The sequence below is a fragment of the Ancylobacter sp. VNQ12 genome (assembly GCF_049445835.1).
Taxonomy (GTDB): Bacteria; Pseudomonadota; Alphaproteobacteria; order Rhizobiales; family Xanthobacteraceae; genus Ancylobacter.
This window is the reverse complement of sequence record NZ_JBMSDU010000010.1, coordinates 55,013-166,974: the sequence shown is the minus strand read 5'-3', so window position 1 is coordinate 166,974 and position 111,962 is coordinate 55,013. Positions and strand designations below refer to the sequence as shown.

Genomic DNA, 111,962 nt, shown 5'->3' with positions numbered 1-111,962 from the left:
CGCGGCCTGAGAACGGACGAGTACCCGACATGAACGCCATCGATCTCAAGGGCCGCGTGGCCATCATCACCGGCGGCGCCCGCGGCATCGGCTACGCCGCCGCCGAGCGCTTCCTCCAGTCCGGCGCCTCCGTCGCGCTGTGGGACATCGACGCCGCCCGCCTCGACGAGGCGGCCGCGACCCTCAAGGCGCTCGGCACGGTCTCGACCCATGTGGTCGAGCTGACCGACGAGGCCTCGGTGCAGGCGGCCACCGCCGCCGTCGCCGCCGTCCATGGCAAGATCGACATCCTCGTCAACAATGCCGGCATCACCGGCGGCAATGGCAAGCTGTGGGAGCTCGACACCGACACCTGGCGCCGCGTGGTCGACGTCAACCTGGTCGGCCCGTTCCTCACCTGCAAAGCCGTGGTGCCGGAGCTGCTGAAGAACGGCTGGGGCCGCATCGTCAACGTCGCCTCCATCGCCGGCAAGGAAGGCAACCCGAACGCCTCGCATTATTCGGCGTCGAAGGCGGGGCTGATCGGGCTGACCAAGTCGCTGGCCAAGGAACTGGCGACCTCGAACATCCTGGTCAACGCCATCACCCCGGCGGCGGCGAAGACCGAGATCTTCAACCAGATGAAGCAGGAACACATCGACTTCATGCTGTCGAAGATCCCGATGAACCGCTTCCTCGCCGTCGAGGAAGCCGCCGCCCTCATCGCCTGGCTCGCCTCCGAGGACTGCGCCTTCTCAACCGGTGCCGTCTTCGACATCTCCGGCGGAAGAGCCGTGTACTAGGGCCCTGCCCTATCAGGCCGCGCGAGCTCGACGGGGAAATATCTAACAAGTTGATATTTAATACATTATCCGATCAGACCGCCGCACGATCCGCTCGCCATCCCCGCCGGGGCACTGCCGCAAACAGGCGGCGCCTTGGCGAAAATGCGACCAAAAAGCGCCATCGCTAACTTCCCCCGTGACAGATAGGCTGGTTAGTTCAGGGCGGGGTTGCGGGGGCACATATCATGACGATTCGGTCGATTTCGCACGGCATGTCGCGAGCGGGCGCGCGCAGGCTTGCTGCCATAGGCGTCGGAGTGGGAGTCGGCGGCCTTGCCCCGGCCGCACAGGCCACGCCCCTGCCGACGCCGACGACCTATCAGACGCTGAATTTCGGCACGGCCGGCACGTTCCTCACCGGCATTCGCGGCAACAACATCGTCGGCAACTACACCATCCCCGGCGGGACCGGCGGGCTCATCTACAATATGGTGACGCAGACTTGGTCGGCCTTCCCCGAGGCGACCGCGAACGGCGCGAACTATCCCGGCGCCCTCGGCTCCTCGCCCTATGGGCCGAGCTTCGGCAATCCTGACGGCGTGCTGCGCGTGGTGGGCAGCTACAAGACCACCGAGACCTCGCCCTACGATACCAGCTATCTCTATGACGGCGCCGCCGCGCCGGGCCAGCAGCTCACCAACCTGACCTACCCCACCGACGGCGTGCTCTTCACCATTGCGCACAGCACATTCGGCAATCAGGTGGTCGGCGACTACGACACCCGGCTCGCGACCGGCAACGCCTTCATCTACAACATCGATACCGGCACCTACGTCACCAACAACATCCCCGGCGCCATCAGCACGACGGCCTATGGCATCTATGGCGACAAGATCGCCGGCGGCTATGGCGAGGTGATGGTCGATGGCGTTCTCCATGCCGAGCACGGCTACATCTACGACCAGCGCACTGGCACCTATGTCACCTATGACCACCCGGGCGCCGTCGCGACGCATTTCGAGGGCATCACCGGCGCCGGGCGGACGGACGAATACAACCTCGTCGTCAACTGGGTCTCCGCGGACGGCGTGGTGCATCCCGCGGTGATGCATGTCGACGCGCTCGGCATCGCGACCTGGTACGAGATCGACATTCCCGGCGCGGTCGTGTCGTCCAATTCCGCCTATGGCGACAATGTCGTCGGCATCTATGTCGATGCCAATGGCGTCAACGGCTATCTCGCGACCATTCCGGGCATCTACAACCCGATCCGCAACACCGGCACGCTGACCTTCGCCACCGCCAATGCCGCCGCGCTGGATGGCGGCCGGGGCGACGACATCGTCAACAGCGGCACCATCGCGGCCACCGGCAATGGCGGCATCGGCATGCGCGGCGAGACCTATGGCGTGCTGACCAATAGCGGCACCATCACCGCCTCCGGCATCGCCGGCGCGGCGGTCGAACTGCATGGGCTGTACGGCACCTTCCTGAATTACGGCACGCTGCAGACCACGATCGTCGCCGACGCCCTGCGCACCGGCCCCGATGCCACCGGCACGGTCATCGTCAATATGGGCGTCATCGATGGCCGGATCGCCGCGACGGCGGGGATCGGCAAGCGCTTCGAGAACAGCGGCTGGCTCGGCGTCAGCGGCGACTTGCCCTCGGTCACCCACCTGTTCGGCGGCACCTTCGTGCAGACCTCGGTCGGCACCTATGCCGCGCGCGTGACCGACACCGGCACCGATTATTTCGGCATCGCCGGCACGGCGAAGCTCGCCGGCACGCTGCAGGTCTCGTTCCAGACCACCAGCTTCGCCCCGACCACTACGCTGATCGCCGCGACGCAGGGGATCAGCGGCACCTTCGACGATTTCGTCACGGTCGGCCTGCCCGCGCTGTTCGATGCGAGCCTCACCTACGCCCCGACGACCGTCAGCATGAGCGTCGCCGCCGACCTCGCCGGCCTGCCGGGCATCACGCGGAACCAGCGTGCGGTCGGCGCCGCCATCGACGGCATCATCAACACCACCACGAACGGCCTGCTGACGACCCTGCCGGATGCACTGGCCCCGCTCTACGACCTCACCTCGAGCGAACTGCCCGGCGCCCTCGGCACGCTGTCCGGCGAAGCCTATGCCAGCGAGCAGTCGGTCCTGATCGGGGACAGCCTGTACAGCCGCCAGGCGCTGCTCGGCCGCCTGCGGCAGGATACCTATACCGGCCAGTCCGGCCCGATGGCGGCGCTCGCCTATGGCGGCCCGGCGCTGGCCTACGCGGCGCCCGCCAATGGCGGCGTGCCGTTTCCGACCAAGGCACCCGCGGCCACGGCCGAGCCGGCCTTCACCGGCACCATCTGGGCGCAGGCCTTCGGCGGCTGGAGCGACTACAGCGGCGGCACGGGTACGGCCAGCGTCGACGCCACGATCGGCGGCATCATCTCCGGCGTCGACGTCAACGTCGACAACTGGCTGGTCGGCGCCGCGCTGGGCTACACGCAGTCCAGCGCCGACATCGACACGCTGGCGAGTTCGAGCGATGTCGACAGCCTGCTGCTGGCGCTCTACGCCGGCACCAGTTCCGGGCCCTGGAACCTGCGCGTGGGCGCCAGCTACGCCTTCAACCAGATCGATACCTCGCGCACCCTCGTCTATCCCTTCGTCGAGCAGGCGAGCGCGGAATATGACGGCGGCACCGCGCAGGTCTTCGCCGAGGTCGGTTATGGCTTCGCGCTGCAGCAGCTGGCCTTCGAGCCCTTCGTCGGCCTCGCCTATGTCCATCTCGACACCGACAGCTTCACCGAGACCGGCGCTTCCGCCGGCCTGTATGGCGCGTCCAGTTCGATGGGCGTCGGCTATTCCTCGCTCGGCCTGCGGATGGCGACGACGATCGACTTGTCCGACGGCATGGCGCTGAAGCCTCACGCCTCGGTCGCCTGGCAATATGCCTTCGGCGACATCACGCCGGAGGCGCAGATGGCGTTCCTCAGCGTGCCGGCGGCGAATTTCACCGTCGCGGGCGTGCCGCTCGCCGAAAATACGGCGCTCGTTGAGGTCGGCGCGGACCTCATCCTCAGCGAGCAGGCCCGTATCGGCGTCTCCTATTTCGGCCAGTTCGCCGACAATGTGACCGTCAACGCCGTGCAGGCCAATCTGACGTGGCGGTTCTAGCCGTCCTCGGCGGCCACCTGGCTTGCGCGCGCGCCGCCACCGGCTAAGTTCACCGCAGCAGCGGTCGACGCCGATCGGGGGTGGGGATGGGTTTGCGCGGTAGCGGTCTTGTTGTGTCGCTCGCTCTGCTGGTCGGACTGGGCGTGCCCACCGAAGCTCCCGCGCAGCAGTTCACGAATTTCTACGTGTTCGGAGACAGCCTCAGCGACGCGGGCACCTATCGGTTCCCGGTCGACGGCGCACTGTTCCCCTTGAAGTTCACGGTGAACCCCTATCCGGTCTGGAACCAGGTGCTGGGCGCGCGTTTCGGCATCACCGTCTCGCCTTATCTCGCCACGGATGCGGTGACCCAGACCAGCACGGTGGTCGGCGGGAACAATTATGCGCAGGGCGGCGCCTGCGTGAACTCCGGCTTCAGCCCCACGCAGTGTCCCGTCTTCCCGTTGAATACCCTGGGCGAAGCGCAACAGATCGGCATCTATCTCGCGTCAACGGGCGGGCGGGCCGACCCGGATGCGCTTTATTCCGCCTGGGCGGGGGCCAACGACATCTTCGCGGAGGCGACCCTCATTGGGGGCGGCAAGTCGGTGGAGGCCGCGCTCACCAGCGTGGCGGGCGCCGCGCAGGAGCATGTGCAGAACATCCGCGCTCTTTCACAGGCCGGCGCGCGCTACATCGTCGTGCCCAACCTGCCCAACATTGCGCTCACCCCGGCCGGAGCCGTTCCCGAGGCCGGGGCGTTCTACGCGGCCTCCGTGGGTGTCTATAATGCGGTGTTGAGCGCGGGCCTCGCACAGCTGGGAGGCAGCAACCTCATCTATGCGGACATGTACCGCATCCTGACCGAGGTCTACACAGATCCGACGCGCTACGGCTTCACCAATGTGACCGGCACGGCGTGCACCACGCCTTCCTCCATCATGTGCAGCACGGCGACGCTCGCGGCGCCCAATGCGCAGTTCACCTATCTGTTCGCGGACGACGTCCATCCGACCCCGGCGGCCCACGCCGTGCTGGCGCAATACGTCGCCTCGATCATCGAAGCGCCAAGCCTCATCGGCCTTCTCGCCGATGTGCCGCTCACCTCCGGATGGGGTATTTTCCGCACGCTGGACAACCGGCTCGACGCGCCGGCGAAGGCCGGCTGGCAGCTTTATTCGAACGTGGATTACAGCAGCTACGACGTCGACCCGGCCGGCAACCGCTCGGGAGCGGACGGCAGCGCGGTGGGCGGATATCTCGGCCTCGAATACGGCTTCGGCAACGGCGCGAGCGCCGGCGCGCTGCTCAACCTCTCCCATGGCAGCTACGATTTCGACGGCAGTTCGGGCGGCTTCGATGCCGACATGTTCACGTTCACGACCTATGCGAACCTTCAGCTCGGCGGCTTCTACGGCCAGCTCTCCGGCACGCTCGGCACCGTTGGCTATGACAACGTCGAGCGTCAGTTCATGTTGGGCGCGGCGTGGCGTACCAATTCCGGCGAAACCGACGGCACCTATTACGCCGCGCGCCTTGCCACCGGCTATGACATGACGCTCGGCGCCTTCAGCCTCGGGCCGATCGGCCAGCTCTCCTACCAGCGGGCCAACGTGGACGCCTATGCCGAGACGCAGGACGATTCCTCCGCCATGCGGTTCGGCAGCCAGGCCAGCGAATTGTTCTTCGGCACGTTTGGCGGGCGGGCCGTCTACGCCTTCGAGGTCGGCGGGACACGCCTGAAGGCGCTGGTGCAGGCCACCTACAACTACAATTTCCTCGACAGTGACCGGCTGGTGAATGCGGGCCTCGTGGGTGCTCCCGTCACGTTCGACATGCCGGTCTACGCCCCCGGCGACGGTTGGACGGATCTGCGCCTTGGCCTCTCGGCGGAAGCGGGGCCGAACGCCCTGGCAAGCCTCATGGTGGGCACCCAGTTCTTCGACGAGGAGGGAACCGGCTGGTACGGCAACGTCGGACTGACCTACAGGTTCTGAGGCAGCACCAGTGCGGCAGAGCGAGCCGACGGAGCTGGATGGTTCTCGAACAGCGGCCCGATCCGCGTTTCGCGAAGCTGGTCGCCGTCCCGGTCGATGAACAGCGCGTCGAGCTGCTGCCGGCGCGCCAACTCCGCGCCGTCCCGGCTTCCCCGCACCATCAGCGCCGTCGCCCAGGCGTCGGCGGCCATGCAGGTCGCGGCGACGACCGTGACGGAGGCAGGGGACGCGGCGAGCGGCCCGCCCCGTACCGGGTCCATGGTGTGCGACAAATGTCGGCCGCCGACATCGACCCGATGGCGGTAGTCACCCGAGGTCGCGACAGCCGCGTCCTGTAAGGCGAGGATCGCGTGCGGTGCCCTCGCCTCAGGGTCCGGCCGCTCGACGGCGACGGCCCACGGCTCACCGTCAGGCTGAAGCCCGATGGCCCGCAACTCGCCATCGATGGCCACCAATGCCCCGGAGATCCCGAAGGCACGCACTACCTCGGCCAGCCGGTCCACGCCATAGCCCTTGGCGATGCCCGACAGGTCCAGCATCAAGGGAGCGTGCTTGCGCACCCGGCCTCTCGCCGGATCGACTTCCAGCATCTCGTGCGTCCGGTGTCGCGGGCTGCCGAGGATCTTGCGAATGCGTTCGGCATCGGCCTCCGCACGGCCGAAGCCCCATGCGTTGACGGCATCGCCGACACCGATGTCGAACGCACCGTTCGAGGCGCGCCCGACCGCCAGGGCGGCCTCCAGCACGGTCATGAGGCGCATGGGCACGTCGATCCAGACGTTCAGCGGCGCCGCATTGACGCGCATCAGGTCGCTGTCCGGCTTCCAGCTGGACATTTGCGCATCCACCTCGTCCGTCGCCGCCTGAAGCGCGGCCTTGAGCGGAGCCGCATCGACGCCCGGAGCGGCATGGAACAGGGCGGACCAGCGCGTGCCCATGGTGGGACCGTTCAATGCGTGGCGGGTGCGATCAGTAGACATCTTCGACATAGCGCCCCTCGGCTTTCAGCGCGGCCGGCGTCAACCCGGATGGCGCGAGGATCTCCGCCAGCGCATCCGCCACCCCGGCGGCCATGTCGCGCCCGCCGCAGACCATCACGCGCGCTCCGTCCCTGACCAGTTGGGCGACCTGCGCTCCCTCGGCGCGCAGCGCGTCCTGCACATAGTGCGGGCGTGCCCCGCGCGAGACCGCCGTGACGAGCCGCGAGAGGCGGCCCGCCTTCTTCCAGGCGGCAATGTCGTCGCCATAGAGGAAGTCGCTGCCGGGATGACGCATGCCGAAGAAGAGATGCACCGGGCGCCGCGCCGTATTGGCCCGGATGAAGCCGGCAAGCGGCCCGATGCCGGTGCCGGCGCCGATGAGGATGAGCGGCGTGCGGCCGCGACCGACCCGGAAGGCGGGGTTCGTCCGCACGAACCCGGTCACGCTATCTCCCGGCTCCAGCGACATGAGCTGTCCGGAGCACAGGCCGGCGGGGTGCTTCCGCACCACGATCTCAATGAAGCCGTCGCGGCGCGCCGAGGCGAGCGAATAGAAACGCGGCACGTCGGAGCCCGCAGGCAGGATGCCCAGCAGATCGCCCGCCTGGAATCCTCCAAAACCGCGGCCGGTCAAACGCTGCCAAAGCGCAGCCTTCGGCACGGCAAAGCGCAGGATCGCGGTCGGCGCCTGTACTTCCGCCCCGTAGTCGCGGCGCGAGATCAGCTTCAGCGCGTGCGACGGCGGAGGCACGGGCTGATGGAGAAGCTCCAGCGGGATCCCCATCGCCGCCCCGAGTTCGCGTCCCCAGCGGGCGAAATCCTGCGGCGACTGGCGATTCACCGTGTCGAAGGGAACAAGCTCCCGCCAGCCCTTGGCCTGCGCCGCCGCCGACACAGCTTGCGCGAAGGCGCAGAAGGCAGGGAAGCTACGGTCGCCGAAGCCGAGCACGGCGAGAGGAGCGGCGGGAGGCGCCGGAAGCTGCGCCAATCGGTCGAGGAACCCCTCGGCGGAGGCAGGTGCGGCGCCCTCGCCATAGGTCGCCGCGAGAACGATAATGCGCTGGGCATGGAGGTAGCGCGCCGGATCGAAGCTCGACATCGCCGCCACATGGACGCTCTGGCCCGCCTCCGTCAGCGCCCGGTGCAGCGTCGCGGCGAAGCCCCAGCTACTTCCACCCTCGCTGCCGACGAGAAGGATCGTCCCGGCGCGGCCGGAAGCGACGTTGTTGCGGATGCGCGGCCGTCCGCGCCGGCCCGCCCACCACAGGGCGAGCCCGGTCCCGCCCATCACCGGCACGCTCAGCGCCAGGAGCCCGAGCGCGAGGCCCAGCACGGCGGCGCCCCTGCCCGTGTGCAGCATGGTGATCGTTTCCGAGACCTGCTCCCAGATCGTCAGGTCGGCCCAGGCAAGAAGCGCCCCGGTTCCCTGGTCGAGATAGCCGGTGCCGCGATCCGTCTTCAGCGTGAAGACATCCGTCGCATCGCCGGGATAGGGAAAGGCCAGCTCGCGCAGCTCCGCGACCGGCATAGCCGCCAGCAGGTCCATCCGGGCAATCGCCACGCCGGTCTGCCCGCTGACCGCGGTCGGAACGGTCAGTGCCGCGCCGCCATGGGGGAGCAGATCGAAGGTGGCAGCCGTCATCCAAAGCGCGGTCACCGAGGAAAGGACAAGACCGACGACAGCGACACGTGCGATCTCGACATGCAGGCGTCCCGAAAGCGGACCTCGCAGGGGAGCCAGCCAGCGGCGCCAGCCGCCGGCACGACGCGCCACCAGAAACGCGCCGGAGAACGACAGCACCAGCATCGTGGCCGCGCCGGCCGCCATCGCGATCCGCCCCGCGTCGTCGAGGAAAAGCGACCGGTGCAGGATGGTCAGCCACCGCTCGGCCGGGTTGCGGTCCGCCGAGGCAACGCCCTGCCCGGTTGCGGGGTCGATGACCGCGGAACCGGGTGCGCCGCCATCGAACCAGTAGGCGGTGATCCGGCCCGACGGTGCGCGCCGGATCTGTTCGACACCCGGATAGACAGCCTGGATGCGCGAGGCGAGTTGCGCCACCGTGAGCCCGCTCTCGGCCTGCGGCACCGCGAGGCGCTCAGCGACCGGGAAGACAGACAGCGCCGCCCCGCTGAGCGCAAGCACGGTGACGAGAACCAGAGCCAGCAGAGCCGGCCAACGGTGAAGCGCGCGGATCATCGGCCCGGCCTCCTCACAGCCCGTAGCTGATGTTGGCGACATAGCGCCGGCCACGCACCGACTTGCCGGCGCCGGCCGTCGTCAGCGGCACCGACACATCGTTGGGGCTGTCGCGCATGTCCTCCACCGCCACGTCGACATGCAGCGTGTAGCCGGCGTCGAACAACGCGTCGGCCAGGTCGAGCGTGATCTTGAGCGAGCGGCCGGCACCGACACTGGCGCCGGTGATGCCGTTGATCTGCGCCGGTGCCCCTCCGGTCGCGCGATACCAGTCGGTGAGGTGCTCGTAATATTTCGACTTGCCGCCGGCCATCCACAGGCTGCCGGCATAGGCGCCCTTCGCGTCCGTGACGTAGAAAGCGAGATAGGCGCCGTTGCCGCCGTAGTTGTTGAGCGTCGTGGTCAGCGTGACGGGACGCGCCATGGCGAGACTGGGAACCGTGAGCGCGGTGGTCAGCGCGAGCGCTGCGAGAACGGATTTCATGGGGAATACCTTCTTCCGGGAGGGACGATCAGCCGCCGCGTTCAGTCCACCTTGACCTGCGGCGGCGCCCCATTGCCGAACAGTCCGTTCTGCGGCGGGGCGACGGTGCCGGCGGGCGCCGGATTGCCAGCGGTGCGCCCGCTGTCATCGTCATCGTCGTCGTCGTCGTCGTCGTCATCATCGCCACGGCCGTGGCCAGGCCGGCGGCGGTCCCCATCGTCATCGTCATCATCGCTGGCGAGAACGAGCGGGAGCGCCTCCTGTCCGTCATCGACAACCGCCGCAAGCGGGCGATCGGCGGCGACTGCGGGACTGCGCATGGCGCTCCATGCCGGCAGGCCGACGGCGGCGGTCAGGGCCGTTGAGGCAAAGAGAAGGGCGAGGGTCTTTTTCATGGCGGGGTCTCCTCATCTGAGGCCCCCAGACTGGAATGGCCGGCTGAGGCCTTCCTGACAGCGCGGCGATTTCCGCTTCAGCTTGCCGTCAGGAACGAAAAAGCCCCGCCGGACGGGCGGGGCTTTTTCGGAGCCGCAGACGGCCGACAATCTCAGTCCTTGTCGCCGTCCTCGTGTTCGATCTTGATCACCTCGAGCGTCGCGGGATGGACGGTCACCTCGATCCGGCGCCCCTCGGCATCCCGACCGTCGATCTCGTAGCAGCCGTCATCGATCTTGATCCGGCGGACCGTCCAGCCCTTCGCCTTGGCAAGCTGGGCCACGGCTTCGCGCGGCTGCCAATTTTCCATGGGCACGAAACACGCGTCATCCGCGAACGCCGATCCCATCGGCAGCACCGTGAGAAAGGTCAGAACCGTCAGTATTTTCCTCAAGAGCCAAACTCCACGCGACGACCATGTTGAGCGGACGATGCACGACGAAGCTGACGGCATCCTGAAGCACGGGTCCGACAACCGTAAGCTCCGTGTCAGCCCACGCGGACATACGGGGTGAGAAAAAAAGGAAAAGCGGTGAGCAATGCGCATTCTGCTGATTGAGGACGACACCGTTCTGGGCGCCGCCGTGCGGGACCAGATCGCCGGAGACGGACAGTCGGTCGACTGGGTCACACGCCTCGATGCCGCAGGCGATGCGATGACGAGCGCGGCCTTTGATCTGGTCCTGCTTGATCTCATGCTGCCGGATGGTCGGGGGATCGGATTTCTCAAGCGACTGCGCGCGCGCGGCGATGTGACTCCGGTGATCATCCTGACCGCGCTCGACCAGGTCTCGGACCGGATCGAAGGGCTGAACGCCGGCGCGGACGACTACCTCGTCAAACCGTTCGATCTCTCCGAATTGTCGGCGCGCATCGGTTCGGTTGCGCGGCGCTATACGGGCAACCCGAACCCGCTCATCGCTCACGGTGCGCTGGATATCGATCTCGCGTCACACAGCGTCCGCCGGGACGGCAGGCCGGTCCAGCTGACCGCGCGCGAATGGTCCCTGTTCGAAGCGTTTCTGGCACACCCCGGCCAGCTTCTTTCCAGGGCGCAGCTCGAAGAAAAACTCTATGCCTTCGATGCCGAGGTCGAGAGCAACACGATCGAGGTGCATGTCAGCCGGCTGCGCAAGAAGCTCGGGGCCGACGTCATCGAAACCGAGCGCGGCCTCGGCTACAGGCTGGGGGCGCCCTGATGTGGCCGCGCAGCCTGCAAGCCCGGCTGGGCCTGTCCATCGGCGTCATGCTGACGGTCCTGTGGATCGCCGCCGCCGCCGTGACGGCGGTGGTCCTTCGCCACGAGATGGACGAGGTGTTCGATTCCTCGCTCCAGGAGACAGCACAGCGCCTGCTGCCGCTTGCCGCGGTCGACATCGTCGGGCGCGAGGAGGACGGCACGACCCAGCGGCTTGGCGCGATCCGCGGCCATGACGAGTTCTTCACCTACATCGTTCGCGACGCGCAGGGGCGCGTCCTGCTTCAGTCGCACGCTGCGGACACCGCCATCTTCCCTGCCTATGACGGGCCCGGCTTCCGCCAGACCGCAACCCACAGGCTCTACAACGACGACGCCCTGCAGGGCAGCATCCGCATCACGGTGGCCGAGCCGCTGGATCATCGCGCGGCCATCGCACGGCAGATCCAGATGAGTCTCGGTCTCCCGCTTTTCGTGGTCATCCCCGTCGCGCTGCTGGCGATCATCCTTGCGGTTCGCGCGAGTCTGGCGCCGCTGCGCCGGTTTCGCGAAAGGCTCCAGGCACGCAATGGAAGGGACCTGTCGCCTGTCCCCGGAGGCGACCTCCCCTCGGAAATCGATCCGCTGGCCGACACGTTGAACGGCCTTCTGCATCGGCTGCAGGCGGCCTTCGACGCCGAACGCAGCTTCGCCGCAAATGCCGCCCACGAGTTGCGCACGCCGCTTGCCGGAGCCATTGCGCAGGCACAGCGCCTGCGCGCGGAAACCGGCGATCCCGCGGCGAGGACGCGGGCCGCCGACATAGAGGCGACGCTCAAACGGCTTACCCGCTTGTCGGAGCGCCTCATGCAGCTCGCCCGTGCGGAAGGCGGAAGGCTTCGGCTGGATCGCTCTGCGGATCTGCGACCCGTCGCGCGCATGGTGGCCGAGGATATCGGGCGCAGCGGAACGCCGGGGCGCATCGTGCTGACGCTTCCGGATAGTCCGGTGATGTCGGATCTCGATCCCGACGCCTTCGGCATTCTTTGCCGGAACCTCATTGAGAATGCGCTGCGTCACGGCCTGGAAAGCGCCCCCGTCGAGGTGACGCTGAGCGCGGATGGAACCTTCACCGTGGCGAACGAGGCGCCTGTTCTGCCGCCCGAAACGCTGAGCCGCCTGTCCCTCCGCTTCGAGCGCGCCGACGCGAGCGGCGATGGCAGCGGTCTCGGCCTTGCCATCGTCGCCGCCATTGCGGAGCGCATCGGCAGTCCGCTCATTCTGGCGTCGCCGCGCCGGGGCCGTGTGTCGGGATTCGAGGCGACAATCGGATTACCGACGGAAGATCGCGCCCGAACGCCGGCGACCCAGCGCCATGGCGTCGATGATCGCGCCGGCTCTTTCAGTCCCGATCCGGGAAGAGGCGCTTGCTGAGGATGGCATGGACGCCCCAGTTGCCGTCCACCACCTGGGTAATGCCGAAATCCACGGCGGCCGACATCAGTGCGATCGCCTCATCCTCGCTCAGTCCCTTCGTGGTCATGAGGAAGCGCCGCACCTTGCGGAAGGCATCGCGCATGGCGAGATCGAGCGAGGACTTGGCATAGACCTCGCTCTGGCCGTTGGCGCCGAATTCCGCGAGATAATTGGGGTGACTGAAGCCCGTCAGCACCCAGCTCTCCGGCGTCTCGATCAGCGGGTAGGTCAGGTCGGCGAGCACGGTGCCGGCAATGTCGGCCTTCTTGTGCAGCGCGACCCGGAAGGTCCCGGTCATGGAACACTCGATCGCCGTGCCGGAAAGCTCCCCATCGCCCTGCGTGGCGTGCGGATCTCCGACCGACAGGAGCGCCCCGGGAACGGACACCGGGAGGTAGACCGTCGCGCCCTTGCCGAGCCGCCAATTGTCAAGATTTCCGCCGAAATAGGCGGGTGGAACGGAATCCACCAATTCGGCCTCGCGCGGCGCCACCGCGATGACGCCGAAATGCGGCCGCAAGGGGATGCGCACGCCGTCGAGGACGTTCCGCTTCGGGGTGATCGTCTCCGGTTTAACGAGCACGCCCGGATAGTCGTACAGCACGTGCCGCGTGCCGAAAGGGTCCGTCTGGGGCTCCCAGCGATAGGAATGGAGGGCCCGCGCATGGGGCTCCTCCGCATCGGTGACGATCTCGTAGATCGTCACCGTCTCGCGCGGATGCGGCTCGCTGAGGAATTCCGAATAGTGGAACCCCCACCAGGCCGCGACGCTGCTGCCGAAGACGCGGCCCGCATGATCCGGGTGGCATGAGGGGCGCGGCTCGATATCGAGAATATGCACCTCCAGCACATCGCCCGGCTGGGCATCGCGCACCGCGATGGGGCCGGTACAGATGTGCACGCCGAACCCCTCCCCGGCGCCCCGGCCGAACACCGATGCGTCCAGCGGTCCGGCGCCGCGCCGGTCGACCGCCTTGGAGCCGGGCGTCCAGTGGAAGACGCTTTCCGCGCCGGCATCGCCTTCGATCATGCGCTCGGGATCGTCCGAGGCATGCTGCGTCAGCGTCTCGACCGTGACGATATCGCCTGAAGCTATCTCGATGAGAGGTTTCAGCGACCGGCTGAAATAGCCCCAGTGAACGTGCTGGGCGTTCACCGGCAAGTAATGGCGCATCGGCGCCCGGGCGGCGCGATCGGGCCGCGCCGCGCCGCCCGGCGGCGCTATGCGGCGCGTGTCGGGATCGGCCCTCGCCTGTCGCGCGCGCAGCTGGACCAGGGCGTCCTGCGGCCAGCCCCGCTGGCCATTCGGCATGGCGGTCTGACTGTTCCGCGTCGCCTCGCGCCGGCGCAGCTCGCGCGGCGGCAGACCGAAGCGTTCGCGGAACAGCCGGCTGAAATGGGCCGAGTCGGAGAAGCCGTAGCGATAGGCGATTTCCGAAATGGGCGCGGCCGTCTCCGTGGGATTGGTGAGATCATGCCAGGCCCGCTGCAGCCGGCGCTCCCGCACATAATGGCTGAAGCTCTCCCCGGTGCCCTCGAACAGCTTCTGCACGTAACGTTCGGAGATGCCTTCGGCCTGGGCCAACTCGGCGACCGAGATGTCCTCCTTGCCGATGCTGCGTTCGATGATGGCGTAGAGCCGCTGGAGCAAGGCGGCGCGACTCGAGGATGGGTCGGCGGTGGTGGCGACCAGTTCGGCCGACAGCTGGAGAAGAAGCTCCGACACGCTCTGGGCGACCGCCTCCCATTCGGGATCCGACAACCGATCGAGCGCTCCGACGGCCGCGCGGGCGGTGCCGGCGAGGATGTCGGCCAACCCCTCGGCGTCGAAGACGCGCGGCGGACAGGCCGAAAGCGACGGAGCCTTACGCCCTCGGAAGGCCTCCGGCACCACGGACAGCACGATGGCACGCAATCCGCGCTGGAATTGCAGCTGCCAGTCGGTCTCACGCGGCGCCAGAATGACCTGCCCGGCCCGCACGATCTGCTGCTCATCCCCGACCGTGAGAACCGCGCTGCTCTCGACCGGAAGCACGAAAAGCGGCAGCCCCCCGCGCGCCGGCAGGGAGCGCAGGATCGGGGCATCGGCAGAAACCCGGCCGAGCCGCACGCCCGCCGATGAGAGGCGCCAGAGCGCCGTGGCATGAACCGGTGGACCGCTGCGCGATCCGGGACATTCAAGGCCGAAACCGCGCAGCACGTCCTGCCACGCGCGCTCGCGCACGTCGCCGGAATAGGACTCGCTCGTGAACGGCTGGGCGCTCATGGTTCCGACCTTGGCATCGGAGCCATGGAAGCAAGGATCGTGCCTTGCCGCGGCCCAGGCGACCGGCCCGACGGCTCAGCGGCCTGCGAACAGGCTCTTGCGGATGGTGCCCGTGACGCCCCAATTGGCGTCGACAACCTGCGTCACCGCGAAGTCGGCCGCCACCGACATGAGCGAGATCGCCTCGTCCTCGGAGAGCTTCTGCGTGGTCATGAGGAAGCGGCGCAGCTTGCGGAAGGCGTCGCGCATCGCATTGTCGAGGCTGCCACGCTTCAGGATCTCCGTCTGGTGGTCGGGGCCGAGCTCGCTCAGATAATTGGTCACGCTGAAGCCGTAGACCGACCAGACCTCGTCGTTTTCGAGCAAGGGATGGGTCAGCCCCTCCAGAATCCCGCCCTCCAGCTCCGCTTTCTTGTGCAGGATGAACTCGAACTCGCCGGTGAGCGAAATCTCGATGGCGGTGCCGGAGAGTTCACTATCTCCCTGCGAGGCGTGGGCGTCGCCGCAGGAGAACAGCCCGCCGGGGACGGCGACCGGGTAATACATCCGCGCGCCCTTGGCGATGCGCCAGTCATCCATGTTGCCGCCGGTATAGTTCGGCGGAATGGTGGAGACGTAATCCGCCTCGGCCGGGGCCAGGCCCATCGTGCCGAAATGCAGCCGCGCCGGCACCTTGATGCCGGAAAGGATGCCCTCCTTCCTGGTGACGGTCGAATGGTCGACCCGCACGCCGGGATAGTCGATGGTCGGGTGCACGATTCCGTCCGGGTCGGTCTGTGGCGTCCAGAGATAGGAATAGAGCGCCGACACCGAGGCTTCGCCCATATCGAGTTCGTAGATCGTCACGACCTCGCGCGGCTTCGGCTCCTCGATCAGATCCTTGTACTGGAAGCCCCAATTGGCGGAGGGGTTGGAGCCGAAGAAGCGGCCCTCATAGGCCGGATTGGCGCTCGGGCGGGGATAGGTATCGATCACCCGCACTTCCAGCACGTCGCCCGGCTCAGCGCCGTCGATGGCGATCGGGCCGGTGAGCAGATGCACGCCGAGGCCCTCGCCCGAGCCATAGGTGAAGGGGCCGTCCGTCGCGCCCGCGCCGCGCCGACGCAGGGTCTTCTGGTCCTTGGTCCAGAGGAAGATCGCCTCCGCCGCCGGATCGCCCGCGATCATCCGCTCATAATCGTCATTGGCGTGGTGGGTGATGCTCTCCACCGTGACGCGGTCGCCCGACTTGATGGTCAGGACGGGCGCGAGCGTCCGGCTGAAATAGCCCCAGTGAACGGTCTCGGGCGTGGCGGGCAGATGATGCTTGGTCATGTCGGGCCTCTGATCTGAAACGGGTGCCGAGCGCGTCCGGAAGCGGCGCGCGGCGACGCGCTATTCGGCGGTCATGGTGCTGAGGAAACGGGCGGTCAGCGGATGGCGCGGGGCCCGCAGAACCTGCTCGGCCGGCCCCTGCTCGATCACCGTTCCCTCGGCGAGGAAGACGATGCGGTCGGCGACCTCGCCGGCGAAACGCAGCTGGTGGGTCGAGATGATCATGGCGAGCCCCTCCTCCACCGCGAGGCGGCGGATGACTTCCAGCACCTCACCCACGAGTTCCGGGTCGAGCGCGGAGGTGGGCTCGTCGAGCAGCAGCACGGCAGGGCCCGGCGCCACCGCGCGGGCGATGGCGACACGCTGCTGCTGGCCTCCGGAGAGATGACGCGGCAGCGCATCGGCACGGTGTGCGAGGCCGACACGTTCAAGCAGTTCCTGGGCACGCCTGTCGGCATCGTGACGCGAAGGGCCCTGCACCCAGCGCAGCGGCCCGGCGATGTTCTCCTTTGCCGTCAGATGGCCGAACAGGTTGAACTGCTGGAACACCATGCCGACGCCGACGCTGGCGCGCATCTGCGCGGTGGCGCGGGGCGAGAGCGGACGCCCGGCCTCGTCTCGTCCGAGGAAACGGCCCCCGACGCGGATCGTCCCGTCCTCCCAGCCCTCCAGCCGATTGATGCAGCGCAGCAACGTGCTCTTGCCCGATCCGCTGGGTCCCAGCAGCGCGATGATTTCGCCGGCCCGCACCGTCAGGTCGATGCCGTCCAGCACGGTCTGGCGGCCATAGCTCTTGCGCAGGCCCTGCACGTCCACGGCGACATTGTTGCCGGCCAGACGCCGGGCTCGCGCCGCGCGGTCGATGGACACGGGCGCAGCCTTCACCGAGGCCGGCGGCAGCGGATCGGCGGCGATCTCCCCGACAATCTCCGCCGCCACATCCGGCGGTGTCGCCGCCACGGAGACCGGCTCGCCGCGGCCGGGCAGCAGCGCGCGCAGGAAGCGGGCGAGCTGCTCCTTCGGTGGCGGCCGATCAAGATCGAGCAGCATCTCGACCACGATCTGGATCACCGCGATGGCGCCGGTCAGGATCAGGTACATCAGGCCGGAAGCGAAGAAGATGGAGAAGAAATCGAAGGTCGCCGACGCGAGCTGCGTCGAGCGCAGCGTCAGTTCCTGCACGGCCACGACGGAGGCGAGCGAGGAGTTCTTCAGCGCGCTCACCGCCTCGTTGCCGAGCGCCGGCACCATGGAGCGTATGGCCTGCGGGGCGATGACGCGGCGCATGATCGCCGCCGGCGTCATCCCCAGCGCCTGGCCCGCACTCACCTGCCCGCGATCGACGCCGATCACGTTCGAACGCAGGATTTCGGCGATGAAGGGCGCCTCGTTGAGCGCGAGGGCGAGACCGGCGGCCGCGATCGCCGAGAGCTTGATGCCGATCATCGGCAAGGCGTTGTAACAGAACACCATCTGCAGGATCAGCGGCGTGCCGCGAAAGATGATCGAATAGCCGCGGGCGACGATGGCGAGCGTAGGGAAGCGGCTGAGTTGCATCGCCGCGAGCACGACACCCATGACCAGCCCGCCGAGCAGACCCAGTACCGTGATCAGCAGCGTGTAGCCCACCCCGTCGAGCAGGTACGGCATGCGCAGATAATGCAGGAAGAGATCCATCGGCCTCATCGCGATCATTGGCAGACCCGGCCGCGGGCGCTTGGCCCGCCCGCGGCTCGGGAGGGAGGGGACCTCAGTCCGCCAGCACGAGCGTGGGGGACTCCAGCTGCTCGGCCGGCAGATTCCACTTCTTCATCAGTTCAGCCTGGAGACCGGACTTCTGGATTTCGGTCATCGCCCCCATGACCGCGTCGCGGAACTCGACATTGTTGCGCGGCACGGCGATGCCGACCGAATAGGGCAGCGTCACCGCCGTCGCCTTCGCCAGCTTGTCCGGATAGGCCTTCACCGCGCCGTCGACCGTGTTCACGTCGTTGATGTAGGTGTCGGCCCGTCCGGCGAGGATCGCCTGGATGCAGTTGGCGTTGTTGTCGAACAGCAGGATTTCCGGCGCCGGCTTGCCGGCCTTCTTGCACTCCGCCTCCAGCGCCTGGATCAGCGGCACCTCGACATAGCCGGTGTTCTCGGCCGCGACCGTGCCGCAGAGCGAGAGATTGATGCCGTCGATCTTCTTCGGATTGCCCTTGGCGACCAGCACGCCGTCGAACACCTTGAGATAGGTGATGAAGTCGGCCGCCTTGGCGCGGTCCTTGGTGGCGTAGATGTCGGAGATGACGATATCGGCCTGCCCCGCCTGCAGCGTGGTCAGCAGCGCCGCGAAGGTCACCGGCTTGTAGGTCAGCGTGAAGCCGAGGCACTCGCCGATCGCTTCGCCGAGGTCGATGTCGAAGCCGATATATTTCGTCGGGTCATTCGGATCGATGGTCTCGTAGCCCGGCGTATGCGGGTTGATGGCGTTGACCAGCGTCTTGCCCTTGAGCGAGGGGTACTTGGCCTGAAGCGCGGCGCAGGCAGCCGGAGAGGCCGCCTCGGCCTTCTGCGGCAGACCGGCGGCAATGCCGGTGGTAGCGACGGCGAGACCCAGAACGCCGAAGAGCGCCGACCGGAGCTGCGCGGCGACGGAGTCGCGGCGCCCGCCGAAATGCGTATCGTGATTGAGTGCCACTGAACCTTCTCCTCTGCTTCCGCATGCTCATGCCGCGGTGACGGGGACTGAGGAGCAGAGTGTGGTGCAGGCGGCCTCCAAGATACTTGTCTATGGGCGCACCCATTGTTGGACGTGCGGCTTCCAACATTCGGGCAGGCGCTGCCCATTCGATGGGCATATCCAGCGGCAAGCCCGCGGTCTCGCATGCGCCTCGCGCTTCGACGGCACAGCTCCGACAGCCGGGGGATGGTTCCGATGCCTTGCAGCCATGCGCGGGTCGTGAACGGCCTTCAATCCGCCGCCGGCTCGCGGGCCAACGCACGCGGCGAAAGGGCAACCAGGCCTTCCGCCAGCTTCACGGCGGCGAGAACGGCATCGATGACGGGGATGCCGACATGCCGGCGCAATATGTCCGCGCTGCCCGTCAACCCTCCTGATCCAAGAAGGATGGCCTCCGCGCCGTCGCTCCGCACCGCAGCGTCGATCGCCTGCACGAGCTTCTCGATTGCCGCGCCGCCACCATTGGCGGCTTCCGCCACGCCGATATCGGCCGCGCGCGCCGTCGCCATCTGCGCGACGCCATGGCGAGCGAACTGCCGGCGGATGCCCGGCAATGCGCCTGATACCGTGGTGACGACGGTGAAGCGGCGCGCCATGGCGCGGGCAGCGGCGATCCCGGCCTCGACCGCGCCAACCACCGGCGCCCGGAGCAAGGTACGCGCGCCGGCAAGACCGATATCGTCGAAGGCAGCGAGCACATAGCCGTCATGGCGCGCCGTCATGGCGTCCCGCAGCAAGGCAAGCACATGCGTCTCAGCCGCGTCACGATCCGCCTCGGTCTCGATCGAGAAGGGACCGGCGGCCGGATTGACCACGAGAGCCTGCGTCGAGGGCAGGATGACCCGCGCGACCTCAGCCCTGATATTGGCGGTGACGCGCGGATTGGTATTGGGGTTGACGACCATAAGGCTCGTCGCAAGAGCGTCCCGATCGGACAGGAAAGGTTCCATCATCGACCCGCCAGCATGTCGGGCAGCCACATCACCACCTGGGGAAACAGCATCAGCAGGACGGTGAAGATCATCATGACGACGACATAGGGCCAGGAGCCACGTGTCACGTCGCTATAGCTGCCGCCGTCGGTTCGCACCCCGTGCACGACGAACAAGTTCATGCCGACCGGCGGCGTGATCAGCGCGATCTCGCACATGATGACGATGAAGATTCCGAACCAGACCGGATCGATTCCCGCCGCGAGGATGACCGGAATGACGATCGGCACGGTCAGCACCAGCATCGACATCGCGTCCATGAAGGTGCCGAGCAGCACATAGAACACCAGCAGGGCGAACAGCAGCGCCAGCTGGCTGAGTTCGAAGCCGGCGATCCACTGCGTCATCGCCTGCGCCGCACCCGTCATCGAGATGGTGACGTTGAGCAGCAGCGAGCAGACCAGCACGATGATCACCATGCCGCTGGTCTTGGCGGCCTGGATCGAGCAGTTGACCAGCAGGTCCAGCGTGAGCCGGCGGTTCAGCGCCACGAAGCCGAGCGCCAGCACGACGCCGATGGCGGCGGATTCCGTGGGAGTGGCGAGGCCGCCATAGATCGATCCCATCACCACGCCGAAGATGATGAAGGGCGGGATGAGATATTTGCCCAGCGCCAGCTTCTGGCGGAACGGCATGTCGATCAGCTCGGTCGCCTGCGCCCCGGCCTTGCCGTGGAAGATGAAGATGTAGAGCGAAAAGCTCAACGCCAGCAATATGCCGGGCACGACGCCCCCGGCAAACAGCTGGCCGACCGAGGTGTTGGCAAGAGAGCCGTACACCAGCAGATTCACGCTCGGCGGAATGAGGATGCCGAGCGTGCCGCCAGCGGCGAGCGAGCCGAGCGCCGGCGCCATGGGGTATTTGTACTGCTGCAGCGCCGGCAGGGCGATGGTGCCGACCGTGGCGGCGGTCGCCACCGAGGAACCTGAGGTCGCCGAAAACAGCGTGCAGGTGGCGATGTTGCTGTGGAGCAGCCCGCCGGGCAGGCGCGCGAGCCACACGGCCATCGCGTCATACATGCGGTCGGCGATGCCGCCGCGCAGCAGCAGTTCGCCCAGCAGCATGAACAACGGTATGGCGAGGATGGACGGGCTGTTCATGCTCGACCAGATCACCCCGCCCATCATGTCGACCAGCGGCATGCCGTAGATGAGGTAGCCGCCAAAGGCGCCGACCCCGATGATGGCTACCGCGACCGGAAGGCTGAGGAACATCAGCCCCAGCATCAGAAGAAAGCCTATGCCGACGATGACGATGCTCATGGCGCGGCCCCCTCATGCGCCAGGGATTCGCGCTTCTTCAGATCGTCGAGTTCGGCTTTCAGTTCCTCCTCCGGAGAAGGAGGTCCGAAGCGCCGCATCAGACCTCGCCAGTCGCCGCGCACCAGCAAGCGCATCGCCTGCACGGCCAGAATGATGGCGGCGATGGGAAAGCTGGCGCTGGCGAGCAGCCAGAGCAGCTGCGGATAGATCAGCGGCGTCGCCCAGGGCGTCTGCGCGATCGACTGGTACTCCCGGGTGTCGAGCACTGTGTCGACGGTGAAGTAGAAGAAATAGCCGGCCAGCAGCGCCATCGAGAGCACCGACACTGCGTCGAGCATCGCCTGCGCCGGCTTGGGGAACAGGGCGGTCAGCTGGTTGATGCGGATGTGCGAATTCTCGACCAGCGCGACCGTGAAGGCGAGCGGGGCCGCGATGGCGATCGCGTAGCCGCCCAACTCGTCGATGCCGCCGAGCGTGACGGAGAAGAACTTGCGGAGCAGCGTTTCCGCCGTCACCGCGATCGACAACGAGATCATCAGAACCCCGAAGACGATGCCAAGCAGGCGTGAATAGGTGTGCATGGGTCTTCTCCGCCCCTCCGATAGCCGTCAGAGACCCAGCTGGGAGCCGACCGTGGCGCGCCAGCTCGCTTCGCAATTCGGCGCGACGGCGTTGCATTGCTTCGCCCAGATCGGCAGCGAGACGTCGCCGACCGCCGAGGCGACCACCTTGAGATCGGCCTCGGAAGGGGCGGCTTCGGTCAGCTTGTAGGAGACGCCGCGCTCGCACGGCGTCTTGCCGGTGTTGCAGCGCATGGCGTCCTCGTAGAGTTCCTCGGAAAAGGCCCATATCTCGGTCGTCAGCTCGCCGATGGCGGCGGTGAGCTTGGCCTGCTGTTCCGGCGTCAGCTTCTTCAGCGAGGCGGTGTTGATGGCGTAGCCGTTGACGGCGAGTTGCAGCGCGATGGGCAGCACGGTGGTGGTCGCCTCCGGCCAGCCGCCGGAATTGGCCGAGGCAGGGCCGGTGATGGCGCAGTCGACCACGCCGCGCGCCAGCGACTGCTGCACCTCGCCGAAAGGCATGGAGATGCCGGTGGCCCCGAGCTTGCCGACGAAGTTGGCGGCGCTCTGGTCGCCGACGCGCACCTTCAGCCCCTTGAGATCGGCGAGACCCTTCACCTCCGGCTTGCAGAAGATGACCTGCGGTCCGGCCGGCCAGACGCCAAGCAGCTTGGCATTGAACCGGCCCTGCAACCGCTCGTCGACGAAAGGTGCGAAGGCGTCGATGTGCTTCTTTCCTGCGGCGTAGCTGGTGTTGAGCCCGACGAGATCGAGGCCGAGCATCGCCGGCTCGTCGCGGCTGACCTGCGGTCCGCGGATGGAGACGATGTCGAACAGGCCGGACTTCAGCACGCGCAGCCCATCCGTGTCGGGAATGCCGGCGACGTCGACGGGCAGGTACTCGATCTTGATGTCGAGGCCGGTCGTTGCCGCCAGCTTCTCGAAGAAGGGCTGTTCCTTCTTCTGGGCGATGAGGCCGGAGCCGGACGGTTGCCCGAGCACGCGCAGCGTGACGGTTTCGGCATGGACGGGCGTGAACATCAGCGCGGTGATCGCGGCGAGAACGATGCGGCGTGACATGCGGATTTCCTTTCCCAAGCGAGGATGAACGAGTGCGAGACGAGTTGCGGCACTGCCTAGGCGATGGAAGAGCAGCCGAGCCTACCGTCCGGTGGTTCCGTCGATCTTCCCTGAAGGATGAGGAATACAGATTTCATGCCAGTTTATATGAAAACATAGTTTCATATTTATAATCAGATATTTATTTCGATCTCGTCGATGTCGCATGGCGTGAAACCACAGCTTCTCGTGAGACAATAATAGACGCCGATTTCGTGCATCTGCACAAATCAACGTCAGAGTTCGTCGAGGACGTCGTTTATGGCCTCGATGTCGCGCAGCCGCGTGCGACCCGAGGCGGCGGCGCGCTCGATGCAGCGGGTGACCAGCAGGTGGCAGACCGCCATGACCGAGACATGGCTGAACAGCGGTCCCGGCGCCAGCGTCTGGCAGCGCAGATGCCAGCTCGCGCTCGGCAGGAAGCTCTCGCCCTCGTCCGTGATGTAGAGAAGCCGTGCGCCGCTCTTCTGTATCTGGTCGAGGATGAGGCCGAGGCGCGATACACGTCGGCGCAGGCCGAAGACAATCACCAGATCCTCCGACGCCAGGCTCACCAGATGCTCGCCGAGCGTCTGGCCGGCGCCGGGAATGGCGACGATGTTCTCGACGACCTGCGTCAGCTGCCATTGCAGATAGGCGGCGAACGGAGCGCTGGCGCGGAACCCCACCACCCAGATCTTGCGCGCTGACAGGATGGCGCCGGCGACATCATTCGCCTGATGGTCGGTGATGGCGAGAAAGGTGGCCTCAAGGTTGGCGATTGCCTGCGCCGTGTGGGCGGCGACCGACTGCTCGCCGCTCGCATCCACCGACGTCGTCAGGAACAGCCGCGAGCCGGTCTGCTTCTCCGCGCGGGCATGCCGGCGCGCCTCCTCGTAATTCTCATAGCCGAGCCGCTGGACGAAGCGGGACACCGTCGCCTTGGAGACATGGGCGAGCGCCGCAAGCTCCTGCGCCGAATAGCTCGCCAGTTCGCCGGGAAAGTCGCAGACGAAGTCGCCCAGCCGGCGCTCGGCGGGATGCAGCGTCGGCAAGGCCTGGCGAACGCGGGTGAGGAAGGAGCGATCCTTCGGGGGCATGAACGATTCCGTGAAAACACAGTTTCATGGACTGTCCTATGTCGCCCCAGGCAAGGCAAGAGACGATAGGTGCCCGCACGCAACGCAGGCCCTGCCAACGTTTGCAGAGGTTTGACAGCAAGAGCGGCCACTGCGGCGATCGCCGCCTTTCCCTGCAAGCAATTTCATTGACATCGGTGACCGAGCCCATATTTTAGGGGGGTGATTATCTGGTAGGCATGACTGGATAAGCATCACATCGGCTGCAGAGGCCCAGGGCAATAGCGCCCCACGACACCCCCGCCCTACCGGCGGCAGCGGTATCGTGGGGTTTTTGCGTTTTGGTCCGCGGATCCATTGTCGGGAGTAGAGATGGGCGCGCCCATTCGCATTGGCATTCTCTATTCGACCACCGGCGCCTATGGCGCCTTCGGGCGTGACTGCCGGGACGGCGCCGAGCTCGCCGCCGACCGGCTGGTTCGCAAGGGCGTGCCCGTGGAACTCGTCATCGCCGACCCTGAGGGAGAGGCGAGCCGCTATGTCACCCTCGCCCGTGAATTGCTGCGCGACAAGGGCTGCCGCCACATTGTCGGCACGGTGCTTTCCGCCGCGCGCAAGGACGTGACACCGCTCATCGAAAAGCACGATGCCCTGCTGTGGTACATCTGCCCCTATGAGGGGTTCGAGGCCAACGAGAACATCATCTACACAGGCGCCTGCCCGAATCAGCATCTGCTGCCGGTGTTCGACCATCTCATCCCCCGCCATGGCGGACGGGTGTTCCTGCTGGGCGCGAACTATGTGTGGGGCTGGGAAATGAACCGCCTCGCCCGCGAGCTCCTGCGGTCCATGGGCGGCGAGGTGGTCGGCGAGCGCTTCCTGCCCATCGACGAGACCGAGATCGACCGGCTGATCGCCGAGATCCGGCTGCAACGACCCTCCTTCATCCTCAACAACCTCATCGGCCCGTCGAGCTACGCCTTTCTCGCCGCGATGAGCGAGCTTGCCCGTCAGGATCCCGCCTTCCGGCCGGAGCTATGTCCGGTCGTCAGCTGCGACCTCACGGAATGCGAACTCGCCGAGATACCCGCCGGCGCCGCGATTGGCCAACTCGCCGCAGCCAGCTACTTCGACAGCCTCGACACGCCCGAGAACCGCGCCTTCAAGGCGACGGCGGCGGCGCGCTACGGCGTGGGCCGGCGCTTCTCCTCCTTCTTTTCGGGCGCCTATGAAGCCGTGCGGCTCTGCACTGAGGCGATCATCGCCGCCGGCACGGAAGACCCCGCCGATGTGCGCCGCGCGGTCTGCGGCAAGGTGCACCAGACCGTACAGGGGCCGCTGCGCATCGACCCGCGCACCAACCATGCGGCCCTGCCCTTCCACCTCGGGCGGATCAATGGCGACGGCGGTTTCGATGTGATCGCCTCGCGCCCGCCGATCGCCGCCGACCCCTATCTCACCGGCACGCGCGCGACCCGCGCGACACATCTGAGGGTGGTGTCATGAGAACGCCGAACCTGGTCGGCCGCCGGGCCCTCGTCCTTCACCGTCCCGACGAGGCCATTGCCCGCCTCGATCGCCAGCTACGGCTGATCGGTCTCGACGTCGAGCACCGCTGGACGCCCCTGCGCGCCGGCGAGACTCCCGACATCGTACTGGTCGACGCGGATCAGGGCTGGAGCGGGCTGCTGCCCTGGGAACCCGGCGCGAGAGCCGCCATGCCGGTGGTCGCGCTGCTCGGCTCCGAAGCGCCGGGCCGCATCGCCTGGGCCATCGATCAAGGCGCGGGCGCGATCATCGCCAAGCCGGTGACGGCGGCGGCGGTCTATCCCGCGCTCGTGCTCGCCCTGCACGCCTTTGACGAGCGGCGCGCGGCGGACCGGAAGATCGAGGCGCTGGGCGAGCGGCTGCGGCTGCGCGCATTGGTCACCAAGGCGGTCGAGGCGATCGCGCTCGCGCAGCAGGTGGATGAGGAGGCCGCCTACCGCCTGCTGCGGGATTTCGCCATGCGCCGGCGCATGACGCTTGAACAGGCAGCGGCCACGGTCCTCACGCGTCGGCACGCCCTCCCGGAGGTCGGCTGATGTCGGCCGGCCCTCTCGTGCGCGGCCTGTTGCAGCGTCCCGTCCTTGCGCTTGCGCTGACGATCATAGCCGTCGTCGTCGCCTGTGCGCTGCTCGCGCCGCTGCTGGCGCCCTATGCGCCGGACGATCAGATCTTCGACGGCCTGTCGCTGGAGGGGGCGCCGCTGCCGCCTTCCCAGCAGTTCCTGCTCGGCACCGACACGCTCGGGCGCGACCTGCTCTCGCGACTGATCTACGGCGCGCGCACCTCGCTGCTGATCGGGCTGGTCGCCAACGGCACGGCGGTGATGATCGGCCTCGCCGTGGGCGTGCTCGCCGGCTATTTCTCCGGCCTGTTCGGCGGCGTGCTGATGCGCTTCACCGACCTGATGACGGCCTTTCCCGCCCTGCTTCTTGCGATCGTGCTGGCGGCGCTGCTGAAGCCGAGCCTCTGGATCGTCGCCATGGTCATCGCCATGGTGAACTGGGTGCAGGTCGCGCGTATCGGCTACACCGAGACACGCTCGCTCAGCGAGCGCGATTTCATTCTCGCCGAGCGCGCCATGGGGGCCGGCGATCTGCGCATTCTCGCGCGGCACATCCTGCCCCATCTGGTGCCCACCGCCATCGTCTGGGGCACGCTTGGCATCGCCACCACGGTGCTCCTGGAGGCGACGCTTTCCTTCCTCGGCATCGGCGTGCAGCCGCCCGAGCCCTCCTGGGGCAACATCGTCTTCGAGAGCCAGAGCTATTTCCAGTCGGCACCTTGGCTGGTGTTCTTCCCCGGCGCGGCCATCCTCGCCACCGCGCTCTCCTTCAACCTCGTGGGCGACGCGCTGCGTGACCGCCTCGACCCGACGCAGCGCGGGAGGGACTGATGGCCCTCCTCGTCGCGCGCCGCCTGATGCAGGCCGCGCTCATCCTGCTTGGTGTGGCAGTGATCACCTTCGTGCTGCTCTATGCGCTGCCGGCCGACCCGGCGGTGCTGCTCGCCGGTCGTAGCGCGACGCCGCAGACGGTTGCAAATATCCGCCACCAGCTTGGCCTCGACCTGCCGCTGCCGGTGCAGTTCTGGAACTACCTGACCAACCTCCTGCAAGGCGACCTCGGCCGCTCCTTCAACCAGAAAACGGCGGTGGCACCGCTCATCCTCGCGCGCCTGCCGGCGACGCTGACGCTGATGGCCGCCGGCATCGCCATCGAGGTGGCCGTCGGCCTCACGCTCGGCGTGATCGCGGCGGTGCGGCGGGACGGCCCGGTCGACCGGCTGGTGATGACGTTGTCCTTCATCGGCGTCTCGACCCCGCAATTCCTCGTCGGGCTGCTGCTGCTTTATGTCTTCGCCGTCACGCTCGGCTGGTTTCCGATGTCCGGCTACGGCACGCCGGCCCACCTGGTCCTGCCGGCATTGACGCTCGGCATCCTCGGCGCCGGCTGGTACGCGCGCATCGTGCGCTCGGCCATGATCGACGTGCTGGCGCAGGACTATGTGCGCACCGCCCACGCCAAGGGCGTGCCGGCATGGCGCGTTGTGCTGCGCCATGCGCTGCCGAATGCGCTTCTGCCGGTGATCGCCATGATCGGCATCGATATCGGCCAGTTCATGGGCGGCACCGTGGTGGTCGAGGCGGTGTTCGGCTGGCCCGGCATCGGCCAGCTCGCCTGGCTGGCGATCCAGCAGGTCGACATCCCCATCATCATGGGCGTCACGCTGGTCTCCGCCCTCGCCATCGTCCTCGGCAACCTGCTCGCCGATCTCATCGCCCCCTTCATCGATCCGCGCATCCGCGCGGCCTGATGCTCTGCCAAGACGCGTTCAACCAAACAACCAGAGGGTTCCACGCCATGCTGAAGACCTTGCTGCGATCGACGGCCCTCGCGGCCGCCATCGCCTTCGCTCCGGCCGCCGCGCTGACGATCGTCGCCGCCACGCCTGCCGCCGCGCAGGCGCAGGGCGGCGACATCATCGTCACCTACAAGGACGACATCGCCACGCTCGATCCCGCCATCGGCTATGACTGGCAGAACTGGTCGATCATCAAGAGCCTGTTCTCGCGGCTGATGGACTACACGCCCGGCACGCCGGACCTCGTGCCCTCGCTCGCCGAGAGCTTCACCGTCTCGCCGGACGGCCAGACCTACACCTTCAAGCTGCGCAAGGGCGTGAAGTTCTCGAACGGCCGCGAGGTCGTGCCCGCCGACGTGAAATATTCCATCGAGCGCGCGGTCGATCCGAAGACGCAGGGCCCCGGCGCCGGCTTCTTCGGCGCCATCGCCGGCTTCGACGACTTCTCCGCCGGCAAGGCGGACGGCCTCGCCGGCATCGAAACCCCGGACGCGAACACCGTTGTCTTCAAGCTCTCGCGGCCGGACGCGACCTTCCTGCACGTGCTCGCCATCAACTTCGCCTCCGTCGTGCCGAAGGAAGCGGTCGAGGCGGCCGCCGGCGATTTCGGCAAGAAGCCGGTGGGTTCGGGCACCTTCGTGCTCAAGGACTGGGTGATCGGCCAGAAGCTGGTCTTCGCCCGCAACCCCGACTATTTCGTCAAGGGCGTGCCGCATATCGACAGCTTCACCATCGAGATCGGCCAGGAGCCGCTCGTCGCCTTGCTGCGCCTGCAGAAGGGCGAGGTCGACATCGCCGGCGACGGCGTGCCTCCGGCAAAGTTCCTCGAAATGACCAAGGCGCCCGACGCCAAGGACCTGATCGTCGACGGCCAGCAGTTGCACACCGGCTATGTGACGCTGAACACCAGGATCAAGCCGTTCGACAATGTGAAGGTGCGCCAGGCGCTGAACATGGCGATCAACAAGGAGCGCCTCGTGCGCATCGTCAACGGGCGCGCCACGCCGGCCAACCAGCCGCTGCCGCCGCTGATGCCGGGCTACGACACCGCCTATAAGGGCTACGCCTACGACGTCGCCAAGGCCAAGGCGCTGCTGAAGGAAGCGGGCTATGCCGACGGCTTCTCCACCGTGCTCTACTCCACCAACACCGACCCGCAGCCGCGCATCGCCCAGGCGATCCAGCAGGATCTCGCCGCCATCGGCGTGAAGGCGGAGATCAAGGCGCTGGCGCAGTCCAACGTCATCGCCGCCGGCGGCACCGAAGGCGAGGCACCGATGATCTGGTCGGGCGGCATGGCCTGGATCGCCGACTTCCCGGATCCGTCCAACTTCTACGGCCCGATCCTCGGCTGCGCCGGCGCGGTGCAGGGCGGCTGGAACTGGTCCTGGTACTGCAACGAGGACCTGCAGAAGCGGGCCGTCGCGGCCGATTCCATGTCCGATCCGTCGAAGTCGGCCGAGCGCGTGGAAGCGTGGAAGAAGATCTTCGTCGACGTCATGGCCGACGCGCCGTGGATCCCGGTGTTCAACGAGCGCCGCGTCGTGGCGAAGTCGAAGCGGATGGGTGGCGAACCGAACATCTATGTCGATCCGACCCGCGTCATCAATTACGACGCGATCTTCGTGAAGCAGTGACCTCCTGATGTCTTCCGCCGCGGCTCGCCAGGCCGCGGCGGCGTCTCCCGATGCAACGAACGAGAACCATCATGTGCGTGGCCTGCAACCACACGATCCATCGCGCCAGTCACCATTTCGGCTGGAACCGCGACTTCGCGCCCGTGCTGACCGCGAAGCCGGGTGAGACGATCCATTTCGAGTGCACCGACTCCTCGGCCGGCCAGCTCGGCGAGGGCTCGACCGTCGACAGCGTGAAAACGCTAGACTTCAGCAAGGTCAACCCGGTGACCGGCCCGGTCTTCGTCGAGGGCGCCGAGCCGGGCGACGCGCTGAAGGTCACGATCCGCAAATTCATCCCCTCCGGCATCGGCTGGACGGCGAATATTCCCGGCTTCGGCCTGCTGGCCGACCAGTTCCCGGACCCCGCCATCCATGTGTGGAAATACGACGCCGCAACGCTGAGCCCGGCGCTCCATGGTCCCGGCGGGCGCGTGCCGCTCAAGCCCTTCGCCGGCACCATCGGCGTCGCGCCGGCCGAGGCGGGGCTGCACTCCGTGGTGCCGCCGCGCCGCGTGGGCGGCAATCTCGACATCCGCGACATCACCGAGGGCGTGACGCTTTATCTTCCCGTCGAAGTGACGGGCGCGCTGTTCTCGATCGGCGACACCCATGCCGCGCAGGGCGATGGCGAGGTGTGCGGCACCGCCATCGAAAGCCGGATGGATGTGGAGGCGACCATCGAGCTGGTGAAGGACGCTCGGCTCGCCTCCCCCCGCTTCACCACGCCGGGTCCGGTGACGCGCCATCTCGACGCCGCGGGCTACGAGGTGACGACCGGCATCGGCCCCGACCTGATGACCGGCGCCCGGGAAGCCCTGCAGCGGATGATCGACCTGCTCGCCGCAGAGCACGGCCTCAACCCGGTCGACGCCTATATGCTCTGCTCGGTCTGCGGCGACCTGCGGATCAGCGAGATCGTCGACATGCCGAACTGGGTCGTCTCCTTCTATTTCCCGAGGATCGTGTTTTCGTGACGATGCCGGTCCTTTCCGTCGAAGGCCTCTGCGTCGACGCCCGTACGCCGCTCGGCGCGCGGCGGGTGCTGCACGATGTGAGCTTCGACCTCAACGCCGGCGAGACGCTCTGCCTCGCCGGCGAATCCGGTTCGGGCAAGTCGGTCACATCGCTCGCCATCATGCGCCTGCTTGCCAAGGGCTCGCTGCGCGTCGCCGCGGGTTCGGTAAGGCTGGCCGGGCAGGACCTGCTGGGCCTGCCGGAACGCGCCATGCGCCGGGTGCGCGGCGGCGACGTCGCCATGATCTTCCAGGAGCCGATGACCTCGCTCAACCCGGTGATGAGCATCGGCGCGCAGCTTATCGAGGCGATCCGTATCCATCAGGCCAGCGCGAACGCCGAGGCGCGCGCCCGCGACATGCTGGACGCGGTGCGCATCTCCGATCCGGCGCGCCGGCTCGGCCAGTACCCGCACGAACTGTCCGGCGGCATGCGCCAGCGCGTGATGATCGCCATGGCGCTGTCCTGCCGGCCCAAAGTGCTGATCGCCGACGAGCCCACCACCGCGCTCGACGTCACGGTGCAGGCGCAGATCCTCACCTTGATGCGCGAACTGAAGGGCGAGTTCGGCACCTCGATCGTCCTCATCACCCATGACATGGGCGTGGTGGCCCAGATGGCCGACCGCGTCGCCATCATGCAGAACGGACGGATCGTCGAGGAAGCTGACGTCCTGTCGCTTTTCACCGCGCCGCGCGAAGACTATACGCGCACGCTGCTCGCCGCCGTGCCGCGGCTTGGCGCACGAGCGGGCGAGGACGGGCCGCCGCGAGTGACCAGCATCGCCCCGCCGGAGCCGCAGCCGGCGGAGAACCCGGTGCTCTTCGTGCGCGACCTCTGCGTCACCTATCACGCGCGCCGCAGCTGGTTCGGCGGCGCCGCCGCTCCCAAAGCGGTCGAGAACGTCTCGTTCGAGCTCAAGCGCGGGCGCACGCTCGGCCTCGTCGGCGAGAGCGGCTCGGGCAAGTCGACCACCGGCAAGGCGGTGCTGGGGCTGATCCCCTTCGCCGGCGAAGTGGTGCTGGACGGTGTGCCCATCGCCGGCCTGTCCGCGCGCGAGATGCGGCCGCTCCGCCGCAAGGCACAGATGATCTTCCAGGATCCCTACGCTTCGCTCGATCCGCGCATGTCGGTCGGCGCGGCGATCGCCGAGCCCCTCGCCATTCACGGCATAGGGACAGCCTCCGAGCGTCGCGAAAGGGCCGCCGAGCTGCTGCGGCGGGTCGGCCTCTCGCCGGACCATGCGATCCGCTACCCCCACGAGTTCTCCGGCGGCCAGCGCCAGCGCATCTGCATCGCCCGCGCGCTGGCATTGGAGCCGAAGCTCATCGTGGCGGATGAGAGTGTAGCGGCGCTCGATGTCTCGGTGCGCGCCCGCGTGCTCGATCTGATGCTGGAACTCCAGGAGACGATGGGGCTCGCCTACCTCTTCATCTCGCACGACATGGCGGTGATCGAGCGCATGTGTCACGACGTGGCGGTGATGCGCGGCGGACGCATCGTCGAAGCCGGCAGCCGGCGTTCGGTGTTCGAGGCGCCCACCGATCCCTATACGCGCGAACTGATGGCCGCCGTGCCGGCGCCGGACCCGACCGGGCGGCTCGCGACGGCGCGGGATGCCGGTGAGCCGGTGGCAAGCCGCGTATCCCTCTGAAGCGGCAGCCAGCCGCGACCCGAGCGGAGGACGCTAGAAACGCAGGGTGAAACTGGCCTTGACCGTGTTGTCATAATCGCTGCTGGCCAGCGCACTACTATAGTACACGCCGAGGGTCGAGTTCGCGGCCACCGCGACGTCGACGCCGGCCGCCACCAGTGCCGCGTCGCGGGCAATGGGCACGCCGGCAATGGCGAAGGGGGCGCCGCCGCCGAACGCCACCAGCGCCTGCGGATCGGTATCGCCGAACGCGTGTTGCCAGCCCAGCGTCCCGTTGAACGTGGCCGGCATGCCGAACAGGGGAACGCTGCCGGAGACATGCACGCCGAGCGTGGAATAGGTCACCGACTGGTCGAGCCCCTGCCCCGCGAGCGCCGCGACACCGCCGGTCTCCCGAAAGGCGTTGGTGTCGACATTCACGTAAGCCAGCCCGGCGAAGGGTTCCAGAACGCCGTTTCCGGTGGCCAGCCGATAGCCGATCTCGCCGAACACCTGTCCGGTCAGGGCGGAATAGTCGGCCTGCGCCGTCTGAAACAGACCGGGAAAGGCGACCGTGCGTTGATTGGCAATGTCGCTCCAGGCGAACGCGCCGCCCAGCTTCACATCCAGCGCGCCGAACGCGCCGGCCCCATAGAGCGCCATATGATAGTTGTCGCTGGAGCCTGACGACGACGTGGCTTCCGTGGAGAACGCGGTGGAACTGTAGCCACCGGCAAAACCGATCCGCCAGGCGTCGCCCATCGGGCCGTCATAGCCGACGAACAGCCCGTCCGTGTTGCGCTGGAGCGTCGCGGCATTGCCGTCGCCCGAGGTGGTGCCCCACGAACCGAAAGCCTGCGCCCAGAACGCATTGCCGGTGCCGGGCACGCCGGCCACCGAAACGTTCGAGGCGGGGGCCGGGTCGCCCTGCATGCGGTCGAGCAGTGCGGTGCGGATGAGCCGGCTGTCGTCCATCAGCACGGTGACCGTGCTGGCATGGATCTCGCCGGAGACCGCATTGAAAGCCTGCCGCGCATCGGCCGCGCTGGCCTGACCGACGACCGCGTCATAGAGCGCGGTGGATGATCCGAGCGCCTCCACGGCCGCGGCGGTGGCGATCTCGTTGCGGGTGACGCCGACCGAGGGGAATGTCACCTGGTTGCGGACGATGTCGAGATAGACGGCGGTGGCGTCATAGGCCAGCGCCAGATCCAGGAACGGCAGGTTCTGGGTGGGCCCTGCGAACGTGCCGGACACGCCACCCGCGGCGGTGAGGACGGTGTAGCGCGTGCCCGGCAGATAGCTGCCCGCCGCCTTCTCCACCTGCACCGTCGCCCCGCCGAGAGTGGCGGTGCCGGAGACGGCCAGACGGTCGGATTGGCCGTCGACGGCAATCTCCACCAGATAGGTCGAGCCCGCCGCGAACGCCGCATCGCCGGCCACATGCAGCGTGCCGATGGAATTGCCCGGCGCCACGGTGCCGCCGGCCGCGACGGCGAGCGTGCCCACCGTGCCGAAGCCGCCCAGCGTGCCGCCATTGCCCACCGTGACGGCGCCGCCCAGCACCGCATCGGGCTGGCTGTCGTCACCCACCACCAGCTTGCCGGACGTGATGCTGCTGGTGCCGGCGAAGGCCGAGGCATCGCCGGTGAGGTTGATGACGCCGGCGCCGGAAAAGACAAGGGCGCCCGAGCCGGTGATGGCGCCGCTTTCCGTGGCGCTGCCCGATTCGAGTGCAAAGGTGACGGCGCCCGCAACCACCAGCGGATTGGCGACGCTGATGCCGTCGACGAAGCCGAGCATGGTCCCGTCGGCGAGCGAGATCGGGCCCGTGCCGGCCGCCGTCGAGCTGCCGAGGACCAGCGCGCCGGCGGACACCGTGGTGCCGCCGCCATAGCTGCTGGCGCCGCTCAGCGTGGTGCTGCCGCTGCCCATCTGAACCACCGCGCCGGTGCCGGAGATGGCGCCGGCCAGCGTCAGTTCGCTCGACAGGTTGACGACCAGCGTGCCGTTGTCGGTCACATCGCCCTGGATCGCGCCGGACGCGCCGCCATCGCCGATCTGCAAGGTGCCGGAAGCGATGACGGTGCCGCCGGTATAGCTGTTGGTGCCGGTGAGGATTTGCGTGCCACCGGCGATGGTCAGCCCGCCGGTGCCGGTCACATTGCCGGAGAACGTGCCGGCGGCATCAGCCAGGGTCAGCACCTTGTCGCCAAGGACCACGGAGCCGGTGCCGGTGAGCGTCGGGAGGGTCGCGCCGGCGCCGGACACGCCGGAGATGTCGAAGGTGCCGTCGGCGACGAGGCCGCTCGACGCGGAGATATCGCCGGCGCCGACCAGAGCCAGCGTGCCCTGGGAGATGGTGGTCAGCCCGGTATAGTCGTTGATGCCGCCGAGCTTCAGGGTGCCGTAGTCGGTCTTGGTCAGGCCGTCGGTGCCGATGAGCGCGGCATCGATCTGCGCCACGGTGGATCCGCCCGCGAGGCTGCCGTCGCCGACCCGGATGATGGCGGTGCCGGAGGGATCGGCGAGCGCGATGGCGCCGCCCGTGACCACATAGCCCGTGGTCTGGAACTGCATGCCGGTGACCGTCACCTGCCCCGGCGTGTTGTCCACGCTCACCGTCCCGGCATTGCCCTGGAACAGGGCGAAGCCGGGCTGGGGCTGCATGGGACCGGGCAGCGTGCCGGTGGCGTCGGTCCAGTTCAGGCCGGTGGTGCTCCAGGTGCCGGTGCCGCCATTGATGGTGCCGTCCGGACTGGCCGTGCTGCCGTTCCAGAAGTGCAGGGTCGCGCCCACGGATGAGAGCAGGTTCACCTGCTGGGCCACCGACGTCTGGACCTGGAGATTGGCCAGCGGGACGCCGACGGGCGTCGTGCCGATGGCAAGGCCCAGATCGGTGAGGGTGCCGCCATAGTCGAACAGCCGATAGCTGCCGGCCCCGAACCCGCCGGCATCGGCCACATTCAGCGTTCCCGCGAGGGTCAGGTCGCCTGCCACATCGAACAGGGCGGTGGACGAGGCCGTCCCCAGGGTCACGTTCACGTTCGAGGCGGCATTGAGGGTCAGCGACGCCATGGTGAGCGTCCCGCCGGCCGTACCGGCGAGGGTGCCGCCGGCGGCCACCGTCACCGCGCCGGCGAGGGTGCCCTGACCGCCCAGTGTGGCTCCGGAACCCACGCTGGCCGCGCCGCCGAGGGAGCCGTTCACCAGGGCCGCGCCGGCGGCGACGTCGAGCGCGCCGGTGAAGCCGGTGCCCGTGCCGGCGAGGATGAGCGTGCCGGCGCCCGCCTTGGCGAGGGCGCCGGTGCCGGACAGGGTGCCGGCCGTGGTCAGGGTGTGGCTGGCATCGATGCTGAAGCCGCCGCCGCCGATGCCGACCGAGACCGCGCGCGCGGTGGAAAGGTTCGACGTCACCTGCAAGCCGCCGCCGCTGAACGCGAGGGCGCCGGCAGCGTCGCCGAGATTGGCGTCGGCAGAGACGGAAAGGGTGCCGGCGGCGAGGCTCGTCCCGCCGGAATAGGTGTTGCTGCCGGTCAGAACCGTAGTGCCGCCGCCAATCTGGCTGAGTGTGCCGCTGCCGGAAATCGTGCCGCCGAAGCTGTAGGTGTCGGAACGGTTGAAGCTGAGCGCGGCATCGTTCACGACGTCGCCGGCGAGGGTCCCGGTCGTGCCACCATCGCCGATCTGCAAGGTGCCGCCGGAGATCGTCGTCCCGCCGGAATGGCTGTTGCTGCCCGTCAGCACCAGCGTTCCGCTGCCGATCTGCGAAACCGAGCCTGCCCCGGTGACGGAGCCCGTGAAGGTGGCCGTGTCGCTGCGGTTGAACGCAAGGGTTCCGGCATTGGCCACGGGGCCGGTGAGGGCGCCGCCTGTCCCGCCATCACCGATCTGGAGGGCGCCCTGCGAGATGGTCGTTCCGCCGGCATAGGTGTTGTCGCCGGTCAGGATGAGCGTCCCCGTGCCGGTCTTCGTCAGGGCGCCAGCGCCGTCGATCGCCGCACCGATGGTCGAGGTGAAGGACTGGAGGTCGAGGGTGCCGCCGCCGGTGTCGAGGGTGACGGTGCGCGTGCCCGCCAGGTCGAAGCTTGCGCCGTATCGCAAGGTTCCGCCGTCGAAGGTCAGGCCGCCGGTGCCCGCGCCCAGGCTGGCGGCCGCGGAGACCAGCAGGATGCCCTGGCTGATGGTCCACGGCGTGACCGCGGCCGTCGTGCCGGTCAGCGTCCACGTGCCCGTGCCGAGCTTCTCGAAGGTGGAAAAGCCGGCATATTGCGCGCCGATGCCGGAGGTGTCGAAGCTGGCGGCGACGGCCCCGCCCAGTTGCAGCGTGTCCGATCCGGCGCCGGCCACCGCGCCGGTGAAGGCATAGCCGGCCCGCAATTGCAGCGTATTGCTGCCGCTGGTGAAGGTGATGGCGTTGGCCCGCGTGACCCCATCGCCGGACAGGCCGCCGGAGATGGTGCCGCTGGTGGTGATCGTCAGGTTGGAACCGGAAACCCCGACGCCGCCGGCGCCCGGGCTTCCATCGGCTAGATACACACCGACACCGCCCGCCCCGCCATTCCCGCCGGAAATGGTGCCGGAATTGGTGAGGAGGGTGGAGGAGGCTGAAACACCGGCCCCGCCCTCTCCGCCCGCTCCGCCATATCCAGAAGACAGGCCGTAGGTGGGGTCCGAACCGTTTCCGCCGGCTCCGCCATTGCCCCCGGCAAGGGTCCCAGCATTGGTGACCGTGCCACCCGAAAGCACGGCGCCGGCGCCGCCCGCGCCGCCATCTCCCCCCAGCAGGCCGATATAAGGGGTACCACCAGCCCCGCCGGCGCCGCCGCGGATGGAAGCACCGCTCGCATTGGACAGCGATTGGTTGTCGCCTCCCAGGAGCACGCCGACCCCGCCGGCTCCACCGATTCCCCCGATCCCGCTTGCGCCGGGGCCACCAGCGCCCATGCCGGGGGCATAGCCACCGCCGCCTCCGGTGCCGCCGGCCCCGCCCGTTACTGTGCCGCCGGCCGTATTCGAGAACGCGGCACCGGTGCCTGTGAAATAGGCGCCACCGCCGCCACCGCCACCCGTCCCGCCGGCGTTGCCGCTGCCCCCCGTTCCCCCGAGCCCGCCGCGGATGCTGCCGGAATTGCTGCTGGCGCCCGTCCCTGTGGCGACCGCTCCATAGCCGCCGGCGCCGCCACCGCCGCCGCCGCCGGTATTCACGCCGGTGGGGGTGAGGTCCTGGTTGCCGCCCTTGCCGCCCGTGCCGCCCGTCAGCGTGCCGCTATTGGAGAGGGTGGTCGAGACGCTCCCGTTCAGGCCGCCGCCGCCGCCGCCACCGCCGGACCTGCCGGTTCCATCGCTGCCATCGGCGCCGGCCGCGCCTCCCGCCCCGCCGGCGGTGCCTCCGCCCGCGCCGCCGGTTCCGCCGCCGGCACCGCCACCGCCGCCGCCAGCGCCCGTGTCGTAGACATCGGTCGCTCCGACCCCGCCCGACGCGCCGGTGTAGCCGGTGCCGCCCGCGCCGCCCGCCCCGCCGTAAGGGTTCTCTCCACCTGCGCCGCCGGCGGTCTGCGCCGCCGCCGAGGTGGAGGAGAGCAGCCCGGCGAGCAGCAGCAGGTGAGCAGGCCGGGGCCGCGGCAATCGGCCCTGACCATTCGACCGCGGTGATGCTCCGGCTTGCATGTGCACGCGCCCCCCCGCCCCGCGTCGCTTCCCACGGTCGCGAGCCGACGGAGCCGCGCGGCGCGCCGCTGGCCCGGTCCTGTCCGATCGGCGGAAAGCGACGCAAATCCCCATTGAGTGCGGTGCACCCTTACGAGGCATGTACCAAGCCGGGCGACGTGCCGCTTTGCCGGCCGTCGCACGCGGGCATGCCCATCGTCTCAAGCGCGACGACGCCCCTATGCGGGACTGCCGGAAAGCACGGTGCCGGTCAGCTGGGCGATCCAGCGGGAGGCCTCCGCATCCGGCGCCGGGAGCGCTTGCCCGCTGCCGGGCGGTGCGCCGGGCACCCTTTGCTCGGCCAGCTTGCGGGCCTCGCCCGGCGAAAGGCCGAACTGGCGGCGGAAGGCGCGAATGAAGGTGGCGTCCGAACTGAACTGGCACTCCAGCGCGATATCGATGATCCGCCACGCGCGGAAGGCGGGCGAGATCAGCATGGCGAAGGCGCGGTGCAACCGGCGCTGCTGGATATAGCCCGCCGGGCTTTGCGGCGCGAGCAGCCGATAGAGCCCGGCCCGCGACAGGCCGAACTCCCGGCACAGCGACTCGATCCCCAGCGAGCCCAGGCCGAGATTTGCATCGATGTGCAGCTTGATGCGGGCGCGCACCGCGTCCTGGGACAGGGTCGCGTTGGTATCCCCGGCGTCGGGCCGGCTGTCGAGTGCGCTGGCGACCAGCAGCGCCAGGGACTGGACGACGGCCTGGCTTTCGCTGTGGGTCAGTTCGGCGGCGCAGCGCCGCACCGCCAGCATGTAGTCCCCCAGCATCCGGCCATAGGGCGTCTCGCGCGGCAGGATACGCACAGTCGGGCCGGCGTCGGTCATGGCCAGGGGCGTCAGGAGAAGGCGCGGCAGAACGAAGCTCAGGACATGGGTGGCACCGTCCCGCGCCTGCATTTCGCGGGTCAGGCTCGGGCGCGCCATGTCGATGATGCAGATGTCGCCGGCCCGCTGAAGGAACGTCCGATCCCGCGCGACGAACTCGGCGCCGCCGGCGAGATACATCACCACCTGAAAATGATCGATGCCGCGCGCCACATGCTGCGCCGTGCGGTCATAGCGCAGCGCGCTGGTCTGCGATTCCAGCAGCAGGGCACCGCTGAGGTGAAGCGTCGCGGAGGAAACCCGAAAATCCTTCGCATCGCCATAGATGATCACGTCGCAAAGATCACCCGTCAGCTGGCGAAAACGTTCGATCGCCAGCTCCGGCGTGTCGAAATCGGCGCTTGAGAACCGCAACGTTTGTTGTGGCGCGGCAGGTGGCGGGGACGAATTCATGTCTTGCGGCGGATCATCAATCGATTTCTCTGTTCCAAGCGATAAACCTTATGATGAACTTTGCAACGCCGTTGATCTCAAACGGCTGGGCCACCGGCAAGCGTCGGCCGAGAGCGGCGGGCGGCACACCGGAGGGCGTGCCGATTGGCGCGAGCACCGCACGCGCAGCGCCGGCGGCCACCTCGCGGTCGGCCCCCTCATGGAGAAGCCGTCATCCGCCCGCCGAGCGCAGAATCCCGACCTCGCGCCGTCGCGTCACGCCAGGGTCGGAGACGTCTTCCAGTCGCGCAGCTTGTAGACCGTGCCGGGACGCGGGCGTGGCGCGTCGGCTCCCTCGCGCATGCGCCTCTTGAACGAGTGGATGGGCGTGGCGAGGTCGTCGATGCGGAACTCCACCACCGAGGGACCGTCATAGGCGAAGGCCGCGTCGAGTGCGGGACCGATCTCGTCCGGCTTCTCGACGTAGAAGCCCTTCAGCCCGAGCCCGGCGGCCGCCTGCGCGAAGCTCGGGTGACAGCTCTGGCTTTCCAGCACGGCCGACTGCACGTTCTTGAAGAAGATCTCCTGCCACAGCTGGATCCAGCCGAGCCGGCCGTTGTTGAGCACGATATTGACCACGCGCTGGTTCTGCTGGACCTGCGTCGCCAGCTCGCCGATCGTGTAGGAGAAGCCGCCATCGCCGGCGACGGTCACGATGCGTGCATCCGGCCGCGTCGCCGCGGCGCCGATGGCGGCGGGGGTCGAATAGCCGAGGCCGCCCTGCCCGCGCGCATAGAGGAACTGCCGGCCGGCCTTGCGTGCCGGCAGGAAGTTGGCGATCCAGCCGGCCGAGAAGCTGGCGTCGGAAACCACGATGTCGTCCTCCGACAGCCGCTCGGCGAGCGCCGCCATGACGCGGGGCGGGTTGAGCGGCAGCTGTTCGCTGGCGATCTCCTCGCGCTTCTGCGCCTCGCCGGCCTCCTTGACCTCGGCGATCCGCGCCATCCAGCCGGGGTGGCTCTGCGGTTCGAGGGAACGGTCGATCAGGTGCAGGGCCTCGCGCACGTCGCCGAACAGCGAGACGGTGGGGCGGAAGGTGCGGCCATGCTCGTTGGGATCGGAATCGATGGTGATGGTCGCCTGCGTGGGCAGCGGCAGCGTCCAGTTCATCGCCGTGTTCTGGCTGGCCTTCGAGCCGCACCAGATCACCAGATCGGCTTCCTTGATCAGTTCGATCGCCGCCCAGGAGCCGAGCGGGTTGAGCGTGCCCGCCACATAAGGCAGCGTCTCCGGGACCGAGCCGCGCCCGGTCAGGCTGGTCACGACGAGGCCCTGCAGCTTCTCCGCGACGCGGCCGACTTCGGCAGTGGCGTCGGCGCCATGGACACCGCCGCCGCAGACCAGCGCCGGGCGCTTGGAACGGCCGATCAGCGCGATCGCCTCCGCCACCGCGTCGCCGGTCGGGGCGGAACGGACGAAGGGGGCCTGGATCGCGCGGTCGTCAATGGCGATCTTGACGAGGCTCTCGTCCCATTCGGCATCGAAGATGTCGTGCGGAATGATCAGCGCGACCGGCCCCGGCCGCGGCGAGGTGGCGACGCGGAAGGCGGTGCGGATCATCTCCGGCAGCGCCGTCACCGAGGGCACCAGCCATGAATCCTTGGTGATGGTCTTGAAGAAGGACAGCTGGTCGAAGCCCTGGCTGGCAATGCCCTTCTCCTTCAGCGTCAGCCAGTCGAGCGGCAATTCGCCGACGATGCCGATCATCGGCACCGAGGCGTTCAATGCCTCGATGAAGCCCGCCGGCAGCAGGTTGGCACCCGGTCCCACGGTCACGTCGCACACGCCGGGTTTGCCGGTAAGCCGCGCATAGGCGTCGGCGGCATAGGCGGCGTTGCGCTCATCGCGCATCAGCACATGGCGGATGCGGTCCGTCCGCCGCGATATGCCGTCATGCAGCGCCGTGGTCTGTCCGCCGGGCATGCCGAAGACCAGCTCGACGCCATATTGCGCGAGCATCTCGGCAACCAGATCTCCAATGTGGGCCATAAGTCTCTACTCCAGATAGGTACGTTGCCCGTCCGGGATCGGACGAGAGGGGATGGGTGCCGGGTGTTTGGCGGTGGCGACAGGGCGACGCGCGGGGCGGCCGTCGGCCTGGAGGGCGTCAGGCCTGCATGGCGCTCTCCCGCACCTTGGCGTGCATGAGCGGGGCGAGCGCGACATGGGTCGCGCGATAGTCCTCGAAGATCGAGGCATAGCGGGCGCCGGCGTCGCGATCCGGCTCGATCACGAAATCCTCCCGCACCATCGCCGCGGCGCCTTCGGGCAGGTCGCGGAAGGCGCCCGCGCCTACGGCCGCCACGATGGCCGACCCGAAGGCCGAAGCCTCGCTCACCGCGGGGACATGGATCGGCACACCGCTGACATCGGCATGCATCTGCAGCAGGAAGCGGCTACGCACCGTGCCGCCGCAGGCCGTGAGCGAACTCACCGCAATGGCGTTGGCGGCCAGCGTGCGCAGGATGTTCTCGGTGCCGTAGGCGACGGATTCGATCAGCGCCCGCAGGATGTGGTCGGGTGAATGCTTGAGCGTGAGCCCCCAGATCGCGCCACGCAGATCGTAATCGGTATAGGGATTGCGGTTGCCCTGCCAGAAATCAAGCGCCACCAAGCCTTCGGCGCCGATCGGAATGCCGGCAGCGCGGCTCATCATGGCGACATAGGGATCGCCGTCGCGACACAGCGCCATGCCGAAATGATCATGCCACCATTTGATGATCGAGCCCGACGAGACCTGCCCGCCTTCCAGCACATAAAGGCCCGGCACCACGCAGTCGGGATGCGGACCGAACAGGCCCGGCACCTCGCCCGCCTGGTCGGTCATGCTGAGCACGAGGTGTGACGAGCCGGTGATGAAGGCGGTGCGCCCGGGACGGCACACATCGAGCCCCACCATCGCCACATAGGCATCCGTGCCGCCGCAGACCACGAGCGTCCCGCGCCCGAGCCCCATGGCCTCGGCGACGTCGGGCGCCACCGGCCCGATGGGCGTGCCGAGCGCCAGCACGTCGCCGGGAAAGCGCTCGGTGATCCCCGCGAGCCCGATGCGCGCGAAGAAGTCGGTCGGCCACCCGCCGGCGATGCCGCCATGGAACCAGCGATTGGTCGCCTGGTTGAGGCCGAGCGTCAGCCGTCCCGAGAGCCGGTAGGCGACGTAGTCCGCCATCTCGACGAACCAACGCGTGCGCTCGAAGACCTCCGGCCGGTGCTCCTTGATCCACAGGATGCGCGGGATCATCCACTCCGCGCTCACGCCCGCCCGGCAGCGGGCGAGTGCGGGGTCGCCGCATTCGGACATGCGCCGCGCCTGGGCGGAGGCGCGGGTATCCATCCACAGAATGGCCGGCCCGATGGGGGTGCCCGCCTCGTCCAGCGCCACCAGCGTGCTCGACGTACCATCCGCCGAAATGGCGAGGATGTCGTCCGGCGCGACGCCGGCCCGGGCAACAGCCTCCCTCACCGCTTCGCAGGCAGCGTGCCACCAGTCGGCCGGGTTCTGCTCGGTCCAACCCGGCCGCGGGTGGGCGGTCGGGTAGTTGCTGGTGGCGGTGCCCCGCACATTGCCGGCGAGGTCGGACACGATGGCGCGCGCACCGCCGGTGCCGCAGTCCAGGCCGACGACGAGCGGTGTCCCTTTGACGGAGTGCATGTTCACGGCCGTTCCCCCTTGACGAAGCCGTCCAGCGACCGCCCCATGCGCACCGCCATGGCGACGCCGGCGAGCAGCAGCGCGCCCTTGATGATCTCGCGCTGGTAGTCCGGCCACCCGAGCAGGGCGCCGCCGCTCACCAGCACCGCCAGCAGCAGCACCGCGGTCGCCGTGCCGATGACGTTTGGCCGGCCGATGCGGATCATCATGCCACCGAGGAAGACGGCGGTGAGCCCATCGATGAAATAGGAACTGCCGATCATCGGCTGTCCGGACGACAGGCTCGCCACCAGCAGCACACCGGCGACCGAGGCGCACAGCCCGCTGATCAGATAGACCAGCACCAGCAGGCGCTGGACCGAGACGCCGACATCGACCAGCGCGGCCTCGTTCTGCTCGGCGGCGTAGATGTAATGGCCGAAGGTCAGCCGCTCCTGCATCCACCACGCCGCCGCGTAGAGCACGACGACGACGAGCGCGAGGAGCGGAACCGGCCCGACATGGGCGGCGAGAAAGTCGCCGAGCACGCCGGCATCGTTGATGCGGATCGAGGTTCCCGCGCCGATGGCCGCCGCGGCGGAGGCGCACACACCGCCGGTCGCAATGGTGGTGATCAGCGGCGAGAGACGCATCCGCCCGACGAGAAGGCCGTTCACCAGACCCACAATGCCGCCGACGGCGACGCCGCTGAGGCCGGCCAGCGTCCAGCCGCTGCCCTGCGAGAGCAGGCCGGCGGTCGTCATGTTCGCCAGCGCGGCGATCTGCATGAAGCTGACGTCGATCTTGCCCGCGGCGATCACCCAGGTGAGGCCGAGCACCATGATCGCCATGATGCTGGCGCTGCGCAGGACGGTGACGATGTTGCCTCCGTCGAGCATCTGCGGCCGCGCCGCAGCAAAGGCGAAGAGACCGCCGATGAGGGCCAGCAGCAGCCACCAGCGGCCGATGCCCTTGACGCCGGCGAATGAAATCTGCGGGCGCATGGTCGAGGAAATCTCGCTCACGGGTGTGTCTCCCCGATCTTTCGGCCGAAGCCGAGGAAGGCCATCAGCAATGCCGCTTCCCGCCGCAGGCGCTCGTCGAACAGGATGACGCCCGCCAGAAGGATCACGCTCACCACCCCGTCGCTGTAGTAATAGGGCACGCCCAGCAGCGAGAAGCCGTCGAGCAGGATGGTGATGAGTGCGGTTCCGGCCAGCGTGGCGGGGATGGAGGCGCCGCCGAGCAACGCCGCGCCGAGGAAGACGGCGGCGTAGGCCGGCATCAGGAAGTTGGCGCCTTCATTGGTGTCGGCCGTTCCCGATTCCGCGAGGATCAGCACCACCGCCAGCACCGCGGTCGCCGCACAGACGGCAAAGGCGCCCATGGTGTAGAGCCGCACGGGAATGCCCGAGAGATAGGCCGAGACCGGGTTCTCGCCGGCGGCGCGGAAGGCGGTGCCGAACCGCGAATGGTGCAGCACCAGGTAGGCGACGCCATAGATGGCGATGAGGAAGTAGAACGAGGCGTTCAGGCCCAGGAAGCGGACATCGTTGAGGTCGATCAGCCCCGAGGTCATGAAGTTCTGGAAGATCGTCCGCCCGCCGGTGAAGAGGAAGGCCATGCCGCCGACGATCGAGCCGGTGGCGATGGTCGTCACGATATCCGGCAGTCGGCCATAGGCGACGGCGACGCCGTTGACGACACCGACGGCGATGCCGACCGTGAGCCCCGCTGCGATCGCCACGCCGAGCCCGTAGCCGCCGGCGATCAGGAAGCCGATGGTCATCGCCGCGAAGGACGCGATGCCGGGAAACGACAGGTCGTATTTGCGCACCACCACCACGAAGGTCAGGCCGAGGGCGGCGAGCCCGTTGGCCGCCATGTGGCGGGTCACGGCGGTGAGGTTGCGCATGGAGAGGTAGCGCGGCTCGATCAGCGCGAAGACGGTGATCACCGCCACGACGAGGACGAGGAACGCCAGAAGGCGAAGAAGGCCGGATGGAAGATGCAGCGTCCGCTTCATCAGTGCAGACTCCCCATGATCCCGGCGGCGAGGAGCCGGCTGCGGGAAATGTCGCCGGAGGGCTGCCCGACCTGGCGGCCCTTGTAGAGCGCGAAGCTGCGGTCGGAGAGGCCGTGAACCTCGTCGCAGTCGCTCGACATGACGATGACCGCCGCGGTCGAGGCGAGTTCGCGCATGAGGCCGTAGAGCCGCGAGCGCGCGCCGATGTCGACGCCCACCGTCGGCTCGACGAAGATGTAGAGGTCGGCGCCGGCGAAGAGGCCCTTGGCGACCACGATCTTCTGCTGGTTGCCGCCGCTGAAGTCGCTCACCGCGCGGTCGAGCAGCGGCGGATGCAGCGTCACCTTGTCCGCCAGCTCGGCGCTCGCCCGCCGGTTCCGCCCGCGCCGCAGCAGGCCGGCGAGGCCGGAAGCCTTGCCCAGATTGGCAAGCGTCATGTTGAACACCGAGGCCTGGCTGAGCGTCAGCCCCTCGGTGCGCCGGTCGCCCGGCACCAGGAAGATGCCGTTCGCCAGTGCCTCGCGCGGCGTGCGCGGGGCGATTTCCCGCCCGCCCAGGCGGATCCGGCCCTCCGCCGGCCCCATGGCGCCGAACAGCACCTTCGACAGTTCGTCGAGCCCCGACCCGATGAGGCCGAAAACGCCGAGGATCTCACCGCGCCGGATGTCGAAGCGGATGTTATCGAGCACACCCGGCAGCCGCAGGCCCTCCACCGAAAAGACCACGTCGCCGTCTGCCGCCTCGTCACGCCGGGGCGGATAGACGTGGTCGAGCGTCTCGCCGAGCATGAGTTCGGCCAGTGTGACGCCCTGGACGCGGGCGGCCTCGACGCTCAGCGTGGTGATGCGCCGGCCGCCGCGGAACACGGTGAGGCGATCGACGATTTCCATCACCTCCTCAAGGCGGTGGGTGATGTAGATGATGGAAATGCCGGTGGCGCGCAGATGCGCCATCAGCCGGAACAGCACGCCCTTTTCTACCTCGGTCAGCGTCGAGGTCGGCTCGTCGAGGATGAGGACGCGAATATTCTCGCGCGACAGCGCCTGCAGGATGGCGACGATCTCCCGCTCCACCACCGACAGGCTGGAAACCCGGCGCGAAAGATCGATCTCCACCGGAAAGCGCGCCAGCAGCGCGTCGGCGCGCCGGCGCATCGAGGCATGATCGATGCGGCTCCAGAAGCCGCGCCGCTCGCCTTCCATGCCGAGGAAGATGTTCTCATAGCCGGTGAGATCGCCCACCAGCTCGGGATGCTGCTGCACGGCGGCGACCCCATGGGCGATGGCGTCGCGGGGCGAGCGGAACTCGACGCTGCGACCGTCGATCTCGATCGTGCCCTCGTCCTTGGTGTAGACGCCCGACAATATCTTGATGAACGTCGACTTGCCCGCGCCGTTGACGCCGAGCAGCGCGTGGATCTCCCCGCGTTCCAGGATGAAATCCACCTCGCCGAGCGCCTGCACGGGGCCGAAGCGCTTCGCGAGCCGCGATATGGTCAGGACTGGTTGGGCCAAGGGCAGGCCTCCCTAGCGGATGTCGGCAGCGATGCCATCGAGGGCCGGAAGCGGCGGGCCGCTTCCGGCCGATGAGATGCTCAGACGGCGCGCACCCATCCCATCTGCTCGGCGCGGCCGGGTACGTCGTAATCGTCCGGCAGCCCTTCCTTGAGCATGTCCTGGGTGACGGCGTAGGTCGGAGTGATGACCGTGCGCGGCGTCTTGCGGCCGGCGAGGTGCTCATGGGCGTACAACACGTCGAGATAGGCCATCTCGTAGAAGGACTGGGCCATGCTGAGCTTCAGCTGGGAGCCCGCCGCGATGTAGTTGAAAGCCTGCGATCCGCCGTCGATGCCGGTGATGATGAGGTTCGGACGGTCGGCCGCGCGGGCGGCGAGCGTGCCCTCGACCGCCGCCCCGTCCCAGGCGCACCAGACCGCCGCCAGATCGTCATGCGCGGTGAGGATGTTGTCGACCGCCTGACGGGGCGTCACGTTGCCGGCGAGCGCGAAAGCCCAGCTGGTCACGATCTTTATGTCGGGATAGCGCCGGAGCGCCCATTCCATGCCGAGCGTGCGCTGGTCCCAGCTCTCGTTCTGCGGCAGCAGCACGCGCGCGATCGGGCCCTTGCCCTTGAGCCTGCGGGCGATGAAGTCGCCGGTGTAGAAGCCCATGCCGAAATTGTTCGACATCGCCGTGGTGTTGACGGCGACGCCCGGGATCATGCTGTCGGCCGCGAAGACGGGAATGCCGGCATTGATCGCGCGTTGCACCGCCGGGGCAATGGCGACGGCGTCGGCGGGAGTGACGAACAGCGCGGACGGCTTGGTGGCGACGAGCGAGTCGATCTGGTCGGACTGCTTCTTGGCGTCGAAGCCGGCATCGGTGGTCGTCAGCGTGCCGCCCAGTTCCTTGACCGCGGCGGTGAAGCCGTCCTGCAGATGCCGGCCGGAATCATAGGTCGTCCAGCCGAGCGCCGCGGCGAATTTGTAGTCGGCGGCCTGGCCGGGACGGATGTTGAGATACTGGGCCGCCGCCAGCGTCGCACCCGCGGTCAACAGCGTGCGGCGCGATAGTTCAAAGCCGCGGCCGGCACCTTTCGCCGCCTTCGCGGGCGTCGTCTCGTCGTTCTGCGCGATATCCTTCATGGTCGTCCTCCCTGGTCGAAGATGTCCTGGTCCGCCGGTTGCCGACGGAGCGGCTCTTTCGTTTTCGAGTGCCTCCCGACCACAGCGCCGGGAGGGTGGCGTCAGTGTCGGGTGGCACCGCGAAGCGCCGTCGAGGCGTTGCGGACCGGGGCGTAGAGCCCCTGCCAGTGCACGAAGGCCTCGCGATAGCTTTCCGCGAGCGCGCGGTCCGGCTCGACCGTGCGCGCGATCCTCGGCCGGCGCAGCACGTCGCGCGGCGCCGCGTTGGTCGCCGCGATCAGGCCGAGCCGGGCCGCGCCGAACGCCGCACCGAGTTCGCTGGCCTCCGGTATGTCGATGACGCGGTCGAGGGCGTTGGCCACCATCGACATCCACAACGTCGAGCGCGAGCCGCCGCCGATGCCGAGCAGGCGCTCGAAGCGCGCGCCATTGTCGTGAAAGCCGTTGGCCGCATCGGCGAGCGCGAAGGCGACCCCCTGCAGCACCGCATGGGTAAGTGCCTTCGCGTCGGTTCCATGATCGAGGCCGACGAAGGCGCCACGGATCTCCGCATCGTCCTGCGGGCTCCAGCAGCCGTCGAGGAAGGGCAGGAACAGGAGATTGCCGGCCGGGCGCGACGTCTCGCCAAGGTCACGCACGAGGTCGCCAGCCGGACGCCCCAGCAGCCCGGCGAGCCAGTTGAGGCAGGAGGTCGCCGAGAGGATGACCGACATCTGGTGCCAGACGCCCGGCACGGCATGGCAAAGGGTCTCGATCGCATGATCGTGGCTCGGCCGCGCTTCGTTGGTGGCGACGAACAGCACGCCCGACGTGCCCAGCGACACCGTGCCGGCACCCGGCTCGATGATGCCGCTGCCGCAGGCGCCGCAGGCATTGTCGCCGCCGCCGCCGGCGACCGTCGGCCGGCTTGCCATGCCCCAGCGCGCCGCAAGACCGGCGGTCACGAACCCGCCCGGCTCGGTGCCCTCGATAAGGCGCGGCATCTGCGAGCGGTCGAGGTCGGTGGCGGCCAGCAGGCGGTCGGACCAGTCCCGGCGGTTGACGTCCATCCACAGCGTGCCGGAGGAATCCGCCATGTCGGACACCTTCTCGCCGGTCAGCTTGAGCCGGACATAATCCTTCGGCAGCAGGACCGTGCGGATGCGGGCGAAGTTCTCCGGCTCGTGCCGCTGCACCCAGATCAGCTTGGGAGCGGTCACGCCGGGCGTCGCACGGCGGCCGGCAATGCTGCGCAACTCCGGTTCGCGCTCCTCGATCAGCCGGCACTCGGCGGTCGAGCGTGTGTCGTTCCAGAGAATGGCCGGCCGGATCGGCCGATCCTCCGCGTCGAGCAGCGTCGCCCCGTACATCTGCCCCGACAGGCCGATGCCGCGCACCGCCGCCATCTCCTTCGGGCGATGGTGCGCGAGATGGTCGAGCGCCTCGCAGACGGCGTCCCACCAGATGTCGGGATGCTGCTCGGACCAGCCGCGATGCGGCCGATCGACCGACAGCGGACGCGATGTGCCCTCCGCGACGATGCGCTGCTCGCCGTCCATCAATATGGCCTTCACCCCGGACGTGCCGAGGTCGATTCCCAGATACATGTCGTCACCCGTTCTTACGGTGCGAGGTGACCCGGGGGTTTCCCCAGGGGCGTCTTCTCCCGTGGCGTCGGTCTTTTGACCGTCCGCCGATGAGCGGCTTGTGCCGCCCTTTCTTGCTTCGGCACGGCTGGCTAGGCCGCGCTGGACGTCTCGTTCTCCGTTCTTCGTTCCGCGTTCAGGCGACCTGTGACAGGCCGTTCAGATAGTGGTCCATGTCCCCGACTTGCTCTTTGGTGAGATGCAGGCCGAGCTTGCTGCGCCGCCAGAGGATGTCCTCGCTGGTGTTCGCCCATTCGTTGCGGCGCATATGCTCGATCTCGGCCTCGGTGAGCCCGGCACCGAAGTGGCGGCCGAGATCCGACGCCTTCGACGCCTTTCCAAGGATCGAGGCCGCTTCGGTGCCGTAATAGCGGGCCAGGCGTACCGCATCGCACGGCGCGAGGAAGGGGTAGGCCTCGCTCAGCTCTCGCCGCAGCTCGTCGAAGGCGCGCATGGGAAAATCGCCGCCGGGCAGCGCCGCGCGTCCGGTCCAGCCTTCGCGCGCCACGATCTGCGCACGCAATTGCGGGGGATAGAGCGGCGCAATCTTGTCGAGCACGGCTTCGGCCAGGCGGCGGTAAGTGGTGATCTTGCCGCCAAAGATCGACAACATCGGTGCCCCGCCGGCCGGATCGAGCTCGAGCACATAATCGCGGGTCGCGGTCTGGGCTGCGCTTGCGCCATCGTCATAGAGCGGACGCACGCCGGAATAGTGCCACACCACGTCGCGCTCGGACACCGGCCGGGCGAAATAGGCGCTTGCCGCCCGGCAAAGATAGGAAACCTCCTCCTCGCTGGCCCGCACATGGGCGGGATCGCCGGTATAGTCCCGGTCCGTGGTGCCGATGAGGGTGAAATCGTCCTCATAGGGAATGGTGAAGAAGATGCGCCCGTCATCATTCTGGAAGATGAAGCATCGGTCGTGGCCATAGAGCTTGCGCACCACGATGTGCGAGCCCTGGACCATGCGCACGCGGCCCTTCGGCGAGCGGCCGGCGAGGTGACGCACGACGTCGCCTGCCCACGGGCCGGCCGCATTGATGAGAACCGGCGCCCTCACCTCGCGCCGCGCGCCGCCCTCCCCTTCGACGGTAAGCGTCCAGCCCTGCGCGTCCGACCGGGCCGCCGTGCAGGCGCTGCGGCTGAGAATCCGCGCGCCCTTGCGCTCGGCATCGCGCGCGTTCAGCACGACGAGACGGTTATCCTCCACCCAGCAATCGGAATATTCGAAGCCGACGGACAGGCCCGGCTTCAGCCCCTCGCCGAGGGGGCTGGAGGCGAAATCCACCGCGCTGGTGCCCGGCAACGCCTTGCGGCCGCCGAGATGGTCATAGAGGAACAGCCCGAGCCGCAGCATCCACCGTGGACGCATCTGCGGCACATGGGGGAGCACGAAGCGCAGCGGGCGCACGATGTGCGGCGCGATGCCCCACAGCACTTCACGTTCCTCCAGCGCTTCGCGCACCAGCCGGAACTCGTAGTGCTCGAGATAGCGCAACCCGCCATGCAGCAGCTTGGTGGAGGCCGACGAGGTGGCGCCGCCGAGATCGCTGCGCTCGCAGAGGAAGACCTTGAGCCCGCGTCCCGCCGCGTCGCGCGCGATACCGCAGCCATTGATGCCGCCGCCGATGATGGCGAGGTCGTAGCTGTCCGTCCCGCCGGGGATCACCGCTTCAGCCATGGCCGCGCACCCCGCCCTTGCCCGCGCGGGCGGCGAGAACCAGCTCGGCGACCTCGACGAAGCCCTCGCCTCCCCGTCCCTTCGCCACGAAGGTCGGCAGTTGCGCCACGGCGTCCCTGAAATCGAGCACGTTGGCGACGCCGAAGGACAGCGGGAAGAAGTCGAACATCGGTCCGTCGTTCGGGCTGTCGCCGACGAAGACGATGCGCCCGCGGTCATCGTCGAGGTCGAGACCGAGAATGTCGCGTGCGAAGATGCGGCTCATCGCCAGCTTGTCATAGTCGCCGAACCAGCCATTGACGTGGATGGAGGACAGCTTGGCGACGGCCCCGGCCGAGGCGAAGAGGTCCAGCACCCGATCGACCGCCTCCTTGGGAAGCGGGGGAACGTCCTCGCAGACATCGATGGCAAGATCCGCCTCGCGGTAGAGCTGGTCGGAGGCAATGCCGGCCCCCGGCACCTCGCGCAGGATCACCTCGCGCAGCTGCGTGAGGCGCGCGCGGTTGTGCCGGCGTTCCTCGTCGGTGGCGAAGAAGCGCTGGATCATGCGCTTCTCCTCGCGGCGATAGGAGAAGTAGAAGGCGCCGTTCTCGCCGACCACGCCGGCGACGGGCCAGAAGCGGGCGATCATATCGCACCAGCCGGCGGGGCGGCCGGTGATCGGGACCACCGCGAGACCGGCGGCGTCGAGCCGTTCCAGTGCCTCATAGGCGGCGGCCGGCAGGCGCCCGTCGCTGGTCAGCGTGTCGTCAATGTCGGTGAAGACCGCCGCGATGCCGGACAGGGCCGAGGTGTCGAGCGTGGAGAGCGGACGCAGGCTCATCGACCTTCCTCCGCGATGAAATCTTCGAGGATGCCCATGCCGGCGGCCAGATCGAGGAAGGAATAGCGGTCGCGCATCTCGGGGCTGTAGCGCAGCGCGTCGCGGTAGAGATCGAGGTCGATGCCCAGTTCACCCGCCGTCGCGGCCCCACCCGCCGCATGCATGTGCCCGGCGAGCACGGCCGAGGGGATGGCCATGTCGAGAAGCCGCGCCCGCAGGTCCGGCCACAGCAATTCCAGCCGGGCGTTGAACGCCTCGCAGGCCGCCTCGTCGAGCGCCTTGGCGCGGCTCGCCGCGAGGCACGCCTCGACCGCCGCCGCGGGATAGCGCCGCCGCAGCCCCTCCTCGTCGACGCGGACGGGGCGGACGACCGGGGCCTGCTTCTGCGACAGGATCCGCTCCTGCAACCGCGCCATGGTCACCGAGGTCACGCCCACCTGCTGGCCATGCACCGTGCCGGGATGGCGGTCGCCGGCGAAGCTGTCGATCCAGTGGGAAATCTGGTGCTCGCCCATGGAGCCGGGGTGGCTCATGCGGGCGACGGAGATGCCGAAGCCGGTCAGGGTGAGCAGGCGGTGCAGATAGCCGACCGCTTCCCGGTCGCCCCGGGCGAGATCGGCGGAGCGCGCCAGCAAGGCGCGTTCGTCGTCATCCTGCAGCGCGTAAGGCGCCTCGCGATAGATGGTGCCGAACATCCGGTTGGAGAAGTACCAGTCGACCTGCGCGGTCGAGCGGCACAGGCTGTCGCCGAGCCCGGCGGCGATCAGATAGGAGGGCGCGGCGGCGTTCACCGCCAGATCGATGAAGACGCCGCGCGCCGCGTGGGCGTTCTGTGTCGTCTTCAGGCCGGAGGCCAGGGTGATCGACGCCGTCGTCGAGGTGTAGCCGTTCATCGAAGGCGCGGTGCCGAACACGCAATAGGGCCGGCCATCCCCGGCAGTCGCGTATTTGCACAGGTCGTTGATGGTGCCGGAGCCCACCGCGACGAGCGCGTCGGCGCCGCGCGTCTTCTCCTGCAAGGCGGCCACCTGCGCCTCATCCGCATGTGGATGGTCGAGCACGACGGCACGGACCGAGGCGCCGAGCGACGCGGCGACGGCGGCGCCCTGCGCCTCCCAGGTGTCGCGGTCGGCGACCACCGCATAGGTCTCCGCCGGCATGTTGGTGCGGACGAGGTCGGCATGGGCGCCGTCCAGATCATCGGCGATCACTACGCAGGCGAAAGGCACCTCGGCGGGACGGCCGGTATCGGGGCTGATCCAGCGGCCGGCGATCACGTCGTCGATCAGCTCGGTCCAGGGCGCGCGCGCGGTCTCGCGCACCATCACGGGGCGATTCATGCCGGTGTTCCCTCCCAGGGAGCGTTCTTGTCTTGTTGTTGGCATATTTCAATTAACTATGACTTTTGTCAATAGCGTTTTTCACGATCTACTGGCAAATGCCGAGAGAGTGCCGAAAGCCCCGAAATCCGTTAGAACTGCGGGAGGAATCGTGACATCGCCGCCACCCGCCGGGGCAGGCGGCGCGCGGCGAATGAGGGGGCATGCATGGGCGAGCCACATGAGACACAGCCGCGCCGTCCGCGGCGCCAGCCCGCCGTGCCGGCGGAGTTCGGCCTCGATCCGGTCCTGTGGGCAGCGTGGCTCTATTATGAGGAGGGCCTCAAACAGGACGACATCGCCGAGAAGCTCGGCGTGTCGCGCGCCTCCGTCTTCAACCTGCTCCAGCGCGCACGCGACGAAGGGGTGGTCAACATCAAGATCGATCCCGCACGCATGGAGCGGATCAGCCTGGCCCGCGACATCGAGGCCGCTACCGGCATCGACGAGTGCTTCATCATTCCCGACGAGGGCGCGAACGAGCCGCTGCACGACCGGATCGGCCGTTTCGGCGCGCGGCTCCTCGAGCAGCGGCTGACCGGCGAGGACGTGCTGGGCGTCGCCTGGGGCCGTACCGTCATGTCGCTGTCGAAGGCGCTGGCGCCGCTGCACCTGCCCGGCGCGTCCATCGCGCAGGTCACGGGCAGCTCGATCGCCACCTACGATTTCTCGCCCGAGCTGTGCACCTCGAACATCGCCATCCGGGTCGGCGGACGCTGCATCAACCTGCACGCCCCCGGCATCGTCTCCAGCGCGAAGATGAAGCAGCTCCTGATGGAGGAGCCGATCATCGAGCAGCATTTCAAGCTTCTGCGCACCTGCACCAGGACGCTGTTCGGCGTCACCCATGTCGGCAGCGAGACCCTGCTCAAGGACAGCGGCTTCATGTCCGAACCGATCCTCGCCGAATATCAGCGCCGCGGGGCCATCGGTTTCGTTTCGGGCTATTTCTTCGACAAGCAGGGCAACCCGGTGCTGACGGAGATCGACGCCCGTCACATCGTCATGCCGCTCGAGGACTTCCTGAAGGTGCCGGAGCGCATCTGCATCGGCGGCGGAGTGGAGAAGGTCGAGGCGATCTCCGGCATGCTGAAGGGCGGCTACGCCAACATCCTCGTGACCGACGCCGCCACCGCGAGCAGGGTTCTGAAGCTGTATTGAACGACGCGGCTCGGCAAGGCCGCCGGGATACGCTGGCCCGAGAGCCATTTTCCTCCGACGCGTCGTGCTCTTGCCATCTCCGCAGGCGCGCGCCAAAAACCGGCGGGATAGGTCTCGCGCGCGGCCTCGGCCCCACGTTCCTACGTGGAGGCGTCGACCCGTACCTCGCACAGGATGGACGGCACAGTGGACAATCTCGCCAGTATCGATACGGGCTCAGGGCCGGCAAGCGCCTGGCGGGTCGGCGTGCTGTTTTCCCGCAAGGGCCACATGCGCGAGCCGGAGACCGAGCATTTCCGCGGGACCGCCCTTGCCATCGAGGAGATCAACCTCGCCGGCGGCGTTCTGGGCCGGCCGATCGAGCCGGTCTGCTACGACCCTGAATCGACGCCGGAGCTCTACCGCCGCTATGCCGAGCGGCTCCTCACCGAGGACAATATCAGCACCATCTTCGGCTGCTGCACCTCCTCCTGCCGCAAGGCCATCCTCGCCACGGTGGAGCGGCGCAACGCGCTTCTCTGGTATCCCTCGCTGTATGAGGGCTTCGAATACTCGCCGAACGTGATCTACACAGGCGCGGCGCCGAACCAGAACAGCCTGCAACTCGCCCGGCACCTGCTCGCCAATTACGGGCCGCGCTTCTATCTCGTCGGCTCGGACTACATCTATCCGCGCGAGTCGAACCGCATCATGCGCGATCTCGTCTCGCATGAGGGCGGCGAGGTGGTGGCGGAGACCTATGTTTCCGAGCAGCCCCACCAGGACCAGCTGCGCCGCGTGGTGGAAGACATCCGCCGCCGCGCGCCCTCCGTCGTGTTCTCCACCGTGGTGGGCCAGGGCGGCCAGGCGCTGTACCGCATCTTCCGGGAAGCCGGGCTCGATCCGCGCAGCATGCCGATCGCCAGCCTGACCATGGCCGAAGGCGAGATCCGCGCCATCGGGCCGGAGCTGTGCGTCGGCCATATCACCTCCGCGCCGTATTTCTCCACGGTCGACACGCCCGCCAATCGCCGCTTCGTCGGCGCCTATCGCAGCCGCTTCGGTGCCGACGCGGCGGTGACGATGTATGCCGAGGCGGCCTATTTCCAGATCCATCTCTTCGCGGACGCCCTCGCCCGTGCGAAATCGCTCGATACGCAGCGTCTCGTCGACGCCGTGCTCGGAACCGAGTTCGACGCACCGCAGGGCCGCATCCGGGTCGACCCGGACAATAATCACACCTATCTGCTGCCGCGCATCGGCATGGTGAACGAGCACGGCGATTTCGACATCGTCTGGCAGGCCCGCGCGCCGGTGAAGCCGGACCCCTATCTCGTCGACCACATTTACGACCATGCGTGAGCGGGCACAGCGGCGGGAAGCCGCGCCGGGACGGGCGGCATGAGCGCGCTCATCCAGAATCTGCGCAACATGCGCGTCGCCGTGGTCCATCCGCGCGACCAGGATGGCGACGATCTGGTCCGCCAGCTCCAGCGCATCGGCTGCCAGGTGCAGGTGGTGTGGCCACCGCCGGCGCAGCTGCCCCTTCCGCTCGACGCGGTGTTCTTCCTGCTCGACCGCGACACCCGAAGCTCGATGCCATGGCGCATGAGCGACCTGCAGGTCGCTCACATCGCCATTGTCGATTACGAAAACCCGACCGTGCTGAAGGCGCTGCTCGATTCCAGCGCGCATGGCGTGCTGGTGCGGCCGATCCGCGCCTCCGGCGTGCTCGCCAATCTGGTGCTGGCGCTGTCGCAGCGCGGCTATGAGGGGCGGTTGCTGGCCAAGATCGCCAAGCTGGAGGACACGCTGCGCACCCGGCGCGAGGTGGAGAAGGCCACACGCCTGCTGATGAGCCTGCGCAGCCTGACCGAGGACGAGGCGTACCAGTTCATTCGCAAGCAGGCGACCGCCAAGCGCGTGCCGATCGGCACCATGGCGGCCTCGATCATCAACGCCCATGCGATGCTGATCGAGCTGGGGCGCGAGAACCCGTCCGACGACTAGCTGAATGCCTATCCTATAGGCAGAAGATGGCGTGCCTTTATCCTCGGCATTTCTGCTTGACTCGCGTGACGGGCTGCGCTTCCATCACCTCCAGCGCTACGTGAGCGCGGCGGCAGCGTTGCCGCTCTACATCCAGGCTATGCAGCCCTCGATGGTGCCGGAAGGCACTGCCGGGGGCTTTTTGTTTTCACGCCGCGGGGCGCCGCGGCGATCGCAGAGGTGTGCCCTTATGCCGAGTTCGAGTCTTGTCCGCGTGGCCTGCATCCAGATGGAGCCGCGCTTTGGCGACACGAGCGCCAATGTCGAGCACTCGCTCGACCTCATCGGCAGGGCCGCCGACGCGGGAGCCACCTTGCTCGTCCTGCCGGAACTCGCCAACACCGGCTATGTCTTCGAGACCCGCGAGGAGGCTTTCGCCCTCGCCGAGACCGTTCCCGATGGGCCGAGTTGCGCGGCCTGGGCGAAGATCGCCGCCGCGCGCGGGCTGCACATCGTCGCCGGCATCACCGAGCGGGAGGGCACCTCGCTCTACAACAGCGCGGTGGTGATCGGCCCCGAGGGCCATGTCGGCACCTATCGGAAGATGCATCTGTGGGGCAACGAGAACCTGTTCTTCGAGCCCGGCAATAACGGCTTCCCGGTGTTCCACACCGCCATCGGCCGCATCGGCGTCGCCATCTGCTACGACGGGTGGTTCCCCGAGACCTTCCGGCTGCAAGCCCTTCAGGGCGCCGACATCGTCTGCGTGCCGACCAACTGGGTGCCGATTCCCGGCCAGGCCGAAGGCCGCGAGGCCATGGCCAACATTCTCGCCATGGCCGCCGCCCATTCCAATTCGCTCTACATCGCCTGTGCCGATCGCATCGGCACGGAGCGCGGCCAGCCTTTCGAGGGCCAGAGCGTCATCGTCAGCTACACCGGCTGGCCCGTGGCCGGCCCGGCGAGCCGCAGCGGCGAAGAGATCGTCAGCGCCGAGATCGACCTCGGCGCCGCCCGCCGCGCCCGCAACTGGAACGACTTCAACCAGGTGCTCCGCGACCGGCGCACCGACGTCTACGCCGAGATGCTCGGCTCCGACATCGCTCGGGGCTGGTACTGACGCCCACTCCCCACCGCAGAACACCAACATAACCTTCCGGAGAAAGCCATGTCCCGTACCTCCCTGCTGATGGCCGGCGTGTTCGCCGCCGGTCTTCTCGCCGGCCCGGCATTCGCCGCCGGCGACACCATCACGATCGGCATCCCCGTCGGCCTGTCGGGCGCCAATTCGGTCGTTGCTCCCTCGGTCGTCCAGTCGGCGGAACTCGCCGTCGAGGAGATCAACGCCAAGGGCGGCATCCTCGGCAAGAAGGTCGTGCTGGAAGTCGCCGATGACGCCTCCGGCGCGGCGGGCGCGCAGAAGGCCTTCGACTCACTGATCTTTCAGAAGAAGGTCGATGTCCTGATTTCCATGGAGACGTCCGCGGCACGCAATGCGGGTCTGCCGATCGTCAATCGCGGCAAGACGCCCTACATCTACACCTCGTTCTACGAGGGCCGGTCCTGCAGCCCGTATATGTATGTGAACGCCTGGGTGCCGGACCAGCAGGTCGCCCCCATCGTCGACTTCTTCAACAAGGAAGGCGCCAAGACCTATTTCCTGATCGGCTCCGACTACGCCTTCGGCCGCGGCATGCTGGCCTTCACCAAGGCGTATATCGAGAAGACCGGCGGCAAGATCGTCGGCGACGAATACGCGCCGATGGACGCCACCGACTGGACCGCCATCCTTTCCAAGGTGAAAGCCGCCAACCCGGACGCCATCATCACCTCCACGGCGGGCGGCGCGCCGAACGTGACGCTGACCAAGCAGCTGCGCGCGGCGGGCATCAAGTCGCTCTACGGCAATCTCGCCGTCGACGAGGGCACCGCCAAGAGCATGGGGCCGGATGCCGAGGGCATCTACATCGCCGGTTCCTACTTCACCAATATCGATACTCCGGCCAACAAGGCCTTCCTCGCCGCGATGGAAAAGAAGTTCGGCAAGGACCTGAAGACCCCGAATGACCTCTCCGTGCCGGAATATGAGGCCGTCTACGCCTACAAGGCGGCGGTGGAGAAGGCGGGCACGACCGACGCCGCCAAGGTGATCCCGGCGCTGGCCGAGGTGGCGGTGGCCGGCCCGCGCGGCACCATCGTGATGAACAAGCAGCGCCACGCGCCGCTGACCATGTATCTCGGCCAGGTGAAGGGCGACGGATCGGTCGCGATCATCTCGACGTTCAAGGACGTCGATCCCGGCGAGCAGTGCCCGAAGCTGAAGTGAGCCGAGGCTCCATTCCCCGCCATCCCCGGTCTCCGGGGATGGCAGGCCTTCGACGGCCTGCCTTCGAGACAAGGACTTCCGCATGATCGGCCAGACGCTGGACATCGTGACGACCGCCGCGATCCTCTACGTGGTGGCGACCGGACTGCTGCTCGTGTTCGGCGTCATGAAGATCATCAACTTCGCCCATGGTGGGCTGATGACGCTTGGCGGCTATGCCGCGCTCGTCACCACGCAGGCCGGGCTCAACCCCTGGCTCGCCATCCCCGTCGCCGCGCTGTTCGGCGGCGTCGCGGGCATGGCCATCGAACGCTTCGTGGTGCGCCCGCTCTATTCCCGTCCGCTCGACGCCATCCTCGCCACCTGGGGCCTGTCGATCATCATCGGCCAGCTCATTACGATCCTGTTCGGCCGCGGCGTGCAGTTCACCCAGTCGCCGCTGAGCGGCACGCTTGATCTGCTCGGCGAGAGCTATTCCGCCTACCGCCTCGCCCTTGTCGGCATCGCCGCCGCGCTCGGCATCGCTCTCACCGCCCTGCTGCAGGGCACGCGGCTGGGGCTGGAGACGCGCGCGGTGATCATGAACGAGGACCTCGCCCGCGGCCTCGGCATCAATAGCGGGCTGGTGCGCTTCCTCACCTTCACCCTCGGCTCGGCGCTGGCCGGCATCGCCGGCGCGCTGATCACCCCGCTCTCTAGCGTCGATCCGCAGATGGGCGTGCCGTGGCTCGTCAACGCCTTCATGCTGGTGCTGGTCTCCGGCGCCTCGCTGGTCAGCCTTCTCTTCGCCTGTCTGGTGCTCGGCGGGGCGCAGGTGCTGGTCGCCACCCATTTCAGCCCGGTGCTCGGTGGCCTCACCATCGCGGTGCTCGCCGCCGTCATCCTGCGCATCCGGCCGAAGGGGTTCGCCCGTGACTGAAGCGCGCCGCCTCTCCCTCATCCTCGCCGTCGCCCTTCTGGCGCTGGCGGCGATCTTCGTCGGCCCTTACGTTCTCGACACCTATTCCGTGAACGTCCTCACCCGCTCGCTGCTCTATGCGGCGGTGGCGCTCACCGTGGATCTCCTATGGGGCTTCCTCGGTATCCTCACCTTCGGTCAATCGGTGTTCTTCGCCTGCGGCGCCTATGCTGCCGGCCTCGTCTTCACCCATATGGACTTCACGCCGCCCAATGCGCTGCTGGCGCTGGGCCTCGGCGTCGGCGGCGCCCTGCTGGTCGCGGCGATCATCGGCTGGCTGGCCTTCTGGCACGGCGCCTCGGCGCTCTACGCCTCGGTGATCACGCTGGTGCTGCCCATCGTGGCGACACAGCTGCTCTATTCCGGCGGCACCTTCACCGGCTCGTCGAGCGGCCTGTCCGGCTTCATGAGCTTCGACCTGTCGATGGAAGCCTGGTTCTGGCTGGCGGGGTCGTTCCTCGTCGTGGTCACGACGTTCGCCTATATCTTCGTCAAGAGCGACGCCGGCCGGCTGCTGGTCGCGGTGCGCGAGAACGAGCAGCGCTGCAAATATCTCGGCCTCGACACCTCGCGGCTGAAAATCCTCGTCTACCTCGCCTGCGCCGCCATCGGCGCGGTGGCCGGCTATATCTATGCCGGCTACGCCATGGTCGTGGCGCCGGAACTCGCCGGCTTCGTCTTCGGCACCGAGCTCGTCATCTGGACCGCGCTGGGCGGGCGCGGCACGCTGCTCGGGCCGGTGTTCGGCGCACTGATCGTGGACTATGAGAGCGCCCAGCTCGCCGGCGACTATCCGTTCATCTGGCAGCTCATCATCGGCGTGCTGTTCGCGCTGGTGATCGTCGCCTTCCCGCGCGGCCTGCTGCCGGTGGTATTCGACCTGCCGCGCAACCTCCTCGGCCTGCTGCGTCCCCGCCGGGCCGCTCCGACGGCGGCCGTGACGCTCTCGACGCTCGACCCCGCCGAGTCCCAGGGGGTCGAGCCCGGCGATGGTCCGGCATTGGCAGTGGCCGGCGTCGCCAAGCGCTTCGGCAGCCTCACCGTGCTGGAGGCGATCGATTTCGAGGCCCGCGCCGGCGAACTCGTCAGCCTCGTCGGCCCCAACGGTGCCGGCAAGACCACGCTGATGCGCTGCATCGCCGACGGCGCCGAGCGCTCGGCCGGCAGCATCGTCGTCAATGGCTACGACATCGGCCGCAAGCCGCCGGAAGCGTGCGTCGCGCTCGGCGTGGGCCGCAAGTTCCAGATGGCCAATGTGTTCGAGACGCTCACCGTCGCACAGTGCCTGCAGATCGCCCGCGTGCGCCACGCCCGTCCCTCGCTGTGGCGCCGCGCGAGCCATCTGCCACTGCCGGAGGCGGCGATGCACGTCATTGCCACAACCGGCCTCGACAGGCAGCTTGCCACCCCTGCCCACCTGCTCTCGCACGGCATGAAGCAGGCGCTGGAACTGTCCATGGTGCTGGCGCTGGAGCCGCGGGTGCTGCTGCTCGACGAACCGACCGCCGGCCTCACCAAGACCGAGCGCATGCAGATCGGCGCGATCCTGATCGACCTCACCAGGAAACAGGGCCTGTGCGTGCTGCTGGTGGAGCACGATCTCGATTTCGTCCGCGAGATTTCCTCGCGCGTCATCGTGCTGCATCAGGGGCGCATCGTGCTCGACGGCTCGGTGGAGGAGGTGGTGGCCTCCGAATTGGTCAAGCAGGTCTATGCCGGTTCCGGCCACGCCGGCATCGATCACGAGACAGCGCCATCCACCGCGAAGGAGATGCCGGCATGAACATCCTCGCCGTCGACGCCCTCTCCAGCGGCTATGCCGGCGCGGTGGTGCTGCGCGAGGTAAGCCTTTCCATCGCGCCCGGCGAGATCCTCGCCGTGCTCGGCAAGAACGGCATGGGCAAGTCGACCCTGCTCAAGGCGGTAATGGGTTTCCTGCCGAAGATGACCGGGACGGTGGCCATTGCCGGCAGCGAGGCGACGCGGCTCTCCCCGCACCGGGTGGCCCGCCTCGGCGTCGGCTATGTCGCACAGGAAAAGGCGCTGTTCCAGGACATGACGGTGGAGGAAAATCTGCGCCTCGCCGTGCGGCACCCGGATTTCGAGGCGGCGCTCGCCGAGGTGGAAGCCTCCTTCCCCTTCCTGCTCCAGCGCCTGAAGCAGCGTGCCGGCACGCTGTCGGGCGGCGAGCAGAAGATGCTGCTGATGGCCCGCTCGCTGGCGACCGGGGCCAGGCTTCTCCTCATCGACGAGATCACGGAAGGGCTCCAACCCTCGGTCATCGACCGGCTCGCCGGGGTGATACGCAACGCGCGGGACCGCCACGGCACCACCATGCTGCTGGTCGAGCAGCATCTGCCCTTCGCGCTGGCGGTGGCCGATCGCTGGGCGGTGCTCGACCGCGGCGAGATTGCCGAGACGGGCGCTGCATCCGAGGCCGATGCCCGTGAGCGCGTGCTGAAGCATCTGAGCGTGTGAGACAGGAGACGCCTCGTGACCTTCTCCATCGTCGCCCGCTGCTCGTCCACCGGCCTTCTCGGCGTCGCGGTCGCCACCGCCGTGCCGGCGGTCGGCTCCATGTGCCCGTTCACGCGGGCCAATGTCGGGGCGGTGTCGACCCAGTCCTGGGTGAACCCCTATCTCGCCCTCGGCGCGCTCGACGCCATTGCCGGCGGGATGTCCGCCCGTGCCGCGCTCGACACCGTTCTTGCGGGCGACAGCGCACGGGAGCTGCGCCAGATCGGGCTGGTGAACGCGGCGGGCGAGGCTGCCGCCTTCACCGGTGCGGACTGCACACCCTGGTGCGGGCAGGAGACCGGCGAAGGCTTCGCCGTGCAGGGCAACATGCTGACCGGCCCGGAGGTGATCGCCGCCATGGCGGCGGCCTTCCGCACCAGCATCGGCGCGCCGCTCGACGAGCGGCTGATGCGCGCCATGGAGGGGGGTGACGGTGCGGGCGGCGACCGGCGCGGGCGGCAATCAGCCAGCCTGCGCCTTCAGGGCCCCGAGGATTATCCCGCGCTCGACCTCCGGGTCGACGAGCATCCGCACCCCGTCGAGGAGCTGCGCCGCGTATTGACCATCGCGCGGCTGCAACTCATGCCCTTCGTCAACGGCATGCCGAAGCGCGACGCACCTGCCGGCCCAGCGTCGGCGAGCGTCACCTCGATGCTGGCGCTCTCTCCTCCGCAGCGGCCCGGCGGGGGTGGAAGCGGACCAGTCTGAACGGCAGGCGGCGCCATATTGTAACAGTTCGTACGCGCAGCGGGCGGCGGCGACAGGTCACGACAAAGTTGGCGCCCCACTGCGCAAACTGCGCGACAAATGCCCGCTAACCTTCCCTCCGCATCAGTCGAGGCGGCGTGGTCCCACGCCCGCGACGCCCCAGGGGCGCTCCGCATCCTCGCAGGGCCTGACGGAAGGAACGTCATGAAAAAGCTTAGCGAAGACCAGCACCCCGACTACGTCCAGCGACGGCTTGAAGGAAGGGGACGGCTCATCGATGTCCTGCTGGTGGAAGGCACACTCTGTGCCGCCGCCATCGGCATGCTCGTGCTGATGCCGGCCGGGGCTTCCGTGCCGCCGCCCGCCGCGCCGCCTGCGGTCCTCACAACGCATCGCGTGTGCACGCCTGCCTTCACGTCGGAAGAACTCGACGACGAGCCCGCGGCGGCAGAGCTCGGCACCTCCCGCCACTTGACGTCGTCCTGTGCCGCGTCGGCGCGCCCCACGCTGCTCGTGCGACAGGACAAGCGGCAACCAGCCTCGTTGGAATGAGGCGGTTGAAACTCAAAATATCCATGCAACTCGGCAAAGCGCTCGTAGAAACTAGAATAAAGACTATCTATAAATATTGACGAATACTCAGATAATACGAGCCATTATCATCATTATAAACATGAACAATTCATATAATTCTCATTGCTGTAACGCCGACCTCTATTATGGCCGCACCAATAACGCCCAGCTGAACGCACCTTCGGACTCGCAACCCGACGCGCGCGAAATGACCGCTTTCCGCTAAACGGACCCGCACAGCCGGTGCATCTTCTCCAGGTCAATACCGTCCGCCGGGACATAGACCATCAGCCTGAGGTCCGGTCGACCATCGACGGCAAAGGACGAGAATTCGAAGGTGATCTCCCCCACCACCGGGTGGCGGATCGTCTTCGCGCCTTCCCCGGTCATCTGCACGGCGTTCTCTTTCCATAGGTGCCTGAAATCGACGCTCTTGGCGGAGAGTTCAGCGACGAGTTCTGCCGCCCGCCCGTCGTCCCCCGCGCGCGCCGTTCCCGCGCGAAAGGTGGCAACCAGAAATCGCGCCACCGGCTCCCAGTCGCGCTGAGCCGCGCGCGTCGCCGGATCGAGAAACATCCGCCGCAATATGTTCCGCTCGCCGGGAGGCAGGGCTTCGTAGTCCGTGAGAGCCAGCCGCGCCGCGCGGTTCCAGCCGACGATGTCCCACATTGCGGTGGCGACGGTCGCCGGGATCATCGGCATGGCATCGAGGAACCGCTGCAGGCGCCCCGAAATGCCTTCGCGCTCGGGAGTACGGGCTTTCGGCGGATGGCCGATGCCGACCAGGAACAGATGCTCCCGCTCCGCCTCGGTCATCATGAGAGCCCTGGCGAGACTGTCGAGCACACGCGGCGAGGGCGCACCCCCGCGCCCCTGTTCGAGCCATGTGTACCACGTGGTGCTGATATGAGCCCGCTGAGCCACTTCCTCGCGCCGGAGACCCGGTGTCCGGCGCCGACCGCCAAAGCCGAGCGCAGCGGCATCGAGCCGTTCCCGGCGATCCTTCAGGAAGGCTCCAAGACGGTTCGCATCGCAGGCGGCATCCAGCATGTTGATCATTATAATAGTATAAACTCACATCTTTAACTGGGTATATTCTGCTCGGCATTCTTCTTCCCGGCAAGAAGGAGAATGGCCATGCGAGTATTTGTGACCGGCGCGACAGGGTTTGTCGGCTCGGCCGTGACAGCGGAACTTCTGGCAAACGGGCATCGGGTTTTAGGATTGGCCCGCTCGGATCGCGGTGCCGACCAGCTCCGGCGGGTAGGCGCGGAAATCCTTCGCGGCGCTCTCGAAGCCCCCGCAACGCTTGAGCAGGGCGCGCGGACCTGCGACGCGATCATCCATACCGGCTTCATCCACGACTTTTCCCGGTTCGCGGAATCTTGCGCAATCGATCGGGCGGCCATCGAGACCCTTGGCGCCGCGATCGAGGGCACGAGCAAACCGCTGATCGTCACATCGGGCCTCGCATCGCTTGACGCCGCCGGGCGCGTCGCGTTGGAGGCCGATGCCGCCCGGCCGCCCTCGCACGCCTATCCCCGGGCGTCGGAGGCCGCGGCACGCGCGCTCGCCGAGCGCGGCATCCATGCAGGCATCATGCGCCTGCCGCCCTCCGTCCATGGCGAGGGCGACCATGGCTTCGTGCCGATGCTGATCGACATGGCGCGGCAGAAGGGTCTGTCGGCCTATATCGGCGAGGGCAGCAATGTCTGGCCGGCGGTGCATGTGAAGGATGCCGCCAGCGCCTTTCGCCTCGCCGTCGAGCACGGCCCCGGCTCCGGCACTTTCCACGCGGTGGCCGAACAGGGCATCGCGTTCCGCGAGATCGCGCAGGCTATCGCGGCCGGGCTCGGCATTCCCTGCGTGTCATTGACCCCGGCGGAGGCGGGCGATCATTTCGGCTGGTTCTCCGGATTTGCCGCCTTGGATCAGGCAGCCTCCAGCCAACAGACCCGAGCCCTTCTGGGGTGGGTCGCCACGGGGCCGGATCTTCTGACCGATATCCGGGAAGCGGGTTACTTCCGGGCGAGCACCGGCTGAAGGCTGGAAGGCAGAAGGGCTCACGCCCCCCCGCGCGCCACGGCACTCCCGGCAGGCGCGCGGGGTCTTCCGGAGTAGGGCTGACCCACTTTGTATCAATTCTTATCTGAATCCTCCCCAGCGACACATCGCGACAATCATGCGCGAGGGCGGCACGCTTCTGCGACACCGCGTGCCTAGCATTTCCCGGTCGACCAACGCCAAGCCGTCCTGTCGCCGGAGCGCTGCTGCCTTCCGGCTCGAGCGGCATGCACCGTTTCTCCAGCCGGGAGTCCATCATGGTCCAGCTCACCGTCAACGGGCAGACGCACGACGTCGAGGCCGAGCCCGATACGCCGCTTCTCTGGGTGCTGCGCGAGCAGATCGGCCTGACCGGCACCAAGTTCGGCTGCGGCATCGCCCAGTGCGGCGCCTGCACGGTCCATATCGACGGCGTGGCGACGCGCTCCTGCGTGATGCCACTTTCCGCTATCGAGGCCAACCAGAAGATCGTCACCATCGAGGGCCTGTCGCCGGATGGCGCGCACCCGGTGCAGAAGGCCTGGCTGGCACTCGACGTTCCCCAATGCGGCTATTGCCAGGCCGGCATGATCATGGCCGTCGCCAGCCTGCTGGAGACCAACCCGACGCCGACCGACGAGGACATCAACGCCGAGATCACCAATATCTGCCGCTGCGGCACCTATAACCGCGTCCGTGCCGCCATCCATATGGCGGCCGACGGCAAGACCGGCTGAGGGAGAGCGTGATGAGCATCAATCAGTCGGTGTCGCGCCGTAATTTCATCGTCGGCTCGGCCGCCACGGTCGGCGGCCTGTCGCTCGGCTTCCATGTACCGTTCGCCATCCCCGCGCTGGCGCAGGACGCGGCCTCCGCATTGCCCCCGGAGATCAATGCCTGGGTCGTGGTCAAGCCCGACGACACGGTCGTCATCCGCATCGCCCGCTCCGAAATGGGCCAGGGCACGCTGACCGGCCTTGCCCAGCTCGTCGCCGAGGAACTGGAATGCGACTGGTCGAAGGTCACCACCGAATATCCCCCGCCGGGCGAAAATCTCAAGCGCAACCGCGTCTGGGGCAGCTACTCGACCGGCGGCAGCCGCGGCATCCGCGATTCCCATGATTATGTCCGCAAGGGCGGCGCCGCCGCACGCCACATGCTCATCGCGGCGGCGGCGGCGGAATGGAACGTGCCAGCCGGCGAATGCGCGGCGGCGAACAGCGTCATCACCCATGGGCCCAGCGGGCGCTCCACCAGCTTCGGCAAGGTGGCGCAAGCCGCCGGCCGCCTGACGCCGCCGAGCGACGTGACGCTGAAGGACCCGAAGGACTGGAAGATCGCCGGCAAGCCGCTTGCACGTCTCGACACGGTCGAGAAGCTCACCGGCCGCCAGGTCTACGGTGCGGACCTCAAGCTGCCGGGCATGCTCAACGCCGCCATCAAGGCCTGCCCCATCTTCGGCGGCACGCTGGCGAGCTTCGATGCCGCGGCCGTCGAGACGATGCCCGGCGTGAAAAAGGCGCTGAAGGTGGACGACACCTCCGTCGCCGTCGTCGCCGACACCTGGTGGCGCGCCAAGACCGCACTGGATGCCCTGCCGATCACCTGGAACGAAGGCCCCAACAAGGACCTGACCAGCGCCGCCATCCGCCAGACGCTGGCGGAGGGACTGGAGGCCGATGAAGCCTTCGTCGGCAACAAACAGGGCGATGCGAAGACCGAGCTTGCCCGGGTCGCTGCCGCCGGCGGCAAGGTCATCACCGCCACCTATGCCTTCCCCTACCAGAACCACGCCACCATGGAGCCGATGAACGCCACGGCACTCTGGACGGCGGAGAAATGCGATGTCTGGGTGCCGACCCAGAACGGCGAAGCCAGCCTCGCCGCGGCCGCCGAGGCCTCCGGGCTGCCGGTCGCCCAGTGCGAGGTCCACAAGATTCATCTGGGCGGCGGCTTCGGTCGGCGCGGCAATTTCCAGGACTATGTCCGCCAGTCCGTCAGCATCGCCCGTCAGATGCCGGGCACCCCGGTCAAGCTGCTGTGGTCGCGCGAGGAGGACATGCTGCACGGCGCCTACCACCCGACCACCCAGGCCAAGCTCACCGGCGCGCTGGATGCGGATGGGAACGTCACGGCACTGCACATGCGCATTTCCGGCCAGTCGATCCTCGCCGCGGTGCGGCCGGAAGGCATGCAGGGAGGGATGGACCCGGTCGTCTTCCAGGGGCTGACGGCAAACCTGCCGGAAGGCCATCTCGCCTACACCGTACCGAACCTGCTGATCGACCACGCCATGCGCAACCCGCCGATTCCCCCCGGCTTCTGGCGCGGCGTGAACCTGAACCAGAACGCCATCTACATGGAGTGCTTCGTCGACGAGCTCGCCCACGCGGCCGGTGCCGAACCGCTCGCCTTCCGCCGCAAGCTGATGGCGAACCATCCCAAGCACCTCGCCGTGCTGGAGGCGGCGGCCAAGGGCATCGGCTGGGAGACACCACCCGCCGCAGGGCGCTTCCGTGGTCTCGCTCAGATCATGGGCTTCGGCTCCTATGTCGCTGCCGCCGCCGAGGTGTCTGTCGAGGATGGCCAGCTCAGGATCCACCGCATCGTCGCCGCCACCGACCCCGGCCATGTGGTCAACCCCGCACAGGTGGAGCGGCAGGTCGAGGGTTCCTTCGTCTACGGCCTCTCCGCCTGCCTCTATGGCGAATGCACGGTCGCGGGCGGCAGGATGGAGCAGGAGAACTTCGATACTTACGAGGTGCTTCGCATGGCGGAAATGCCTGCGGTGGAGACCATCATCCTGCCCTCCGGCGGCTTCTGGGGCGGGGTCGGCGAGCCGACCATCGCGGTCGCGGCGCCGGCGGTGCTCAATGCGCTGTTTGCGGCCACCGGCAAGCGTTATCGCACCCTGCCGCTGAAGAACCACGAGCTTGCCTGATGCGCCTGTTCCATCTCCTGCTGCCGGCGCTGTGGATCGTCGCATCCACAGCGTCGGCGAATGCCGCGCCGCCGCGCGGGGCGGCATCCTGTTCGGGTTGCCATCCGCGCACCGCCAGCACGGGGCCGGTCCCGAGCCTGAACGGCCAGCCCGCCGGGCAGATCGTGTCGCAGATGGCCGCGTTCCGCACGGGCGAGCGCCGCTCGACCGTGATGGCGCGCATCGCCAAGGGGTTCACCGATGAGGAAACGCGCGCCCTCGCCGACTATTTCGCCGCCGGCGGCAACGCTCCCGCTCAGCCGTAGGAGCATGCTGCAGGGGCTGGCTGCCGGCGCGTGCGCCGCGCTTGGCAGTCCGATCGTGCATGCTCAGGCCGCGCCGAAGGTCGTGGTGATCGGCGGCGGCTTTGCCGGCGCCAGCTTCGCCCGTGCCGTAAAGCGGGAAGACCCGCAGGTCGCGGTCGCCCTCGTCGAGCCCAACGCGCACTATACCGCCTGTCCGCTCAGCAACGCAGTCATTGCCGGACTGCGGGACATCAAGGACCAGCATTTCGGCTATGCCGGGATCGAGGCGGACGGCATCGTCCATGTGCCGCAGAAGGCGGTTCGGGTCGAGGCGGAGCAGCGTCGTGTCGTGCTCGCCGACGAAACGCGGCTCGGCTATGACCGCCTCGTCGTCGCGCCGGGCATCGACATGCGTTTCGACGCCATTTCCGGCTACGACGCCGCGGCGGCCGAGCTGATGCCCCACGCCTGGAAGGCGGGCGAGCAGACCCTGCTGCTGCGCCGCCAACTGGAAGCGATGGACGATGGCGGCCTTGTCGTCCTCTCGGTGCCCGCCAACCCATTCCGCTGCCCGCCCGGCCCCTATGAGCGGGCGAGCCTGATGGCGCACTACCTCAAGGCCCACAAGCCGCGTTCGAAAATCCTCATCCTCGACGCCAAGGACGCCTTCTCCAAGCAGCGCCTGTTCGAGGCGGGCTGGGCCGCGCTCTATCCCGGCATGATCGAATGGGTGTCGCTATCCTCCGGCGGGGCGGTGACCGAGGTGGACGCCGGGACCCGGACGCTGCGCACCGAATTCGGCGAGCACCGCGCGGCGGTGGCGAACGTCATCCCGCCGCAGCGCGCCGGCGCCATCGCCGCGATCGCCGGCGTCGCCGACCGTACCGGCTGGTGCCCGATCGACCCGGTCACCTTCGAGTCCCGCCTCGTGCCGAATGTCCACGTCATAGGCGACGCGGCGATTGGCGGCGCCATGCCGAAATCCGCCTTCACCGCCAACGCCCAGGCCAAGGCCTGCGCCAGCGCCGTCATCGAGTTGCTGCGTGGCCGCGCGCCGGGTGAGCCGAAGCTGATCAACACCTGCTACAGCCTGCTGGCGCCCGATTACGGCATTTCGATCACCGGTGTGTACAGCCCAAAGGACGGCCTGCTGGCAGAAGTGGAAGGCGCCGGCGGCACCTCGCCGCTCGACGCTCCGACGGCCGTGCGTACCGAGGAAGCCGCCTTTGGCGAGGCATGGTTCGGCACCCTCACCGCGGAAGCCTTCGGGTGAGGTGCGCGGCGGCGGGCGCATGGGCCGCCCTGGCTCTCGTTTCGATGCCGATGGCGGCCGCACAGGAACTCGCGCCCTATGTCGTCACGGAAGACGCGATCCTGAAACCCCTGGCCGGGCGGCGCGGCGACGCGGCGCGTGGGCAGGCGCTGATCGGGGAGCGGCAGCGCAGCCTGTGCATCCTGTGCCACGCCCTGCCCTCCGGAGCGGCACAGCTTCAGGGCACGCTGGCGCCGAGCCTCGCCGGCATCGGCTCCCGGCTCAGCGAGGGGCAGATCCGGCTGCGCCTCATCGACATGAAGCGGCTCAACCCGGAGAGCATCATGCCGACCTATTACGCGCTCCGGGACGGCTTTCGCGTCGCGTCCGCCTGGCAGGGCAAGCCGGTGCTCGGCGCCGCCGAGATCGAGCATCTCGTCGCCTATCTCGTGACGCTGAAGGAGTGAGCCCATGAAGGAGCCCGCCACGCCGGCACCCGCCGGACATACCCTGCTGGAACGGCGCGCCGTGCTCGCCGGCGGCGTCGGCATCATCGTGCTCGCTTTGCCGTTGCGGGCGCTGGCGCGCCCCTCGCTTCGGGAAGCCGTCGCCGGCTTCACCGGAGGCGCGTCGGTCAGTGCCGGCCGGGTGAAGCTCACCGTGCCTCCGCTGGTGGAGAACGGCAATGCGGTCGGCGTCACGGTCGAGGTCGAGAGCCCGATGACGGAAGCCTCCCATGTGCGCCGCATCGGCCTATTCAACGAAAAGAACCCGCAGGCGGACATCGCCGTGTTCCAGCTCGGCGCGCGCAACGGCCGGGCCCGCATTGCCACCCGCATCAGGCTGGCCACCTCCCAGACCATCCTCGCTGTCGCCGAACTCAGCGACGGCACCTATTGGTCGAGCGAGGCCAATGTCATCGTCACGCTCGCCGCCTGCATCGAGGACCTGACATGACGAAAGCCCTCGTCAGCGTGCCCAAGGCCGCGAAGCGCGGCGACATCGTCGACATCAGGGCGATGATCGCCCACCCGATGGAAACCGGCTACCGGATGGGACCGAACGGCGTCGCGATTCCTCGGCGCATCATTACGCGCTTTGTCTGCACCTATGCGGGCGAGGAGGTGTTTGCCGCGGAGTTCTTCCCTGCCGTCTCCGCCAATCCCTTCGTCTCGTTCAGCCTCGTCGCCGCGGAGAGCGGCACGGTCGGCTTTGCCTGGACCGACGACACGGGGCAGACGGAAACCGCAAGCGCCGAGATCGTGGTGAGCTGATGGTCCGGCCTGCCCTGGGCGTGATCATCCTCGCTTTGCTGGCAGGCGATGCCGCATCGAGGGACATCGCCCCTGACGAGAGGCACTCGGGGCGCGACTTCATGGCCCCGGAGACGCAGGCCATGCAGGCGGACGATGCGAGCAATCCCGGCATGCTCTGGGTCCTTCAGGGAGCAGGACTGTGGGAGCAGAGGGCGGGTAGATCGAACCTGTCCTGCGCGGGTTGCCACGGCGCCGCCGTGGAAAGCATGCGGGGCGTCGCGGCCCGCTATCCCGCCCTCGATCTCGCCGGCGGCAAGCCCATCGACCTCGCGGGCCGCATCAGTCAATGCCGCAGCGAACGCCAGGGTGGAGCGCCACTAGCGCGCGAGAGCGACGAGCTTCTGGCCCTCACCACCTTCGTGGCGCACCAGTCGCGCGGACTGCCGATCACGCCGCCGGAGGAGCCGCGTCTCGATCCATTCCGCCAGACCGGGCGACGCCTCTTCACCACTCGCATGGGCCAGCTCGACCTGGCCTGCGCCTCCTGCCATGACGACAATTGGAACCAGCGCCTCGCCGGCAGCGCCATCACCCAGGCGCATCCGACGGGCTATCCCCTGTATCGTCTGGAATGGCAGGAGATCGGTTCGCTACAGCGCCGCATGCGCAACTGCATGGTCGGCGTGCGAGCCGAGCCGTTTGCCGCCGGGTCCGACGCATTCATCGCGCTGGAACTCTACCTCATGCAACGCGCCGCCGGCATGACGATGGAGACACCCGGCATCCGCCCGTGAGCGACTTCGCTTTCCTGACGCTGCCTCCGGCTCGAAAGGCTCATTCCGCCGGCGAGCGCCGGGCCGCGCCGATGGGACGGTCGGCCCGGCGAAATGAACGCGCCGTTCCCTTCGGCTCCGGCGTCGGCGGGGCGGCATGGGGCAGGCTGATGGTGGCGCGCAAGCCCTGTCCGGTATTGGCGAGGGTGATGTCCCCGCCATGGTGGCGCACCATGTTGCGCGAGATCGACAGGCCAAGACCTATCCCGCCGGTTGCACGATTGCGCGAATGCTCCATGCGGAAGAACGGCTCGAAAACCCTCTCGACGGTGTCGGCGGGAATGCCCGGCCCGTCGTCCTCGATCACGATCTCGATCGCCTGGGGGGTGGTCCGCAGCGAGACGCGGGCGCGCTCGCCATAGCGCACCGCATTCTCCACGAGGTTGCGCACCGCCCGCTTCAGCGCGTCGGGCCGGCAGCGGTAACTGATCTTCGGGACCTCGGCGCAGGACACGTCGTGGCCCAGTTCCACGAGATCGTCGCACAGGCTTCCCACCAGCGCGGTGAGGTCCACATTGCGCGTGACCTCCTCGGTCGCCTGCTCGCGCGAGAAGGCCAGCGTCGCCTCGGTCATGGCGCGCAGTTCGTCGAGCGTGTCGAGCATCTTCTCGCGCGTCTCGTCATCGGAGACGAACTCCGCCCGCAGCCGGAGCGAGGTGAGCGGCGTGCGCAGATCATGCCCGATCGCCGCAAGCATACGGGTGCGGTCCTCCACGAAACGCTGGAGTCGCGACTGCATGAGATTGAACGCCACCGCCGTATGGCGGATATCGTCCGGCCCCTTCTCCGACAGCGGCGCCACACTTTCTCCACGGCCGAGCGCTTCCGCCGCCGCCGCAAGGCGTCGCATGGGCGTCGTCATCGTGCGGGCGATGAAGGCCGCGCAGAGCGACAATATGACCGCCGTCACCGCCAGCGAAATCAGCGAGCGCGTGGTCAGCATGCTGTTCACCATCTTTTTGGAGAACGCGCTGTTGAGCCACGAGCCATCCTTCAGCTGCACCGCCAATCCCATGCCGCCCGCATCGTTCCAGTAGAGGAACTTGGCCGCCCGCGAGAGCGGCCAGGCGTGGGCCGGCAGGTCGATCCAGGCGGAAGCGGACGCGCCGTTCGTGGCTGCCGGAGACGCGGAGGAAATGCTCGCGGCCTGCGGCGGGGGCGCCGGAACGTCCGATGCGCTCTCCCGCGGCGCCTGCTCGGTGCCGGCCAGATTGGCCAGCGTCGGCAGCGGCTCGGCGAGGCGCCGCTTGGCCTCCTGTCGCCAGCTCTCGACATCTCCGGGGAAGCTCGGCGACACCCAGAAGCGGGTATAGCTGGTGCCGCTGGATTGCAGGATATCCTGCTGCACGGCGGGCGGGGTGGTCTCGAGCACCTGCGCCACCGAAGCGCTGCGGCTGAGGAATTCGGTCTTGGCCGCCCGCACCAGCGCGCCGCCGATCTCGTCGGTGAACAGCAGGAAGCTGATGCCCTGCGAAAGCGCGAGCGCAAGCAGCATCACGGCGACGAAGCGGGCGGTGAGGCTGCGGTTCCAGATCGCGGTCACTGGCCTTCCACCTCGGCCGAGAAGCTGTAGCCGCCACCCCAATGGGTCTTGATAAGCGCCGGCGACTTCGGATCGATCTCGATCTTCTTGCGCAGCCGGCTGACCTGATTGTCGATCGCCCGGTCGAAGGGCTCGGCGCTGCGACCGACCGTCAGGTCGAGCAGCTGATCGCGGCTCAGCACCAGCCCGGCATGATCGAGGAACACGCTCAGCAGCCGGAACTCGGCCGTGCTCAACGGCACGGTCAGTCCATCCGGGTCGATCAGCTCACGCCGGCCGACATTGAGCGCCCAGCGGTCGAAGCGCACTTCCCGCGCTTTGAGCTGCCCGCGCTGCGGCGGCAGGCTCTGCACACGCCGCAGCACCGCTTTTATGCGCGCCAGCAATTCCCGTGGGTTGAAGGGCTTCGACAGATAATCATCGGCACCGAGCTCCAGCCCGACGATGCGGTCGGTCTCCTCCGCCATCGCCGTGAGCATGATAACCGGTAGGCTGGTGGATTCGCGCAGATGTCGGCAGAGCGAGAGCCCGTCTTCTCCCGGCATCATCACGTCGAGCACCACGAGATCGAACGCGTTGCGCTCCATCAGGCGGCGAAACGCGGCGGCGCTCTCCGCCAGCGAGGTCCGGTAACCGTGCCGGTGCAGATACTTGCCGACCAGGTCACGAATGTCGCGATGGTCGTCGACGATGGCGATGTGCGGTACGGCGTCCATGTGAGAGCTCCATGCTCTTTACATAACGCCCTCGCCTTTTCGCCGCTGGGAAAAATTGTAACAAACCGTATAGCGCGCAGAAACCGGGATCCGCGGAGGCAATTGGCACGCCCCTTCGAAGAATATCCGCGACGTTTCCCGGCCGCCTGCTCGACTACACGTGGCGAGGGGGCGTCGCCCCCCACCAGACGCCGCTCCCTCAGAACCTGACGGAAAGCGTTGCGTTGAAGCCGTTCTGGGTGACGCCACCACCGAACTGACCGGCATAGGCGATGCCGATCGTCGTCGCTTCGCCGACGCGGACGTCGAGACCGGCCTCGAGCACTGCCGCATCCTCGGCGATCGGCACGCCGGTGACGGTGAAAGCCTCAGAGGTCAGGAAGGCCTGGGTGATCGACGGGGTGATGTCGCCGAAGGCATGGCGCCAGCCCACCTCCCCGCGCAGCGTCGCCGCATAGGTCCCCAGCATCACCTCCCTGGAGACACGAAGGCCAAGGGTGGTGAAGGTGGTGTCCATGTCGGCGCCGTCGGAATACAGCGCCGCTGCCCCGCCCTGCTCGAAATAACCCGACGTGTCGAGGCTGACATAGGCGAGGTTGGCGAAGGGCTCGAAGGAGGCGAACACCGTCTCGATCCGCCAGCCGAGCTCGCCGAATGCCTGGAAGGTGCCGGTGTCGTAGTCCGCCGACAGGCCGTCCGCAAAACCTGGGAAGACGACCGAGCGCGACGTCGAGACATCCTGCCAAGTGTAGGAAAGACCCGTGCGCAGGGCGAGTGCCCCCCAGCTATTGCCGCCATAGAGGCCGACATGCCAGTTGTCGCTTGATCCCGAGGCATTGCGGCCGGCACTGGATAAGTCGGAGTAGCTGTACCCGCCGGCGACACCCAGCCGCCAGCCTTCACCCACCAGCGTGTCCGCGCCGATGAGAAAACCGCCGGTGGAATCGTTGATGCCGGCGGCGTTGCCGGTGCCGTCGAACGAGCCCCAATTGCCGAAGCCCGTGGTCCACAGGCTGAAGCGCTCCACCGGGGCGATGGCGGGCGTGGCCTTGAGCGGCATGCTCATGTCGGCTGCGACCTGCACCTTCGAGGGGGCGGCATAGGCGAGCGCACCGGATGACGTCTCGACGACATTGACCACCGTGCCGGCCGAAGCGCCGACACCGCCCTGCGCCGCGCGCAGGCGATCATTCAGCGCGCCGCGGATCAGCGAGGACTGTTCCATGAACACGGATTGAGCCGATGCGTGAATCTCGCCGGAGAGCTGGTTGAAGGCGTAAGGCGCCTCGCTCGCGCCGAGCTGCAACACCGAATTATACACGGCGTTGCCGAGCGGCAGCGACTGCACCGCCGTCGCCGTTGCGAACTGGTTCGGCGTCACCGCCGTCGAGGCGAAGGTGACGTCGTTGCGCGCCAGCGTCAGATAGACATTGTTCGGGTCGTAGCTCAGCACCGGCGTCAGGAAGGCGTAATTAGCCGAGACGCTCGCAAAGGTGCCGGTGACGCCGCCATCCGCCGTGAGGATGGCGAAGGTGGAGAGCGGCGAGGTGTAGCTGCCATCCGCGACCACCTGCACCACGCCACCTGACAGGGTGGCCGTACCGCTGGCGACGATGAGGTCGTGCGCGGTGGAGGTGACGTCGACCACATAGGTCGAGCCGGCGGCGAAGGAGACGTTGCCGTTCACGGCGAGGGTGCCGGGCGAATAACCGGGTGACGCGGTGCCGCCGTTCTGGACGATCAGGCCGCCGATCGTGCCGGTACCGCCGATCGTGCCGCCCTGTCCGATGGTGAAGGGCGAGGAGGAGACGGCGCCGGGCGACAGGATGAAGTCCGATCCCTCGACATCGATGGGACCGTTGAACGCATTGGCGCCAGTGAAGTTCACCGTGCCGCCGAGGATCGTCACCGAGCCGGAGCCGGAAATGGTGCCGGGGAAATCGTAGCTGCCCGAACGGTTGAAGATGAGGGCGGCGTTGTTGACGATGTCGCCGACGACCGAACCCGTCGTGCCGCCATTGCCGATCTGCAGTGTGCCCGCATTGATGAGCGTGCCGCCGGTATAGGTATTCTCGCCGGTGAGGATCAGCGTGCCGGCGCCGTTCTTGATCAGCGAGCCGGCGCCCGAGATGACGTTGGCATAGGTGATGTCGTCGGAGCGGTTGAAGGCGAGGGCCGCGCCCGCGGCGACCGCGACGTCATTGGCAATGGCGCCGCTCGTGCCGCCATTGCCGATCTGCAGCGTGCCGGCATCGACGGTGAAGGTGCCGGTCAGGCTGCCGCCGCTACCGATGAGGCTCCACGTGCCGGTGCCGGACTTCACGAGGGTGGAGAAGCCCTGGAAGGCGCCGTCGGCGCTGACGCTGGCGAGATCGAGCGTGCCCGAGGCACTGCCCTCCAGTTCCAGCGTGTTGTTGGAGCTGGCATTCACTACCTTGCCGATAATCGTCGAGGTGTCGAACATGATGAGGCGGTTATTGCCGGAGCCCATGCTGATCGCGGTTCCGGTGGCGGAGCCGGCCGAGATCGTGCCGAGGTTGCCAACAATGGAATCGCCGTTGCCCGTCTGCACGGCGACCGCGCCCGTGGTCGCCAGTGTACCGAGGTTGGCCAGCCAGTTCGTGGTCGCATCGATATCCACCGCGAGACCGGTGGTGTTGACCGTCCCGGCATTCCCTACAAGGGCGAGGCCGTCGATGGTGGGCACGGTCGCGGCCGTCTGATTTGTGCCGAAGCCGCTGTTGACGACAATGCCGTAGAGGCCGGTGACCGACCCGTAATTGATGATGGTGACGTCACCCTGGGGCGTCTCGGCACGGATGCCGGCGTCACGGTTCGAGATGACGACGCCAGTGGCCTCGTTGGTGATTTGAACATCGCCGGACGTGTACGCCCCGGCCCGCAGACCGTTCATGCCCTGGATCGTGGCGAGCGCGGTGTGAGCCGCATCGAGCGTCGGATCGCCCTGGGCCGTGACCGTTCCGCTGTTGACGATGGTGGCCTTGCCGATCTCGGTCATGGCGTAGACGGCATTGTCATTGCCGGAGGTCACGCTACCCGAATTGGTGATGAGCGAGTCGCCATCGGCGGACCACGCCACGAGGCCCTGGCGGAGCGTGGCGTTGACCGTGCCTTCATTGGTGAGCTGGGCGAGGCCGTAATAGTTGATCACACGGATGCCGGCGGACTCCGCGTTGACCACTCCGGTTGCCGTATTGGTGACCGAAACGATCTCGCGGACGCCGTCGGTAGCGCCGCGGTAATTGCCATCGGCATAGATGCCGCGCCCGTTGGTGGACGTCACCGAGCCGCTGTTGGTGATGTTCACCGGGCCGAGATTGCTCGTGCCATTGAGCGTGGCATCGATTGTCGACGCGGTCCAGGAACTGGAGAGCGTGCCGGCGTTGTTGATCGCGATCGACCCGCCATAATCGTTGCGCACCCAGACGGCGCCGAAGCCGTCAAACGAGGTGATGCTGACATTGGCACCAACCGTCACATCCGCATTGACGGTGACGGGGATCACCTGGCTCGACGGATTCGTGCCGAACTGCATGACCAGGCCGCTATAGGCCGGGTTGTCGATCACCGTGTTGCCGGTGATGTTCACGGTCTGGTTATAGGTCCCCGTCGTCTGGGGAGATTCGTAGACGACGGCCTGGGTCGTCAGGTCGGTGACCGTGAGCGAGCCTGCGCCGGGGGTGATGCTGACCTGCGCGGCGGTCGCGTTGCAGCTGACCAAAGTCGTGGTGCCCGTCACCGTGCATTCTGACGGGTCGGCCAGTGCGGGAACCGTCGTTGCCGCGATCAACGCCACGAGCGAGGCTGATACCAGAGCGGATGACCGCAACAGGCGGGCACGAAGCCGGCGAGACGAGGCGTGAAACCCCAGGGAAGGGTGGGTTTCCAGCCCGGCGCAGCGCGCCATGCCCCCCTTGCTGCTCGATTCCAAAGCCATGCACCCCCCGTTGACCGGCCATTTCTGACGCTATCCGGAACGTTGCTAGGTGTGGCCGGAAACCAATGCCGCCACGACTGCACCACCATTCCGCCCCATTTCAGTTATGGATGCGGGTACCTCGATGCAGAGTCAATCGCCTGCAATGCAATATTGCTGAAAGGTGTGATTTCCAGCCTCCTTGCGCGGTCGCGTTTCGCTCGGCGGATCCGCTGGGCTCCTGTCAGCCTTTTTCCGCCTCGCCTCGCACAACTACATAAACCCCAAGATTTATCAGTATGTGAGAATATCAGCATATGAAATTCTCATTGTGAAATAATATTGACGTCTTGGCCGGCGACGTGATCGGCTGCCGACATCCATGCGGATTTCGGAGCCTGCCTCGGCAGGGAAGACGATGAGCAAGTTCTCCCCCTTCGCCACCACACTCTGGTACGCCACGGCCGCGCCGGCACCGCAGACGGCGCCGCTCGAAGGCCGCGTCAGCGCCGATGTCTGCGTCGTCGGGGCCGGCTTCACCGGGCTGACGACCGCACTCGAACTCGCCCGGCAGGGGGTAAAAGTCGCGCTGCTGGAAGCGGAGGAGGCCGGCTTTGGCGGCTCCGGCCGCAATGCCGGCCATTGCACGCCGACCTTCAGCTATTACAGCCTGCCGGCCCTGCGGAAAATCCTCGGCGAGCCGTGGGCCGAGCGGCTGATCCACCGCCAGACACGGGCGAACGACCGCGTGGCGGCGATGATCCGCGACTACCAGATCGACTGCGAATGGCGGCAGAACGGCTATGTCATGGGCGCCCTGCGTCCCGGCGCGGTCGATATCCTCAAGGGAAAGGTCGAGCAGTACAACAGCGTCGGTGCCCGCACCCGGCTGCTGGGCCGTGACGAGGTGGAAGCGCTCACCGGCAGCCCGCGCTTCCATGGCGGCTGGTTCCATGGGGAAGCCGGCCACATGAACCCGCTCGGCTATGCCCGTGGCCTCGCGCGGGCAGTGATCCAGGAGGGCGGTACGCTCTACACCGGCTCGCCGGCCGAGGACATCGAGCCCGAGGGCCTGCGCTGGAAGGTGAAGACGCCGCGCGGCGATGTGGTCGCCGACAAGGTGATCTTCGCCACCGGCGCCTACACGGTGAAGGCGTGGCCCAGGCTCGACCGCAGCTTCAAGATCCTCAAGGTGTTCGTCTGCGCCACCCAGCCGCTCGACCCGGAGCTGCGCAAGTCCGTCCTGCCGCAGGACACCACCATGCATGACGGGCGCGGCGACATCTATGTCTACAAGTACAATGCCGAGGGCCGCATCGTCGCCTCCATGTTCCCGATGGGCGCACGCGGTGCCGACATGGCCTATACCCACCAGGTGATGGCCGACCGGCTGAAATGGCTGCACCCGCAGATCAAGCAACCGATCCGCTGGGAGTATTTCTGGTACGGCGAGCTCGACATGCAGGTTCGCACCGTGCCGCGGCTCTACGGCCTCGCGCCGGGCGTGGTCGCCCTGACCGGCCTGTCCGGCCGCGGCGTGCCGACCGGCTCCATGCTCGGCGGCATCCTCTCCGAATGGGCGATGGGCTTGCCGGAGCAGGACCTGTCGCTGCGCATCGAGCCGCTGAAGGCCGCCCCGTTCTACATGAACTACGCGCCCAAGCTGCGGCTGCGCTATTTCCGCTACGCCGACACGCGCGCGGCGCGGCGCGAGGGCGCCGAGCTGCCGCCACACGCCTGAGAGGATCAGCATGACTGCACGCACCGTTCTCATCTCCGGCGGCGGACGCGGCATCGGCGCAGCCACCGGCCGCGTGATGATGCAGGCAGGCTGGAACGTCTCGCTCGGCATGCGCACGCCCGTCCTGCCCAGCTGGGCGGCGGAGGGCCCCGGCCAGGTACAGGCCTGCGCCTATGAGGCGACCGATCCCGCCGCCGCCGAGCGCTGGGCAGGCGAAGCGCGAGACCGCTTCGGACGCATCGACGCGGTGGTGGCCAATGCGGGCATCATGATCCGCAAGGACGTGATCGCCGCCGAGGACGAGGAACTTTCCCGGCTGATGGAGGTGCATGTCGCCGCGCCACGGCGACTGGCCAAGGTGGCCTGGGACGACCTCGCGGCCAGCGGGCATGGACGGGTGATCATCGTCTCCTCGCTCTCCGGCAAGCGGGTGAAATCGGCGGTGTCCAGCCTCTACTCGGTGTCGAAATTCGCCGCCACCGGCCTCGCCCATGCGATCCGCCACACCGGCTTCGAACTCGGCATCCGTGCGACCGCCGTGTGCCCTGGCTTCGTCGCCACCGACATGGGGTTGCCGCTGACCACGCGCACGGCCGAGGAACTGACCGACCCGGCCGACATTGGCCGCGCGATCCGCTTCCTGATCGAACTGCCCAACACCTCGAGCGTCGCCGAATTCGCGGTCAACTGGACGCTGGAAGAGTCGTTCTGATCCCGGCGTTCAGCTGCGGTTCTCGATCAGGTCGATCTCGGCGCGCAGCAGGGCGGCGTAGTTGTCGACGAAGCCCGGCACGATCTTGGCGCACAGGAAGGTGAAGCCGAGCGACGCGACGGGCACGCCGGCCTCGTCGAGGATCGGCATGGCGACACCGGCAATGCCGGGTATCAATTCGCCGATGTCGACGGCATAACCGCGTGCGCGCGTCTCCTCGATCAGCCGCCACACCTTGTCGGTGGTGAGATCGCGGAAGCCGGCGAAACGCGGCTCGTTGGCGCGCAGGATGAATTCCTGCTCCTCGCGGTCGAGGAAGGCCAGCATGGCGATGCTGCCCGGTCCGGCACCGAGCGGCACCGAGCCGCCGATCGAACCGGTGAGCGTCTGCACCACGCATTCCCCGTCGCGGCGGTCGAGGCAGAGGGAATCGTGGTTGTGGCGCGCCATCAGATGGGTGGTTTCGCCGGTCTTCTTGCGCAGCCGCGACAGGCTCATCTCGCAGCGGCTGATGAGCCCGGGTCCACGCGCCGCGCGCGCGCCATAGATGAACATCTTGGCCCCGAGCCGGTAGCGCCTGCGCTTGTCGTCACGGGCCAGCAGCCGATGCCCGACCAGCGTGTTGAGGATGCGGTGGCAGGTCGCGGTGTTGAGGCCCGAGCGCTCCACCAGTTCCTTGAGCGTGGCTCCTTCCGAATTGCCGTCGGCGATGAGATCGAGAAGGAGCGCCGCGCGGTCCAGAAGCTGCGACCCGCCCGCGGTGGAAGTAGCCATCTATAAATTCCACATAATGATAAAATATCTATTATGACCTTGTAATATGAGAAGTTCTGGCAATCAATGTATAAAAAACAAGCAGACGAGGGCTCGGTCAGAATTTAGTCAGACCGCTAGGCGCGGCGGCATTGCGCCGGCCGCGATCCCCGCACCACGCGACGTAAGGCCCAACCAGAACCAGAGGGACGTAACGTGAGAACTTCCATCCTGACCATCGCCACCTCGATCATCGTGGCATTGGGTATCACTGCGGCGGGGGCCGACACCCTTGCCGACGTCAAGGCCAAAGGCACGCTCACCATCGGCGTGAAGAACGACTACCCGCCCTACGGCTTCCTGAACGACAAGGGAGAGATCGTCGGCTTCGAGGTCGAACTCGGCAAATACGTCGCCAAGGAACTGCTCGGCCCCGAGGGCAAAGTCGAGCTGGTCCCCGTGGTCGCCGCCAACCGCATCGAGTTCCTGAATTCCGGGCGCATCGACATCATCCTGGCGACCCTCGGCGTCACCGCCGAGCGTGGCAAGGTGATCGACTTTTCCGAGTACTATGTCTCCGCCCCCGGCCCGTCCGTCATCGCTCCCAAAGCAGCGACCTTCTCCAAATGGGAAGAACTGAAGGGGCTGACGCTCTGCGGTATTCAGGGCTCCTATTACAACAAGCACCTGACCGAGGACCTCGGCATTCAGCTCACCGCGTTCAAGACGCAGCCGGAAGCCTACCGCGCGCTCAAGGACAACCGCTGCGTCGGCTTCGTCTTTGACGACATGACGCTGCGCAAGAAGACCGAAGAAGCCGAATGGGCCGACTACAAGATCGCCGTCGATCCCTATGAATACATCCCGCAGGCCGCCGGCATCCGCAAGGACGATACCGCTTTCCGCGACGCGGTGAACAAGGCCATCACCAAGGCCGAGGCCGAGGGCAAGCTGATCGAGTGGGAGACCACCTACGGCATGCCGCACTCCCAGTACATCGCCGAGCGCGCCAAGGCTGCCGCTCAGAAGCTCAAGCCTTGATTCCCCGTTCCGCGGAGCCCACCACTTGTTCGGTCTCGATTATTCCTGGCTGAGTGATCCGGTCTATCAAGGCTGGCTGCTCCGCGGAACGCTCAATACCATTGGACTGGCGCTCGCCTCCTCGGCGGTCGCCGTCCTCATCGGCGCCTTCGGGGCGCTGGCCCTGAGCCTGCGCATCGCCTGGCTCGACGCGCTGATCGAACTGTTCGTCGAACTGTTCCGCAACACTCCGCCGCTGTTGCAGATGCTGTTCTTCTACTTCACGCTCAGCACCATCGGACTGCGCGTCACCGATCCGGCGACGGGCCTGAGCGTGCCGCTGCTCTCCGCCTTCGACTGCGCGCTGGTGTCGTTGAGCCTGTTCGGGGGCGCACTGTGCATCGAGGCGTTTCGCTCGGGACTGGAGAGCCTGCCGCGCTCGGTCAATGAGGCGGCACGCTCGCTCGGCTACAGTCGCTGGGGCCGGTTCCGGCGCATCGAGGTGCCGATCGCCAGCCGCATCTGCCTCCCGGCACTGACCAACATTCTCACCAACCTGTTCAAGACCACCTCGCAAGCCTCGGTCATTACCGTGCCGGAGCTGATGTATTACGCGGGTCAGATCTACAATGACACGTTCCGCACCGCCGAGGTCATGCTGCTGGTGCTGCTGATCTACGTGTCGCTGGTGAGCATCCTGTCCTGGGGCATGTCGCGCATCGAGCGCGCACTCGCCTTCCCCGGTTATGGCAAGGGGCACTGAGATGCAGTGGCCCCTCACCTATCACGAGAAGAAGCGCGCGGTTCAGCTTGCCATCGTGCTGGCGCTCGCCGGATGGATCGCCGCGGATGCCTTCCTGGGAGGCGCGGCATACTGGCAGCGCGTGTGGCTGCGCCTGCCGCTGCTGCTGACTGGCAACGGCAACGGCTGGCCGCTCACCGGCGGGTTCGCGCTCAACATCTTCCTCAGCCTCGGCTCCATGGCGCTGGCCGCGATCATGGGCACGCTGCTGGCCTTCGGCATGATGGCGAAGAGTAGGCTCGTCCGCCTGCCCTGCTTCTTCATCATGAACTTCCTGCGCAACTCGCCCTGGCTCGTGCTGCTGTTCGCGATGCTCTACATCATCCCGTTCAACGTGCGGCTGTTCGGCCTGAGCGTCGCAGTACCCGCCTTCGCGAAGGCGGTGATCGGCCTCGCCCTTCCCACCGCGGCGAATTTCGCCGAGATCATCCGCGGCGCGGTGCAGTCGATCCATTCCGGCCAGTGGGAGGCGGCGCGCGCGCTCGGCTACATGCCGATGGCGATCTACGGCCGCATCATCCTGCCGCAAGCGCTGCGCCGCATGATCCCCGGCTGGATGAACCTCTACGCGCTGCTGATGATCGCCACGTCGCTCGCGACGGTGACAGGTATTCAGGATGTTCTCACGACGCTGAACACGCTGCTCGCCATGGAGAACGAGCGGGTCATCGTCTACTTCTACATTACCACGCTATTCCTGTTCTTCGCCTATTGCTACCCGATTGCGCTGCTGGCGCGGCGGCTGGAGCAGTCGGTCAAGGGAGACACCCTATGAACCGCGCCAATGCGCTGATCGAACTCGACGCGGTGACGAAGAGCTTCGCGTCCTTCGAGGTGCTGAAAGGCATCTCGCTCTCCGTGAAGGACGGCGAAGCGGTGTGCATCATCGGGCCCTCGGGATCGGGCAAGTCGACCATCCTGCGCTGCATCAACGGGCTGATCCCGATCGACGGCGGCAGCATCCGCGTCGGCGAGATCGAGGTCCACAAGCTGCGAAGTGAGAAGGAGATGCGACCGCTGCGCCACCGCGTGGCGATGGTGTTCCAGCAATACAACCTGTTCCCGCACCGTACGGCATTGCAGAACATCATGATGGCGCCGGTGCAGGTGCTCGGCCACGACCGGAAAGAGGTCGAGGAGCGTGCCCATCGGCTGCTCGCCAAGGTTCGGCTGTCCAACAAGGCGGATGCCTATCCCGGGCAGCTTTCCGGCGGCCAGCAGCAACGCGTCGCCATCGCCCGCGCACTCGCCATGGAGCCGCAGGTCATTCTGTTCGACGAGGTGACGGCGGCGCTCGATCCGGAGACGGTGAAGGAGGTCCTCACCGCCATCCGCGAACTGGTCGATGAGGGGCTGACCTGCATCCTGGTCACGCATGAGATGAAGTTCGCGCGCGAGGTCGCCGAGCGGGTCTGCTTCACCGATCACGGTCGCATCGTCGAGAGCGGTCCCCCGGCACAGATCTTCGACGCGCCGCAGGACCCGCGCACGCGCGAATTCCTCGGGCAGGTGCTCTAGGCACCCCATCCCGTCCAGTCAGCAAAGGCAGTGCCATGTCGGCAGCAGACATTTTCGCGGAAGGCTTCAAGGCCGCACCCTATTGGTGGGAGGCCGCCGAGCCGGAGACCGACCTCGACCCGCTTCCCGCCCGCGCGGATGCCGTGGTCATCGGCTCGGGATATGCCGGGCTCAACGCGGCCACCGAACTCGCCCGCGCCGGGCTCGATGTCGTGGTCATCGACGGCGGGCGGATCGGCGAAGGCGGCTCGACCCGCTCGGGCGGCATGGTGTCGAGCGGGCAGAAACTGGTGGTGGGCGGCGCCATCAAGGGCATCGACCCGGAGCTGTTCGACCGCATGATCGGCGACAGCATCTCCTCCTTCGATTATCTGCAGACGCTCGTCAATGAAGAGGGGCTGGACGCCGACCTGAAGATCACCGGCCGGTTTTTCGGCGCCCATGCACCGTCCATGGTCGAGCCGACCCATCGCAACGGCCGCATCCTCGCCGAGAAGACCGGCGTGACCGTGCATCTCTACGATCGCGGCAACCAGCGGCAGGTGATCGGCTCGGACTATTATTTCGGTGGCATGGTGGTCGACGAATATGGCGGGCTGCATCCCGGAAAATACCATCAGGCGCTGCGCCGGCGTGCCAGGACAGCGGGCGTGAAGCTGCGCTCCCATGCCAAGGCTGGCCCGGTGCGCGACACTGGCGGCGGACTGAAGCTCGTCCCGACCGAGCGCGGCGACATCATCGCCGAGCATGTGGTCAGCGCCACCAATGGCTATACACGCAAGGACGGCCACCCCGAACTCGCACGGCGCGTCGTCCCGGTGAAGAGCTACCAGATCGCCACCGAACCGCTGCCGGCCGATCTCATCGAGACGCTGATCCCCAAGGGACGGATGATCTCCGACACGCGACGCGATGTGATCTATACCCGCCCTTCCCCGGACGGCAGCCGCATCCTGTTCGGCTCACGCCCGGGGTTTTTCGAGCGCGAGGACCGCGACGCAGCGCCGGCGATCTATGAACGGATGACGGAAATCTGGCCGGAACTGAAAGCCTACAAGATCACCCATGCGTGGAGCGGCTTCGTCGCCATGACGGCCGACAAGGTGGCCCATATGGGCCGCCGGGACAATTCCGAGTTCGCCGCGGGGTGCAACGGCAACGGCGTCGCGCTGATGTCCTATCTCGGCTACCAGACCGCCCAGAAGATCCTCGGTCGCCAGAACCGCCCCACCGCCTTCGACCGCGAGCGCTTCGCCGCCGTGCCACTCTATTCCGGCAATCCCTGGTTCGTGCCGATCGTCGCCGCCTGGTACCGGCTGCAGGACTGGTACGAGCGCCGCTGAAGCGACAGATCGAGGATCCCCCACATCGCGCAGTTCGAAGCCCGCATGCTCCGCCAGACACCGCCGATTCTACGCTATGACGCGATACCCTGCGCGGTAGCTACGCAGACGCCGCCGATTTCCGCACGGAGCATCAAGCAGCCGGTCCGCCCGCCACCATTTATGCATTTCCGGTAACCAGTCTCTCGAGCCTGTAGTCATCTGCCCTACACTGCAGTCCAAGCCGCACTGCGGAAGGAGCCGACTCTGGCCAGTTGGTCGGAATCAGACGCCCGAAGATCAGCGGATTAGCGGCTTCATATCACGTTTGCCGCGCCGTGCTTGTCGTCGAATTCAGGGGAATGGCGCTCAACTCGATCGACATCGAGACATTGAAGACGAAATACGTCACGGATTGAGTAGCTCAATTGGTAACAATTATCGATTCACGGCAAGACGCCGAATGCCGAGCTCCTGGAGACTTTCGTTGCGCCCGGCAAAAGGTTCTTCGGCGGGCATCCCCGCCAACCCTTGGAGTCATCCCGGCGCGTCATATCGGACCGCAAGTGCCTCTGCATCCCAGGCGCTGAGAAGATCATACGAGGACTCGGAGACCGGGCGGAATCCTCTGAGGAGCAAGCGCTCCCGGATTGTCGCAAGCTCCGACGCCTCTTCCACGGCCAGAAAAGCCGTGCGCAGCGCCTCTATTACCTGCTGCGGGCAGGAGCACGACGCGACAAGAAAAGGGATCGGGGCCGGCGCCGTGGTTGCGACGACGCGCAGTCCGTGGGCGGGATCGTCCGGTGCGGCGCGCATCAGGTCGAAGGCATAGGAATCGAGCGGACCGGCATCGATCGCGCCGGACAGGAGCGCTGCGACCACCCCGCGCGGCGTATGCAGCGGACCGATGCTTTCCGCATAGAGCGCGGGACGGCTCGCAGAGCGATAGCCGAGCAGATGATGGCGCAGGGCATTGAAGCCGGACTGCGATTCCTCCAGCGTGTAGCCGATGCGGTGGCCGAACGTATCCTCCAGCCTCCGAAAGAGACTGTCGGCTCGCACGACGATATCGGTCATGTAGCGCGGGGCGCCGTCGTAGCGAGCCGGTGCCGGTACGGGACAGGCGATCGGCACCGGCTTCGGCTCGGCCCGCGACCAGGGCCGGCCGCACATGAACGCGGCCCCCAGATCGGATCGCGTCCAGAGCGCCGTCATCGGCAGGCTCATTGGATGCGGGATCGTCTCCAGATCGACGCCGCTTTTCCCGGCGACCCAGGCGAAAAGCTCGGCCCAGGCGGCCGAGGCATCGGCAGTCACCGCATACATGCGGGCATTGGCCACCCAGCTCATGCCGCGGCGTCCGCTCCGTCGAGAATGGCATCGCGGGTGACATGGCCGAGGACGGTGCCGTCAGCGCCGCGCACGTTCATGCTGCGCGCACCGGAACCGATCAGGCGCGCCAGCGCTTCGCGCACCGAAGCGCCGCTGGCGATCGTCGGGGCATCCGCGACGGAACCGGGTCGCATCAGCGCATCGACGCTGCGCAGACTGAGGCGCTTGAGCGCGCGGTCCGGGCCGACGAACGCCTCGACGAAGGCATCCGCGGGAGCCGCGAGGATCTCGTCCGGCGTGGCGTATTGGATGAGCCGTCCGTCGCGCATGATGGCGACGCGGTCGCCCATCTTCATCGCCTCGTCGAGATCATGCGTGACCATGACGATGGTCTTGCGCACGCGCTTGAGGATTTCCTTGAATTCGTCCTGGAGCCGCTCGCGCGCGATCGGGTCGATCGCCCCGAAGGGCTCGTCCATCAACATGACCGGCGGGTCGGCCGCCAAAGCGCGCGCCACGCCGACACGCTGGCGCTGCCCGCCGGAGAGGCGATGCGGCATTATGCTGCGGAAGCGCTCGGGCTCGAGCCCGACCAGTTCCAGGAGCTCGTCGATACGGTCCTCGATCTTCGCCCGCGACCAGCCCAGCAGGTGCGGCACCGTGGCGATGTTCTCCGCCACCGTCATGTGCGGGAACAGGCCGATCTGCTGGATGACATAGCCGATGCGGCGCCGCAGCGTCACGGGGTCGAGCCCGGTGACGTCCTGCCCCTCGATGAAGATGCGGCCTGCGCTGGGCTCGATCATGCGGTTGATCATCCGCATCGTGGTGGTCTTGCCGCAGCCCGAAGGGCCGATGAGCGCGGTCGTCGTTCCCTCCGGCATCTCGATGGTCACATCGTCCACCGAGGGCTTGCCGACAGCGCCGAAACGCTTGGTAATGCCTTCCAGTCTGATCACCGCGTATCGCCTCCCTCGCGCACGCTCCTGAGCAGGCGCCGCTCCGCAAAACCGAGTAGAATCTCGACGCCCATCGCCAGCACGGCGATCGGCACCGCTCCCGCGAGCAGGCGCTGCTGGTCCATGACCGCGATCCCCGACGTGATGAAGTCTCCGAGGCCGCCGCCGCCGATGAAGGAGGCCAGCGTCGCCCCCGATATCACCTGGATGGCCGCCGTCCGCATGCCGGCGAAGATCGCCGGGGCGGCCAGCGGCATCTGGACCTTGCGCAGGATCTGACCGTGCGTCATGCCCATGCCCGCAGCCGCGTCGACCAGATCGGCATCCACTTCCCGCAGGCCGACATAGGTGTTGAGCAGGATTGGCGGCAGCGCCAGCACCACCAGCGCGACGACGGACGGCACGAGGCCGATGCCGAGCAGCGGCAGGGCCGCGGCGAGAATCGCGAGGCTCGGGATGGTGCGGAGCATGTTGATGATATTGATGACGAATGCGGCCAGCCGCTCACTCCCCAGCACGGAGATGGCGAGCGGAATGCCGATCGCCAACCCGAGACCGAGCGACCAGACGCTCATCTCCGCATGCTGGATCAGGGCTGTCCGCATCAAGTCCCAATGGGCGACGACCCAGGCGAAGGTTCCGGCGATCAGCGACATCTCAGCCCACCCGTCCAGTGCGCAGGCGCCGCTCGAGTCGCGTCAGGGCGAAATCGGCACTGACCGCCATGGCAGAGGCGAGCAGGCCGCCGGTGAGGATCTTCTCGGGATAGCGCTGGTCGATGCCGGCGAATATGATCGTGCCGAGCCCGCCAGCGTTGATATAGGCCGCGACCGTCGCGATGCCGATGACGGTGATGGTGGCGATGCGGACACCGGAGACGATGAGCGGCATCGCCAGCGGTAATTCGATCCTCAGCAGGCGCCGCCATGGATCGTAGCCCATGCCCGTCGCCGCATCGAGCACCTCGGGCGGCACCGACCTGATGCCGAGCGCCACGTTGCGCACGAGGGCCAGCAGACAATACGACACAAGCCCGACGATCGCCGGCTTGAAGCCGAGCCCGAGGAAGGGGATGAGCAGGGCGAACAGCGCCAGGCTCGGAATCACGAAGATGGCGCCGGTCAGAAACACCACGACGGCATAGACCGCAGGCCGGCGGGCGCTGTAGACGCCCAGAACCAGCGATATCGCCAGGGCGATCGCTACCGAGACGAGGACGAGCGTCACATGCTCCAGCAGCGCCTGGGCGATCTCGGGCAGATGTGTGGGGACCCAGCGCAGCATCACGTCGTCTCCTCGCCGATCCCGTCAAGGACATCGAACCCACCGGCCGCGATCATCGCGTCCAGCGCTTCGATATCGGGCGTCGCAGGCCTGTCCTCGGTCAGCATGGCGACAGCGCTCCGCACTGCGGCCTGGATGCCGGCCGTGCCCCGGCCGAGGGCGATGCCATCCCGCAGATCGACGGCCTGAGCGGCGACCATCAGCTCCACGGCGATCAGCAGCCGCAGCCGGGCGACGATGTCGGCGGTCTTCTCGACCACCGCCGTCGCCATGGTGGCGTAGTCCTCGACGCGGTCGGCGACGGGCAGGACGAACACGGGCATTGGGTTGGCCCGGTGCTGGATCTCCGCGACCAGCGCCGCGACCGTCTTTTGCACCGTGGCATAACCGTTGCTGCCATTCTGGATCGGGCTGAGAAAGCGCGGAAGATCGCTGGAGGCCGGCGACATCAGTTTCATGATCCTCTCGCCAACCATGGCCGCGACCCGGGCGAGGGCAAGGCCAAGCATCTCGAGGACAAGGGTCAGATGGGTGGTGTCGAAATTGGCGTTCGGCAGGGAGCGCCCTTCGGCGAAGATCGCCGGGTTGTCGTCGCTGCTGTTGATCTCGGCCTCGACGATATCGCGGGCGGAATCCAGCGCTGCAACCGCCGCCCCCATGACGGGCGCGATGCAGCGGAAACTCAATGGATCCTGCAGGCGGCGGGCCGTGCCCGGCTGGGTGAGGGCGCCGTCCTCGAACAGGGCGCGCATTGCGGCCGCTACTACCCCCTGGCCCGGCAGGGGCCGCAGAGCCAGCGCGGCTTCCGACAGCGGATTCAGCGAGCAGCGATAGGCTTCGAAGGAGAGGGCGCCGGCCGCGACAGCGGCCGAGAGCACCCGCCGTGCATCGGCCACACAGAGCACCGCAAGACCGACCGAAGCGGCATTGGAGGACACCAGCGCAAGGCCGTCCTTGCCGACGAGACGGAGGGGGGACAGACCGGCGCGTTCCAGAGCTACGGCCCCCGGTACGATTTCCCCATCCATAGCCGCGAAACCCCGACCGATCAGGACGGCTGCGATCGCCGCCAGCGGCGCGAGGTCCCCTTCCCCGATCGAGCCCGTCATCGGTACGATCGGTTGCACGTCGCGTTCGATCAGTCCGACAAGACCCTGCGCTGTCGCGAGACTCGCCCCGGAACAGCCCCGGGCGAGCCGGGCGGCCCGCGTCGTCATGATGGCGCGTACTTCCCGGCGCGAACCGGCCCGGCCGACGCCGACGCAACGCGCCGACGGCACGCGCATCTGCACGTTGTCATCCGCCCGCAACGCCGTATCGACGGCGGCGCCTAGTCCGGTCGTAACGCCGTAGATGCGTTCGCCCGCGGCGCTGAGCAGGGCAAGCGCGCCTGCCGAGGCCCCGATACGGGCCTCAGCCGCTTCGGAGAACGCGATCGTGCGCACACCATCGGCGACAGCGACGATATCGCCGATGGTCAGGCGGGCTACCCCGAGCGTGACGATGGGCTTCATGGCGACGGTCCGCATGACGCTCTGGTGGTTACTTGATCACGCCCTTTTCCCTGAGGAACGCCACGGCGACGTCCTTCGGCTCCTCGCGGTCCTTTTCGACGCGGGCGTTGAGCTGGCGCATCGTGTCGTTGTCCAGCAGCGGGGAGAGCGCGTCGAGCGTTGCGGCGATCTTCGGATTGGCCGCAAGCGTATCCTGCCTGATGACGGGCGCGACGTAGTAGGGCGGGAAAAGGTGCTTGTCGTCCTCGAGAGCGACCAGCTTGCCGTCGGCGATCTGCCAATCGGTCGCGAAGCCGTTCGCCACGTCGATCTGCTCGGCGGCCAGCGCGTCATAGCGCAGGCCGAGCTTGGCGAACTGCTTGAACTCCTTGAACTCCGCACCATAGGTGGCCTTGAGGCCGGGCAGCCCATCCGCCCGATCGCTGAACTCGGGCCCGGCGCCCAGGATCAGCGTGGGGGCGGCCTTGCCCAGATCGCTCAGCGTCTTGAGGTTATGAGCCGCCGCCGTTTCCGGCCGGACCAGCAGGGCGTAGCCGTTATTGATCGCATCCGGCTTCAGCCATGTGACCTTGAAGTTAGTCTCATAGAAGTCCTTGACCTGCTTATAGACGGCATCCGGATCGCTCTGGACCTTGCCCTTCACGACAGAGATAAGCGCGGTGCCGGTATATTCGGGGTAGAGGTCGATCTCGCCGGTGGTCAGCGCCTGATGGGCGATGAGCGTTCCACCGAGATTGATCTTTCGCACCACCTTGATGCCAGCATTCTCAAGCGCTGCCGCATAGATTTCGGCGAGCACATATTGCTCGGTGAAGTTCTTGCTGCCGACCGTGACCGTCTGCGCAACAGCCGGGCTGGCGAGACCAGCGAGAACAACGGCGCCGGCCAGCGCCTTGAAAACATTGAACATGATCGGACCCCTCTTGTTTTTGGATTCTTACGGTTGACGGTATTTGCTTAGGCGTATCTCAGGCGTTGTCCGATGTTCAGCGCCCTTGCCTTTTCCAGCATCGCGTGTCCCAAGGCGATGTCCGACAACGACAGGCCGCGATGCCAGAACAGGTTGGTTTCATTGTCATTGGTGCGCCCGGGCTTCAGCCCGGCGACGATCTGCCCGAGTTCGGCGTGGAGCGTCTCCAGTGTCACCTTGCCCTCGTCGACATGTCGGCGAAGTGCGCCGAAGGGGCGGCCCGGTTGGCACTGGCCCCAGTCGTCGACGACGACCTTATCCATGATGTCTGTGAGATCGAGTTCCAGCGCGCTCATCGTCCCGTAAGGAGCCACGAAGGCGCCCTTCTTCACCCAGCTTGTCTTGAACAGCGGCGTCGGTTCGGGGAGGCGGCTCGCTTCCACCATGATGTCGGCGCCCTTCAGGCAATCCTCCCAGTTGTCCGTCACGATGATCTTCTTGCCGAGGTCCTTTTCCAGGCGTGCGGCAAAGGCTTTGCGGCTCTCGGGGCGGCGCGAATGGACACGGATCTCGTCGAAATCGAACAGATGGTCCAGGAGCCGCACGTTCCAGTAAGACGTGCCGCGCGCGCCGACATGGCCCAGGATCTTGCTGTCCTTGCGCGCCAGATGCTTGGCGCCGAGCGCGGTGGTCGCGCCGGTGCGCATGTCCGTGATAGCCGTCGCGTCGATGATGGCCTGTGGCATGCCGGTCCGGGGGTTGAACAGGTTCAGCACCGCCATTTCGGAGGGCAGGCCGACTTTGTAGTTGTCGACGAAGTCACCGACCACCTTCACGCCGGCGCAGTCGAGCGGCTTCACATAGCCGCGCAGGACGTTGAAATGGCCCTTGTCGGAGCTCTCGGGAACCAAGTGAACCCTGGGTTCGATCACCGTTTCGCCTCGCCCTTGCGCTGCCAGCGTCTCGGACACGGCGTCTAGGATTTCGTCGTTGGTTAGTTCCAACGCCTTGGTATCCAAGGCATTGATGTAGTCAATCCAGATTTCCTGCATTTGTCGTCTTCCCGGATTTCAATGCGAATGAAGATTGCGCCCCTCCCTTTGTCGGGCGGGCCGCTCGGCAGGGAGAACGGCATACGCTGCGCGCAGCCGGGCACGGCCGACGAAGCCGGGGTCGGATGCCACGCTGATATTGGGTATCGAGACAGCTCCCCCTCTCCGGTCGGGAGGCGTCCTCGGGCAGCATCCCGTCGCGCAGCCGAGCGGCTGCCTCGCGGGCAGTTCTGACACGCACTGGTTTCCCTGAAGATCTTCTTACGGGGGCAGCCAAGCACAGCTTCTGACGGCCGAGAAGGCCCCTATGACCCTATTTCAAGGTGTACGTGTTTTGGGATATGCCGATATCTTCAGATCGGCATGTCCACGGTGCCGGTGAAGAGACAGGCCTCGAAATGGATACCTCGACCCTCCTGATTGTCGATCGGGTGATGAGCGAACGGAGCATCCGGGGCACTGCCCGGGTGATGAAGAAGCCAGTTTCAACTATTGCCGCCGCGATCGATCGACTGGAGAACCAGATCTCTGTGCCACTTGTGCAGAAAGCTGGGACGAGCGTTGTTCTGACCCTTGAGGCTGAGAGGCTGTCTCCTGCCATCAAGCGGCTCGCCGAGCATGTCCAGGATATCATGGCCATCGGCAACCGCAGCAGGCAGGAAGTCTCGCTGAGCCTCGGCGCTTTAGCTCGCTTTGCACATGTCGCCGAAACCGGCAGCATCCGCCGGGCAGCCAAGTCGCTCGGGTTGGGCCAACCTCAGCTCGCCCGCCAGATCGCACATGTTGAAGCGACACTTGGCTGTCGCCTGCTCAATCGCCGAGTGGACGGCTCGACGACGACAGAGGCGGGAAAGCGACTGGTAATGTCGACACGTGCCATCGAGGCGATCTGGAACGAACTGGCCCACGCGGCCGCCGGACGTTCCCGCCGAAGTGCAGCAACCATCCGGCTCGGCTCGATCAGTCCACTGGGCCATGACAGCTTCGTTGCTACGCTGCTCGCCTCGCTCGTCGCGACCTGGATGAACGATAAGCCCCGTCAACCTCTGTTGGTGGCCAATACTACCACCGAAGGCCTCATCGCCGGCCTGAAGAGCGGCACCTACGATGCGGTGCTCCTGAACAGCGTCAACGTCCCGACGGATTTCGACAGTTATCTGATCTCACGATCGCCGTTGTCGCTTGTCGGTCAGTCGCAAGTCATCAAACCGGGAGAAGGGCGGAATGACTTGACCAGGATCGTGCTTGGCTCTCCTATCGCCGTCCCAAGCCCGAGGAGTGGGCTGCGTCAGATCATCAATCGCCTGCTGGCGGATACGCTCACCGAGGCCGAGATGGACAGGCTGAAGGTGATCGAGCTGGATTCGATGCCCGTCGTCATCAATATGGTCTTGCATCACGGTGCCGTTTCGGTGCTGCCGTCGGAATCGGTAGCCCGGATGAGCGGTGACCTGCGCCAAATCTCACTGCCCTCAGAACTAGCCCTGCCATATTGGCTTGTCTGCCGGAAGAATGAGAGCGGGCGCCAGACCGCCAACGCCCTGCTGACCGCGCTTGCGGGTTTGGGCTATGGCGACAACGCGAAATAGCGTCTGGGAATACGGAGGTGCGATCGGGCTGTGAGTCTCGACAGCCCAGCGCGCCGCCCCGATCGTTCGGAAAAAATGACTAGAGCGATCTTCCATTGCTGCAGCAGGCCTCGCCTGCTGCAGGTTTTGTGGGTATCTGGATAAGGTATCCAACAGGACTGGGGAGAGAAATGCAACTGAGCGGAAATACAACGACGTAGGTTCGGCCGTCAGTTCAAGCTTGAGGCTGTAAGATTGGTGAAGAATCGAGGCGTTGCTGTTGCGCAGGCTGCCCGCGACCTGAACGTCCACGAGAGCGTGCTGCGCAAACCCTGTGTTACCGAATGTGCAGCGAATGTTCGCTTCAATGGTTCCGCTGATCAAAACCAGCCAGATGGAAGACGCCACTCAGCGGCCGCTTCAGCTACAGCAAGCTGTTTGACCGAAAGCGGACGCGCTCGATGTCCGCCTTGGCGTCAACACGCGTCATAGGGTTATAGCGAACACATAGTTCTCTTCTTGGTCGCTCGCGGCCCGGCAATGCGGCGTCCAACTCGAACGGCGACCTCACCCGATCACGGCCCAGCGCCATTTGAGCAGTTGAGCAGATCGCGTCATCGAGGAAGATGCGGAGCTTTAGCGAGGTTCGCTCTCGGTCCAGCGCCGCTTGGATTCTTCCAGATGCGCATGCATGCGCATCTGCGCGAGCGGCACGTCGCGCGCCTCCAGTGCGGCGAGAATGGCTTCATGTTCGGCCAGAGCATCGCGCCAGGTCTCCGGCGTGTCGAAACGCGCGCGGAACCTTGAGGAAATGGGGCTGTGCCGTTCGTCGAACAGCTCGCCGACCAGCCGAACGATGACACTGTTGCCGGTACGCGCGGCGATGGCGAGATGGAACTGCCGGTCGTGTTCCAGCGGCTTGCGGCCTTCCTCGATATCCGCCCGCATGGCCTCCAATGTCAGCCGCAGGCCACGCAGTGAGGCCGTCGTGAACCGCGCGCCGGCAAGGCCGATGACCGCCGCCTCGACCGTCGCCCGCGCCTCCATGAGCTCGACCGCGCTCTCCCCTGTTGCCGCCTGGGACGGCGTGCGACGCTCGACCGTTGCGGTGACGTAGATGCCCGAGCCCATGCGGATCTCGACCGTGCCGTCGATCTCGAGTGCGATCAGCGCTTCGCGCAGTGAGGGGCGCGATACGCCGAGTTGCTGGGCGAGATCGCGCTCGGCCGGCAAACGGCTTCCTACCGAGAAATGGCCGTTCTGGATCAGGCCGCGAATTTGGTCGGCGACCTGCTGATAAAGCCGACGTTCAGACGTCCGATTGATGTTCATGCAGCACACTCTGGTTTGGCCTTACCATAAATCGGACAGACCACTTTCGCCAAGAATATTATACCATTGAAAATAAACGACTTTTATCTACTTAGCGAGGATTCAACCGGGCAAGTCGAAAATTGGCTTGACCACATTGAGCGAGGTGGCACCATAAAGCGCAGTGGCTAAAGCCAACAAGATCCGCATCAGCGGACGCAAAGTCGCTTCATGCGACAGGGGAGGACAACATGCCGAGCGGCGCGATCGCCGACGGTCGGATTGGCGCGCCGCAGGCAATGGCGGCCGGCGAAACGCTGCTGTCGCTGGAAGACATCTGCAAGGAATTCCCTGGCGTCAAAGCTCTGCAGGGCGTGCACTTCAATCTTCGGCGTGGCGAAGTGCATGCGGTGTGCGGCGAGAACGGCGCCGGCAAGTCGACGTTGATGAAGATCATCAGCGGCGTCTATGCGCCAACGTCCGGACGGCTCGTCTACAAGGGGAATGTCTGCAATTTCGGCTCGCCGCTGGAGGCGGAGGCGGTCGGCATCGCCATCATCCATCAGGAACTCAACCTGGTCCCGCACCTCTCGGTCGCGGAGAACATCTACCTTGCCCGCGAGCCCCGACGCGGCTTCTTCGTCGACCGCAAGGCCTTGCGGGCCAACGCCAAGAAATGCCTGGACCGGCTTGGCGTCGTCATCGATCCCGACAGGCTGGTCCGGGAACTGTCGGTCGCGCAATGCCAGATGGTGGAGATCGCCAAGGCGCTGTCGCTGGATGCTCAAGTCCTTATCATGGACGAGCCGACCTCCTCGCTCACCGAGCAGGAGACCCGCCTGCTGTTCAAGGTCATCCACGACCTCAAGGCTTCAGGCGTCGGCATCGTCTATATCTCGCACCGCCTCGACGAGATGGCAGAGATCGTCGACCGGGTCACCGTGCTGCGCGACGGTCGCTATATCGCGACCGACGACTTCGCGGCGACCACTATCGACGAGATCGTCGGCCGCATGGTCGGCCGCTCGCTGGAGGAGAAGTTCCCCGAGCGCACCTCGCGATCGACGCAGGACATCATCCTCTCGGCGCGAGGCCTGACCCGCCACGGCGTATTCCACGGCATCGACTTCGATCTCTATCGCGGCGAGATCCTCGGCTTCGCCGGCCTGATGGGCGCGGGGCGCACCGAGGTCGCGCGCGCCATCTTCGGCGCGGACGCGCTCAACGCCGGCACCATCACGCTGGAGGGGCAGACGCTGGACATCCGCTCGCCGCGCGATGCCATTGCCGCCGGCCTCGCCTATCTCTCCGAGGACCGCAAGGCGCAGGGGCTCGCGGTCAAGATGCCGGTCGACGCCAACATGACGCTGGCCAATATGGAGGAAGTGTCGAACCGCTTCGGCGTCATCGACTTCGCCAGGCACGCGAAGGTCGCCAAGGAGTATATCGACCTCCTCAACATCAAGACACCGTCCCCGTCCCAGCCGGTGCGCCTGCTCTCGGGCGGCAACCAGCAGAAGATCATCATCGGCAAGTGGCTGTTCCGGAAGTCGCGGGTGCTGATCTTTGACGAACCGACGCGCGGCATCGATGTCGGCGCCAAGTTCGCGATCTATCAGATCATGGACGAACTGGCCGCCAAGGGGATCGGGGTGATCCTGATCAGTTCGGAATTGCCGGAGGTTCTCGGCATGACCGACCGCATCGCCGTGTTTCACCACGGCAGCATTGCCGGCGTGCTGGAGACCGCAGCCACCTCCCAAGAAGAAATCATGCACTACGCGTCCGGCTACGGACGGCCAAGCAGCCGCGGCTGACGGAGCTGAGAATGACCATGACCGTGACGACCCCGCCAGCCCCCACGCGTGGCCGCCTGACCGACCGGCAAAAGGACATCGCCCAGAAATTCGCCGCCCTCGGCAGCCTTCTCGTTCTGATCGTCGTGTTTTCGCTGAGCAGCAGTGCATTCTTCACCGTCAACAACGGCATGACCATCGCCCTGCAGGTGACCTCCATCGCCCTGCTCGGCATCGGGGCCACCTGCGTGATCATCACCGGCGGCATCGATCTGTCGGTCGGCTCGGTGCTGGCCCTGTCCGGCGTCATCGCCGCCCTGGCGGTGAAGGAACTCGGGCTGGCCGTGCCGCTCGCCATGATGCTGGGCATCCTCACCGGCGCGTTTTGCGGCCTCATCAACGGCATTCTCGTCACCCGCCTGCGCCTGCCCCCCTTCATCGCCACGCTCGGCATGATGCTCATCGCCCGCGGTGTCGCCCTGCAGATCACCGGCGCGCGGGCGATCTCCGGTCTCGGCGAATCCTTCGGCGTCCTCGGCAATGGCGCGCTCTTCCGGATCGTCACCATCGGCGACGATGGCTTTCCCACTGTGGTTTTTCCGGGCATCCCGTATCCGGTGATCCTGATGGCGGTGATCGCCGTTGCCGTATCGCTGATGCTCAACCGTTCGGTGCTGGGCCGGCACATCTACGCGGTCGGCTCCAACGGCGAAGCCGCCCGGCTGTCCGGCGTCAATGTCGCCGGCGTCACCTGCTTCACCTATGTGCTCTCCGGCACGCTCGCCGGACTGACCGGCTGCGTGCTGATGTCCCGTCTCGTCACCGCCCAGCCGAACGAGGGCGTGATGTACGAGCTCGACGCCATCGCCAGCGCGGTGATCGGCGGCACGTCGCTGATCGGCGGCGTCGGCACCATCTCCGGCACGTTCATCGGCTCCTTCGTGATCGGCATCCTGCGCAACGGGCTGAACATGAACGGCGTCTCCGCCTTCACCCAGCAGATCATCATCGGCCTGGTGATCCTGCTCACGGTCTGGATCGACCAATTGCGCAACCGGCGATAACCGCCGACGCGCAGAGCTTTCCGCAACCAACGGAGCCTCGCGCTCACCGGCTCAGCGACCGCAATGGCGGCGTCAGATAACTGGAGGAAACCATGAAGAAGCTTGTCACGGCCCTGCTCGCCTCGGCGGTCCTGTTCAGCGGCGTCGCCGCCCAGTCCGCCGCTCATGCCGGCGAAATCGCCGTCATCGTGAAGACCGTCAACTCCACCTTCTGGCAGAACGTGCAAAAGGGCGCCGACGCCGCGCTGAAGGAAGCGGGTGGCGGCAATACGCTGACCTTCCAGGGGCCGGCCTCCGAATCCGCCATCGCCGACGAGGTGAACATGGTGGAGAACGCGGTCAATCGCGGCGTGGCGGGCATCGTGCTGGCCCCCTCCGACCCCGACGCGCTGGTTCCCGCCGTGAAGAAGGCCTGGGAAGCCCGCATCCCCGTCGTGATCATCGACTCGCTGCTGGCCAAGGGGGCGGAGCAGTACTACCAGTCCTACCTCGCCACCGATAACCGCAAGGCCGGCGAACTCGCGGCGAAGGCGCTGATCGACAAGGTCGGCACCGAGGGCAAGATCGCCGTCATGTCCTATGTCGCCGGCGCCGGCTCCGAGATCGGCCGCGTAGGCGGCTTCACCGACTATATCAAGGCGCACTCCAAGCTCCAGATCGTCGGCCCGTTCTATTCGCAGTCGCAGATGGCGACGGCGCTGAACCAGACCACCGACGTGCTGGCCGCCAACCCGGACCTCAAGGGCATCTTCGGCGCCAATGAGCCGACCGCCATCGGTATGGCACGCGCCATCAAGCAGGCCGGCAAGTCGGGCAAGATCGTCGCCGTCGGCTTCGATGGCAATCAGGACCTGCAGGAATTCGTCAAGGACGGCACGCTCGAAGCCATCATCGTGCAGGGCTCGTTCCAGATGGGCGATCTCGGCGTGAAGACCGTCTCCAAGCTGATCAAGAAGGAGAAGGTCGACAAGTTCGTCGACACCGGCGCCGTGGTCGTCACCAAGGCGAACATCGACCAGCCCGAAGCCAAGAACGTTCTCTACTGAGCCCGTTCCTCCCGCGCACCTTCCGGGACGCGACATACGTCGCGTCCCGGCTTTCCCTGGAACGGATCTGCATCCTCATGAAAGTCGGCGATCAGCGCACCCATGCCCGCAGCACCGTCACCGTGACGGCCATGGGCCTGGGCTGCGCGCAAATGGGCAGCCTCTACCGCGTCACCAGCTATGCCGAATCCGCCGGTGCCTTCCAGGCCGCGTGGGACGCCGGCATCCGCTATTACGACACCGCTCCCTTCTACGGCTTCACCCGCTCCGAACTGCGCCTCGGCACCATGCTGACCGAGCATCCGCGGGCGAGCTACACGCTCTCCACCAAGGTCGGCCGCGTGATGATGCCGGATCCGACCGTCGGCGCGCTGGAGGACGGCTATGCCGAGCCGCTGCCCTTCCGCCCGGTATTCGACTACACGCATGATGGAATCCTGCGCTCCTTCGAAGCGAGCCAGAGGCGCCTCGGCATTCTGGCTCCTGACATTCTGTACGTGCACGACATCGGCCGCTTCACCCATGGCGAGCGCCACGCGCACTACTGGAGCCAGCTCACCGACGGCGGCGGCTTCCGCGCACTGACCCGGCTGCGCGATGAGAAGGCGATCAAGGCTTTCGGCCTCGGCGTCAATGAGTTCGAGGTCATCGAGGCGGCCATCGAGGTCGCCGACCTCGATATCAGCATGCTGGCGGGCCGCTACACGCTGCTGGAACAGGCGAGTCTGCCCTTCATGGACGCGTGCGCGGCCCGCAGCATCGGCATCGTGGTTGCTGGTGCCTTCAACTCCGGCATTCTCGCCGGCAGCAACAAGTTCAACTATGGCGACGCGCCCGCCGACATCGTGGCCCGTGTCGAAGCGCTGCGCAGCGCCTGCGAGGCGGAAGGCGTGACGCTACAGGCCGCCGCGCTGCAGTTCCCGCTGGCGCATCCGGCCGCGCTCACCGTCGTCTCCGGCGCGCGCAACGGCGAACAGATCAGGGCCAATATCGGCTGGTTCGAGGAGCCGATCCCGGCCGCCTTCTGGACGCGACTGAAGGAGCGCGGCCTCATCGCCGACGGCGCTCCTGTCCCGGCCTGAAGGAGCGCGATCATGCGGATCGACGCGCACCAGCACTTCTGGCAGATCGCCGAGCGGGCCGGCCAATGGCCGCCGGCCGATCTCGCCCCGATCTATCGCGACTTCGGGCCGGAGGATCTGGAGCCGCTGCTCGCCACCGCCGGCTTCGAGGGCACGGTATTGGTCCAGACGATGGAGCGCGAGGCGGACACCGCCCACATGCTCGGCCTCGCGACCCGCCACCCCTTCATCAAGGCGGTCGTGGGCTGGACCGACCTCAAGGCTCCGGACGCCGCTGACGCCGTCGCTCGGCTGGCCTCGCATCCCCGGCTGAAGGGGCTGCGTCCCATGCTCCAGGACATTGCGCAGGACGACTGGATCACCGACCCGGCACTGGCCCCCGCCATCGAGGCGATGATCGCGCACGACCTCGCTTTCGATGCGCTGGTGATGCCGCGCCATCTGCGCCCGCTGCTGGATCTCGCCACGCATTATCCGGCGCTCAGGATCGTCATCGACCACGGTGCCAAGCCGCCCATCGCCGAAGGGCACATCTCGCGCTGGCGGGCGGACCTCGCCGCCCTCGCGGCGCTGCCAAATGTCTGGTGCAAACTGTCGGGCCTCCTCACCGAGGCGGGCGGACGCGGACCGGTTGCGGTGCGTCCCTATGCCGAGACGCTGCTCGACCTGTTCGGACCCGGGCGGCTGATCTTCGGCAGCGACTGGCCGGTGCTGCGCCTTGCCGGCGATTATGCCGGCTGGGTCGAGCAGTGCCGGGACATCGTGCCGCGCGAGCACCACGACGCCGTGTTCGGCGGCAACGCCGTCACCTTCTACCGGCTCGACGGCATCACCCCGGCAGCGGACGCGGCCTGAACGGAGAACGCCATGCAGCGCATGGGAATGATGATCGGGCTCGAACCCGACATGGTGAAAACCTACAAGGAACTGCACGCGGCGGTGTGGCCGGAAGTGCTCGCGCTTCTCGCCGCCAGCAACATCCGCAACTACACGATTTTCCTGCGCGAACCGGAGAACATCCTGTTCGGCACCTGGGAATATCACGGCACCGATTTCGCGGCGGACATGGCGAAGATCGCCGCCGACCCAACCAATCAGGAATGGTGGAAACGGACCATTCCCTGCCAGCGCCCGCTCGCCACCCGCAAGGAGGGCGAATGGTGGGCGACGATGGAAGAAGTCTTCCACCTCGACTGAACGACGAACACATGAAGGAGAGTGGCCATGGCCAAGCTTGAGGGCAAGACCGTCCTCGTTACCGCCAGCGGTCAGGGCATCGGCCGCGCGAGCGCGCTGGGCTTCCTGGCGGCCGGCGCCAATGTCTATGCCACCGACATCAACGAGGCCCTGCTCGCGCAGCTGCCGGCGTCCGATCATCTGACCACCGCGCGGCTCGACGTGCTGGACGACGCTGCGGTTGCCAGCTTCATCACCGGCATCGGTCCGGTCGACGTGCTGTTCAACTGCGCCGGCGTGGTGCATCCGGGCAGCATTCTCGACATGAAAGACGGCGACCTCGACTTTGCCTTCGACCTCAACGTCAAGTCGATGGTGCGCACCATCCGCGCCGTGCTGCCCGGCATGATCGAGCGGCGCGAGGGTGCCATCATCAACATGTCGTCGGTCGCCTCCTCCGTGAAGGGTGTGCCGAACCGCTTTGCCTACAGCGTCACCAAGGCGGCAGTCATCGGCCTGACCAAGTCGGTGGCCGCCGATTATGTCGGACACAACATCCGCTGCAACGCCATCTGCCCCGGCACGGTGGAAAGCCCTTCGCTGCAGGACCGGTTGCGCGCGCAGGGCGACTACGAGACGACCCGCGCCGCCTTCATCGCCCGACAGCCGATCGGGCGCATCGGCACGCCGGAAGAGATTGCCGATCTCGCCGTCCATCTCGCCGGCGCCACCTACACCACCGGCCAGGCCTTCGCCATCGATGGCGGCTGGTCGCTCTGACCCGCCTTTCCGACAGGGACAACAGCATGAGACTCGTACGCTACGGGGAAAAGGGCCAGGAGAGGCCGGGCCTGATCGACGCGCAGGGCCGCATCCGCGACCTCTCCGCCCATGTGCCGGACATAGCCGGCGCCGCGCTCGATCCGGCTGCGCTGGCGGCGCTTTCCTCACTCGACATCACGAGCCTGCCGCTGGTCGCGGAGGGAACCCGCCTCGGCCCCTGTGTCGCTGGGACCGGCAAGTTCGTCTGCATCGGGCTCAACTTCTCCGACCATGCCGCCGAATCCGGCATGGAAGTGCCACCCGAGCCGGTCGTCTTCATGAAGGCGACCTCGGCCATTGCCGGCCCGCATGACGACGTGCCGATCCCGCGCGGCTCGGACAAGACCGATTGGGAGGTCGAGCTTGCCATCGTCATCGGCAAGACCGCCAAATACGTCTCGGAGGCGGACGCGCTCGACCATGTCGCCGGCTATTGCGTGTGCCACGACGTCTCCGAGCGCGGCTTCCAGCTGGAGCGCTTCGGCCAGTGGACCAAGGGCAAGTCCTGCGACGGCTTCGGCCCCATCGGCCCCTGGCTGGCGACGAAGGACGAGGTGCCTGATCCGCAGAACCTTGCCATGTGGCTGAAGGTCAATGGCGAGACGCTGCAGAACGGCTCGACGAAGACAATGGTGTTCGGCGCCGCCTATCTCGTCTCCTATCTCAGCCAGTTCATGTCGCTGCACCCTGGCGACATCATTTCGACCGGCACGCCCCCCGGCGTCGGCCTCGGCTTCAAGCCGCCGCGCTATCTCAAGGCCGGCGACGTGGTCGAACTCGGCATCGAGAAGCTGGGGTCGCAGAAGCAGACCTTCGTCCCCGACATCTGATCCGCGCTCATTGCTCCGGGAGGCATCGCCATGGCGAAAATCACCGACATGCGGGTCATCGACCTGCGCTTTCCCACCTCCCACGCGCTCGATGGCTCGGACGCGATGAACCCCGATCCGGACTACTCCGCGGCCTATGTCATCCTCGACACCGACCAGCCGGACCTGAAGGGGCATGGGCTCACCTTCACCATCGGACGCGGCAACGACATCTGCTGCATGGCGATCCTCGCCATGCGCCATCTCGTCGTCGGCACCGATCTCGATGAGGTGCTCGCCGCTCCGGGCAAGTTCTGGCGGCACCTGACCAGCGACAGCCAGTTGCGCTGGATCGGGCCGGAAAAGGGCGCCATGCACCTCGCCACCGGCGCGGTGGTCAACGCGTTCTGGGACCTGCTCGCCAAACAGGCCGGCAAGCCGGTATGGCGGCTGGTCGCCGAGATGTCGCCCGAGGAGATCGCCGACATTGTCGACTATCGCTATCTCACCGACGTGCTCGACCGTGACGACGCGCTCGCCATTCTACGCCAGGCGGAGACCGGCAAGGCGGAGCGCATCGCCATCCTCGAACGCGAGGGCTACGCCTGCTACACCACCTCGGCCGGCTGGCTCGGCTATGACGACGCCAAGCTGCGGCGCCTCTGTCATGAGGCGATCGACGCCGGCTTCAATCATGTGAAGATGAAGGTCGGGCGCGACCTCGAGGACGATATCCGCCGCCTCGCCATCGCCCGCGAGGTGATCGGGCCGGACCGCTACCTGATGATCGATGCCAACCAGGTGTGGGAGGTCGGTCAGGCGATCGACTGGGTGAAGCAGCTTTCCTTCGCCAATCCGTTCTTTATCGAGGAGCCGACCAGCCCGGACGATATTGCCGGCCATCGCAAGATCCGCGAGGCGGTGGCGCCGGTGAAGGTGGCGACCGGCGAGATGTGCCAGAACCGCATCATGTTCAAGCAGTTCATCGCCGAGGGCGCCATCGACGTGGTGCAGATCGACTCATGCCGCATGGGCGGGCTCAACGAGGTGCTGGCGGTGCTGCTGGTGGCAGCGAAATACGGCCTGCCGGTCTGGCCGCATGCCGGCGGCGTCGGCCTGTGCGAATATGTGCAGCACCTGTCGATGATCGACTATGTCGCCGTGTCGGGCACCAGGGAAGGCCGGGTTATCGAATATGTCGACCATCTGCACGAGCACTTCCTCGACCCCTGCGTGATCGAGAACGCCGCCTACATGCCGCCAAAGCGGCCGGGCTTCTCGATCGAGATGAAGCCCGAGACGCTGAGAGCTTTCGTCCATGTACCGGACGTACGGCCTGTTGATTTCCGCGGAGAAGTGACGCTGGATTTCCACTGAGAAGTGCCCCGGGCGGATGGTGGTCCTGGGCCGGTTGGCGGTCCAGTTTTCGGGGAACAGATCAGCGCGCGCCCTGTGCATGCAGCCGAAGATAATGCTGTTCGACGAGCCGACCTCCGCCATGCTCGGCTATTCCGCGAAGACGTCCTCGCGCCCGCGGCGGAAGCTCGGCAGCAGCACCACCACCAGCATGATGGCGGCGATGGCGAGAAGCCCGGCGGAAATCGGGCTGTCGATGAAGGTCGCCATGTTGCCGCGCGAGACCAGCAGGGCACGGCGGAAATTCTCCTCCATCAGCCGGCCGAGCACGAAGCCGAGCAGCATCGGCGCCGGCTCGAAGCCGAATTTCGCCAGGATGTAGCCGGCAAAGCCGAACAGCCCGATCAGCAGCACCTGCACCGGCTCGGAATTGATCGAGAAGATGCCGATGGAGCAGAACATCAGGATCGCCGGAAACATGAGGTGGTACGGCACCTTCAGCAGCTTCACCCACAGGCCGATCATCGGCAGGTTGATGATGAGCAACATGAGGTTGCCGATCCACATGGAGGCGATCATGCCCCAGAACAGGTCCGGCGAATTGGTCATGACCAGTGGGCCCGGCACGATGCCGTGGATGGTCATGGCGCCGACCATCAGGGCCATCACCGCATTGGGTGGAATGCCGAGCGTGAGCAGAGGGATGAACGAGGTCTGCGCGCCGGCATTGTTGGCACTCTCCGGTCCCGCCACGCCTTCGATCGCGCCCTTGCCGAAGCGGCTGGGGTCCTTGGCGAGCTTCTTCTCCAGCGTGTAGGCAGCGAACGGGCCGAGGACGGCGCCATTGCCCGGCAGGATACCGAGGATAGCGCCGATGATCGTGCCGCGCGCGATGGGCGCGGCGGACTGGCGCATCTCCTCGCGGCCGGGCAGCAGCCGGCCGATGGCCTGCTTCACCACGTCCCGCGTCTCGACATTGTCGAGGTTGCGTAGGATCTCGGCAACACCGAACACGCCCATGGCGAGCACGGCGAAATCGATGCCATCGGCCAGGAAATCCATGCCGAGGGTCATGCGCGCCTCGCCGGTCTCCAGGTCGATGCCCACCGTCGAGAGCAGGATGCCAAACAGGATCATGGCGATCGCCTTGATGATCGAGCCATGCGCCAGCACCACGGCGAAGACGAGCCCCATCACCATCAGCGAGAAATATTCCGCCGGGCCGAAGACGAGAGCGAGGCTGGTGAGGGGCTTGGCCAGCGCGGCGATCAAGAGGGTGGCGAAGGTGCCGGCGATGAAGGAGCCGATGGCGGCGATTCCGAGCGCGATACCGGCACGCCCGCGCCGCGCCATCTGGTGACCGTCCAGTGTCGTCACCACGGCCGTCGCCTCGCCGGGGATATTGACCAGAATGGCCGTGGTCGAGCCGCCATATTGCGCGCCGTAATAGATGCCGGCGAGCATGATGAGCGCACCCACCGGATCGAGCCCGAAGGTGATCGGCAGCAGCATCGAGATCGTGGCAATGGGCCCGACACCGGGCAGAATGCCGACCAGCGTTCCCACCAGACAGCCAGTGAGGCACAGCACGAGGTTCTTGAGCGAGAAGGCCACAGTGAGGCCGAGGCCGAGATTGCTGATGAGATCGAACATGGCTCAGCCTCCTATCGTCGCGCTGGGCGCTTTTGCGGCCGCGCGGCGCCCGGCGAACAGCACCAGCAGGCCGGCGCCGGCCATGAGAGCGGCGGCGAGCCGCAGCGCGCCGCGATAGCTCCAGCCGGCCAGCAGCACTTCCTGCACGTAGCGCGGCATGATCGGGATCGGCAGATTGAGCAGGTCGCCGAACAGTATGAGGCTGAACGGAGTGAGGAAGAGAGCCAGCGTCACCAGCGGCCGCAGCTGCACCTCCGGCGACGCATGGCCGCCGACGATGATGGCTAGCGGCCCGGCCACGACGAGGCCCAGCTCGGGCGTGCTCCAGCCCTCGAAATGCGAACTCTTGATCGTCAGCGCGAAAAGCGCGGTGGCCGACAGCACCAGGATCGGCCCGCGCAGCGAGAAGGTGAGGTCTTCCGATCCACCCACGCCGCGTCGCGCGCCGACGAGAATGGGGATGGCGCAGAGGCCGAGCAGGATGGAAAGCGCCTGCGGCAGCATGCCGGCGCCGACCGAGCGCAGCGTGCCGCGCGGCAGCTCGGAGGAGAGCGCAAAGCCCAGCACGGCGAGCGCAATGAGAATCGCCGCCGCGCCCAGCTCCTTGCGGGAGACGGTTCCCGCTTCCTTGCGCGAGCCTAAGCCCCCGCGCACCACCTCGGTCATGTTCCTCTCCCTGGGCGTTCGCCGGGCTTCTGCCCTTGGCGCAGGCTACATTGCGGCGTCCCGGTCTTTGCGTCGTGCGGTGCCGGGTTCGTCGGGCGCGCGGCGACATCAGTCCGCCGCGCGGCGTGGCCAAGCCCCGGTCACCGCCGGGGCTCGCACCGATCAATCGATGGAAATGCCGGCCTGCCCGAGGAACGTCGACCAGCGGGCGCTCTCGGACTTCATCATCGCGGCAAATTCCTGCGGCGTGTCGCCGATGATGGTGGTGCCCTCGGCGTTCAGGCGCTCCTTGATGACGGGCGTGGCAAGCGCGTCGAGCGTGGCGCTGCGCAGCTTGTCGATCACCGGCTGCGGCGTCCCCTTGGGCACCGCGAAACCATACCAGGCGGCCGACTCATAGTCGGGGTAGCCGCGCTCGGCGACGGCCGGCACGTTGGGCAGCTTGGCGACCCGCTCCTTGGTGGTGACGGCGAGCGGAATCATCTCGCCGCTGTCGACCAGGCCGAGCACCGAGGGAAGCGTCGTCACCATGAAGTCGCCGCGTCCACCCAGCATGTCGTTGAGTGCCGGCCCCGCGCCCTTGTAGGGCACATGCACCGCGCTGATGCCAGCCTGGGAGAGCAGCAGGGCGGTTGCCAGATGGCTGGCCGAGCCGTTGCCGGCCGAACCGTAGGTCAGCGCGCCGGGATTGGCTTTGCCGAACGCGATGATCTCCTCGAAGCTCTTGAACTTCGAGTTCTTGGAGACGACCACGACGAGCGGCGTGCGCGCGATCAGCGTCACCGGATCAAAGGCGGTAAGCGGATCGAGCTTCAGGTTCTTGAACAGATGCGGATTGACGACCATCGGGCCCTGATTGGCCATCAGAACCGTGTAGCCGTCCGGGTCGGCCCCCGCCACGCGCTGGGAAGCGACATTGCCGCCGGCGGTGCCGTTATTCTCCACCACCATGGCCTGGCCGAGCTTCTCGCCCACGCCATTGGCGACAAGGCGGGCGATGGCGTCGGTGCCGCCGCCTGCGGCATAGGGCACGACCAGCTTCACCGGACGCACCGGAAAGGCGTCCTGCGCCTGGGCGGCGGGGATGGCGGCGGCGAGACAGCCGGCTGCGAGCAGCAGCGAGAGATGGCGACGGTTCAACATGGCTTTCCTCCGATTCTTGTGTCGTTGGTATTTTGATAACTAGGCGTTCAGGCGATGCGCGCCTGCGGGGCGGCGGCGTCCGCCGCCTCCTGCAGAGGCACGATCACCGTCCCCTCAAAGATGCGGCGGGCGGTGCGGATCAGGCTCGCGCGGCGAACCGCGCCGGCCGCGTCCAGATCGAGATCGACGTCGATCTTGCCGCTGGGATGCTCAACGATGAGCGGCGCTCCGACGGCCGGCAGGCGCGCCACCGCGTGGGCGACGGTGCCGGGGGTCGCGGCGGCGACGGCGACGCAGAGCGCTCCGGTGACCGCATGCGCCCGATGGGTGCGGTGGGGCACGAGGTAGCGCGAGGTGATGGTTCCCTCAGGGCGTGCCGGCGGCGCCATCAGCCCGATCTTTGGCACGACCGCATTGGAGACATCCCCCAGCCCCATGCGCCGGCCGGCCTCGCGCCGCATCCGCTCCAGCTGACGGAACAGCGGGCGATTGGCGTCGAGTTCCTCGGGCGTCTCGGTGCCGTTGAGACCGAGGGCCGCTGCCTGGATGAGCATCATCGGCATGGCATAGTCGATCAGCGTCACCGGCACATCTTCGATCGTTTCGGTGGCCTGACCGGTGGGGAAGAGGCTGCCGGTCTTCGATCCGTTGGCATCGAGGAAGGTGAGCTTGACCGGCGCCGCCCTGCCCGGAACGCCATCGATCTCGGTGTCGCCGCCATACGTCACGCTGCCATCCGGCGTCTGCACGACGGCTTCGATGGTCTTGCTGGTGTTGCGATTGAATATCCGCACCGTGGTCTGGCCCGCGCCGGCGGCAAGCAGCCCACTCTCGATGGCGAAGGGGCCAACGGCGGAGAGCATGTTGCCGCAGTTCGGCGCCATGTCGACGATGGGCCGATCCACCGCGACCTGTGCGAAGAGATATTCCACATCCACGCCCGGCCGCTGCGAGGGGGAAATGATCGCCACCTTGCTGGTCAGCGGGTTGCCCCCGCCGATGCCGTTGACCTGCAGCGCGTCGGGCGACCCCATGATGGCGAGCAGCACGGACTCGCGCAATTTGGGGTCGGCGGGCAGATCGCTTTCCAGAATGAACGGGCCGCGGGAGGTGCCGCCGCGCATCATGACCGCAGGGATGCGCATGTCCGAACCCTTGTGCATCTGATACGATCCTCGCATGAATACTCGCCATTCATGCTTGTACCGGCAGGCTTGGCGCGCATTAAATGCAAAGATCGTCAGGATTGATGTGATTTGAATATCAATTGCGACATACTCGATCTGCGCGCCTTCCTCGCGGTGGTAGAGCTTGAGGGCTTCCACAAGGCAGCGGAGGCACTGAATCTCTCGCAGCCGGCCCTGACCCGGCGCATCCAGAAACTGGAGCAGGCAGTGGGTGCCGCGCTTCTGGAGCGCACGACGCGGCGCGTCGCGCCCACCGCGCTGGGGCGCGAACTGATTCCGCTGGTGAAGCGGATGCTCGAGGAATTCGAGAGTTCCCTCTTCTCGGTGCGCGAGCTTGGCCAGCGGCAGAATGCGGTCGTCACCATCGCCTGCCTGCCGACGGCGGCGTTCTATTTCCTGCCAGGCGTCATCAAGCGCTTCAACGAGATCTACCCGCAGATCCGCTTCCGCATCCTCGACCTCAGCGCCAATGACGGCCTGCAGAGCGTGGCGCGCGGCGAGGTCGAGTTCGGCATCAGCCTCATGGCGTCCTCCGATCCGCAGCTCCAGTTCACGCCACTTATGGACGACCCCTTCGTGCTCGCCTGCCGGCGCGACCATCCGCTGGCGGTGGAGGGACCGCTGCGCTGGTCGGAACTGGAGCCGCACCGGCTGATCACGGTGGGGCGCACCAGCGGCAACCGGACATTGCTCGACGCCGCCCTCGCCCGTTCAAATCTTCGGCTGCAATGGTTCTACGAGGTCACCCATCTCTCGACCTCGCTCGGCCTCGTCGAGGCCGGCCTTGGTGTTTCCGTGCTGCCGCGCCTCGCCACACCACAGTCCAACCACCCGTTCATCATGACCCGCCCCTTGATCGAGCCCGAGGTTTCCCGCCCGATCGGCGTGGTTCAGCGCCGAAGCGGCCGTCTCTCCCCTGCGGCTCAGCGCTTTCTGGACATGCTGCTGCGCGAATGGCGCGACGAGGATCAGGGCACGCCGGTCGCCGAGCCGGCGACGTCGTCTCAGCTGTGATCCAGCACGAGCACGGAATCCATCGGCAGCGTGGCCTGAAACACGAGCGGCATGAGACCCGACACAGCCTTCAACCGCAGCATCAGGATGAAGGCCACATCCGTGCCCCTGAGGAAGCGGAGAGCCACGAGGCAGACGGGCGCCAGAGGGCCGACAGTGTCATCGCTCGGCAGGCACCCGATCAGGAAGCTCGCGGCCCCGTGCTGTCGGGGGCCGTCATGCGCCAGGTCCTGCTCGACCTCAAGCTGTGACGGGTTGGAATGGGCGGGTGGCGACGCTCCCGACCCAACGGCCGACGCGCCCAAGGACGGGATCGCGGGCCAGAGGATGGTGTCTCGTCCAGCCGGCCCGCGACCAATCACAGCCGGTGCCAGCGGAAAGCCAGCTGTCTCCCGCGCCACTTCAATATTGCTGCGCGGCGGCAGCGCCTCTACACGCGCAGAACAGTGTCAGCCGGCGTGGACGAAGTGCAAATGCGGCTGCCGCGCCAGCGCGGGAGCGGCTTCGACCGCTTCGGCGGCCGCCTGCCGGGCGAAGGCCGGGATGTCGCACCGGCTGAGATTGAAATCGGCCAGCTGACGGTCGGTATAAGCCGCGAGCTCGGCCACGATCCGCTTGTAGACGCGGTACCGAGCGAAGGCTGTCCGCAGGACAATGCCGATCTGAGCGATCTGCACGATAGGTTCTCCCGATGGCTCATGCTGCATAGCAGCAAACATGGAGAAACATACTGTGCGATGCAGCATGGCAGAAGCGCGAAATCCGCGCCGGAGCCATGCGTTCTGATCGGACGCGGAAAGCCGAAAAACCGCCGGCCCGCTTCGGCACAAGCGGGTCGGCGGCACCATGCGGGTCTGGCGGGAGACGAGCCACGGTCCCGGGGGACGAGGAGGTTCCCTGCCCGGGAGCTGTTTCCGATCGGCGGGAAAGCGCGCCGTGTTCGTCCTCCCCTAAGCTGCCAATTCCTCCGCCGGGGCCTTGGCGCCGGTCATGAAGGCCACCGCGTCGGACATAGTGTAGTCCTTCGGGTTGATGACGCAGAGCCGGCGGCCGAGACGGTGAATGTGGATGCGATCGGCGATCTCGAACACATGCGGCATGTTGTGGCTGATCAGCACGATCGGCAGGCCGCGCGAGCGCACCTCGAGGATCAGCTCCAGCACCCGGCGCGATTCCTTCACGCCGAGCGCGGCCGTCGGCTCGTCCATGATGACGACGCGTGAGCCGAAGGCGGCGGCGCGCGCCACCGCCACGCCCTGCCGCTGGCCACCCGAAAGCGTCTCCACCGGCTGGTTGATGCTCTGCAC

95 protein-coding genes and 1 pseudogene (1 of these 96 cut by a window edge) are annotated in these 111,962 nt (G+C 67.1%); 50 read left to right on the top strand and 46 right to left on the bottom strand.

The features are described from left to right. Positions 1–29 precede the first annotated feature (29 nt). The 3 genes from ACO2RV_RS15115 (at position 30) to ACO2RV_RS15105 (ending at position 5,913) form a co-directional block, all read left to right on the top strand. Positions 30–782: an SDR family NAD(P)-dependent oxidoreductase gene (locus tag ACO2RV_RS15115; RefSeq protein WP_423294392.1), complete on the top strand. Its 753-nt coding sequence runs from the start codon at positions 30–32 to the stop codon at positions 780–782. Positions 783–1,081: 299 nt separating this feature from the next. Then, positions 1,082–3,937 carry an autotransporter domain-containing protein gene (locus ACO2RV_RS15110; protein WP_423294367.1) on the top strand — a complete coding sequence of 952 codons (2,856 nt, stop codon included), beginning with the start codon at positions 1,082–1,084 and terminating at the stop codon, positions 3,935–3,937. Between the two features lie 86 nt (positions 3,938–4,023). Beyond that, entirely contained in the window at positions 4,024–5,913 is a 1,890-nt protein-coding gene (locus ACO2RV_RS15105) for an autotransporter domain-containing protein (RefSeq protein ID WP_423294365.1), read from the top strand. Here ACO2RV_RS15105 and ACO2RV_RS15100 read toward each other — a convergent pair. From ACO2RV_RS15100 to ACO2RV_RS15080, 5 genes are all read right to left on the bottom strand, one after another. Further along, the gene (locus ACO2RV_RS15100) at positions 5,901–6,902 is read right to left on the bottom strand and encodes an FAD:protein FMN transferase (RefSeq protein ID WP_423294363.1); all 1,002 of its coding nucleotides are present in this window, start codon (positions 6,900–6,902) and stop codon (positions 5,901–5,903) included. The two genes, ACO2RV_RS15105 and ACO2RV_RS15100, sit on opposite strands and share 13 nt — an antisense overlap. Beyond that, positions 6,883–9,090 carry a PepSY domain-containing protein gene (locus ACO2RV_RS15095; RefSeq protein WP_423294361.1) on the bottom strand — a complete coding sequence of 736 codons (2,208 nt, stop codon included), beginning with the start codon at positions 9,088–9,090 and terminating at the stop codon, positions 6,883–6,885. The genes ACO2RV_RS15100 and ACO2RV_RS15095 overlap by 20 nt, the downstream gene beginning before the upstream one ends. 13 nt (positions 9,091–9,103) lie before the next feature. Beyond that, positions 9,104–9,574: a DUF2271 domain-containing protein gene (locus ACO2RV_RS15090; protein ID WP_423294359.1), complete on the bottom strand. Its 471-nt coding sequence runs from the start codon at positions 9,572–9,574 to the stop codon at positions 9,104–9,106. A gap of 41 nt (positions 9,575–9,615) precedes the next feature. Then, on the bottom strand, positions 9,616–9,969 hold the full coding sequence (locus ACO2RV_RS15085; protein ID WP_423294357.1) for a hypothetical protein: 354 nt from the start codon (positions 9,967–9,969) through the stop codon (positions 9,616–9,618). A gap of 152 nt (positions 9,970–10,121) precedes the next feature. Then, positions 10,122–10,463, bottom strand: coding sequence for a PepSY domain-containing protein (locus ACO2RV_RS15080; RefSeq protein ID WP_423294355.1), 342 nt, complete (start codon positions 10,461–10,463; stop codon positions 10,122–10,124). 85 nt (positions 10,464–10,548) lie between these two features. On the opposite strand from ACO2RV_RS15080, the gene ACO2RV_RS15075 reads away from it, so the two are divergent. Both ACO2RV_RS15075 and ACO2RV_RS15070 read left to right on the top strand, forming a co-directional pair. Next, the gene (locus ACO2RV_RS15075; RefSeq protein ID WP_423294353.1) at positions 10,549–11,208 is read left to right on the top strand and encodes a response regulator transcription factor; all 660 of its coding nucleotides are present in this window, start codon (positions 10,549–10,551) and stop codon (positions 11,206–11,208) included. Beyond that, on the top strand, positions 11,205–12,620 hold the full coding sequence (locus tag ACO2RV_RS15070; protein WP_423294389.1) for an ATP-binding protein: 1,416 nt from the start codon (positions 11,205–11,207) through the stop codon (positions 12,618–12,620). The genes ACO2RV_RS15075 and ACO2RV_RS15070 overlap by 4 nt, the downstream gene beginning before the upstream one ends. Here the strand turns inward: ACO2RV_RS15070 and ACO2RV_RS15065 are convergent. The 9 genes from ACO2RV_RS15065 to ACO2RV_RS15025 all read right to left on the bottom strand — a co-directional run bounded on the left by ACO2RV_RS15065 (position 12,589) and on the right by ACO2RV_RS15025 (position 23,979). Then, positions 12,589–14,928: an acetamidase/formamidase family protein gene (locus ACO2RV_RS15065; protein ID WP_423294351.1), complete on the bottom strand. Its 2,340-nt coding sequence runs from the start codon at positions 14,926–14,928 to the stop codon at positions 12,589–12,591. The genes ACO2RV_RS15070 and ACO2RV_RS15065 overlap by 32 nt on opposite strands. A gap of 75 nt (positions 14,929–15,003) precedes the next feature. Continuing rightward, positions 15,004–16,242 (bottom strand): acetamidase/formamidase family protein, encoded by a 1,239-nt coding sequence (locus ACO2RV_RS15060; protein WP_423294349.1) that lies wholly within the window; start codon positions 16,240–16,242, stop codon positions 15,004–15,006. 60 nt (positions 16,243–16,302) lie between these two features. Continuing rightward, positions 16,303–17,919 carry an amino acid ABC transporter permease/ATP-binding protein gene (locus tag ACO2RV_RS15055; RefSeq protein ID WP_423294347.1) on the bottom strand — a complete coding sequence of 539 codons (1,617 nt, stop codon included), beginning with the start codon at positions 17,917–17,919 and terminating at the stop codon, positions 16,303–16,305. A gap of 73 nt (positions 17,920–17,992) precedes the next feature. Then, on the bottom strand, positions 17,993–18,844 hold the full coding sequence (locus tag ACO2RV_RS15050) for an ABC transporter substrate-binding protein (RefSeq protein ID WP_423294387.1): 852 nt from the start codon (positions 18,842–18,844) through the stop codon (positions 17,993–17,995). Positions 18,845–19,197: 353 nt separating this feature from the next. After that, positions 19,198–19,920, bottom strand: a complete 723-nt coding sequence (locus ACO2RV_RS15045) for an aspartate/glutamate racemase family protein (protein ID WP_423294345.1) — start codon at positions 19,918–19,920, stop codon at positions 19,198–19,200. Further along, complete coding sequence (locus tag ACO2RV_RS15040; protein ID WP_423294343.1) at positions 19,917–21,221, bottom strand: TRAP transporter large permease; 1,305 nt, start codon at positions 21,219–21,221, stop codon at positions 19,917–19,919. Before ACO2RV_RS15040 ends, ACO2RV_RS15045 begins: the two co-directional genes overlap by 4 nt. Beyond that, complete coding sequence (locus ACO2RV_RS15035) at positions 21,218–21,802, bottom strand: TRAP transporter small permease subunit (protein ID WP_423294341.1); 585 nt, start codon at positions 21,800–21,802, stop codon at positions 21,218–21,220. The genes ACO2RV_RS15040 and ACO2RV_RS15035 overlap by 4 nt, the downstream gene beginning before the upstream one ends. A gap of 27 nt (positions 21,803–21,829) precedes the next feature. Further along, on the bottom strand, positions 21,830–22,861 hold the full coding sequence (locus tag ACO2RV_RS15030) for a TRAP transporter substrate-binding protein (RefSeq protein WP_423294339.1): 1,032 nt from the start codon (positions 22,859–22,861) through the stop codon (positions 21,830–21,832). 275 nt (positions 22,862–23,136) lie between these two features. Further along, entirely contained in the window at positions 23,137–23,979 is an 843-nt protein-coding gene (locus ACO2RV_RS15025; RefSeq protein WP_423294337.1) for a MurR/RpiR family transcriptional regulator, read from the bottom strand. A gap of 351 nt (positions 23,980–24,330) precedes the next feature. Here ACO2RV_RS15025 and ACO2RV_RS15020 point away from each other — a divergent pair, with 351 nt between their 5' ends. The 7 genes from ACO2RV_RS15020 (at position 24,331) to ACO2RV_RS14990 (ending at position 32,214) form a co-directional block, all read left to right on the top strand. After that, positions 24,331–25,464 (top strand): transporter substrate-binding domain-containing protein, encoded by a 1,134-nt coding sequence (locus ACO2RV_RS15020; protein ID WP_423294335.1) that lies wholly within the window; start codon positions 24,331–24,333, stop codon positions 25,462–25,464. Further along, the gene (locus ACO2RV_RS15015; protein WP_423294333.1) at positions 25,461–26,042 is read left to right on the top strand and encodes an ANTAR domain-containing response regulator; all 582 of its coding nucleotides are present in this window, start codon (positions 25,461–25,463) and stop codon (positions 26,040–26,042) included. The genes ACO2RV_RS15020 and ACO2RV_RS15015 overlap by 4 nt, the downstream gene beginning before the upstream one ends. Beyond that, positions 26,042–26,899, top strand: coding sequence for an ABC transporter permease (locus ACO2RV_RS15010; RefSeq protein WP_423294331.1), 858 nt, complete (start codon positions 26,042–26,044; stop codon positions 26,897–26,899). Before ACO2RV_RS15015 ends, ACO2RV_RS15010 begins: the two co-directional genes overlap by 1 nt. Further along, positions 26,899–27,819 (top strand): ABC transporter permease, encoded by a 921-nt coding sequence (locus tag ACO2RV_RS15005; protein ID WP_423294329.1) that lies wholly within the window; start codon positions 26,899–26,901, stop codon positions 27,817–27,819. Before ACO2RV_RS15010 ends, ACO2RV_RS15005 begins: the two co-directional genes overlap by 1 nt. 47 nt (positions 27,820–27,866) lie before the next feature. Next, positions 27,867–29,504: an ABC transporter substrate-binding protein gene (locus tag ACO2RV_RS15000; RefSeq protein ID WP_423294327.1), complete on the top strand. Its 1,638-nt coding sequence runs from the start codon at positions 27,867–27,869 to the stop codon at positions 29,502–29,504. Positions 29,505–29,575: 71 nt separating this feature from the next. Continuing rightward, positions 29,576–30,520 carry an acetamidase/formamidase family protein gene (locus ACO2RV_RS14995; protein WP_423294325.1) on the top strand — a complete coding sequence of 315 codons (945 nt, stop codon included), beginning with the start codon at positions 29,576–29,578 and terminating at the stop codon, positions 30,518–30,520. A gap of 2 nt (positions 30,521–30,522) precedes the next feature. Then, positions 30,523–32,214, top strand: coding sequence for an ABC transporter ATP-binding protein (locus ACO2RV_RS14990; RefSeq protein WP_423294385.1), 1,692 nt, complete (start codon positions 30,523–30,525; stop codon positions 32,212–32,214). A 33-nt stretch (positions 32,215–32,247) separates the two neighbouring features. Here ACO2RV_RS14990 and ACO2RV_RS14985 read toward each other — a convergent pair whose 3' ends face one another. The 12 genes from ACO2RV_RS14985 to ACO2RV_RS14930 form a co-directional block, all read right to left on the bottom strand. After that, positions 32,248–37,821: an autotransporter domain-containing protein gene (locus ACO2RV_RS14985; protein ID WP_423294323.1), complete on the bottom strand. Its 5,574-nt coding sequence runs from the start codon at positions 37,819–37,821 to the stop codon at positions 32,248–32,250. Between the two features lie 260 nt (positions 37,822–38,081). Continuing rightward, positions 38,082–39,140, bottom strand: a complete 1,059-nt coding sequence (locus ACO2RV_RS14980) for a helix-turn-helix domain-containing protein (protein ID WP_423294321.1) — start codon at positions 39,138–39,140, stop codon at positions 38,082–38,084. 294 nt (positions 39,141–39,434) lie between these two features. Continuing rightward, positions 39,435–41,207 carry a thiamine pyrophosphate-binding protein gene (locus ACO2RV_RS14975; protein WP_423294319.1) on the bottom strand — a complete coding sequence of 591 codons (1,773 nt, stop codon included), beginning with the start codon at positions 41,205–41,207 and terminating at the stop codon, positions 39,435–39,437. Positions 41,208–41,325: 118 nt separating this feature from the next. Beyond that, positions 41,326–42,870: an FGGY-family carbohydrate kinase gene (locus tag ACO2RV_RS14970; protein WP_423294317.1), complete on the bottom strand. Its 1,545-nt coding sequence runs from the start codon at positions 42,868–42,870 to the stop codon at positions 41,326–41,328. A gap of 2 nt (positions 42,871–42,872) precedes the next feature. Then, entirely contained in the window at positions 42,873–43,874 is a 1,002-nt protein-coding gene (locus tag ACO2RV_RS14965) for an ABC transporter permease (protein WP_423294315.1), read from the bottom strand. Further along, entirely contained in the window at positions 43,871–44,875 is a 1,005-nt protein-coding gene (locus ACO2RV_RS14960) for an ABC transporter permease (protein ID WP_423294313.1), read from the bottom strand. Before ACO2RV_RS14960 ends, ACO2RV_RS14965 begins: the two co-directional genes overlap by 4 nt. Next, entirely contained in the window at positions 44,875–46,389 is a 1,515-nt protein-coding gene (locus tag ACO2RV_RS14955) for a sugar ABC transporter ATP-binding protein (RefSeq protein WP_423294311.1), read from the bottom strand. Before ACO2RV_RS14955 ends, ACO2RV_RS14960 begins: the two co-directional genes overlap by 1 nt. A gap of 80 nt (positions 46,390–46,469) precedes the next feature. Beyond that, positions 46,470–47,519 (bottom strand): sugar ABC transporter substrate-binding protein, encoded by a 1,050-nt coding sequence (locus tag ACO2RV_RS14950; protein ID WP_423294309.1) that lies wholly within the window; start codon positions 47,517–47,519, stop codon positions 46,470–46,472. Between the two features lie 101 nt (positions 47,520–47,620). Further along, positions 47,621–49,105: a xylulokinase gene (gene xylB / locus ACO2RV_RS14945; RefSeq protein ID WP_423294307.1), complete on the bottom strand. Its 1,485-nt coding sequence runs from the start codon at positions 49,103–49,105 to the stop codon at positions 47,621–47,623. A gap of 175 nt (positions 49,106–49,280) precedes the next feature. Then, complete coding sequence (gene glpD / locus ACO2RV_RS14940; RefSeq protein WP_423294305.1) at positions 49,281–50,825, bottom strand: glycerol-3-phosphate dehydrogenase; 1,545 nt, start codon at positions 50,823–50,825, stop codon at positions 49,281–49,283. Then, the gene (locus ACO2RV_RS14935; protein ID WP_423294383.1) at positions 50,818–51,642 is read right to left on the bottom strand and encodes an HAD-IIB family hydrolase; all 825 of its coding nucleotides are present in this window, start codon (positions 51,640–51,642) and stop codon (positions 50,818–50,820) included. The genes glpD and ACO2RV_RS14935 overlap by 8 nt, the downstream gene beginning before the upstream one ends. Positions 51,643–51,644: 2 nt before the next feature. Then, the gene (locus tag ACO2RV_RS14930; RefSeq protein WP_423294303.1) at positions 51,645–52,988 is read right to left on the bottom strand and encodes an iron-containing alcohol dehydrogenase; all 1,344 of its coding nucleotides are present in this window, start codon (positions 52,986–52,988) and stop codon (positions 51,645–51,647) included. A gap of 207 nt (positions 52,989–53,195) precedes the next feature. On the opposite strand from ACO2RV_RS14930, the gene ACO2RV_RS14925 reads away from it, so the two are divergent. From ACO2RV_RS14925 to ACO2RV_RS14880, 10 genes are all read left to right on the top strand, one after another. Further along, on the top strand, positions 53,196–54,188 hold the full coding sequence (locus ACO2RV_RS14925) for a sugar-binding transcriptional regulator (protein WP_423294301.1): 993 nt from the start codon (positions 53,196–53,198) through the stop codon (positions 54,186–54,188). Between the two features lie 174 nt (positions 54,189–54,362). After that, the gene (locus ACO2RV_RS14920) at positions 54,363–55,529 is read left to right on the top strand and encodes a transporter substrate-binding domain-containing protein (RefSeq protein WP_423294299.1); all 1,167 of its coding nucleotides are present in this window, start codon (positions 54,363–54,365) and stop codon (positions 55,527–55,529) included. 39 nt (positions 55,530–55,568) lie between these two features. Continuing rightward, on the top strand, positions 55,569–56,177 hold the full coding sequence (locus ACO2RV_RS14915) for an ANTAR domain-containing response regulator (protein WP_423294297.1): 609 nt from the start codon (positions 55,569–55,571) through the stop codon (positions 56,175–56,177). Between the two features lie 268 nt (positions 56,178–56,445). Next, positions 56,446–57,276, top strand: coding sequence for a nitrilase family protein (locus ACO2RV_RS14910; RefSeq protein ID WP_423294381.1), 831 nt, complete (start codon positions 56,446–56,448; stop codon positions 57,274–57,276). 69 nt (positions 57,277–57,345) lie between these two features. Further along, positions 57,346–58,482, top strand: a complete 1,137-nt coding sequence (locus ACO2RV_RS14905; RefSeq protein WP_423294379.1) for a substrate-binding protein — start codon at positions 57,346–57,348, stop codon at positions 58,480–58,482. Between the two features lie 82 nt (positions 58,483–58,564). Then, positions 58,565–59,401, top strand: a complete 837-nt coding sequence (locus ACO2RV_RS14900; protein WP_423294295.1) for a branched-chain amino acid ABC transporter permease — start codon at positions 58,565–58,567, stop codon at positions 59,399–59,401. Then, on the top strand, positions 59,394–61,223 hold the full coding sequence (locus tag ACO2RV_RS14895) for an ABC transporter permease subunit (RefSeq protein WP_423294293.1): 1,830 nt from the start codon (positions 59,394–59,396) through the stop codon (positions 61,221–61,223). The genes ACO2RV_RS14900 and ACO2RV_RS14895 overlap by 8 nt, the downstream gene beginning before the upstream one ends. After that, complete coding sequence (locus ACO2RV_RS14890) at positions 61,220–61,918, top strand: ABC transporter ATP-binding protein (protein ID WP_423294291.1); 699 nt, start codon at positions 61,220–61,222, stop codon at positions 61,916–61,918. The genes ACO2RV_RS14895 and ACO2RV_RS14890 overlap by 4 nt, the downstream gene beginning before the upstream one ends. 15 nt (positions 61,919–61,933) lie before the next feature. Next, positions 61,934–62,665, top strand: a complete 732-nt coding sequence (locus tag ACO2RV_RS14885; protein ID WP_423294289.1) for a DUF1028 domain-containing protein — start codon at positions 61,934–61,936, stop codon at positions 62,663–62,665. Positions 62,666–62,869: 204 nt separating this feature from the next. Then, on the top strand, positions 62,870–63,217 hold the full coding sequence (locus ACO2RV_RS14880; RefSeq protein ID WP_423294287.1) for a hypothetical protein: 348 nt from the start codon (positions 62,870–62,872) through the stop codon (positions 63,215–63,217). A gap of 243 nt (positions 63,218–63,460) precedes the next feature. On the opposite strand, the gene ACO2RV_RS14875 is transcribed toward ACO2RV_RS14880, so the two are convergent. Next, positions 63,461–64,288, bottom strand: coding sequence for a helix-turn-helix transcriptional regulator (locus ACO2RV_RS14875; protein ID WP_423294377.1), 828 nt, complete (start codon positions 64,286–64,288; stop codon positions 63,461–63,463). Positions 64,289–64,375: 87 nt separating this feature from the next. Here ACO2RV_RS14875 and ACO2RV_RS14870 point away from each other — a divergent pair, with 87 nt between their 5' ends. The 9 genes from ACO2RV_RS14870 to soxA all read left to right on the top strand — a co-directional run bounded on the left by ACO2RV_RS14870 (position 64,376) and on the right by soxA (position 71,808). After that, a complete protein-coding gene (locus tag ACO2RV_RS14870) occupies positions 64,376–65,281 on the top strand; it encodes an SDR family oxidoreductase (RefSeq protein ID WP_423294285.1) in 906 nt (301 codons plus the stop codon). 278 nt (positions 65,282–65,559) lie between these two features. Then, on the top strand, positions 65,560–66,018 hold the full coding sequence (locus ACO2RV_RS14865; protein WP_423294284.1) for a (2Fe-2S)-binding protein: 459 nt from the start codon (positions 65,560–65,562) through the stop codon (positions 66,016–66,018). An 11-nt stretch (positions 66,019–66,029) separates the two neighbouring features. Then, positions 66,030–68,222: a molybdopterin cofactor-binding domain-containing protein gene (locus tag ACO2RV_RS14860; protein ID WP_423294282.1), complete on the top strand. Its 2,193-nt coding sequence runs from the start codon at positions 66,030–66,032 to the stop codon at positions 68,220–68,222. Then, positions 68,222–68,527, top strand: coding sequence for a c-type cytochrome (locus ACO2RV_RS14855; RefSeq protein ID WP_423294280.1), 306 nt, complete (start codon positions 68,222–68,224; stop codon positions 68,525–68,527). Before ACO2RV_RS14860 ends, ACO2RV_RS14855 begins: the two co-directional genes overlap by 1 nt. A 4-nt stretch (positions 68,528–68,531) precedes the next feature. Further along, positions 68,532–69,779, top strand: a complete 1,248-nt coding sequence (locus tag ACO2RV_RS14850) for an FCSD flavin-binding domain-containing protein (RefSeq protein WP_423294278.1) — start codon at positions 68,532–68,534, stop codon at positions 69,777–69,779. A gap of 50 nt (positions 69,780–69,829) precedes the next feature. Further along, positions 69,830–70,225: a sulfur oxidation c-type cytochrome SoxX gene (gene soxX / locus ACO2RV_RS14845; RefSeq protein WP_423294276.1), complete on the top strand. Its 396-nt coding sequence runs from the start codon at positions 69,830–69,832 to the stop codon at positions 70,223–70,225. Between the two features lie 4 nt (positions 70,226–70,229). Further along, complete coding sequence (locus ACO2RV_RS14840) at positions 70,230–70,715, top strand: SoxY-related AACIE arm protein (RefSeq protein WP_423294274.1); 486 nt, start codon at positions 70,230–70,232, stop codon at positions 70,713–70,715. Next, positions 70,712–71,032 (top strand): thiosulfate oxidation carrier complex protein SoxZ, encoded by a 321-nt coding sequence (soxZ, locus tag ACO2RV_RS14835; RefSeq protein WP_423294272.1) that lies wholly within the window; start codon positions 70,712–70,714, stop codon positions 71,030–71,032. Before ACO2RV_RS14840 ends, soxZ begins: the two co-directional genes overlap by 4 nt. Then, entirely contained in the window at positions 71,032–71,808 is a 777-nt protein-coding gene (soxA, locus tag ACO2RV_RS14830; protein ID WP_423294270.1) for a sulfur oxidation c-type cytochrome SoxA, read from the top strand. Before soxZ ends, soxA begins: the two co-directional genes overlap by 1 nt. Before the next feature lie 40 nt (positions 71,809–71,848). On the opposite strand, the gene ACO2RV_RS14825 is transcribed toward soxA, so the two are convergent. The 3 genes from ACO2RV_RS14825 to ACO2RV_RS14815 all read right to left on the bottom strand — a co-directional run bounded on the left by ACO2RV_RS14825 (position 71,849) and on the right by ACO2RV_RS14815 (position 77,866). Then, positions 71,849–73,390 (bottom strand): sensor histidine kinase, encoded by a 1,542-nt coding sequence (locus ACO2RV_RS14825; protein WP_423294268.1) that lies wholly within the window; start codon positions 73,388–73,390, stop codon positions 71,849–71,851. Further along, positions 73,387–74,106, bottom strand: coding sequence for a response regulator (locus ACO2RV_RS14820; RefSeq protein WP_423294266.1), 720 nt, complete (start codon positions 74,104–74,106; stop codon positions 73,387–73,389). The genes ACO2RV_RS14825 and ACO2RV_RS14820 overlap by 4 nt, the downstream gene beginning before the upstream one ends. Before the next feature lie 199 nt (positions 74,107–74,305). Next, positions 74,306–77,866, bottom strand: a complete 3,561-nt coding sequence (locus ACO2RV_RS14815) for an autotransporter domain-containing protein (protein ID WP_423294264.1) — start codon at positions 77,864–77,866, stop codon at positions 74,306–74,308. Between the two features lie 595 nt (positions 77,867–78,461). On the opposite strand from ACO2RV_RS14815, the gene ACO2RV_RS14810 reads away from it, so the two are divergent. Beyond that, complete coding sequence (locus ACO2RV_RS14810; protein WP_423294262.1) at positions 78,462–79,784, top strand: NAD(P)/FAD-dependent oxidoreductase; 1,323 nt, start codon at positions 78,462–78,464, stop codon at positions 79,782–79,784. Between the two features lie 10 nt (positions 79,785–79,794). Further along, positions 79,795–80,496 (top strand): SDR family NAD(P)-dependent oxidoreductase, encoded by a 702-nt coding sequence (locus ACO2RV_RS14805; RefSeq protein ID WP_423294260.1) that lies wholly within the window; start codon positions 79,795–79,797, stop codon positions 80,494–80,496. A 9-nt stretch (positions 80,497–80,505) separates the two neighbouring features. Here the strand turns inward: ACO2RV_RS14805 and ACO2RV_RS14800 are convergent, their stop codons facing one another. Beyond that, positions 80,506–81,270, bottom strand: coding sequence for an IclR family transcriptional regulator (locus ACO2RV_RS14800; protein ID WP_423294258.1), 765 nt, complete (start codon positions 81,268–81,270; stop codon positions 80,506–80,508). Positions 81,271–81,465: 195 nt separating this feature from the next. Between ACO2RV_RS14800 and ACO2RV_RS14795 the strand changes: the two genes are divergently transcribed. The 5 genes from ACO2RV_RS14795 to ACO2RV_RS14775 are packed head-to-tail and all read left to right on the top strand — an operon-like array spanning position 81,466 to position 85,932. Next, positions 81,466–82,290 (top strand): transporter substrate-binding domain-containing protein, encoded by an 825-nt coding sequence (locus ACO2RV_RS14795; protein ID WP_423294256.1) that lies wholly within the window; start codon positions 81,466–81,468, stop codon positions 82,288–82,290. Between the two features lie 25 nt (positions 82,291–82,315). Beyond that, entirely contained in the window at positions 82,316–83,032 is a 717-nt protein-coding gene (locus tag ACO2RV_RS14790; protein WP_423294254.1) for an amino acid ABC transporter permease, read from the top strand. Position 83,033: 1 nt separating this feature from the next. Beyond that, positions 83,034–83,846, top strand: coding sequence for an amino acid ABC transporter permease (locus ACO2RV_RS14785; RefSeq protein ID WP_423294252.1), 813 nt, complete (start codon positions 83,034–83,036; stop codon positions 83,844–83,846). After that, the gene (locus ACO2RV_RS14780; RefSeq protein ID WP_423294250.1) at positions 83,843–84,589 is read left to right on the top strand and encodes an amino acid ABC transporter ATP-binding protein; all 747 of its coding nucleotides are present in this window, start codon (positions 83,843–83,845) and stop codon (positions 84,587–84,589) included. Before ACO2RV_RS14785 ends, ACO2RV_RS14780 begins: the two co-directional genes overlap by 4 nt. Positions 84,590–84,624: 35 nt before the next feature. Then, entirely contained in the window at positions 84,625–85,932 is a 1,308-nt protein-coding gene (locus ACO2RV_RS14775; RefSeq protein ID WP_423294248.1) for an NAD(P)/FAD-dependent oxidoreductase, read from the top strand. Positions 85,933–86,448: 516 nt separating this feature from the next. On the opposite strand, the gene ACO2RV_RS14770 is transcribed toward ACO2RV_RS14775, so the two are convergent. Genes ACO2RV_RS14770 through ACO2RV_RS14740 form a run of 7 tightly spaced genes read right to left on the bottom strand, consistent with a single transcriptional unit; the run spans position 86,449 to position 92,962 of the window. Beyond that, the gene (locus ACO2RV_RS14770) at positions 86,449–87,261 is read right to left on the bottom strand and encodes a phosphate/phosphite/phosphonate ABC transporter substrate-binding protein (RefSeq protein ID WP_423294246.1); all 813 of its coding nucleotides are present in this window, start codon (positions 87,259–87,261) and stop codon (positions 86,449–86,451) included. Beyond that, positions 87,258–88,202, bottom strand: a complete 945-nt coding sequence (locus tag ACO2RV_RS14765) for an ABC transporter ATP-binding protein (protein ID WP_423294244.1) — start codon at positions 88,200–88,202, stop codon at positions 87,258–87,260. Before ACO2RV_RS14765 ends, ACO2RV_RS14770 begins: the two co-directional genes overlap by 4 nt. Beyond that, on the bottom strand, positions 88,199–88,858 hold the full coding sequence (locus ACO2RV_RS14760; protein ID WP_423294242.1) for an ABC transporter permease: 660 nt from the start codon (positions 88,856–88,858) through the stop codon (positions 88,199–88,201). Before ACO2RV_RS14760 ends, ACO2RV_RS14765 begins: the two co-directional genes overlap by 4 nt. Position 88,859: 1 nt before the next feature. Next, on the bottom strand, positions 88,860–89,483 hold the full coding sequence (locus ACO2RV_RS14755) for an ABC transporter permease (RefSeq protein ID WP_423294375.1): 624 nt from the start codon (positions 89,481–89,483) through the stop codon (positions 88,860–88,862). A 2-nt stretch (positions 89,484–89,485) separates the two neighbouring features. Beyond that, the gene (locus tag ACO2RV_RS14750) at positions 89,486–91,000 is read right to left on the bottom strand and encodes an HAL/PAL/TAL family ammonia-lyase (protein WP_423294240.1); all 1,515 of its coding nucleotides are present in this window, start codon (positions 90,998–91,000) and stop codon (positions 89,486–89,488) included. A 28-nt stretch (positions 91,001–91,028) separates the two neighbouring features. Further along, the gene (locus ACO2RV_RS14745; RefSeq protein ID WP_423294238.1) at positions 91,029–91,910 is read right to left on the bottom strand and encodes a glycine betaine ABC transporter substrate-binding protein; all 882 of its coding nucleotides are present in this window, start codon (positions 91,908–91,910) and stop codon (positions 91,029–91,031) included. Positions 91,911–91,957: 47 nt separating this feature from the next. Further along, entirely contained in the window at positions 91,958–92,962 is a 1,005-nt protein-coding gene (locus ACO2RV_RS14740) for an ornithine cyclodeaminase family protein (RefSeq protein WP_423294236.1), read from the bottom strand. A 398-nt stretch (positions 92,963–93,360) separates the two neighbouring features. Here ACO2RV_RS14740 and ACO2RV_RS14735 point away from each other — a divergent pair, with 398 nt between their 5' ends. Both ACO2RV_RS14735 and ACO2RV_RS14730 read left to right on the top strand, forming a co-directional pair. Then, on the top strand, positions 93,361–94,551 hold the full coding sequence (locus ACO2RV_RS14735; RefSeq protein ID WP_423294234.1) for a LysR family transcriptional regulator: 1,191 nt from the start codon (positions 93,361–93,363) through the stop codon (positions 94,549–94,551). 186 nt (positions 94,552–94,737) lie between these two features. After that, positions 94,738–94,860: pseudogene (locus tag ACO2RV_RS14730) on the top strand (transposase); the annotation flags it as partial. A 306-nt stretch (positions 94,861–95,166) separates the two neighbouring features. On the opposite strand, the gene ACO2RV_RS14725 reads toward ACO2RV_RS14730, so the two are convergent. Further along, entirely contained in the window at positions 95,167–95,862 is a 696-nt protein-coding gene (locus tag ACO2RV_RS14725; RefSeq protein WP_423294232.1) for a FadR/GntR family transcriptional regulator, read from the bottom strand. Between the two features lie 230 nt (positions 95,863–96,092). On the opposite strand from ACO2RV_RS14725, the gene ACO2RV_RS14720 reads away from it, so the two are divergent. From ACO2RV_RS14720 to ACO2RV_RS14680, 9 genes are all read left to right on the top strand, one after another. Then, positions 96,093–97,658: a sugar ABC transporter ATP-binding protein gene (locus tag ACO2RV_RS14720; RefSeq protein WP_423294230.1), complete on the top strand. Its 1,566-nt coding sequence runs from the start codon at positions 96,093–96,095 to the stop codon at positions 97,656–97,658. Positions 97,659–97,669: 11 nt separating this feature from the next. Then, positions 97,670–98,701, top strand: coding sequence for an ABC transporter permease (locus tag ACO2RV_RS14715; protein ID WP_423294228.1), 1,032 nt, complete (start codon positions 97,670–97,672; stop codon positions 98,699–98,701). A gap of 92 nt (positions 98,702–98,793) precedes the next feature. Continuing rightward, complete coding sequence (locus ACO2RV_RS14710; protein WP_423294226.1) at positions 98,794–99,747, top strand: ABC transporter substrate-binding protein; 954 nt, start codon at positions 98,794–98,796, stop codon at positions 99,745–99,747. 77 nt (positions 99,748–99,824) lie between these two features. Continuing rightward, complete coding sequence (locus tag ACO2RV_RS14705) at positions 99,825–100,829, top strand: aldo/keto reductase (protein ID WP_423294224.1); 1,005 nt, start codon at positions 99,825–99,827, stop codon at positions 100,827–100,829. Positions 100,830–100,841: 12 nt separating this feature from the next. Beyond that, entirely contained in the window at positions 100,842–101,684 is an 843-nt protein-coding gene (locus tag ACO2RV_RS14700) for an amidohydrolase family protein (protein WP_423294222.1), read from the top strand. A 12-nt stretch (positions 101,685–101,696) separates the two neighbouring features. Then, complete coding sequence (locus ACO2RV_RS14695; RefSeq protein WP_423294220.1) at positions 101,697–102,026, top strand: L-rhamnose mutarotase; 330 nt, start codon at positions 101,697–101,699, stop codon at positions 102,024–102,026. A 27-nt stretch (positions 102,027–102,053) separates the two neighbouring features. Continuing rightward, positions 102,054–102,785: an SDR family oxidoreductase gene (locus ACO2RV_RS14690; protein ID WP_423294218.1), complete on the top strand. Its 732-nt coding sequence runs from the start codon at positions 102,054–102,056 to the stop codon at positions 102,783–102,785. A 26-nt stretch (positions 102,786–102,811) separates the two neighbouring features. Then, the gene (locus tag ACO2RV_RS14685; protein ID WP_423294216.1) at positions 102,812–103,657 is read left to right on the top strand and encodes a fumarylacetoacetate hydrolase family protein; all 846 of its coding nucleotides are present in this window, start codon (positions 102,812–102,814) and stop codon (positions 103,655–103,657) included. A gap of 30 nt (positions 103,658–103,687) precedes the next feature. Further along, positions 103,688–105,013, top strand: coding sequence for an L-fuconate dehydratase (locus ACO2RV_RS14680; protein ID WP_423294214.1), 1,326 nt, complete (start codon positions 103,688–103,690; stop codon positions 105,011–105,013). A 129-nt stretch (positions 105,014–105,142) separates the two neighbouring features. Here ACO2RV_RS14680 and ACO2RV_RS14675 read toward each other — a convergent pair whose 3' ends face one another. The 4 genes from ACO2RV_RS14675 to ACO2RV_RS14660 form a co-directional block, all read right to left on the bottom strand. Further along, positions 105,143–106,645: a tripartite tricarboxylate transporter permease gene (locus tag ACO2RV_RS14675; protein ID WP_423294212.1), complete on the bottom strand. Its 1,503-nt coding sequence runs from the start codon at positions 106,643–106,645 to the stop codon at positions 105,143–105,145. 3 nt (positions 106,646–106,648) lie between these two features. Further along, positions 106,649–107,311, bottom strand: coding sequence for a tripartite tricarboxylate transporter TctB family protein (locus ACO2RV_RS14670; protein ID WP_423294210.1), 663 nt, complete (start codon positions 107,309–107,311; stop codon positions 106,649–106,651). 162 nt (positions 107,312–107,473) lie between these two features. After that, positions 107,474–108,454 carry a Bug family tripartite tricarboxylate transporter substrate binding protein gene (locus ACO2RV_RS14665; RefSeq protein ID WP_423294208.1) on the bottom strand — a complete coding sequence of 327 codons (981 nt, stop codon included), beginning with the start codon at positions 108,452–108,454 and terminating at the stop codon, positions 107,474–107,476. A gap of 47 nt (positions 108,455–108,501) precedes the next feature. Next, positions 108,502–109,617, bottom strand: coding sequence for a 4-oxalomesaconate tautomerase (locus tag ACO2RV_RS14660; RefSeq protein ID WP_423294206.1), 1,116 nt, complete (start codon positions 109,615–109,617; stop codon positions 108,502–108,504). Between the two features lie 93 nt (positions 109,618–109,710). Between ACO2RV_RS14660 and ACO2RV_RS14655 the strand changes: the two genes are divergently transcribed. Then, positions 109,711–110,655 (top strand): LysR family transcriptional regulator, encoded by a 945-nt coding sequence (locus ACO2RV_RS14655; protein ID WP_423294204.1) that lies wholly within the window; start codon positions 109,711–109,713, stop codon positions 110,653–110,655. Here ACO2RV_RS14655 and ACO2RV_RS14650 read toward each other — a convergent pair. From ACO2RV_RS14650 to ACO2RV_RS14640, 3 genes are all read right to left on the bottom strand, one after another. After that, the gene (locus ACO2RV_RS14650) at positions 110,646–110,783 is read right to left on the bottom strand and encodes a hypothetical protein (protein WP_423294202.1); all 138 of its coding nucleotides are present in this window, start codon (positions 110,781–110,783) and stop codon (positions 110,646–110,648) included. The genes ACO2RV_RS14655 and ACO2RV_RS14650 overlap by 10 nt on opposite strands. 321 nt (positions 110,784–111,104) lie before the next feature. Continuing rightward, the gene (locus ACO2RV_RS14645; RefSeq protein WP_423294200.1) at positions 111,105–111,332 is read right to left on the bottom strand and encodes a DUF1127 domain-containing protein; all 228 of its coding nucleotides are present in this window, start codon (positions 111,330–111,332) and stop codon (positions 111,105–111,107) included. Positions 111,333–111,605: 273 nt separating this feature from the next. After that, positions 111,606–111,962: the final stretch of an ATP-binding cassette domain-containing protein gene (locus tag ACO2RV_RS14640; protein ID WP_423294373.1), read on the bottom strand. The gene runs 438 nt beyond the window's last position; only the last 357 of its 795 coding nucleotides appear in the window; the start codon falls outside the window, past its right edge; the stop codon is at positions 111,606–111,608.

What these genes read in the sequence shown, in the direction of transcription:
- ACO2RV_RS14770 (WP_423294246.1), bottom strand. Translation starts at nt 87,261, where the DNA reads ATGAGCTGGGTGGCCAATGCCCGCATGTATGCGGTGACTGCCGATGCC.
- ACO2RV_RS14875 (WP_423294377.1), bottom strand. Translation starts at nt 64,288, where the DNA reads ATGCTGGATGCCGCCTGCGATGCGAACCGTCTTGGAGCCTTCCTGAAG.
- ACO2RV_RS14745 (WP_423294238.1), bottom strand. Translation starts at nt 91,910, where the DNA reads ATGTTCAATGTTTTCAAGGCGCTGGCCGGCGCCGTTGTTCTCGCTGGT.
- ACO2RV_RS14900 (WP_423294295.1), top strand. Translation starts at nt 58,565, where the DNA reads ATGATCGGCCAGACGCTGGACATCGTGACGACCGCCGCGATCCTCTAC.
- ACO2RV_RS15075 (WP_423294353.1), top strand. Translation starts at nt 10,549, where the DNA reads ATGCGCATTCTGCTGATTGAGGACGACACCGTTCTGGGCGCCGCCGTG.
- ACO2RV_RS15060 (WP_423294349.1), bottom strand. Translation starts at nt 16,242, where the DNA reads ATGACCAAGCATCATCTGCCCGCCACGCCCGAGACCGTTCACTGGGGC.
- ACO2RV_RS15010 (WP_423294331.1), top strand. Translation starts at nt 26,042, where the DNA reads ATGTCGGCCGGCCCTCTCGTGCGCGGCCTGTTGCAGCGTCCCGTCCTT.
- ACO2RV_RS14950 (WP_423294309.1), bottom strand. Translation starts at nt 47,519, where the DNA reads ATGAAGGATATCGCGCAGAACGACGAGACGACGCCCGCGAAGGCGGCG.
- ACO2RV_RS15045 (WP_423294345.1), bottom strand. Translation starts at nt 19,920, where the DNA reads ATGATGGAACCTTTCCTGTCCGATCGGGACGCTCTTGCGACGAGCCTT.
- ACO2RV_RS15085 (WP_423294357.1), bottom strand. Translation starts at nt 9,969, where the DNA reads ATGAAAAAGACCCTCGCCCTTCTCTTTGCCTCAACGGCCCTGACCGCC.
- glpD (WP_423294305.1), bottom strand. Translation starts at nt 50,825, where the DNA reads ATGGCTGAAGCGGTGATCCCCGGCGGGACGGACAGCTACGACCTCGCC.
- ACO2RV_RS14855 (WP_423294280.1), top strand. Translation starts at nt 68,222, where the DNA reads ATGCGCCTGTTCCATCTCCTGCTGCCGGCGCTGTGGATCGTCGCATCC.
- ACO2RV_RS14785 (WP_423294252.1), top strand. Translation starts at nt 83,034, where the DNA reads ATGCAGTGGCCCCTCACCTATCACGAGAAGAAGCGCGCGGTTCAGCTT.
- ACO2RV_RS14760 (WP_423294242.1), bottom strand. Translation starts at nt 88,858, where the DNA reads ATGTCGCTGATCGCCGGAACCTTCGCCTGGGTCGTCGCCCATTGGGAC.
- ACO2RV_RS14685 (WP_423294216.1), top strand. Translation starts at nt 102,812, where the DNA reads ATGAGACTCGTACGCTACGGGGAAAAGGGCCAGGAGAGGCCGGGCCTG.
- ACO2RV_RS15040 (WP_423294343.1), bottom strand. Translation starts at nt 21,221, where the DNA reads ATGAGCATCGTCATCGTCGGCATAGGCTTTCTTCTGATGCTGGGGCTG.
- ACO2RV_RS15015 (WP_423294333.1), top strand. Translation starts at nt 25,461, where the DNA reads ATGAGAACGCCGAACCTGGTCGGCCGCCGGGCCCTCGTCCTTCACCGT.
- ACO2RV_RS14750 (WP_423294240.1), bottom strand. Translation starts at nt 91,000, where the DNA reads ATGAAGCCCATCGTCACGCTCGGGGTAGCCCGCCTGACCATCGGCGAT.
- ACO2RV_RS15095 (WP_423294361.1), bottom strand. Translation starts at nt 9,090, where the DNA reads ATGATCCGCGCGCTTCACCGTTGGCCGGCTCTGCTGGCTCTGGTTCTC.
- ACO2RV_RS14700 (WP_423294222.1), top strand. Translation starts at nt 100,842, where the DNA reads ATGCGGATCGACGCGCACCAGCACTTCTGGCAGATCGCCGAGCGGGCC.
- ACO2RV_RS14800 (WP_423294258.1), bottom strand. Translation starts at nt 81,270, where the DNA reads ATGGCTACTTCCACCGCGGGCGGGTCGCAGCTTCTGGACCGCGCGGCG.
- ACO2RV_RS15000 (WP_423294327.1), top strand. Translation starts at nt 27,867, where the DNA reads ATGCTGAAGACCTTGCTGCGATCGACGGCCCTCGCGGCCGCCATCGCC.
- ACO2RV_RS14680 (WP_423294214.1), top strand. Translation starts at nt 103,688, where the DNA reads ATGGCGAAAATCACCGACATGCGGGTCATCGACCTGCGCTTTCCCACC.
- ACO2RV_RS14915 (WP_423294297.1), top strand. Translation starts at nt 55,569, where the DNA reads ATGAGCGCGCTCATCCAGAATCTGCGCAACATGCGCGTCGCCGTGGTC.
- ACO2RV_RS14840 (WP_423294274.1), top strand. Translation starts at nt 70,230, where the DNA reads ATGAAGGAGCCCGCCACGCCGGCACCCGCCGGACATACCCTGCTGGAA.
- ACO2RV_RS14920 (WP_423294299.1), top strand. Translation starts at nt 54,363, where the DNA reads ATGGACGGCACAGTGGACAATCTCGCCAGTATCGATACGGGCTCAGGG.
- ACO2RV_RS14880 (WP_423294287.1), top strand. Translation starts at nt 62,870, where the DNA reads ATGAAAAAGCTTAGCGAAGACCAGCACCCCGACTACGTCCAGCGACGG.
- ACO2RV_RS14705 (WP_423294224.1), top strand. Translation starts at nt 99,825, where the DNA reads ATGAAAGTCGGCGATCAGCGCACCCATGCCCGCAGCACCGTCACCGTG.
- ACO2RV_RS14995 (WP_423294325.1), top strand. Translation starts at nt 29,576, where the DNA reads ATGTGCGTGGCCTGCAACCACACGATCCATCGCGCCAGTCACCATTTC.
- ACO2RV_RS14740 (WP_423294236.1), bottom strand. Translation starts at nt 92,962, where the DNA reads ATGCAGGAAATCTGGATTGACTACATCAATGCCTTGGATACCAAGGCG.
- ACO2RV_RS14725 (WP_423294232.1), bottom strand. Translation starts at nt 95,862, where the DNA reads ATGAACATCAATCGGACGTCTGAACGTCGGCTTTATCAGCAGGTCGCC.
- soxX (WP_423294276.1), top strand. Translation starts at nt 69,830, where the DNA reads ATGGCGGCCGCACAGGAACTCGCGCCCTATGTCGTCACGGAAGACGCG.
- ACO2RV_RS15080 (WP_423294355.1), bottom strand. Translation starts at nt 10,463, where the DNA reads ATGCCGTCAGCTTCGTCGTGCATCGTCCGCTCAACATGGTCGTCGCGT.
- ACO2RV_RS14810 (WP_423294262.1), top strand. Translation starts at nt 78,462, where the DNA reads ATGAGCAAGTTCTCCCCCTTCGCCACCACACTCTGGTACGCCACGGCC.
- ACO2RV_RS14905 (WP_423294379.1), top strand. Translation starts at nt 57,346, where the DNA reads ATGGCCGGCGTGTTCGCCGCCGGTCTTCTCGCCGGCCCGGCATTCGCC.
- ACO2RV_RS15030 (WP_423294339.1), bottom strand. Translation starts at nt 22,861, where the DNA reads ATGTCACGCCGCATCGTTCTCGCCGCGATCACCGCGCTGATGTTCACG.
- ACO2RV_RS14720 (WP_423294230.1), top strand. Translation starts at nt 96,093, where the DNA reads ATGCCGAGCGGCGCGATCGCCGACGGTCGGATTGGCGCGCCGCAGGCA.
- ACO2RV_RS14970 (WP_423294317.1), bottom strand. Translation starts at nt 42,870, where the DNA reads ATGCACTCCGTCAAAGGGACACCGCTCGTCGTCGGCCTGGACTGCGGC.
- ACO2RV_RS15090 (WP_423294359.1), bottom strand. Translation starts at nt 9,574, where the DNA reads ATGAAATCCGTTCTCGCAGCGCTCGCGCTGACCACCGCGCTCACGGTT.
- ACO2RV_RS14975 (WP_423294319.1), bottom strand. Translation starts at nt 41,207, where the DNA reads ATGGCCCACATTGGAGATCTGGTTGCCGAGATGCTCGCGCAATATGGC.
- ACO2RV_RS14805 (WP_423294260.1), top strand. Translation starts at nt 79,795, where the DNA reads ATGACTGCACGCACCGTTCTCATCTCCGGCGGCGGACGCGGCATCGGC.
- ACO2RV_RS14675 (WP_423294212.1), bottom strand. Translation starts at nt 106,645, where the DNA reads ATGTTCGATCTCATCAGCAATCTCGGCCTCGGCCTCACTGTGGCCTTC.
- soxZ (WP_423294272.1), top strand. Translation starts at nt 70,712, where the DNA reads ATGACGAAAGCCCTCGTCAGCGTGCCCAAGGCCGCGAAGCGCGGCGAC.
- ACO2RV_RS14865 (WP_423294284.1), top strand. Translation starts at nt 65,560, where the DNA reads ATGGTCCAGCTCACCGTCAACGGGCAGACGCACGACGTCGAGGCCGAG.
- ACO2RV_RS14695 (WP_423294220.1), top strand. Translation starts at nt 101,697, where the DNA reads ATGCAGCGCATGGGAATGATGATCGGGCTCGAACCCGACATGGTGAAA.
- ACO2RV_RS15100 (WP_423294363.1), bottom strand. Translation starts at nt 6,902, where the DNA reads ATGTCGAAGATGTCTACTGATCGCACCCGCCACGCATTGAACGGTCCC.
- ACO2RV_RS14990 (WP_423294385.1), top strand. Translation starts at nt 30,523, where the DNA reads ATGCCGGTCCTTTCCGTCGAAGGCCTCTGCGTCGACGCCCGTACGCCG.
- ACO2RV_RS14930 (WP_423294303.1), bottom strand. Translation starts at nt 52,988, where the DNA reads ATGAATCGCCCCGTGATGGTGCGCGAGACCGCGCGCGCGCCCTGGACC.
- ACO2RV_RS14820 (WP_423294266.1), bottom strand. Translation starts at nt 74,106, where the DNA reads ATGGACGCCGTACCGCACATCGCCATCGTCGACGACCATCGCGACATT.
- ACO2RV_RS15020 (WP_423294335.1), top strand. Translation starts at nt 24,331, where the DNA reads ATGGGCGCGCCCATTCGCATTGGCATTCTCTATTCGACCACCGGCGCC.
- ACO2RV_RS14780 (WP_423294250.1), top strand. Translation starts at nt 83,843, where the DNA reads ATGAACCGCGCCAATGCGCTGATCGAACTCGACGCGGTGACGAAGAGC.
- ACO2RV_RS15035 (WP_423294341.1), bottom strand. Translation starts at nt 21,802, where the DNA reads ATGCACACCTATTCACGCCTGCTTGGCATCGTCTTCGGGGTTCTGATG.
- ACO2RV_RS14890 (WP_423294291.1), top strand. Translation starts at nt 61,220, where the DNA reads ATGAACATCCTCGCCGTCGACGCCCTCTCCAGCGGCTATGCCGGCGCG.
- soxA (WP_423294270.1), top strand. Translation starts at nt 71,032, where the DNA reads ATGGTCCGGCCTGCCCTGGGCGTGATCATCCTCGCTTTGCTGGCAGGC.
- ACO2RV_RS15105 (WP_423294365.1), top strand. Translation starts at nt 4,024, where the DNA reads ATGGGTTTGCGCGGTAGCGGTCTTGTTGTGTCGCTCGCTCTGCTGGTC.
- ACO2RV_RS14665 (WP_423294208.1), bottom strand. Translation starts at nt 108,454, where the DNA reads ATGTTGAACCGTCGCCATCTCTCGCTGCTGCTCGCAGCCGGCTGTCTC.
- ACO2RV_RS15115 (WP_423294392.1), top strand. Translation starts at nt 30, where the DNA reads ATGAACGCCATCGATCTCAAGGGCCGCGTGGCCATCATCACCGGCGGC.
- ACO2RV_RS14715 (WP_423294228.1), top strand. Translation starts at nt 97,670, where the DNA reads ATGACCATGACCGTGACGACCCCGCCAGCCCCCACGCGTGGCCGCCTG.
- ACO2RV_RS14670 (WP_423294210.1), bottom strand. Translation starts at nt 107,311, where the DNA reads ATGACCGAGGTGGTGCGCGGGGGCTTAGGCTCGCGCAAGGAAGCGGGA.
- ACO2RV_RS14735 (WP_423294234.1), top strand. Translation starts at nt 93,361, where the DNA reads ATGGATACCTCGACCCTCCTGATTGTCGATCGGGTGATGAGCGAACGG.
- ACO2RV_RS14710 (WP_423294226.1), top strand. Translation starts at nt 98,794, where the DNA reads ATGAAGAAGCTTGTCACGGCCCTGCTCGCCTCGGCGGTCCTGTTCAGC.
- ACO2RV_RS14910 (WP_423294381.1), top strand. Translation starts at nt 56,446, where the DNA reads ATGGAGCCGCGCTTTGGCGACACGAGCGCCAATGTCGAGCACTCGCTC.
- ACO2RV_RS14870 (WP_423294285.1), top strand. Translation starts at nt 64,376, where the DNA reads ATGCGAGTATTTGTGACCGGCGCGACAGGGTTTGTCGGCTCGGCCGTG.
- ACO2RV_RS14860 (WP_423294282.1), top strand. Translation starts at nt 66,030, where the DNA reads ATGAGCATCAATCAGTCGGTGTCGCGCCGTAATTTCATCGTCGGCTCG.
- ACO2RV_RS14660 (WP_423294206.1), bottom strand. Translation starts at nt 109,617, where the DNA reads ATGCACAAGGGTTCGGACATGCGCATCCCTGCGGTCATGATGCGCGGC.
- ACO2RV_RS14850 (WP_423294278.1), top strand. Translation starts at nt 68,532, where the DNA reads ATGCTGCAGGGGCTGGCTGCCGGCGCGTGCGCCGCGCTTGGCAGTCCG.
- ACO2RV_RS14960 (WP_423294313.1), bottom strand. Translation starts at nt 44,875, where the DNA reads ATGAAGCGGACGCTGCATCTTCCATCCGGCCTTCTTCGCCTTCTGGCG.
- ACO2RV_RS14690 (WP_423294218.1), top strand. Translation starts at nt 102,054, where the DNA reads ATGGCCAAGCTTGAGGGCAAGACCGTCCTCGTTACCGCCAGCGGTCAG.
- ACO2RV_RS14925 (WP_423294301.1), top strand. Translation starts at nt 53,196, where the DNA reads ATGGGCGAGCCACATGAGACACAGCCGCGCCGTCCGCGGCGCCAGCCC.
- ACO2RV_RS15005 (WP_423294329.1), top strand. Translation starts at nt 26,899, where the DNA reads ATGGCCCTCCTCGTCGCGCGCCGCCTGATGCAGGCCGCGCTCATCCTG.
- ACO2RV_RS15065 (WP_423294351.1), bottom strand. Translation starts at nt 14,928, where the DNA reads ATGAGCGCCCAGCCGTTCACGAGCGAGTCCTATTCCGGCGACGTGCGC.
- ACO2RV_RS14775 (WP_423294248.1), top strand. Translation starts at nt 84,625, where the DNA reads ATGTCGGCAGCAGACATTTTCGCGGAAGGCTTCAAGGCCGCACCCTAT.
- ACO2RV_RS15055 (WP_423294347.1), bottom strand. Translation starts at nt 17,919, where the DNA reads ATGGATCTCTTCCTGCATTATCTGCGCATGCCGTACCTGCTCGACGGG.
- ACO2RV_RS15025 (WP_423294337.1), bottom strand. Translation starts at nt 23,979, where the DNA reads ATGCCCCCGAAGGATCGCTCCTTCCTCACCCGCGTTCGCCAGGCCTTG.
- xylB (WP_423294307.1), bottom strand. Translation starts at nt 49,105, where the DNA reads ATGTATCTGGGAATCGACCTCGGCACGTCCGGGGTGAAGGCCATATTG.